This is a genomic window from Flavitalea plasmicola, from assembly GCF_030546645.1.
Classification (GTDB): Bacteria; Bacteroidota; Bacteroidia; order Chitinophagales; family Chitinophagaceae; genus Puia.
The window spans coordinates 807,402-922,744 of sequence record NZ_JAUOTO010000003.1; the positions used below are offsets into that span (position 1 = coordinate 807,402).

84 protein-coding genes and 2 tRNA genes (2 of these 86 cut by a window edge) are annotated in these 115,343 nt (G+C 51.6%); 50 read left to right on the forward strand and 36 right to left on the reverse strand.

Annotated elements, in window-relative coordinates; genetic code table 11:
* Positions 1-317: the 3' portion of a DUF3276 family protein gene (locus tag Q4E93_RS13340; RefSeq protein WP_303585930.1), read on the forward strand. It extends 109 nt beyond the left edge of the window; only the last 317 of its 426 coding nucleotides appear in the window; the start codon falls outside the window, past its left edge; it ends in the stop codon at positions 315-317.
* A 49-nt stretch (positions 318-366) separates the two neighbouring features.
* On the opposite strand, the gene Q4E93_RS13345 is transcribed toward Q4E93_RS13340, so the two are convergent.
* Both Q4E93_RS13345 and Q4E93_RS13350 read right to left on the reverse strand, forming a co-directional pair.
* Positions 367-1,311 carry a glycosyltransferase family 2 protein gene (locus Q4E93_RS13345; RefSeq protein ID WP_303585932.1) on the reverse strand — a complete coding sequence of 315 codons (945 nt, stop codon included), beginning with the start codon at positions 1,309-1,311 and terminating at the stop codon, positions 367-369.
* Between the two features lies 1 nt (position 1,312).
* Positions 1,313-3,829: a YfhO family protein gene (locus tag Q4E93_RS13350; RefSeq protein ID WP_303585934.1), complete on the reverse strand. Its 2,517-nt coding sequence runs from the start codon at positions 3,827-3,829 to the stop codon at positions 1,313-1,315.
* A gap of 68 nt (positions 3,830-3,897) precedes the next feature.
* On the opposite strand from Q4E93_RS13350, the gene Q4E93_RS13355 reads away from it, so the two are divergent.
* Together Q4E93_RS13355 and Q4E93_RS13360 are read left to right on the forward strand one after the other, a co-directional pair.
* Positions 3,898-4,179: a hypothetical protein gene (locus tag Q4E93_RS13355; RefSeq protein WP_303585936.1), complete on the forward strand. Its 282-nt coding sequence runs from the start codon at positions 3,898-3,900 to the stop codon at positions 4,177-4,179.
* The gene (locus tag Q4E93_RS13360) at positions 4,176-4,958 is read left to right on the forward strand and encodes a queuosine precursor transporter (protein ID WP_303585937.1); all 783 of its coding nucleotides are present in this window, start codon (positions 4,176-4,178) and stop codon (positions 4,956-4,958) included. The genes Q4E93_RS13355 and Q4E93_RS13360 overlap by 4 nt, the downstream gene beginning before the upstream one ends.
* A gap of 5 nt (positions 4,959-4,963) precedes the next feature.
* On the opposite strand, the gene Q4E93_RS13365 is transcribed toward Q4E93_RS13360, so the two are convergent.
* The 3 genes from Q4E93_RS13365 to Q4E93_RS13375 are packed head-to-tail and all read right to left on the reverse strand — an operon-like array spanning position 4,964 to position 7,741.
* Positions 4,964-5,467: a GNAT family N-acetyltransferase gene (locus Q4E93_RS13365; RefSeq protein WP_303585939.1), complete on the reverse strand. Its 504-nt coding sequence runs from the start codon at positions 5,465-5,467 to the stop codon at positions 4,964-4,966.
* A 31-nt stretch (positions 5,468-5,498) separates the two neighbouring features.
* Positions 5,499-6,224: a PrsW family intramembrane metalloprotease gene (locus tag Q4E93_RS13370; protein ID WP_303585941.1), complete on the reverse strand. Its 726-nt coding sequence runs from the start codon at positions 6,222-6,224 to the stop codon at positions 5,499-5,501.
* Positions 6,224-7,741 (reverse strand): hypothetical protein, encoded by a 1,518-nt coding sequence (locus Q4E93_RS13375; protein ID WP_303585943.1) that lies wholly within the window; start codon positions 7,739-7,741, stop codon positions 6,224-6,226. Before Q4E93_RS13375 ends, Q4E93_RS13370 begins: the two co-directional genes overlap by 1 nt.
* An 85-nt stretch (positions 7,742-7,826) precedes the next feature.
* Between Q4E93_RS13375 and Q4E93_RS13380 the strand changes: the two genes are divergently transcribed.
* Positions 7,827-10,697 (forward strand): TolB family protein, encoded by a 2,871-nt coding sequence (locus Q4E93_RS13380; RefSeq protein ID WP_303585945.1) that lies wholly within the window; start codon positions 7,827-7,829, stop codon positions 10,695-10,697.
* Positions 10,698-10,701: 4 nt separating this feature from the next.
* On the opposite strand, the gene Q4E93_RS13385 is transcribed toward Q4E93_RS13380, so the two are convergent.
* Together Q4E93_RS13385 and Q4E93_RS13390 are read right to left on the reverse strand one after the other, a co-directional pair.
* Positions 10,702-12,051, reverse strand: a complete 1,350-nt coding sequence (locus Q4E93_RS13385; protein WP_303585947.1) for a serine hydrolase domain-containing protein — start codon at positions 12,049-12,051, stop codon at positions 10,702-10,704.
* A 27-nt stretch (positions 12,052-12,078) separates the two neighbouring features.
* Entirely contained in the window at positions 12,079-14,748 is a 2,670-nt protein-coding gene (locus tag Q4E93_RS13390) for a valine--tRNA ligase (RefSeq protein WP_303585949.1), read from the reverse strand.
* Between the two features lie 874 nt (positions 14,749-15,622).
* Between Q4E93_RS13390 and Q4E93_RS13395 the strand changes: the two genes are divergently transcribed.
* On the forward strand, positions 15,623-17,020 hold the full coding sequence (locus Q4E93_RS13395) for an exonuclease domain-containing protein (RefSeq protein ID WP_303585950.1): 1,398 nt from the start codon (positions 15,623-15,625) through the stop codon (positions 17,018-17,020).
* Here Q4E93_RS13395 and aat read toward each other — a convergent pair.
* Genes aat through Q4E93_RS13410 form a run of 3 tightly spaced genes read right to left on the reverse strand, consistent with a single transcriptional unit; the run spans position 17,005 to position 20,737 of the window.
* A complete protein-coding gene (gene aat, locus Q4E93_RS13400; RefSeq protein WP_303585951.1) occupies positions 17,005-17,652 on the reverse strand; it encodes a leucyl/phenylalanyl-tRNA--protein transferase in 648 nt (215 codons plus the stop codon). The two genes, Q4E93_RS13395 and aat, sit on opposite strands and share 16 nt — an antisense overlap.
* 39 nt (positions 17,653-17,691) lie before the next feature.
* Positions 17,692-18,003 carry an ATP-dependent Clp protease adaptor ClpS gene (locus tag Q4E93_RS13405; protein ID WP_303585953.1) on the reverse strand — a complete coding sequence of 104 codons (312 nt, stop codon included), beginning with the start codon at positions 18,001-18,003 and terminating at the stop codon, positions 17,692-17,694.
* A 31-nt stretch (positions 18,004-18,034) separates the two neighbouring features.
* Positions 18,035-20,737, reverse strand: a complete 2,703-nt coding sequence (locus Q4E93_RS13410; protein ID WP_303585955.1) for an AsmA family protein — start codon at positions 20,735-20,737, stop codon at positions 18,035-18,037.
* A gap of 66 nt (positions 20,738-20,803) precedes the next feature.
* On the opposite strand from Q4E93_RS13410, the gene Q4E93_RS13415 reads away from it, so the two are divergent.
* A complete protein-coding gene (locus tag Q4E93_RS13415; RefSeq protein ID WP_303585957.1) occupies positions 20,804-21,391 on the forward strand; it encodes a TrmH family RNA methyltransferase in 588 nt (195 codons plus the stop codon).
* The gene (locus Q4E93_RS13420) at positions 21,388-21,882 is read left to right on the forward strand and encodes a TlpA disulfide reductase family protein (RefSeq protein WP_303585958.1); all 495 of its coding nucleotides are present in this window, start codon (positions 21,388-21,390) and stop codon (positions 21,880-21,882) included. The genes Q4E93_RS13415 and Q4E93_RS13420 overlap by 4 nt, the downstream gene beginning before the upstream one ends.
* A gap of 5 nt (positions 21,883-21,887) precedes the next feature.
* Here Q4E93_RS13420 and Q4E93_RS13425 read toward each other — a convergent pair whose 3' ends face one another.
* From Q4E93_RS13425 to miaB, 8 genes are all read right to left on the reverse strand, one after another.
* Entirely contained in the window at positions 21,888-22,514 is a 627-nt protein-coding gene (locus tag Q4E93_RS13425; protein ID WP_303585959.1) for a thioredoxin family protein, read from the reverse strand.
* 44 nt (positions 22,515-22,558) lie between these two features.
* Complete coding sequence (locus Q4E93_RS13430) at positions 22,559-23,542, reverse strand: YihY/virulence factor BrkB family protein (RefSeq protein ID WP_303585961.1); 984 nt, start codon at positions 23,540-23,542, stop codon at positions 22,559-22,561.
* A 25-nt stretch (positions 23,543-23,567) separates the two neighbouring features.
* Positions 23,568-24,752, reverse strand: a complete 1,185-nt coding sequence (gene mltG / locus Q4E93_RS13435) for an endolytic transglycosylase MltG (RefSeq protein ID WP_303585963.1) — start codon at positions 24,750-24,752, stop codon at positions 23,568-23,570.
* Between the two features lie 81 nt (positions 24,753-24,833).
* Entirely contained in the window at positions 24,834-25,127 is a 294-nt protein-coding gene (gene secG / locus Q4E93_RS13440) for a preprotein translocase subunit SecG (RefSeq protein ID WP_303585965.1), read from the reverse strand.
* A gap of 1 nt (position 25,128) precedes the next feature.
* On the reverse strand, positions 25,129-26,382 hold the full coding sequence (locus Q4E93_RS13445; RefSeq protein WP_303585967.1) for a DUF8458 domain-containing protein: 1,254 nt from the start codon (positions 26,380-26,382) through the stop codon (positions 25,129-25,131).
* A 17-nt stretch (positions 26,383-26,399) separates the two neighbouring features.
* Entirely contained in the window at positions 26,400-26,930 is a 531-nt protein-coding gene (gene lptE / locus Q4E93_RS13450) for an LptE family protein (protein ID WP_303585968.1), read from the reverse strand.
* Positions 26,914-28,158 carry a sigma-54 interaction domain-containing protein gene (locus Q4E93_RS13455; RefSeq protein WP_303585970.1) on the reverse strand — a complete coding sequence of 415 codons (1,245 nt, stop codon included), beginning with the start codon at positions 28,156-28,158 and terminating at the stop codon, positions 26,914-26,916. Before Q4E93_RS13455 ends, lptE begins: the two co-directional genes overlap by 17 nt.
* Before the next feature lie 4 nt (positions 28,159-28,162).
* Positions 28,163-29,581 (reverse strand): tRNA (N6-isopentenyl adenosine(37)-C2)-methylthiotransferase MiaB, encoded by a 1,419-nt coding sequence (gene miaB / locus Q4E93_RS13460; RefSeq protein WP_303585972.1) that lies wholly within the window; start codon positions 29,579-29,581, stop codon positions 28,163-28,165.
* Positions 29,582-29,671: 90 nt separating this feature from the next.
* Here miaB and Q4E93_RS13465 point away from each other — a divergent pair, with 90 nt between their 5' ends.
* The 6 genes from Q4E93_RS13465 (at position 29,672) to Q4E93_RS13490 (ending at position 39,700) form a co-directional block, all read left to right on the forward strand.
* Entirely contained in the window at positions 29,672-30,565 is an 894-nt protein-coding gene (locus tag Q4E93_RS13465; RefSeq protein ID WP_303585974.1) for a serine hydrolase, read from the forward strand.
* A 255-nt stretch (positions 30,566-30,820) separates the two neighbouring features.
* Positions 30,821-31,297 carry a hypothetical protein gene (locus Q4E93_RS13470; RefSeq protein ID WP_303585975.1) on the forward strand — a complete coding sequence of 159 codons (477 nt, stop codon included), beginning with the start codon at positions 30,821-30,823 and terminating at the stop codon, positions 31,295-31,297.
* A 59-nt stretch (positions 31,298-31,356) separates the two neighbouring features.
* Complete coding sequence (locus Q4E93_RS13475) at positions 31,357-32,961, forward strand: DUF1800 domain-containing protein (protein WP_303585976.1); 1,605 nt, start codon at positions 31,357-31,359, stop codon at positions 32,959-32,961.
* A gap of 106 nt (positions 32,962-33,067) precedes the next feature.
* The gene (locus Q4E93_RS13480; RefSeq protein ID WP_303585977.1) at positions 33,068-34,627 is read left to right on the forward strand and encodes a DUF1501 domain-containing protein; all 1,560 of its coding nucleotides are present in this window, start codon (positions 33,068-33,070) and stop codon (positions 34,625-34,627) included.
* Positions 34,624-36,348, forward strand: coding sequence for a T9SS type B sorting domain-containing protein (locus Q4E93_RS13485; RefSeq protein WP_303585978.1), 1,725 nt, complete (start codon positions 34,624-34,626; stop codon positions 36,346-36,348). Before Q4E93_RS13480 ends, Q4E93_RS13485 begins: the two co-directional genes overlap by 4 nt.
* Before the next feature lie 160 nt (positions 36,349-36,508).
* Complete coding sequence (locus Q4E93_RS13490; RefSeq protein ID WP_303585980.1) at positions 36,509-39,700, forward strand: TonB-dependent receptor; 3,192 nt, start codon at positions 36,509-36,511, stop codon at positions 39,698-39,700.
* A 75-nt stretch (positions 39,701-39,775) separates the two neighbouring features.
* On the opposite strand, the gene Q4E93_RS13495 is transcribed toward Q4E93_RS13490, so the two are convergent.
* From Q4E93_RS13495 to Q4E93_RS13505, 3 genes are all read right to left on the reverse strand, one after another.
* Positions 39,776-39,848 (reverse strand) — tRNA-Gly (locus tag Q4E93_RS13495).
* Between the two features lie 67 nt (positions 39,849-39,915).
* Entirely contained in the window at positions 39,916-40,425 is a 510-nt protein-coding gene (locus tag Q4E93_RS13500) for a hypothetical protein (protein ID WP_303585982.1), read from the reverse strand.
* A gap of 49 nt (positions 40,426-40,474) precedes the next feature.
* Entirely contained in the window at positions 40,475-41,254 is a 780-nt protein-coding gene (locus Q4E93_RS13505) for a (Fe-S)-binding protein (RefSeq protein WP_303585984.1), read from the reverse strand.
* An 80-nt stretch (positions 41,255-41,334) separates the two neighbouring features.
* On the opposite strand from Q4E93_RS13505, the gene Q4E93_RS13510 reads away from it, so the two are divergent.
* From Q4E93_RS13510 to Q4E93_RS13520, 3 genes are all read left to right on the forward strand, one after another.
* Positions 41,335-42,036: a Crp/Fnr family transcriptional regulator gene (locus Q4E93_RS13510; protein WP_303585986.1), complete on the forward strand. Its 702-nt coding sequence runs from the start codon at positions 41,335-41,337 to the stop codon at positions 42,034-42,036.
* 61 nt (positions 42,037-42,097) lie between these two features.
* Positions 42,098-42,505 (forward strand): DoxX family protein, encoded by a 408-nt coding sequence (locus tag Q4E93_RS13515; protein ID WP_303585987.1) that lies wholly within the window; start codon positions 42,098-42,100, stop codon positions 42,503-42,505.
* An 8-nt stretch (positions 42,506-42,513) separates the two neighbouring features.
* The gene (locus tag Q4E93_RS13520) at positions 42,514-43,050 is read left to right on the forward strand and encodes a YceI family protein (RefSeq protein WP_303585988.1); all 537 of its coding nucleotides are present in this window, start codon (positions 42,514-42,516) and stop codon (positions 43,048-43,050) included.
* Here Q4E93_RS13520 and Q4E93_RS13525 read toward each other — a convergent pair.
* The gene (locus Q4E93_RS13525) at positions 43,047-44,369 is read right to left on the reverse strand and encodes a 4Fe-4S dicluster domain-containing protein (protein ID WP_303585989.1); all 1,323 of its coding nucleotides are present in this window, start codon (positions 44,367-44,369) and stop codon (positions 43,047-43,049) included. The genes Q4E93_RS13520 and Q4E93_RS13525 overlap by 4 nt on opposite strands.
* A gap of 64 nt (positions 44,370-44,433) precedes the next feature.
* On the opposite strand from Q4E93_RS13525, the gene Q4E93_RS13530 reads away from it, so the two are divergent.
* The 3 genes from Q4E93_RS13530 (at position 44,434) to Q4E93_RS13540 (ending at position 49,164) form a co-directional block, all read left to right on the forward strand.
* Positions 44,434-44,931, forward strand: coding sequence for a phosphoribosyltransferase family protein (locus Q4E93_RS13530; RefSeq protein WP_303585991.1), 498 nt, complete (start codon positions 44,434-44,436; stop codon positions 44,929-44,931).
* 165 nt (positions 44,932-45,096) lie between these two features.
* Positions 45,097-47,742, forward strand: coding sequence for a DNA gyrase subunit A (gene gyrA / locus Q4E93_RS13535; protein WP_303585993.1), 2,646 nt, complete (start codon positions 45,097-45,099; stop codon positions 47,740-47,742).
* Positions 47,743-47,883: 141 nt separating this feature from the next.
* Positions 47,884-49,164 carry a hypothetical protein gene (locus tag Q4E93_RS13540; protein ID WP_303585995.1) on the forward strand — a complete coding sequence of 427 codons (1,281 nt, stop codon included), beginning with the start codon at positions 47,884-47,886 and terminating at the stop codon, positions 49,162-49,164.
* A 123-nt stretch (positions 49,165-49,287) separates the two neighbouring features.
* On the opposite strand, the gene Q4E93_RS13545 is transcribed toward Q4E93_RS13540, so the two are convergent.
* On the reverse strand, positions 49,288-51,756 hold the full coding sequence (locus tag Q4E93_RS13545) for a mechanosensitive ion channel family protein (RefSeq protein ID WP_303585996.1): 2,469 nt from the start codon (positions 51,754-51,756) through the stop codon (positions 49,288-49,290).
* A 126-nt stretch (positions 51,757-51,882) separates the two neighbouring features.
* On the opposite strand from Q4E93_RS13545, the gene Q4E93_RS13550 reads away from it, so the two are divergent.
* Positions 51,883-55,980: a hybrid sensor histidine kinase/response regulator gene (locus Q4E93_RS13550; protein WP_303585997.1), complete on the forward strand. Its 4,098-nt coding sequence runs from the start codon at positions 51,883-51,885 to the stop codon at positions 55,978-55,980.
* A gap of 3 nt (positions 55,981-55,983) precedes the next feature.
* Here Q4E93_RS13550 and Q4E93_RS13555 read toward each other — a convergent pair whose 3' ends face one another.
* Positions 55,984-58,332: an ABC transporter permease gene (locus Q4E93_RS13555; protein WP_303585999.1), complete on the reverse strand. Its 2,349-nt coding sequence runs from the start codon at positions 58,330-58,332 to the stop codon at positions 55,984-55,986.
* A gap of 140 nt (positions 58,333-58,472) precedes the next feature.
* Positions 58,473-58,859, reverse strand: a complete 387-nt coding sequence (locus tag Q4E93_RS13560; protein WP_303586001.1) for a winged helix-turn-helix transcriptional regulator — start codon at positions 58,857-58,859, stop codon at positions 58,473-58,475.
* Between the two features lie 148 nt (positions 58,860-59,007).
* Between Q4E93_RS13560 and Q4E93_RS13565 the strand changes: the two genes are divergently transcribed.
* The 7 genes from Q4E93_RS13565 to Q4E93_RS13595 all read left to right on the forward strand — a co-directional run bounded on the left by Q4E93_RS13565 (position 59,008) and on the right by Q4E93_RS13595 (position 68,104).
* On the forward strand, positions 59,008-59,895 hold the full coding sequence (locus tag Q4E93_RS13565) for an SDR family oxidoreductase (RefSeq protein WP_303586003.1): 888 nt from the start codon (positions 59,008-59,010) through the stop codon (positions 59,893-59,895).
* A gap of 65 nt (positions 59,896-59,960) precedes the next feature.
* Positions 59,961-60,911, forward strand: a complete 951-nt coding sequence (locus Q4E93_RS13570; RefSeq protein ID WP_303586005.1) for a hypothetical protein — start codon at positions 59,961-59,963, stop codon at positions 60,909-60,911.
* 12 nt (positions 60,912-60,923) lie between these two features.
* Positions 60,924-63,248, forward strand: a complete 2,325-nt coding sequence (locus Q4E93_RS13575; protein ID WP_303586007.1) for a TonB-dependent receptor — start codon at positions 60,924-60,926, stop codon at positions 63,246-63,248.
* Positions 63,249-63,250: 2 nt separating this feature from the next.
* Positions 63,251-64,036, forward strand: coding sequence for a DUF4249 domain-containing protein (locus Q4E93_RS13580; RefSeq protein WP_303586009.1), 786 nt, complete (start codon positions 63,251-63,253; stop codon positions 64,034-64,036).
* Positions 64,037-64,176: 140 nt separating this feature from the next.
* Positions 64,177-64,758: a hypothetical protein gene (locus tag Q4E93_RS13585; protein ID WP_303586011.1), complete on the forward strand. Its 582-nt coding sequence runs from the start codon at positions 64,177-64,179 to the stop codon at positions 64,756-64,758.
* 67 nt (positions 64,759-64,825) lie between these two features.
* A complete protein-coding gene (locus tag Q4E93_RS13590; RefSeq protein ID WP_303586013.1) occupies positions 64,826-67,099 on the forward strand; it encodes a CRTAC1 family protein in 2,274 nt (757 codons plus the stop codon).
* Positions 67,100-67,144: 45 nt separating this feature from the next.
* Positions 67,145-68,104 carry an OmpA/MotB family protein gene (locus tag Q4E93_RS13595; RefSeq protein WP_303586015.1) on the forward strand — a complete coding sequence of 320 codons (960 nt, stop codon included), beginning with the start codon at positions 67,145-67,147 and terminating at the stop codon, positions 68,102-68,104.
* 8 nt (positions 68,105-68,112) lie between these two features.
* Here the strand turns inward: Q4E93_RS13595 and Q4E93_RS13600 are convergent, their stop codons facing one another.
* Both Q4E93_RS13600 and Q4E93_RS13605 read right to left on the reverse strand, forming a co-directional pair.
* Positions 68,113-70,497 carry an ABC transporter permease gene (locus Q4E93_RS13600; RefSeq protein ID WP_303586017.1) on the reverse strand — a complete coding sequence of 795 codons (2,385 nt, stop codon included), beginning with the start codon at positions 70,495-70,497 and terminating at the stop codon, positions 68,113-68,115.
* Between the two features lie 10 nt (positions 70,498-70,507).
* Positions 70,508-71,698 carry a putative Ig domain-containing protein gene (locus Q4E93_RS13605; RefSeq protein WP_303586019.1) on the reverse strand — a complete coding sequence of 397 codons (1,191 nt, stop codon included), beginning with the start codon at positions 71,696-71,698 and terminating at the stop codon, positions 70,508-70,510.
* A gap of 266 nt (positions 71,699-71,964) precedes the next feature.
* Between Q4E93_RS13605 and Q4E93_RS13610 the strand changes: the two genes are divergently transcribed.
* The 14 genes from Q4E93_RS13610 to Q4E93_RS13675 all read left to right on the forward strand — a co-directional run bounded on the left by Q4E93_RS13610 (position 71,965) and on the right by Q4E93_RS13675 (position 98,775).
* The gene (locus tag Q4E93_RS13610; protein ID WP_303586021.1) at positions 71,965-72,447 is read left to right on the forward strand and encodes a hypothetical protein; all 483 of its coding nucleotides are present in this window, start codon (positions 71,965-71,967) and stop codon (positions 72,445-72,447) included.
* Between the two features lie 13 nt (positions 72,448-72,460).
* A complete protein-coding gene (locus Q4E93_RS13615; RefSeq protein WP_303586023.1) occupies positions 72,461-73,873 on the forward strand; it encodes a class I adenylate-forming enzyme family protein in 1,413 nt (470 codons plus the stop codon).
* The gene (locus Q4E93_RS13620) at positions 73,870-74,163 is read left to right on the forward strand and encodes an acyl carrier protein (RefSeq protein WP_303586025.1); all 294 of its coding nucleotides are present in this window, start codon (positions 73,870-73,872) and stop codon (positions 74,161-74,163) included. The genes Q4E93_RS13615 and Q4E93_RS13620 overlap by 4 nt, the downstream gene beginning before the upstream one ends.
* A gap of 3 nt (positions 74,164-74,166) precedes the next feature.
* Positions 74,167-78,438 carry an amino acid adenylation domain-containing protein gene (locus tag Q4E93_RS13625; protein ID WP_303586027.1) on the forward strand — a complete coding sequence of 1,424 codons (4,272 nt, stop codon included), beginning with the start codon at positions 74,167-74,169 and terminating at the stop codon, positions 78,436-78,438.
* Positions 78,428-79,177 carry a class I SAM-dependent methyltransferase gene (locus Q4E93_RS13630; RefSeq protein ID WP_303586029.1) on the forward strand — a complete coding sequence of 250 codons (750 nt, stop codon included), beginning with the start codon at positions 78,428-78,430 and terminating at the stop codon, positions 79,175-79,177. The genes Q4E93_RS13625 and Q4E93_RS13630 overlap by 11 nt, the downstream gene beginning before the upstream one ends.
* A gap of 23 nt (positions 79,178-79,200) precedes the next feature.
* Positions 79,201-80,559 carry a radical SAM family heme chaperone HemW gene (gene hemW, locus Q4E93_RS13635; RefSeq protein ID WP_303586030.1) on the forward strand — a complete coding sequence of 453 codons (1,359 nt, stop codon included), beginning with the start codon at positions 79,201-79,203 and terminating at the stop codon, positions 80,557-80,559.
* A 24-nt stretch (positions 80,560-80,583) separates the two neighbouring features.
* A complete protein-coding gene (locus Q4E93_RS13640; protein ID WP_303586032.1) occupies positions 80,584-88,386 on the forward strand; it encodes a non-ribosomal peptide synthetase in 7,803 nt (2,600 codons plus the stop codon).
* A gap of 6 nt (positions 88,387-88,392) precedes the next feature.
* Positions 88,393-89,052, forward strand: a complete 660-nt coding sequence (locus Q4E93_RS13645; RefSeq protein ID WP_303586033.1) for a galactosyltransferase-related protein — start codon at positions 88,393-88,395, stop codon at positions 89,050-89,052.
* 9 nt (positions 89,053-89,061) lie between these two features.
* On the forward strand, positions 89,062-93,222 hold the full coding sequence (locus tag Q4E93_RS13650; RefSeq protein ID WP_303586035.1) for a non-ribosomal peptide synthetase: 4,161 nt from the start codon (positions 89,062-89,064) through the stop codon (positions 93,220-93,222).
* A 25-nt stretch (positions 93,223-93,247) separates the two neighbouring features.
* On the forward strand, positions 93,248-94,252 hold the full coding sequence (locus tag Q4E93_RS13655) for an aldo/keto reductase (protein ID WP_303586036.1): 1,005 nt from the start codon (positions 93,248-93,250) through the stop codon (positions 94,250-94,252).
* A 19-nt stretch (positions 94,253-94,271) separates the two neighbouring features.
* Complete coding sequence (locus Q4E93_RS13660) at positions 94,272-96,074, forward strand: ABC transporter ATP-binding protein (RefSeq protein WP_303586037.1); 1,803 nt, start codon at positions 94,272-94,274, stop codon at positions 96,072-96,074.
* Positions 96,064-96,789 (forward strand): glycosyltransferase, encoded by a 726-nt coding sequence (locus tag Q4E93_RS13665; protein ID WP_303586039.1) that lies wholly within the window; start codon positions 96,064-96,066, stop codon positions 96,787-96,789. Before Q4E93_RS13660 ends, Q4E93_RS13665 begins: the two co-directional genes overlap by 11 nt.
* Positions 96,786-98,399 carry an MBL fold metallo-hydrolase gene (locus Q4E93_RS13670; protein ID WP_303586041.1) on the forward strand — a complete coding sequence of 538 codons (1,614 nt, stop codon included), beginning with the start codon at positions 96,786-96,788 and terminating at the stop codon, positions 98,397-98,399. Before Q4E93_RS13665 ends, Q4E93_RS13670 begins: the two co-directional genes overlap by 4 nt.
* A gap of 79 nt (positions 98,400-98,478) precedes the next feature.
* Positions 98,479-98,775, forward strand: a complete 297-nt coding sequence (locus Q4E93_RS13675) for a DUF3303 family protein (RefSeq protein ID WP_303586043.1) — start codon at positions 98,479-98,481, stop codon at positions 98,773-98,775.
* A 64-nt stretch (positions 98,776-98,839) separates the two neighbouring features.
* On the opposite strand, the gene Q4E93_RS13680 is transcribed toward Q4E93_RS13675, so the two are convergent.
* Positions 98,840-100,138 carry a serine hydrolase domain-containing protein gene (locus Q4E93_RS13680; protein ID WP_303586045.1) on the reverse strand — a complete coding sequence of 433 codons (1,299 nt, stop codon included), beginning with the start codon at positions 100,136-100,138 and terminating at the stop codon, positions 98,840-98,842.
* Positions 100,139-100,360: 222 nt separating this feature from the next.
* Between Q4E93_RS13680 and Q4E93_RS13685 the strand changes: the two genes are divergently transcribed.
* The 3 genes from Q4E93_RS13685 (at position 100,361) to purU (ending at position 102,994) form a co-directional block, all read left to right on the forward strand.
* The gene (locus Q4E93_RS13685) at positions 100,361-101,335 is read left to right on the forward strand and encodes a sensor histidine kinase (RefSeq protein WP_303586047.1); all 975 of its coding nucleotides are present in this window, start codon (positions 100,361-100,363) and stop codon (positions 101,333-101,335) included.
* Positions 101,335-102,027: a LytR/AlgR family response regulator transcription factor gene (locus Q4E93_RS13690; protein WP_303586048.1), complete on the forward strand. Its 693-nt coding sequence runs from the start codon at positions 101,335-101,337 to the stop codon at positions 102,025-102,027. The genes Q4E93_RS13685 and Q4E93_RS13690 overlap by 1 nt, the downstream gene beginning before the upstream one ends.
* Positions 102,028-102,166: 139 nt before the next feature.
* Positions 102,167-102,994 (forward strand): formyltetrahydrofolate deformylase, encoded by an 828-nt coding sequence (gene purU / locus Q4E93_RS13695; RefSeq protein WP_303586050.1) that lies wholly within the window; start codon positions 102,167-102,169, stop codon positions 102,992-102,994.
* Positions 102,995-103,078: 84 nt separating this feature from the next.
* Here the strand turns inward: purU and Q4E93_RS13700 are convergent, their stop codons facing one another.
* From Q4E93_RS13700 to mgrA, 3 genes are all read right to left on the reverse strand, one after another.
* A complete protein-coding gene (locus Q4E93_RS13700; RefSeq protein ID WP_303586052.1) occupies positions 103,079-103,540 on the reverse strand; it encodes a peptidase associated/transthyretin-like domain-containing protein in 462 nt (153 codons plus the stop codon).
* 138 nt (positions 103,541-103,678) lie between these two features.
* A complete protein-coding gene (locus tag Q4E93_RS13705; protein WP_303586054.1) occupies positions 103,679-104,128 on the reverse strand; it encodes an SRPBCC domain-containing protein in 450 nt (149 codons plus the stop codon).
* A gap of 89 nt (positions 104,129-104,217) precedes the next feature.
* A complete protein-coding gene (mgrA, locus tag Q4E93_RS13710; protein WP_303586056.1) occupies positions 104,218-105,207 on the reverse strand; it encodes an L-glyceraldehyde 3-phosphate reductase in 990 nt (329 codons plus the stop codon).
* Between the two features lie 56 nt (positions 105,208-105,263).
* On the opposite strand from mgrA, the gene Q4E93_RS13715 reads away from it, so the two are divergent.
* Both Q4E93_RS13715 and Q4E93_RS13720 read left to right on the forward strand, forming a co-directional pair.
* Positions 105,264-105,740 carry a hypothetical protein gene (locus Q4E93_RS13715; RefSeq protein WP_303586058.1) on the forward strand — a complete coding sequence of 159 codons (477 nt, stop codon included), beginning with the start codon at positions 105,264-105,266 and terminating at the stop codon, positions 105,738-105,740.
* Positions 105,741-105,750: 10 nt separating this feature from the next.
* Positions 105,751-106,263, forward strand: a complete 513-nt coding sequence (locus Q4E93_RS13720) for a hypothetical protein (protein ID WP_303586060.1) — start codon at positions 105,751-105,753, stop codon at positions 106,261-106,263.
* Position 106,264: 1 nt separating this feature from the next.
* Here the strand turns inward: Q4E93_RS13720 and Q4E93_RS13725 are convergent, their stop codons facing one another.
* Together Q4E93_RS13725 and serA are read right to left on the reverse strand one after the other, a co-directional pair.
* Positions 106,265-106,987, reverse strand: a complete 723-nt coding sequence (locus Q4E93_RS13725) for a YqjF family protein (RefSeq protein ID WP_303586061.1) — start codon at positions 106,985-106,987, stop codon at positions 106,265-106,267.
* 42 nt (positions 106,988-107,029) lie between these two features.
* Positions 107,030-108,268, reverse strand: a complete 1,239-nt coding sequence (serA, locus tag Q4E93_RS13730) for a phosphoglycerate dehydrogenase (protein WP_303586062.1) — start codon at positions 108,266-108,268, stop codon at positions 107,030-107,032.
* Between the two features lie 225 nt (positions 108,269-108,493).
* On the opposite strand from serA, the gene Q4E93_RS13735 reads away from it, so the two are divergent.
* The 3 genes from Q4E93_RS13735 (at position 108,494) to Q4E93_RS13745 (ending at position 111,523) form a co-directional block, all read left to right on the forward strand.
* Positions 108,494-109,729, forward strand: coding sequence for a serine hydrolase domain-containing protein (locus tag Q4E93_RS13735; protein WP_303586063.1), 1,236 nt, complete (start codon positions 108,494-108,496; stop codon positions 109,727-109,729).
* A 77-nt stretch (positions 109,730-109,806) separates the two neighbouring features.
* Positions 109,807-111,333: an NAD(P)H-hydrate dehydratase gene (locus Q4E93_RS13740; protein WP_303586064.1), complete on the forward strand. Its 1,527-nt coding sequence runs from the start codon at positions 109,807-109,809 to the stop codon at positions 111,331-111,333.
* A 116-nt stretch (positions 111,334-111,449) separates the two neighbouring features.
* Positions 111,450-111,523: transfer RNA gene (locus tag Q4E93_RS13745), tRNA-Pro, on the forward strand.
* A 238-nt stretch (positions 111,524-111,761) separates the two neighbouring features.
* Here Q4E93_RS13745 and Q4E93_RS13750 read toward each other — a convergent pair.
* Positions 111,762-112,205, reverse strand: a complete 444-nt coding sequence (locus tag Q4E93_RS13750; protein WP_303586065.1) for a hypothetical protein — start codon at positions 112,203-112,205, stop codon at positions 111,762-111,764.
* A 324-nt stretch (positions 112,206-112,529) separates the two neighbouring features.
* On the reverse strand, positions 112,530-113,165 hold the full coding sequence (locus tag Q4E93_RS13755) for a hypothetical protein (RefSeq protein WP_303586068.1): 636 nt from the start codon (positions 113,163-113,165) through the stop codon (positions 112,530-112,532).
* A 199-nt stretch (positions 113,166-113,364) separates the two neighbouring features.
* Here Q4E93_RS13755 and Q4E93_RS13760 point away from each other — a divergent pair, with 199 nt between their 5' ends.
* On the forward strand, positions 113,365-114,219 hold the full coding sequence (locus Q4E93_RS13760) for a formylglycine-generating enzyme family protein (RefSeq protein ID WP_303586070.1): 855 nt from the start codon (positions 113,365-113,367) through the stop codon (positions 114,217-114,219).
* 226 nt (positions 114,220-114,445) lie between these two features.
* On the opposite strand, the gene Q4E93_RS13765 is transcribed toward Q4E93_RS13760, so the two are convergent.
* Positions 114,446-115,343 carry the 3' portion of a serine hydrolase gene (locus tag Q4E93_RS13765; protein ID WP_303586072.1) on the reverse strand. Its footprint extends 518 nt past the window's final position, so 898 of the gene's 1,416 nt are visible here — the last part of the coding sequence; its start codon lies beyond the right edge, outside the window; the stop codon is at positions 114,446-114,448.

The following is a 115,343-nucleotide window of genomic DNA, read 5'->3' on the forward strand; positions in this document are numbered from 1 at the left end:
ACTACTATCTGACTATTACCGAAAGCCGTAAGAAGTTCAATGAGGATGGGTACGACAGGCACAAGATCTTCCTGTACAAGGAAGACTTCAACAAGTTCCTGAAAGCACTCACAGAAGCGGTGGATTATGTGAAGACGGAATTAATGCCCGACTTCGACTTCGACGCATACAACCATGACAACGTTGAAGAAAACGGAGGCATCCAGGACAGCAGCTCCAGCATTGCCGATGACATCATCGAAGAAGTTCGTCATACACCCACTACCACCCCTAATACTACTACCACCACGACTGGCGAAGAAGTGGACAAATGGTAAAAAGACATTAAGTATTATACGAAACCCCTGCATTGCGGGGGTTTTTTTGTCACCGGACAAAAACATCCGCTTTCATAAACCCCTTCCAGGTATACCACTGTGACAAGAAAACATACCTCCCCTTTATCCCTTGTCCTTTCAATACATACAGCAGGTATAACCCCAGCGAAGCCCCCAGCTTGGCCGTAAATTCAACCAGCTTCTTCCACCATCCCATCCTCCCTTCCTCCAGCCGCACCCTGATCTTCTCTTCATTGCCCGTTTTAAGGAACAACTTCCGGAAACTGTCAGGCTGCAGCCGTGCCTGGTCGATATTATGATACACCGTTGCCTCCGGCACAAAATATACCTCCGGCGATACTTTTGACACGACATAGTAAATATGCTTGTCATCGCTGCGGAATGTCAGCTGGTTGTTGAAGCCGCCCACTTTCTTCAATACGGATGCCGTATAAGTCATATTGCAACCCGCCGGATACTTCATGGCTGGCTGCTGGAACTGCCTGGCCTCCCCGCCATAATCCAGCCGCCCTACAAACCCGTTGAGATATTTGCTCATCCAGGCCGGCTCTTCTGACTCTGAGTACTTGGGGATGATCCTGCCGCCTATGCCTACGGCGCCGGGGTGGGACTGCATAAAAAGCAGTATCGTCTCCAGGAAAACGGGCACCGCCTCGGCATCGTCGTCAATATAGGTGATGATGGGGAATGAGGCTTCCTGCAGGCCCCGGTTACGGGCAAAGGACAAGCCCTTCTGCGTTTCAAGAAAATAGCGGACTTTCAGACGGGGGTGCCGCTGAATAAAGTCCCGGCTGATGGCGGCCGTCTGGTCCGTGCTGTTGTTATCAATGATGAGGATCTCGAATTGATCCGGCGGTAAGGTCTGCCCGGCAAGGCATTCCAAAGCTTTGCCAATGAATTTCTGCCGATTGTACGTGCAGACCACTACCGAAATGCCGGAATACCTCGCCGGCCCCTCCATTGTCTTTTCCAACTCAGAAGCTTTTTTTTCTGTAACTCACGACGCCGGCGATGATCAGCAGCAGATATCCCAGGAGGCTGCTCCAGATGGTGATTGTATTTCCCAGCTCATAGGAATGTGGCTCAAAACGCCACTCAATGGTATGAGCTCCCGCCGGTACGGACATGCCCCGCAGGACGTAATCCACCCTGATATAGTCTGCCTTTGTCCCGTCAATGAAGACATTCCACCCTTTGTCATAGTAGATCTCGCTGAAGACGGCAAATTGGTTGGTCTTGGATGAGAACTTATAAGTGATCTTATCGTTGAGGTTTTCTATCAGCTGGATCTTTGCTGTAGAATCCTCTACTGGCGCAAACTTCACCCTGGCCTGATATTGTTGTTGCACGATGGCCGTATCTCTTACATTGATGCTATCCAGGGCCTTCATTTCTTCATTCCCGTCCTTCACATAATGAAGGGATTTCACCAACCAGCAAGGGCCGTATGCATCGGGGTTCAGACCCGCCTGCGGCTGGCCATTGGCAGGATTGGGCTGGATAAAATACTTCGTATTCAGCATATTGAACACCCGCATATTCCCTTTGGATAACTGGTGCTCGATAAGGTCCATGTAAAGCCCTAATTTGGCAGGGCTATACCCTCCTACGGAGTTATGAAAATAAGAAGCGCGGGAATCACTGAATGCATCGCCGGCCGTCGCGTCGTATACCCTGAAACCTTTTTCCGGGTCGGCCTTGATCCGTTGATCTGCAGGCGTAGCCGCCAATTGGTTGTCAAATTCTGCGGGGTCTACAAAGCTTTCACTGGAGAGGTAGCGCCTTCCTATGGCCAGCAGATCGAAAGAGCTGAGCACCAGTATTCCCGCCAGCAGGATCACTTGCTGGGTGTACTTGCCTTTCAGGTAAAACCAGATAAGCGCAGCGGCAAGAGCGATCAGAACGAAGGTCCTGAGCAGGTCGCTCCCAAACAACGACTGCCTGTCCTCCCGGAGGTTTTTCATCAGGGTGCCGGCCAGCTCGTTCACCTGTTGCTGCATCTGCGGATTGGCGGATTGCTGCCCCCGCGACAGCATATGCACGAAGTTTTGTTGGACCATCGTATCTTTCTCCGCTTTGTAGCTGGCGGTAAAATAGAACCCGGCGGCTGCTACCAATAACGCCGCGGTAATGATCATCACCTGTTTGAATTTCTTCAGGATGATCTCCCTGGATTCGGTTGACTTCAACAGGTTGTCCAGGCCTAATGCTCCCAGCAAAGGAATGGCGAATTGCGGCATAACCATCGCAATGGTAGGCGCCCGGAACTTATTATACATGGGCAGGTGATCGAAAAGGAAATAATTGATCGCCTCAAAATTCTTGCCCCAGGCAAGGACGATGCCCGTTACGGCTACACTCACCAACCACCATTTGGGCCAGCCTTTTACAAATACCAGCCCCAGGATAAACAGCATACAGCAGACAGCACCGAGATAAACAGGACCGGCCGTGCTCGGTTGAGTGCCCCAATAGGCATACGCGTTCGCCATCTGCAGCGCATTGTCTTCAGGCACGCCTATTTCCGCTAGCTTATCAACAAATTTGGAATTGCCCGTGATCCTCCGGCTGTGATCGCCGCCACCCTGGGCGTCCGGTACCAACAAAGTAAAGGTCTCACCAATACCGTAGCTCCAGTTAAAAGCGTATTGTTTGCTAAGGCCACCGTTTTTACTGATGTATTGCTCTGAATTATTATTCCCTGTCAGTTCTGTTCTGCCGCCGCGCATGGTTTCCTTGGCATATTCCTGTGTGGGCAGATTGGAAACGGCATACCCGCCAAAGCCGATGACCATGGCCACGGCAGCGATCGCCATGCTGATCAGCATGGGCTTGACCTCTTTCTTTTTAAAGCTGTCGATAAAATAGAACAAGGTCAGAAGGCCGGCGCTGATCAGGGTATAATACACGACCTGCAAATGCTGGGTGCCCACCTGGAATAAGAAGAAGCAGGTTAGCAGTGCGGCTCCCCACAGCCATTTTCGCTGGTAGATCAGCAGGATGCTGGCGATGACGCCTGGCGCAAATGCAATAGCCTGCATCTTGGTGACATGCCCTACGACGATAATAACGGGATCATAAGTGGAATACGCGTAGGCCAGCGATGCCAATACGCCGATCCAGGGATTGATACGCAGCACCTGCGTCAATATGTAGAGACAGAGACACGCTGTGAAAAAATAACTGATAGGCGCGGGTAGCCCCCATGTCAGCAGGTACTCCAGGTATCCCAGCGATATTTTGGTACGGGCCTCCAGGGCAACCGTGTATGCCGGCATACCGCTGAACAGGCTCTCCGTCCACAACGGGTAATGACCATATTTTTGTTTGTACTCCTGTGACTGTTGCGGAGTGCCTTTGTATTGTAAGGTATCCTGCTGGTTCAATATCAGCCCTTCCAGGGCAGGCTTGCAATACACAATGGCTACAACTAAAAAAACAACGACGGCCAGGATATGAGGCAGCGCTTTTTTCAGAAACGGAGAGTTCATATTTTCGGATGAATTATTCCCGGCAAAATAATGGTATTTTGCCCAGAAATACTGATTTTTGAGCAAATATGAGATTATTGAGATTCCTCTCCAGGGTGGCTTTTATCTGTAATATCTGCTTTCTGCTGGCCTCCATGGAACAATATTTACCAAAGGTGCCCGAAGGAGCGGTCTCGACGATCATCGTATTGGGGTATTTAATGGGCATTGTGATAAATGTCCTGGTCAACTTCACCTTACTCGTGGTGTGGGCATTCAAAAAAGGAGCATTGGGTGTACCCGCCTGGCTGTGGATCGTTAACCTGATTTTTTTGATCATCCAGTTTATTATCTTATTCGTTCATATATGATCCACGGTATACTCAGAGACAAACCTACCCGCCTGTTCATCTCGTTTACGGCCTTCTTCGTCGCCAATGCCCTCATCGCAGAATGCATCGGAGGCAAATTGTTTTCTCTGGAAAAACTCTTGGGGCTGCAGCCGGCAGACTTTACCTTTTTTGGGCAGCAGCACCTGTCATTTGACTTAACCTGTGGTGTCCTGCTATGGCCCCTGGAATTTATTATGACGGATATCGTCAATGAATATTATGGTCCCAGAGCTGTACGACGTATATCCTATACTGCCGTAGCGCTTATCTCTTATGCTTTTTTGATGTTCTATCTTGCCATTTATATACCTTCTTCCAACTATTGGCTTACTTCCCAAACTAAAAACGGCCTTCCCAATATGCAGGTCGCTTTCAACGGGATTTTCGGACAAGGGATGTGGATCATATTCGCCAGCATTGTAGCCTTCCTGGTTAGCCAGATCGTGGATGTCACCATATTTCATAAAATAAAGAAATACACAGGTGAAAAATACGTATGGCTCCGGGCGACCGGTTCCACCTTGGTATCCCAACTGGTAGACAGCTTCATCGTCCTCTATATTGCTTTTAAGATTGGCCAGGGCTGGAGCTGGCAAAAAGTACTGGCCATTTGCCTAATGAACTATATCTATAAATTTGTCATGGCCATTGTGCTTACACCAGTGATCTATCTGGCAGAGGCCCGTATCGAAAAATTCCTTGGCCACGACACCACCCGGAAAATGAAACGCGCCGCCATGGGCCTGGAGGAAGAATAATACACCTACACCGCCGCCTCCATCACATAATCATTCATGAAATAACCATTCCCGATAGCTACATCCTCCTCCCGGACAACGTTAAACCCCATCTTCTCATAGAATTGCCTTGCCTTATTAAAGCGATTGACATTCAGCCGGAGCACCTTCGCGCCCTGCGCCCGTATAGCTTCGAAGATAAAAGCCAGCATCGCCTTTCCCCTGCCTTTTCCCTGTCTTCCAGTCAACACATACAACTTATGCAGCTTGAAAACACCTGGCTCTGCCGTGGGCGCCCAGGAAGCAAACCCTACGGCTTCATCGCCTTCTTCCACCATGAGGAACCGCTGTTTGTCCTCCGTCATTTGTCTGCGCAGCGACGCAGGACTATAAAATAGCTTCAGCATATAGTCCAGCTGCACGGAGGAAAGAATATGACCATAGGTCACCGGCCAGATCTGCTGTGCTAAAAATCCGATGGTATTGATGTCGTCCAGGTCCGCAAAACGAAAAGAAAGCGATGGTTCCATAATTTAATTAAGGGAGGCAAAGGTATAAAATTTACAGATCTTCTTCTTCCTCTTCAGGCTCCTCCTCCCGCTCAGCATGTAGCCGGATCGCTTTCCAGGCCTGCCGTACGGCAATGTAAAAGCTGGCAAAAGCGCCAAACGACAGGATGCCTTCCGAAACATAACGCCTGACCACCCGGCTCTGCTGGATAAAAAGAAAGAAATCAAAGCTCCCATGCAGCAGCACTACGATCACCAGTCCCTTCCACATCAGCCGGGTCTTCCGCTCCGGCCGGAATTTTGCCAGTCCCACATTATATCCCATCAGCACGGCAAATGAAGCATGTGCCGGCACCGACAGGAACATACGGGCCACACCGGTCTCCAGGCCAAATTTCCACACATATTCTATATTCTCCACTGTTGCGAACCCCATCCCGATCATCACCGAATAGATCACCCCATCAAATGGCTCCTGGAAGCTTTCCAGCGGGTAGCCATACCCGCGCAGGACCAGATATTTGCTGCCCTCCTCGGTGAAGGCCACGATGATAAAAGCATACCAGGCAAATGAAAGTATGGTGTGCTGGTAAGGCTCATCCCGCACATCCCCCGCAGCCAGCTGGATGAGAAAAGGCGGTATTGTCGCGCACATGCCCAGCAGGAAAGAGACGAACAGCTGCTTTACCGACCCCTTGCCCAGCCGGCGGAAGGAGTAGACGAACAGGCTGATGGCGATGCCGGGCGCAATTGCCAGGGATAATAATAGCAGCAGCATTAATGCACCCCCTGTTGCGTGGTAAAATAATAAACGGCGCCGTCGTTGAAATGATATTCCTTCTCCAGATGTTTGGATTGCGAGATGGTCTCGATGGTCAACAGGTCAGTGTTGAGGGCATCGTCGAACCAGACGACATAGAAATGATCTTCCTTCATCAGGTCCCTGATGTCCCAGGGAAGGTCTTTATGGGGGATGAGGTCGACGACCAGGCCCGTGAAGAACCAGATACCCTCATAAGCATTCGAATAAACGGGGACGGACAACATCTCCTGCTGGTTCTTCTTTACGAAGTCCATGGTGGGCGATTTTGTCCATGAATCCTCGGTATAGCCGGGGATCCCCGCATAATGGATCCCATTCCAGTTGAACTTGTACAGGTCCCATTGTCCATATTCCATACAGGCCGCTGCCACCAGGGCCAACCCGGCCAGCCAGCGGCGTTTGCGCCGATCCACACGCGTCATTGCGGAAGGTATCCAGCTGCTGCTGCCCCAGAGCCAGGGTATGAACAGGGGCGACATCAGCCGGCTGTCCAGGTGCTGGAACCGGGATACGCTGGCAATGATCAGCAGGAAAAAAGCATATACCAGGAAATAGGAAGTGGCGATCTGGTCATAGGAATATTCATCATGCTGCCGTATCAGCCGGTAGAGATAGGCCGCCAGGCATATCAGCAGACAGACAACACCCACCAGCGCCGGGTATTTATAAGGGTCGTCAAAGAAAGGCAGCCAGTCGCAAAAGACACTCCCGAAATATTCGAGGTTCTTACCCAGGCTCGTCACTGCCTTCTCGCGATAGCCAGTCAGCGTTCCCGTTACCAGGTGATTGCGGTATACATTCAACGCGGCCAGTGAAATACTGATCAGCCCGAATAAAATAATATGCACTACCTTTTTGCCCCAGGTCGTCCCCCTGTCCGTGATCATGAGAAAGCCCCCCAGCAGGACAAGGCTGACACCGGCATAGCGCATTACGCAGGCCACGGCCGCTATGACGCCCAACAGCGCCATAGCCTCGATGCTATGGGTGAGATGGTATCTGCGGGCAGTCCGGATAAACAGCAGCGACAAGAGCAGGAATAAAGTTTCCGACCATACCATAGAATACACCTCCAGCAGACAGGGACTCAGCATAATGATGCTCAGGAGGATGATCTTATACACCCTGTTGTGGTGGCTGAAACGCTCCATCATCCAGCCCGATAAAAAGATCAGCGTGCCAAACAGCAGTCCGTTCAGCACCGTCGCAAATTGCATGGGCTCCAGCCCCGTCACCAGCATGATGCCGCTGAGAAAGACAGGATACCCGGCAGGGAAATCCATCATCGGGCTTCCCGTAAAATCGTTGATGGCGCCGTGATGCCGGATATTGGAAGCCGTGCTCATATATACCACGGAATCCGGCGATACGCCGATACCGCTGTGACGGGCCCAGAGTTGAATGACCAGGTAGCCAATGACGGCAGCAATAAACGAATCCAGGTCCCGTAAGGAGAATTTGGGTCGGTTCATATTCACAAACGAAAATAAGCGTTTCTCTTATTTATATTACTTCCAAACTTATACGTAATTTCAGGCTCATCTAAAGTGATACTACATGAGCATCCGCCGCCTGCCCCTTCTCCTGTTTGTCTTGCTCCTCACCACCGGCCTCACCGCCCAGCAATTTGGCGGCAATCCTCCCTCCCTACACTGGCAGCAGATCAATACGGACACCGCCCGTATCATCTTTCCCCGCGGCCTGGACCTCCATGCCCAGGAAGTAGCCGCCATCGTACACACCCTCAGCCGTACCACGCTCCCCACTATTGGCGGATACCAACGCAAGATCAACATTGTATTCCAAAATCAGACCATAATTCCCAACGGCTATGTAGGCCTCGCCCCCTTTCGCAGTGAATTTCAGCTCACGCCCGAACAAAACAGCCTTGAGCTGGGTAGTCTGCCGTGGCAAAAGACCCTGGCCATCCATGAATACCGCCATGTTCAGCAATATAATAATTACCGCATCGGTCTCTCCAAAGCCTTCTATTATCTCTTCGGCGAAGGAGGACAGGCACTGGCCAATAGCCTGGCCATCCCCAACTGGTTCTGGGAAGGCGACGCCGTCTACCAGGAGACCCTGGTAAGCGACCAGGGCAGGGGGCGCCTTCCTTTCTTTTTCAATAGCTACCGTTCCCTTTGGGCGGCCGATAAACGATACTCCTGGATGAAGCTGCGCAACGGTTCCTACCGGGATTATATACCCGACCACTACCCGCTGGGCTATATGCTGGTGGCCTACGGCCGGGAGCGCTACGGCGACGACTTCTGGAAAAAGGTTACCCTGGACGCCGCCTCCTTCCGGGGACTGTTCTTTCCCCTGCAGGCGGCAGTCAAAAAATATGCCTCCATCCCCTATACGCAATTCCGAAAGGAGGCCCTGGACCATTATAAAGGGACAGAACCTCCCCACGCCGATGCGGCCGCTGCCGATGTCTTCGCGCGTACCCACCGGCATTTCCAGGGAGACCAGCAGTTTCCCCGCTTCATCGGACAGGACAGCCTGCTTTATCTCAGCAGCAGCTACAGACGCATCCCCGCTTTTGCGGTCCGTGACCTGCGACAACATAAAGAACATACCCTCCGCGCCCGCGCCATTGCCATTGACGACTACTTCTCCTATCGGAATAACAGTATCGTCTATGCCGCCTACGAGAGGGACCCGCGCTGGTCCTGGCGGGACTACAGCGTCATCCGCATCATGAATGCCACCACGGGCGAAGACAGCCGCCTTACTGCCAGGAGCCGGTATTTTGCTCCCGACATCTCCCCGGACGGAAACCAGATCGTGGCCGTGCAGGTCACCACAGATGGTCAATGCAGCCTCCACCTGCTGAACGCCGGGACGGGAGCCGTGGAAAAACAGCTGCCTAACAGGGATTCTCTTTTTTATACTTACCCTACATTCTATGGCAGGAGCCAGCTCGTCTCGGCCGTTCGCAATGCCAGGGGAGAGATGACCCTCGCCCTGGTGGATCTTGCCGACGGGGCGGTCCATACCCTCCTCCCATTCAGCTTCCAGGCGATCGCCTTTCCTTCGGTGCAGGGCGACACGGTCTGGTTCACCGCCAGCCGGCAGAACGAGGACAGGGTCTATTGCTTCACCGGCAATCATCTTTTCAGGGTACACCTTCCACATGGTGAGCCCGCCACGGGTAACTATGGCTTTCATGCCGCGAATGGACACTACGCATGGAGCGCTTTTACGGCTGTGGGATATCGTGCCGACACAGCTTCCGCTACCCAGTTGGGGCTGGAACCCCTGACCATCGATGGCTGGGAATTGCCCCTGGCAGACCAGGGGATGGACTCGCTGGAAAAAGGCCCCTCCCGCCTCCTGGACAGGATCGGGACGGGCAACTACCCGGTGAAGCAGTATCCCGCCTCCTTCCGCATCTTCAACTTTCACAGCTGGAGACCCTATATCTCTGATCCCGACTATACTTTTTCATTGGTCAGCGAGAACATCCTCAATACCCTGCAGTCCGAAGTGTTCGTGGATTACAACCGCAATGAGAAATACAAACAGGTAGGCGTAGACGCTACCTATGGCGCCCTTTTTCCCTGGCTGGACATCGGCCTGAATTATGTCTTCGATCGCAACCGGCTGACGAACACCGGTAAAGCCTATTTCAACGAGGTCAATGCTTATGGCGGGTATAGCATTCCCCTCAGCTGGTCCCATGGCAGGAGCTTAACCAATCTTCAATTCGGGACCGACCTGGTTTACACCCGGCAATATTATCAGGGACTTTATAAGGATTCAGGCCTGGACAGGCATTTCACCTATCTGCGCAGCTTCCTGAGCTTTACCAACCAGATCCAGAAAGCTACGGCGCAGATCTACCCACGGCTGGCCCAAACCCTGTACGTCCTTTATGACAACTCCATCACTGCCTCATTGCCTGCTCATCAATTCCTGGCTTCCGCGTATCTCTATCTTCCCGGTATCGACCTCACTCACAATCTCCAGCTGGGCGCCGCCTGGCAGGGCAGGGACAAGGCCGGAAGAGGAGGCTTTTCCGATGGCTTCCCCTGGGCGCGGGGCTATGCGGCCTATAACCTGTACCAAATGTACCGGCTGACGGCCAACTACCATTTCCCACTGCTCTATCCGGATGCAGGGTTTGCCAATATGATCTACCTGCTCCGGGTCCGGGCCAATTGCTTTTATGATTATATGAAAGGCACCTTCTTCCGGAGAGATGGAAGTACTGTCCAGATCCCTTTCCGGTCCTATGGTATGGAAATGTTCTTCGATACGAAATGGTGGAACCAGCTGCCCATCAGCTTCGGCATCCGGTACAGCCGCCTGGAGGACCAGGACATCGACGGCAGAGGCCCCAATCAGTGGGAGCTGATCCTGCCGCTGAATATCCTGTCGCAGGGATATAGCGCAAGGCCGGCAGCGAAGATCTATGAGTAGGATGCTAGGGGTTGACTTTGTGATAGACGAATGCCTTGCCGCCCATATAGGCTGTAAAACCATTGATTTTTCCCTGAGCATCCCTGGTGAATGCCATTTGCAGATCATATACCTTGAGAAAGAGAAAGTCCCTTTTTTCGGCATATAGCTCATCCGCCCTGGCGCCATCCCAACTTAGAGATAACTGTCCATCCTGCCACGCCAGGTGGCCTTTGAATTTCTTCTTGCCTTCCTGCTCGTAGTCACCTGCGTATTCCTGTAACAGGGCAGGCAGCAGCTCAATGGCCTTGCGGGGCAGCACGTAAGGCTGGTCGTATAATATCTGCAGCAGCCCGATATAACAGGGACGAATATCAGCATCCCGATCCCGGTTGTTGGTCATCAGGATGATGTGGGTTTGGTCGACTGGGACATTGGCGATGAAAACGGAGAAGCCGAAGTTAGCGCCTCCGTGATGGACCAGACGCTTGCCCATGCCCGAGTCTATCCACCACCCATAAGCATAGTTACCTCTCTGAGGGTGCAGGGATCTTTCCAGGTCTTCCGGCCTTATCAGCTTCCCTTCGAACAAGGCCTGGCTCCAGCGGTACATATCTCCCGCCGTAGAGTAGATGGCGCCTGCCGAAAAGGAATAGGTGGAATCCACCACTTCCGCCTGCGCAGGTGGCAGATCATACAGGCTGTCATATCCTACGGTTTTATAAGGACTGCTCAATCCCTCGTAGTCGAATCCTGAATGCACCATGCCCGATCGCTGGAATATCCTTTCCCTTACCAGGTCCCAATAGCTGCGGCCCGTCACTTTTTGTGCCAGGTAGCCCAGCACCATATATCCCGTACTGCTGTATTGAAATTTTGTCCCTGGCGTAAAGTCCAGGGGTTTTCCGCCAAAATGCTCCCAGAACTCCTTTTCAGTGAAATGCCCGCGCGTCACCCAGGACATGAATTCCTCATCCTTTGAATATTCGAAGATGCCCGAACTATGATCCAGCAGGTTTTCGATGGTGATCAGATCTCCGTACTTGTAGAACGGGAAATATTTGCTGAGCTTATCGGTCACCTTCAGATAACCCCTTGCCTGCAGATCCATGATCAGCGCCGACGTGAATGATTTGGTAATGCTTCCGATGAGGAATATGGAATTCGTATCATGGGGTATTCTATTTTCCGCATCCCGCCAGCCCCATGCTTTTTCATACAGGATACTGTCATGCCGGGCCACCAGCACCACACCGTTGAAGAGATGCGTCCGATAAGCGGCCTCCATAAAGGAGTCCATTTTCTGTAATGTGCTTTGCGTATATGCGGAACCGTTAAGGAGCAAGATAAGGTGTAAGGATAGCATTCTTTTCATGCCGGATGGTTTGATGGTATGCAATTCCTATCCTATCTGTGCCAGGCTTTCCTCGATCGTCCTGATCTTTTCCAGCGCATCCTCCTGTTTTTTCCGCTCGACGGCAACTACCTCGGGCTTTGCATTTTGCACAAACCTTTCATTGCCCAGCTTCTTGTTCACGGATTCCAGGAACCCTTTCAGGTAAACCAGTTCTTTTTCGAGCTCCTCCTTCTGATGCGCCGTGTCCACCACCTGGTCCGTACCGATGTAGAACTTGTCCTTACCGGCAACCACGGTCAGGGCGCCGGGGATCATTTCTTTCGTGGTAGCAATATCCTTTGCATTCACCTGGCGGGACAGGATGGAGAAGATCAATTGATAGACTTTTTCCTGTTCGGATTGGATATGGAGATGGATAGATTCCTTCGGTTTGATCTGTGCTTTGTTGCGCGCATCCCGGATGGCGGTGATGGCGTCTTTCAGCAATGCTCCCTGGGCCAGGACAGCCGCATCGGGCTTTTCCACGGGGGTGAGCTGGCGGACACAAAGATCGTCACTGTGCGGGGCCAGGAGGTGATATAATTCTTCCGTTATGAAAGGCATAAATGGATGCAGCAGCTGCACCAGCTGCTCGAAATAGCCGATCGTATGACCGTAGATCGCCGCGTCCATGGGCTGTTCAAAACCGGGTTTCACCCATTCCAGGTACCAGCTGCAGAAATCGTCCCAGATCAGTGAATAGATCGTCTTTAAGGCCTCACTCAACCTGAATTCTGAGAAGAGCTGCTCGATTTCCGTACGGGCCTCCTGGAGCCTGCTGCCAAACCACCTGACGGCAAAACCCGCATCGGAAGTGGTGCTTTCCTGCAGCCTGCCTTCCCAGCCTTTCACCAGCTTCAGCGCATTCCACAGCTTATTATTGAAGTTCCGGCCCTGCTCCAGCGCCGCCTCGTCGAATAACAGGTCGTTGCCGGCAGGGGAGGAGATCATGATGCCAAAACGGGTGGCGTCTGCGCCGTATTTATCGATGAGGCCCAGCAGATCGGGCGAGTTACCCAGGCTCTTGCTCATCTTGCGGCCTTGCTTATCCCGCACCATGCCCGTAAAATAAACATCCCTGAAAGGAATGCGCTTTTGCATGGGCACATCGTCCTTATAAAAATACAGCCCCGCCATGATCATCCGCGCTACCCAGAAGAAGATGATGTCCTGTCCTGTCACCAGCACGGAGGTAGGGTAGTAGTAGGAGATATCAGGGTTGCCAGGGTTGGTCACGCCTTTAAAAACTTCCATCGGCCACAGCCAGGAAGAGAACCAGGTATCCAGCACATCGTCGTCCTGCCGCAGCTGGTCGATGCCGTAAGCAGGCGTACCACCGGCTGCAAGGCGGCATTGTTCATACGCTTCTTCCCGGGTGGCGGCAACCTGGAAAGTCCCATCGGGCGCATACCAGGCGGGGATCTGCTGACCCCACCACAGCTGCCGCGAGATACACCAGTCCTTTACATTCTCCAGCCAGTATTTATAGGTGGCCAGGAATTTGTCGCCCGGATGAATGCGTATATGTCCTTCTGTCACTGCCTTCAGGGCAGGTTCCGCCAGCGCCGCCATTTTCACAAACCATTGGGTGGAAATGCGGGGCTCTACCACGGCATTGGTACGCTGGGAGAACCCGATCCGCGTCATATGCGGCTCTTCTTTCACCAGCAGCCCGTCCTGGCGCAACCGTCCGACCACCGCCTTACGGGCGGCAAATCGTTCCATGCCGACAAAGACCTCGGCCGCAGCGCTAAGCGTACCATCCTCGTTCAATGTATCGATGATGGGCAGGCCATGTTTCAGCCCTAAATTATAGTCATTGATATCATGGGCCGGCGTCACTTTCAATGCGCCGGTTCCGAATTCCTTATCCACATATTCATCGAAGATGATGGGAATGGGCCTGTTCACCATGGGCACGACGGCAAACTTCCCTGCCAGCCCCTGGTAACGCTCGTCAGTGGGATTGACACAAATAGCTGTGTCGCCCATGATCGTTTCGGGACGCTGAGTGGCGATGGTAAGCGAAGGGAGAGCCGCATAAGGGGTGCCATCCGCATGCTGCACCTTATACTGTACATGGTAGAGGATTCCCTGGTCTTCTTTGTATTCCACTTCCTCATCGCTGAGGGCTGTTTTCGCCTGGGGGTCCCAGTTGATCATCCTTGCACCCCGGTAGATCAGCCCCTGGCGGTACAGGTCGATAAAGATCCCGATCACAGCCTTATAATAGTCCGGGTCCATGGTAAAGGCCACTCTGTCCCAGTCCACGCTGCAGCCCAGCTTGCGGATCTGCGAATAGATGATACCCCCGTATTTGTCCTTCCATTCATAGGCATATTGCATGAATTCGGGACGGGTAAGCTGGTTCTTATCGATGCCCCGTTCCTTCAGCATTCCTACTACCTTGGCTTCCGTGGCAATAGAGGCATGGTCGCTTCCCGGTACCCAGCAGGCATTAAAGCCGCTCATACGCGCCTTCCTTACGAGGATGTCCTGCACCGTCTCATTCAGGGTATGCCCCATGTGCAGCACCCCGGTTACGTTCGGGGGAGGGATGACAACCGTAAAAGCCGGCCGTCCATCGGGCTTGCTGTTGAAATAACGTTGTTGCTGCCAATGCTGACTCCATTTTTCCTCTGTTTCGGCGGGTATGTAGTTCTTGCTTAATTCCATGAATATCCTCAGTTAAATGGGATGCAAAAGTAAGAAAACGAGGCGAGAAAGAGGGGTTTTGGGGCCTGGGGGCAAAGCAAAAAAAATTCCCCCTTAACGGGGGAATCAAATATATATGACGGACAGGTTAGGTGCTGCGCTTATGCAAACCAATACAGGTAAGACAGGAACATAACCAATCCGATAAAACCAAGCGCTAACAAAATGGTTTTGGCTGTTTCGCCAATGTGAAAAGTAGAGATCTTTTTCATAAAAGTTTTTTTTTAGGGTGAAACCAAGCTGATTAAAGGCTTAATCGTAGGGGATCGGATGTTGTTCGGTACGCGATTGGTTTCTCTGAAGATCTTGGCGTGTAGAAGGAAGAAGGCCTATCGAAATTCTTTGCTCGTGCTATAGGTTGTCGTAAGGAGTAGTCGACTATCTGATATCTGTGTACAAAGATAGTTCGAATTTCCGGATTCTAAAATTTTCCACCGTTTTTTTGGTCATTTTTAGCTTTTTCCGGACTGTTTTAGGCCTTATTCCTTCTTTTTCAACAAGATGTAGATTTTCATCCGTTCGCCGTCCCGCGGTTACCAGACCGCTAAGACATAGTGAACAGGTATGCAAATGCCATGATCGCACAGAAATACAGTAGCGCCGTCACAAAGGTCAGTACGGTGCTTTCGGATACCTTAAACTTGAAAAAGTGAATTTTTTCCATCTGGACTGGATTTTGGGTTAGTAAATGGGTCTTTCAGCAATCCGCCGGTAGTCGGACGAGAGGGTGCGGAAAAACGGGTCTTAAATACACGTTTTCGTAGAAGGTAGGGATTGGGGGTTAACCGAAACTTTCTTTTACCTTTATGGCTTAAGCCTCAAAAGGTATCCGGAAATGTACGCGATAGTTGATATTGAAACCACCGGCGGTTATGCAACGAATAACGCTATAACGGAAGTTGCTATTGTGTTACACGATGGAATCCGGGAGCTTCGACGGTATGAGACCCTCGTAAATCCGGGAATGCCTATTCCCCGATATGTGCAGGCCCTTACCGGCATCAATGACGAAATGGTAGCTGACGCACCCTATTTCAATGAGATAGCGGATGTCGTACATGAATGGCTCAAGGGCTCCGTCTTCGTCGCTCACAACGTCAACTTTGACTATTCCTTCATCAAGCATCAGCTGAAAGCCTGCGGTCTGGACATCGACGTCAAAAAGCTTTGTACGGTGCGGCTTAGCCGCAAGACCTTTCCAGGCGCGCCCAGCTATAGCCTTGGCAACATCTGCAGCCACCTGGGCATCTCCATCCCCAATCGCCACCGGGCCGGCGGGGACGCGGATGCCACGGTCATGCTCTTCGAAAAGATCCTCCAAGCGGGGGGGCTGGAGCACATCCGCAGTATGCTGAAGGGCAATAGCAGGGAACAATATCTTCCGTCCAATTTGCCCGCCGTCCAACTGGAGCGTCTGCCCGAAACACCCGGCGTTTACTATTTCCACGACCAGAAAGGCAAAGTGATCTACGTAGGCAAGGCGAAGAACATCCGCAGCCGCGTCAGCAGCCATTTTTCCAATAACAAGCCCGGCCGCCAGAAACAGGATTTTCTCCGCAACATCTACTCCATTTCCCATGAGACCACCGGTACCGAGCTGATGGCCTTCCTCCTGGAATGTATCGAGATCCGCCGTCTCTGGCCTGCGTATAACCGCAGCCTCAAACGCTTTGAGCAGACCTATGGTCTCTATGTCTTCGAAGATCGCAGCGGCTATACAAGACTGGTACTGGAGAAGCGGCGGAAACAGCTGACGCCCATCTACACGTTCTGCCAGCTGTGGGAGGGGCAGAATATCCTCTGGAAACTGATCCGGCAATTCAAGCTCTGCCCCCGCCTATGTTTTATCGAAAAAGGGGAGGGGCCATGCGAAGGCGTGAAAGAACAATACTGCCAGGGTGCCTGTGAGCACAGGGAATCTCCCGAATCCTATAACCAGCGTGTACAACAGGCCGTCGATGGATTGATAAAAAGCCTGCCCACCTTTACCCTGGTGGACGAGGGCCGTCATCCGGAAGAGAAGAGCTGCATCCTGGTGGAACAGGGACGCTTCTACGGCATGGGCTACCTGCCGGCCGACCAATCCTGGGGACGGGAGAACAGCACCGTAGACGCAGGCGAACTGAAGGCGTTCCTTACGCCTTATCCCGAAAATGACTATATGCGGGGCTTAGTGTACCAGCATGTGGAAAAATGGCCATACAAAAGGATCAATCTTCATACCCCCAGCTGAGCAATGCGCTGAATAAACTCAGATCTGGGTATCATCCTGGCCCCCAGGCTTTCCAGGTGCTCCGTATAGACCTGGCAGTCGATGAGCTCCACGCCCTCGCTGCGCAGCTGTTCGACATAGCGAATAAAAGCGTATTTACTGGCATTGCTATATTTACTGAACATACTCTCCCCGAAAAAAGCTTTTCCCAGGCGAACGCCATAAAGGCCTCCCACCAGCTCCCCGTTCAACCAGGCCTCTGCGCTGTGGACATAGCCCTCCTTATGCAATCTGCCATACGCTTCCTTTACTTCTTCCGTGATCCAGGTGCCGTCCTGCCCCCTACGGGCAATGGTCCTGCAATTCGCGATCACTTCGCCGAAAGCTTTGTTCACCGTAAAGACAAAGGTCTCCCGGCGGATCAGCTGCCGCATGCTCTTGCTTACTTTCAATTCGTCGGGAAAAAGGACAAATCGGGGGTCCGGGCTCCACCAGAGGATATGTTTGCCCTCATACCAGGGGAAAATGCCATTGCGATAAGCCAGAAGCAGCCGTTCTTTGGACAGGTCCCCGCCGATGGCCAGCAGGCCATCAGGTTCGGCCAGCGCGACAGGGGGGAAGATCATTTCTTGGTCTAATGCAAATAGTGGCATAAGTTCAGATATGCTGCCGGAAAGCCGGCCAGCCAGGGATTAGGTGCCGGCGATCTCTTCAATGGTGGCGCCAATGCCCCGTTCCGTGATCGCGTCGCATTGGGGTTTCAGCTCGTCATATGACCCCTGCTTGACAGCATACTTACCCTTGGTATGTATGATCATGGCGCACTGCTCGGCTTGCTCCAATGAGTGCCCGCATACTTCCATCAGGGTCTGGATCACCCATTCAAAAGTGTTGACCTCGTCGTTCCATACGACGAGGCTGAATGGATCGTCAGGCGTAGTGAGCACCGCTGTATCCTCGTCCTCATACTGGACAGGACGGGGATTGTGCAAATTAAGAGACATGTGACTGGTCTTTTTTTGCAAAAATAGGCATTTATCCGGCCTTTTTCTTGTTGAACAACCCATTCAATAACCCCTTCCCGGCATCCTGCGCCTTTTTCTTCGTATCATCAAGGGTCTCGGATTTTTTGCCCGTCGTATCCTTATTTCCCAGCAGCTGGTTCTTCAGGGCAGTGCCGGCATCCTTCAATGCCTGCTTACCCACCGCCTGTGCGGTATCCTTCAGCTGCTGCTTTGCGCTATCCACCCTGGCTTTCACCAGGTCCGTGGCCTGCTGTTTCAAACCATCCGCGGTACCTGCCAGCGCACTTTTCAGATCCATCTTCAGGACTGGGCTGGTCATCGTGCCGCCTACCTTTACCGGCAGGGCCACCTGGTCATTCATCTTTACATTGACGCCCTTGGATCCGGCCTTAGCCACCAGGTCATTCACCACATTGTTGGCTTGCCCTCCCAGCAGGCTGCGGGGCAGCTTCATCGCCACATCATAATCCAGCGTCTGATCAAAGCCGTGAGATCCGCCCACTTCCATATCGATGTCCTTAACTTTTACGTGGAAGGGATCTACGATCACCCGGCCATTTTTAAATGAAAAAGCAGTTTTGATATCCTTTACCGGGATATCCTTCAACTGGTCCAGGTGAAGGGCCTGCGCCAACTTGTCCGTAGGAGCAAAATCTTTCAGCGCTCCGTCCACCAGCAGCACGGTGCCATTACCGTTCAGTGTTTTGAGATCCGGTTTCATATCGCTCCCCAGCACTCCGTCCATCGTCAGCCTGCTGCTGAACTTCCCCGCGATATATTTACCGGCAGGCATCAGCTTCTGCACGGAGTTGAAAGCATAAAAGGTCTTCTGCACGTCCAGCTTTTGCAGATCATAGGACATGGCGAACACGGGCGTTTTCTTGCTGATCTTCGTGGAATAAGCGCCGTTCAGGACCATCAATCCGTCCAGCCCTTCCGCCCGCACATTCTCCAGCTTCACCGTCTCGTCGGCGATCCGCAGGTTGCCCGACACCTGGCGCAGGTCCAGGTTGCCGTAATGGATCTGGTCCACTCCCGCATGGAGCGTAAAGTTAATATTGGCAGGTACGGCAAACGCTTCGCCTGTAGCTCCGGTGTGTGCCGCGGCAGTGTCCGTTTTCACAGCCGTGCTGCCGCCGGCGCCGGTGGTTCCCATCAACTGATCCAGGTCCACCAGGTCCGCCTTTACATTCAGCGAGCCATCCAGGGGCTGGTGCTGCAGCATATAGGCGAGCAGGTTATTCAAGACGCCGCCTGCCTCGAAATGTGTCTTGCCATAGCCGCCCTTCAGCTCATTTAACGTAACGTTCTTCGGGTTGAAGGTCAGCAGCAGATCCTCTATGCTGATGGGGGTAGGGTAGGGCGTCGAGGCATAGGAGAAGCCGGTCAGACCCAGCGTACCGCCGGCGTCAAATTTTTCATACTGCTGTTTTTGCACGGCAGAAAGATTGCCGCGAACATGCATATCCGCATTCAATACGCCTGCCAGACGGGTGCCAGCCTCCAGCTTCACGAATTGGGCCACTTTTGCCAGGTCCAATCTGCCCTTGGCGGCTGCATCGATATACGGGTCGCTCACCGGCGTCTTCAGCAGCATCCGGAAATCGAATGGCGTCTCTTCCATTTCGATATGTCCCTGAGGTATCTCCACGACCGTATGGTCGGTGACCCCGTCCGGGTTGTCCGTCTTCACCACCAGGTTGATATTTTTCACAGGCTTGGGCAGATCCGGGTATTGGAAGAAGCCATTCTTTACCTCCAGGTCCACATGATAGGCCGGGATATGCTTGCTGTCATACCTGCCTTTTACAGACCCTGCCAGGCTGGCCTGTCCGCTGGTCTTGATGCCCGCAAAATCTTTTGAATACATGGCTGGCACCAGGGAAAGGATACTTTTGAAATCCAGGGAAGGACCGTTGAACCGGATATCCATATCATAAGTGCTGTCATTCACCAGCTGAAAAAAACCTTCTGTATGCAGCTTCAGATCATTGATGGTGAGATCGTCGACCTTGAAAGTGTATTTGTTTATTTTATTATCGATTTGAAAGTCCGCCCCCACATTGGCCCGGGTACGAATGAGATAAGGAATGCCTCCATAGTTGAAGCTGAGCGCAGCCGTCTGTGTGCTGGTCTGCAGGACGAATTCATCCGAGGTGAAATCTCCCTTGCCCGAATGGTTCAGTCCAGAGATCTCGCAGCTCATATGGCTGCTGTCATCCTTATAGCTGACATAACCGTCCGTGACCGCATATTGCTGCAGCGCCATTTTGAAAGGCTTGGAAGCACCGGAGGCCGTGGCGGCCGCGGCCGTATCCGGCAAGGTGATGTTCCAGTTCGCATGCCCGTTCTTATGTACGATGGCATGTACCCGCGGATGGTCCACCCGGATGGAATGGATCTTCATTTCACTGCCAAAGACACTGAATAGGTCCAGGGCTACATTGATCCGCTGCGCCGAGACCAGCGTATCTTCGGAGAATTCATCGATACCCGTTACCCGCAGACTATCCAGGGCCACTGACAATCGGGGAAAGTTCCGGAACAGGGACAGGTCCACGTCCGAGAAATCCACTTTGGCCGCGATGTTCTTATTGATCTGTTCTTTGATCAGGCGGGTGATCTTACCTTTAAAAAAAAAGGGAATGGCTACAGCGGTGGCGACAAGCACCAACAGGATGATACCTGTGATTTTAAGCGTTTTTTTGAGCATGGTCATCAGGATATTAGAGAAAGCTAAAATAGAATAAAAAAACTAGATTGCGTAATTTTGGCTCTTATGACCCCCGAAAGAGAAGAAAGGATCCTGAAGGTCCTGGACAAACGACAGGCCGGCATCACCGTCGTCCTGGAAAATGTATTTGATCCTCATAATATCTCCGCCGTCATGCGCACCTGTGACGCCGTAGGGGTACAGGAGATCTATGTGTTGAATACCCGCATCCCCCGTCATAAGAAATGGGGCGCCAAAAGCAGCAGCAGCGCGGCCAATTGGCTCACCGTCCACCAGTTCACAGATGCCGGCGAATGTTTCGCACGCCTGCGCAGTAACTATGACAGGATCTTTACCACCCACCTGGATAGTGAGGCGGTGGGACTTTATGACATCGATCTCACCCAACGGGTGGCGCTGGTCTTCGGCAATGAGCATGCCGGTGTCAGCGAGGAGATCAGGGCCCTCTCGGACGGTAATTTCATCATCCCCCAGGTGGGTATCATCAAATCCCTGAATATTTCGGTAGCCTGCGCCGTCAGCCTGTACGAAGCTTTCCGCCAGAAGCATGCCGTCGGGCACTATGATCAGCGGAGCCTTCCGGAAGGGCAATACAGGAAGTTGGCCAAAGAGTGGAGTAGGGGTATGCTATGAAAAACCTTCTTGCCATACTATCTTTTATCCTGCTGGCATCTCATAAGGTCGCCGACACCCCCGTCATCCTCAAATGGAAAGTCACCGACCTTGAATCCTATATTGCAAAGGCCGATCATCCCCTCATCATAAATTTCTGGGCCACCTTCTGTGTCCCCTGTAATAAGGAGATACCTTATTTTCAAAGCACGGTGGAAAAATACAAACAGCAGGGTGTGGAGCTCGTCCTGGTCAGCCTGGACCTTCCTGATTATTATCCTGCCCGCATTGCCTCCTTCGCGGGAAAGAATGGCTACCAGGCCACCATCGCCTGGCTTGACGAGACCGATGCCGATTACTTCTGTCCCCGCGTCGATAAGCGATGGTCCGGGGGGATACCGTCTTCCCTATTCATCAATAATAAGACTCATTTCCGGAGATTCTACGACAGGCAGCTGACCGAACCCCAGGTGAGCCTGGCCATAAAAGAGATGATCGCTCCTTCCCTCTGAAAATTTCATCCCCTGTTGATCGAACATCCCACCGACCTCGTCTCTTTCACCGACACTTCCTTGCCCTGCAGTGTCTCATCGATCGCGGCTTTCAAATGATGCCGCTTTACCTGACCTGCATCGCCGGGACTGTCGTCGATGGCCCCGTGATACACCAGTTTGCCGGCCTTATCGAACAGGTAGCATTCCGGAGTACGGCTGGCGCCGAAGGCATCCGCAAGAACGCTCTTTTCATCCACCGCATAGACCCACTGGTATCCCTGTGACCTGGCATAGGATTGCATCTCCGCGAAAGAATTGCCGCCGGTGCGATCCCCTTCATTGGCATTCAGGAGCACAACACCCACCTTATTGGATTGGGCATATTTGCAGATCTCATTAGTCCGCGACTGGTTGCGGATCACATAAGGACAAGTATTGCAGGTGAACATCACCAGCAATCCGTTGCTTTGCCTGGCCTCCTGCAGGTTCAGCTCTTTGCCGGAAACATCTTTCACCCGTACATCCGCTTTGGGAATGGGTGCGCCGATAGGAAGGCTTTGTCCGGTAGCATCGCGGCGCGTATGCATTGCCGAGAATGACAAGAACCCCAGCGCAGGCAGCACCAGCCCCTTCATGAGTATTCGGTTCATATTTTTCGGTTTATATAAAGTTTACGTAAAAACCGCTGAAAAACCTACTTCTTTTCCTTCGCCGGCGACCCCTTTACACCGGCGTCCTTCAGGCCGCGCTCTTCCGCAAGTACGCGTAGGTGATGAATGCTTACATTGAGTTCGTAACCAATCAATAATACGAGTGAGTTGAAGTAAATAATGAGCATGAGGATCATGACGGTCCCGATGGAGCCATACACTTTGTTGTAGTTGGCGAAGTTGTTCACCCAATAAGAGAAAACCACGGTAATGATGATGGACAGCGTCGTGGCAAGCAAAGTGCCGGGAGAGAACAGCTTCCATCGTTTATGAACGGCCGGACCGTACTTATAGATGCAGGCGATGGCGAAATAGAACAGGGGGATGATCACCACCCACCGGACTGTCTTGAACAGCCAGCGGGCATTCCGGCCGCGGATATGCATCCACTGCAGCAGGCTGCGCAGCAATTCCGCCTGTGTCACCAGGATGGTGACGGAGCCGATGACCATGAAGAGCACCAGCGAGGTCAGCTTGATGGCCATCCACCTTGTCTCCAACGCATTCCGTTTCGTATTATAAATAAGGGATTTATTAAAGCTGCGCATAATGCCCATCATAGCATTGGAAGAATAAAAGAGTGCCAGCACAAAACCTACGGACAGCAAGCCCACCCGCGGTTTGTCCAGGAAATCCTCCAGGAACTGGCTCACCAGCAGATAGGTATTCTGGTTAGGGGTGATATCTCTCGTCAGGTACAACAGCTGTCGCTTTATCTGTTGGGCGATGGGCATATAGGGGACCAGCGTGCAGATAAAGATCGTGGCGGCAGGGATGGCCGTCAGGAAGCTGAAAGCAATAGAACGGGCCCTGTCATTCAAACCCACTTTCTTGACCTGCCCGTTGAAGAAAGTAGCTACCTCGAACAAAGGAATTCCCTCGAACCCGGGGAGGATGATATGCTTGCTCCTCTCCTGTATCCACCGCACCGGCCGGCTGCTATATATTTTCCTTTCGAGCTTGATCATGATTGGGGTTGCTGTCTGATTTCAGTCAATGTTGCTGCTGCCTATGCTTCGAAGCTCCCGTCGGCTTTTTCTTTACGGCATGAACCTTTCCGTTGTGCGCTGTCTGTCCTTTTTTCACCTGCCCGGAAGGCTGTCCGCCTTTTGAGCTATCCGCGGCGGCCTGCACTGGCTTCCCGTTCTTAATGGCTTCCAAGGAATCCCGGATCGCTTCCTGGGCATGCAGCTCATTCCGGTAAGCATTGGCATTTTCCAGGTGTTCCTTGAAGGTGGCCGCAAAGCTGGTGCCTTTAAAATCCGGCTTGGCCGCAAAGAACAGGTAATCGGTCTTGGGCGCATTCAGCACGGCCAGCAGGGTCTGCTCGGAAGGCGTACAAATAGGTCCTGGCGGCAGCCCCGTATGTAGATACGTATTATAGGGCGACTCCACTTTCAGATAGTTGCTATAGATATGCTTCAGTTCGAAATTACGCATGGAATATTTAATGGTAGGGTCCGCCGCCAGCTTCATGCCTTTGGCCAGCCGGTTGAGATACACGCTGGCAATATTGCCCTTATCGGCCGGCATATTGGTCTCTTCCTCCACTATGGAAGCCACAATATACGCCTGCACAGGCGTAAGCCCTTTTTCCTTAGCCAGCTGCACCCGCTCTGGTGTCCACCAGGCTTTTGAATAGTCAGCCATTTTCTTAATGACACCCGACGGGGTAATATTCCAGAAATACGTATATGTGTTGGGAAGTATCAGCGTGGTAAAGGTATTGGTGTCTGCGCCAAAAGCCGCCAGGGAATCGTTGCTTTCCGAAAAGCGCAGCATTTCGATAGAGTCGCATTCCAGCTTCCTGCCTACCATTCCCGCAAGTCCCTCCTTCGTGCGAAGCTTGCCAATGGTGAAATGCACGGGCGTCTGCCGGCCGTTGCGCAACATCCGGACAATGCCTAGCAGGCTCATGCCTTTCGGGATCTCATATTTGCCCGCTTTTACATTTTGCTTGTAATCCAACCTCCCGGCTACGAAACTGAAGAATGAAGGACTTTTCAGCACGGTGTCTTTTTCCAGCAACGTCATCAGCTGGTCATAGTTCATGCCCGTATGGATATACAGATCGTATTTTTCACGCTGGAAAGCCGTGGCGGGCCCCAGCAGGCGCCAGGCGGCAAAAACGATCAACAGGAGCAGTACGGATACTGAAATAAGGATGATCCTCTTCATAGGTATTTTCGATTGGTGCGTTAAATTATATAAAAAACCCTGCCATATTAAATAGCAGGGTTAGAAATATTTTCAGGGAATTTATGGGCGTGGGGTCTGCTGCGCAGGCGCCGTTGTCTTTTCCTGTCCACGCAGGTTGGACGCCGTAGCCTTGGGTACAAACAGGGCGGAGAAGAGACAGAGGAGCGCTACCACGACAGCCAGCACCCAGGTGCCTTTTTCCAGAACGTCCGTCGTTTGCTTCACACCCATCAGCTGGTTGCTGAATCCGCCAACATTGCCTGCAAGACCACCGCCTTTGGGGTTCTGTACCAGGATGATAAGGCCTAAGAACACACAGGCCACAATGATCAGTAACACAAATAAAAAGGTCATTTCAGATGATTTTTAACTGTTCTATTTTCTCTGCGAAGTACGCACTTTTCTCAGGTTCCAGCAAACTTAATTTCCGGTACATTTCCGTGGCTTTTTCCCGCATGCCCTGCATGGCCAGGACTTCCGCCATGGTCTCCGTAATAACCTCCCTGCGTTCTATGGAGTGGGCGGCGATGGCTTGTACCTGGTGCTCCGCCGCGATGTCGGGGATGATCTCCCTGGTCTTCTGGGGTAACCTTCGCATTACTTTCAGCCAATCCGTAAAGCTTTTCATCTGCTTGCCCAGCTTGTCGGTGGGATTTTCATCCAGCACCAGCCGGATGCCCTGGGACGCAAAATAATCGACGGTGTAATAGGGCTCGAACAGGGGCGCTTCGGGTACTTTTTCGCCAGTATGGTTCTCTCCGGCGACGATCACCGGTTCCGCAGGGTAGTCTGTCCCTTGCCCATGGCCCGGTGCTTCTTCCGTAGCCGCCGGTGCTTCCGGACTAACCTCTACGACAGGAGTACGCGCTTCCGCATGTACTTCTTCAACGGGAAAGCTCGTCTGCTCTCCGCTGCCTGCCGCTTCAACTGGAAATTCCGTCCCTTCCCCATGCGTTTCTCCGGCAACAGGTTCCCCGGCTATGGACGCTTCCGGAGGCGTCAGTTCTTCCGCCTGCTCCAGTGCCAATCCGGCGATCCCCATGGAAGGAGTTTCTTTTTCCTCTACGGCAGCAGCCTGCTCCGACCGCCGTTGCTCCTGAAATTCCGCAATGCTTTTCATCAGCTCATCCGCTGCCGAGGGAGGCCTGGACTCCTCCTGCGTCTCCGCAAGCGGCATTGCTCCGCCCGTTTCATCCGGCTCGCTTTCCGGCGTCACGATGGTATCGATCGTCTCTTCCGTTGGATCTGTCACAGGCGCAAAAACCTCTTCTGCGGGAAGCTCGGCATCGCCTGCTGCATCCCACTGACCTGGAGGGGTGATCTCTTCCTGGATCTCCCGGGGAACAGGCTCTATCCCGCCCGACGGCCGGGCTGCGTCCTGCAGCAGCCATTGCAGCCAGAAAGGATTGGTGAAATATAAATTCGTTTTTTGCGTCTCTTCGTTAAAATTGTCCGCCCCTTCGGCCTGCAGCTTACGCGAAAGAAGGTAGCGACCTACACCGAAGGAAGGATATTCCTCCACTAGTTCTTCCAGCTGCTGACGGGATACTTCTTTCAGCGATTCCGCCTGGAACAGATGCCTGATGATATGTTGCGTGGAAAGGGACATTGGAGCTTGTTTACTTTTTACCAGTTCGAGAAGAGTTTATTAAAGATTTCATCCGTCATATTGGTCACGATCGTCGGCAGCAGTTGCTGTTCCGCATCCGTAATGCTGGTGTTGCCTGAAAAGTCGAAATTCCTCGTCACGTCCGCCTCGAAATCGGCCGGCGCCACGGTCTTACCCGTCGGGTCCAGGTGGTTCTTGAAGATGATGTGCACAGTGACATTGAGACGGTTGGTGGCCACCTGCTGCTGTGAGATACCCGACGTGGTATAGTTATAGTCGGTGATGGTGCCGCTGACATCATAGTCTGCCCCCGGATCCTGGATCTGGGAAAGGCGGGAAGCCTGCTGGTTGATCTTCTGCCGCAGCTTGTCATTGAGCTGGGGCGCCAGCTGCGGATTGATCAGCCGGGCCCTGTTCTCTATATACCCTATATGAATGCTCTTCACCTGTGCAGGGATGGACACATCCTTGAAGGAATAGATCTTGCATGCTGAAAGCCCTGATACCAGGATCAGGGCGCCCGATAACCATTTATTCACTGATATCATATTCTTTTAGTTTCCGGTATAAGGTCCGTTCGCTGATACCCAGGTCACTGGCGGCATCCTTCCTTTTACCCTTGTGCTTTTTCAGCGCTTTTACGATCAGCTCCTTTTCCTTGTCCATGATGTTCAGCGACTCTTCCACCTCTTCATGATGATGGATATCCTCATGTCCATTATTATGGATCATCATAGGCTGTGCGGCTGTCGTGATGGCAGGCGGCTGATATGCGTCCGCCGGCTTCAGTTCCTTCAGCTCATTCAGAAAAGCCGCATGCTGGGACGCATTGAACGAAGGGTTTTGTACGATCTCCAGGAACATTTTTTTCAGTTCCGTCACATCCTTCTTCATATCGAAAAAGAGCTTGTACAGGATCTCCCGTTCGTTCGCGAACTCCGGACTTCCGTTGGAAGCCGTCCCATTGGAAGGCACCACCATCGGCAGCCGGTTGCCTGTCTCCGGTAGAAAACGCCGGAGTGCGGTCGCTGTCACCTGCTTATCCTCCGATAGAACGGAGATCTGCTCGGCAATATTCTTCAATTCGCGGACATTGCCCGGCCATGGATAGTTAATTAACAGATTTTTCGCCTCCTCGTCCAGTTGCACCGGCGCCGTCTTATACCGTTCCGCGAAATCTACGGCGAATTTCCGGAATAGCAGCGGAATATCTTCCACTCTGTCCCGTAAGGCAGGTACCCGGATAGGTACGGTGCTCAGCCGGTAGTACAGGTCCTCCCGGAACTTCCCTTTATCCGTCAGCTCCAGCAGGTCTTTATTGGTCGCAGCGATCACCCGTACATCCGTTTTCTGCACCTTGGACGATCCGACCCTGATAAATTCCCCGGCTTCCAGCACCCGCAGCAGACGGGCTTGCGTACCCAACGGCATTTCCCCTATCTCATCCAGGAAGATCGTTCCGCCATTCACCGTCTCAAAATAGCCTTTCCTGAAATCCACCGCACCCGTGAACGAGCCCTTCTCATGCCCGAACAACTCCGAATCAATGGTCCCTTCCGGAATGGCCCCGCAGTTGACGGCAATGAAAGGATTGTGCTTACGGCCCGACAAGGCATGAATGGTAAGGGAAAATGCCTCTTTACCAACGCCGCTCTCCCCGGCTATCAGAACGGTAAGATCCGTATTCGCCACCTGTGCAGCCACCTGCAAAGCATAGTTCAGGGCCGGCGAGTTACCGATGATACCAAAACGATTTTTAATTGATTGAATTTCCATGTTGCTATATTACTTTTCCGATCAGTGTCGCTCCCGTACAATCTTCCACCCTCACCTGCGCATAATCTCCTTTCTGCAGGCCCAGCTCTCCTTTCGGGAACACCACTACCTTATTTTGACTATTTCGCCCCCGCCAATCGGCGGCGCTCTTCTTTGAATCTCCTTCGATCAGGACCGTGCATATCTTCCCGATATCACGCCGGTTGCTTTCCAGCGAAAGCCTGTTCTGCAGCTTAACGATCTCGTCCAGCCTGCGCTTCTTCACTTCCTCGGGCACGTCGTCCTGGTACCGGCGGGCCGCCAAAGTCCCTGGCCGCTCGCTGTAAAAGAACATATAGCTCATGTCGTACTTTGCATAACGCATCAGCTCCAGCGTATCCTGGTGATCCTCCTCCGTCTCGGTACAGAACCCGGCGATGATGTCGGAACTGATGCCGCAACCAGGCAATATCTCCAGGATCCGGTCCACTTTTGCCATATACCATTCCCTGGTATAGGTCCGGTTCATCAGCTGCAATACCCGCGTACTGCCGCTCTGCACAGGCAAATGGATATATTTGCAAATGTTGTCGTACTTCGCCATTGTATGCAGCACTTCGTCCGTAATGTCCTTGGGATGCGACGTGGAAAAACGCACACGCAGGGCCGGATCTATCAACGCCACCTTTTCCAGGAGCTTTGCAAAGGTCACGATCTCATCCTGGGCTTCATCCACAAAATAATAGCTGTCCACATTCTGCCCCAGCAATGTCACCTCCCTATATCCCCTTTCAAACAGGTCCGCACATTCCCGGACGATGCTGGCGGCATCCCGGCTTCGCTCACGCCCCCTGGTAAAAGGCACTACACAAAAAGAACACATATTGTTGCAGCCCCGCATAATGCTGACAAACCCGGTCACCCCATTGCTGTCCAGCCGTACAGGAGAAATATCCGCATAGGTCTCGTCCCTGCTCAGCAGCACATTCACTCCCTGCTGGCCCGATTCCGCCTCCTCGATCAACCCCGGCAATGTCCGGTAAGCATCCGGCCCTACCACCAGGTCCACCAGCTTTTCTTCCTCCAGGAATTTACCCTTCAGCCGCTCAGCCATACAGCCCAATACCCCGATGAGCATTCCTGGCCTTTCCCGCTTCACCTGACGGAACAAATGCAGCCTGTTGCGCACTGTCTGCTCCGCTTTCTCCCGGATACTACAGGTATTCAGCAATACGAGGTCCGCCTCCAGGTAATTGCCCGTAGGACCAAAGCCCCGCTCGTCCAATATGGACGCAACGATCTCACTATCAGCGAAGTTCATCGCACAGCCATAACTTTCTATATAGAATTTTTTCCGGTGGGCACGCGGTTCCCCTCCGGTGGAAACATAGGCTTCTCCCTGGCGCTCTTCATCATGTGTCCTGCTGGAAAGGGTCTCAGACATCAGGTAAAAAAATTTAGGGACACAAAGATACGACAAGATTTATAATGACAAGTTGGCAGCATGTCCCTACCTTAGGGAAAACATCTCTGCATGATGCGTCTTTGCCTGGCCGCCCTGTTATTGCTCGGTCTCTGTACGTCGCCCTCCCGGGCCCAGTCTCTTTCCGCCGGCGCCTGCCTGCAAAGGATCGACAGCATCTTCCAAACGCAGCAAGGATCTTTCGCCCTGGCTTTTTCCGATCTGTCCACGGGAAGGCAGCTGCTCCTCCATGAGCACGAAACTTTCCATGCCGCCAGCACCATGAAGACCCCTGTCCTGGTGGAAATCTACAGACAGGCAGCCCTGGGGCGACTGAAGCTCTCCGACTCCCTCATGCTAACAAATGAGTTCGTCAGCATCGCCGACAGCAGCACCTACCAGCTGGATTCCGCCGATGACAGCGAGACGGCGCTTTACCGCCACCAGGGTGAGCGGCGTACCATCCGGGAGCTGGTATATCAGATGATCACCGTCAGCAGCAACTTCGCCACCAACCTTCTTATCCAAAAAGTAGGCGCAGCCAACGTCCTGACGACCATGCATGGCCTGAAACTGGATGAAGTGCATGTGCTGCGGGGCGTGGAAGATAACAAAGCCTACCAGAAAGGCCTGAACAATACAGTCACTGCCGCCGGTCTGATGGAATTATTCCGGCTAATGGCCGGAAAAAAGCTGGTGAACCCCGCAGCTTCCGATTCAATGATCCGCGTCCTCCTGGACCAGCAGTTCAACGAGATCATACCTGCCCGGCTGCCGGCCGGCGTAAAAGTGGCCCATAAGACGGGGTCGATCAAAGGGGTCAACCATGATTCGGGGATCGTCTTTCTCCCTGATGGCCGGAAATATGTGCTGGTGCTGCTGTCCAGGGATTTAGTCGATGAAAAGGCCGCCATCAGCGCTATGGCTGCAGTCTCGGAAGTAATTTATAAATATGTCATGCAGTAGCCGTCACCGTAATGACCCGCAATAAAAAGCCCGAACAGGGTCCGGGCCGTACTTACCAAACACAAATAGTCATGGCTGCACCCAATATAATACAAATCTCCGGCTTTTCAAATCATCCCGTAAACAATACCGGCCCCCTGCCCATCGTTCAGATTGCACAAAAAAACACTTAGTCTTTTTGGCCTGAAAATTGTACCCTGAATGCATCGACTTTAGGTCGATCCGGTCCTAGCCACACCGGCCAAAGCCAACTTTATGAAAAACAGTCTGCTGCTAATATCCATCATCTGCCTGGGCGGTATTATACCCGCTTGTAACAAGAGCGACAAACTAACGCCCCTGCTCCCTTCGTCTTCTTTCTCCTTTTCCGCAAATGGCTCGCTGATCAGCTTTCCCGTCAACCAGGCTTTTATCGAGGATGTATATGATACGCATACGACACTGATCACCGGCCAATACCAGGACACCTCCTCGATGAAGGGTAGCATCAGCATTCGTGTTTTCGGTGACACCACCGGCAGATTCCATGGCGACAGCTTGCTGGTGACCTATGTCAGTAGCAGCGGTAAACAATATTACAATAGCAGTGACAGCGGCAATGTCGTGACGATCGATAAGTATGTGAAGAAATACAATGGCGCCGTCAGCGGGAGCTTTTCCGTCAGGGTAGCCAACGGCGCCGAAAGCATCCGCCTCGAACAGGGAATATTTACAGCGCTTTACCAGGAATAAAAAAAAGGCCCTGGTCCGACCTTTGACGGGCCAGGCCTTATATCTGAAATCTGACATTTATGCAAAAGCCACTTCCGGGAAGTCCCGCTGGTATCGGTGAATACACCGGCACCTGGGATACTCCACAAGTAGTCCATCTGCTGAAAAGGACCCTTTTCGGCGCTTCCATACAGGATGTCAATTATTTTAAGTCGCGCACCATGTCCCAGGCCGTGGACGAGCTGCTGCAGCCCACGCCAGCGCCGTCGACGGTGCCTTTGAATAATTATGATACGGATCCTACCGGTGTCGCTCCATGGCAAACATGGATCAACACGGGCCTCTTGTATGTGGACGATGAAATGAATATGAACAGGCTGGACTCCCTGCAGTGCTGGTGGATAGGTCAGCTACTCAACGGCGGCCGGTCCATCCATGAAAAGATGACACTGTTCTGGCATAACCACTTCGCCATGGATGCCACCGCCCATGCGGGTGATATCCCCTGCCGCCTCTGGTATGATCAATACCTCACCCTGCGGCAGTACGCCCTGGGTAATTTTCAGGCACTTGTCAAAGCTATCACCCTGGACCCGGCCATGCTGATCTATCTCAACGGCAACACCAACTTCAAGACTTCTCCCAACGAGAATTACGGTCGCGAGCTGCAGGAGCTGTACACCATCGGGAAGGGTAGCGGCTCCGCCTATACGCAGGATGACGTGGCTGCGGCGGCAAGAGTGCTGACGGGGCATACCGTCGACGCCAACTACGGTTACGTATTCCTGGCGGGCGAGCATGAAGATAAGAACAAGGAGTTCTCGGGCTTCTATGCCAATCACATTGTCACAGGCTATTCCGGCACCAACGGCGCGGGCGAGCTGGATGACATGCTGTCCATGATCTTCGCCACCCAGGAATCTGCCCGCTTCATCTGCCGCAAGCTCTATAACTTCTTTGTATATTATAAGATCGACAGCACCGTCGAGACGAATGTCATTACGCCGTTGGCAGAGGTCTTCCGCAACAGCGGATACAATATCTCAACGGTGCTGTCCACGCTGCTGAAGAGCCAGCATTTCTATGACCTTGTCAACGCTGGCGCCTGTATCATCAAAAGCCCGCTGGACCTGCTGATCGGTCTCTGCCGTGAATACCAGGTAGCCCTCCCGTCCACCATCGAAGGACAATATGCGGCATGGAGCATGTTGAACGAAAGAGCACGCATTCTCCAGCAGGAGATCATGGCCATCGAGCTCGTAGCCGGCTGGGACGCCTATCGCCAGTCTCCCCAGTACCATGAGCTGTGGATCAATTCCGTCACGTATACGGGCCGGAACTTTTATACAGACCTGCTCATCGGAAAAGGGGACATGATGGATGGCACCACCCTGCAGATAGACGCCATCGGTTTTGCCAGGCTGCTGCCTGCGCCGCATGACCCCAACAAGCTTATCGCCGACAGCCTCAGCATCCTGATCCGGCCACCATTATCCGATAGCTCAGTGACTTTGCTCAAGCAGTCCATCCTGCTGGGCAACCTCACCAACGATATGTACTGGACCAACGCCTGGCTTGCTTATACAGCCGACCCTTCGGACATGAACGCTTATTCGGCCGTCAACAGCAAGCTGCGAGCGCTGTATAAATATTTGATGAATTTGCCTGAATACCATCTTTCATAGCTGCAAGCCACAAGCTTCAAGCTACAAGAAAAAGACATAGATCTGTAAATACTTAAAGAAAGCAGCTTGAGGCTTGTAGCCTGAAGCTTGCAGCCAAAAAAACAACATGCGACGCAGAGACTTTATACGCAATATGGCGCCCGTGGCATTCCTGGGAGGGTTTAAGATCAACGCCCTCTCGCACCTGCCCTTCATGAACGGACTCCAGGGCGCCACTGACAATGATCACGTGCTGGTGCTGATACAGCTTATAGGGGGCAATGACGGATTGAACACCGTCATTCCGCTGGGCGAATACGGCGATTACGTGGGGGCGCGTTCCAACATCGCCATCCCGCAGGGCAAAGTGCTCACCCTGAGCAAATATCCCAAAACAGGCCTCCATCCTTCCCTCGCCGGCCTGAAATCGTTGTATGATGCCGACAAGCTGGCCATCATCCAGGCAGTGGGCTATCCTTTCCCGGACGGGTCCCACTTCCGCAGCACCGATATCTGGCTGACCGGCGCCGACTCGGACAAATATCTCGATACAGGTTGGACAGGCAGGTTCCTGGCAGACACCTACACCAATTTTCCCGTCGGCTATCCCAATGAGGCTATGCCCGATCCGCTGGCCATACAGATCGGCTCCGTCATCTCTCCCGTGTTCATGGCACAGGCCGGGACGACAGCTATGGCCGTTCCTACGGACACCGCATTCTATGATCTGATCAACGGCATCACTGAACCGGAACCGGATACCCCCATGGGCAACGAGCTTACCTACCTTCGCGCAGTAGCCCGCCAAACCAATAAATATGCGGACGCCATAGAAGCAGCCGCTAAAAAGGTCACCAGCCAATCGCCTTACCCGCAAGGGGAGCTGGCGGCACAGCTAAAGACGGTTGCAAGGCTCATCGCCGGCGGTCTCAAGACGCGGGTCTATATGGTCAGCATGGGTGGCTTCGACACCCACGGCGGACAGGTGCAGGGAGGAGATACCACCACCGGTAACCACGCCAACCTGCTCCGACAGCTGTCGGACGCCATCGCCGCCTTCATGACGGACTGCCAGAGCCTGGGGGTAGGTCAGCGGGTGATGGGCATGACCTTCTCGGAATTTGGAAGACGTATCAAGTCCAATGGCAGCTTTGGCACCGACCACGGAGCCGCACAGCCGGTGTTCATCTTTGGGGAATATGCCGCCACCGGCGTATTGGGGAATAACCCCACGCTCGCCGGCATCGACGATGGCGCCAATGTACAAATGCAATATGATTTCCGATCCGTGTATTCCACTCTTCTGCGGGACTGGTTTTGCGTGCCGGCGGATGATACAACAACGATGCTGCTGAAGAATTACCAGTACCTGCCGTTCATGAAGAACACGGCCTGCGGCAACACCTATGACGACCTCAACAACCTGGGCGATAAGTTGATCTCGAACTCGCCCAACCCTTTTACGGAGCATACGCTCATCCAGTTTAAGACGGCAGGAGGACACACGCTGGTGCAGCTGTTCGATTCCGCCGGCAGGCTGGTGATGGTGCCTGTAGACCAGGAGTATACCCAGGGCACCTATACCGTCACCGTCAACACCGCCGCGCTCGCTGCCGGCGTCTATTATGCCCGTTTGCAAAACCAATCCATACAGCAGGTGAGGACCCTGCTTAAAGTCAACAGATGAAGGTGATTTTTCTCATACGGCTTACCTGCCTGCTGCTGTTGGTCTCTCCGGCGCTGCTGCCGGCAGCCGCCCGTGCCCAGGCTTCCACGAAGGATACCATCAGCTATACCACCACCTGCGTAGGCACCACTATTACTTTCGGATCACCGGTATTCGACAGCATCTTCTTCCCCAGCAAGGTTAAATGGCATTTCGGAGATCCCTCCTCCGGCTATTACGACAGTTCGACCGCCAAGCTTCCAAAACATATGTATGCCGTGGCCGGCGCTTATAATATCTCACTCACAGTGGTGAATGGCCCGGATACGATCCGCATTTTAAAGACGCTCAACATCGTTTCGCCCATGGCTTATAGCTTTGGGCCGGACATCTTCCTCTGCAACGGCATGGACACGGTCCTGACCGCTCCGGCCGTAACGGGAGCGACCTATCTCTGGAATGACGACAGCGCCACCACCACGCCCGTGCTGCGCATTTCGAAGAGCGGCGTCTACACCGTCAGCATCGACGGCTGCGGCGTCAGCGACAGCGTTGGGGTATTCATCAGCGATACACCCAAGGTGGATCTGGGAAAAGATCATATCATGTGTGACAGCGCCAACCTCATGCTCAACGCTTCCGCGCAAAATGGACAATATACCTGGCTCCTCAATGGCAACCCCCTTCCTTCCGCGGCCGGTCAGCTCATTACCCACTACCCGGGAGGCACGTATATCGCCATTGTCGATGTCCCGGGGTGCGGTACCTACAGGGACACTGTCTCCGTCACGTATGCTTCTCCGGTAGCTCCCGCCTTCAGCCTGGGGCCCGACACCCTGCTCTGCCCCAAAGAAGTATATACCCTGACGGCCAATCTTTCCGGCGCCACCGCCTATGACTGGAACACCAGCCAGCGGGGTAGCAGCATCCGTATCTCCAATCCCGGCACCTATTGGGTATTCGTCGACTACCAGGGCCAATGCCAGGTGACGGACACGGTGATCGTGCGCTATCGCGGCGACCGCCCGCTGGATTTTCATGACACTGCCATCTGTATGGGGTCGACGCTCAGCCTCAACGCCGATTTTGGAGTAGGTCAGTACAACTGGGAAGCCATTCCCGCCCAAAGGGATGACCAGAATCAGACAGGCCAGGCCACTTACTATGTATACCGCCCGGGTACGTATGCGGTCACCGCTTCCGTAGGCCAATGCGTATATAAGGATACACTTACAGTGAAATTCGATGACAGCCTCAAAGTGTCCATGATAAAAGATACCTCCCTTTGCAACGGCGAAGAATTCTGGCTGCAGGTGAATGGCAACGGCGATACCTATGCCTGGCAGGACAGCTCCTACTCAGCGTCCTATAAAGTGGAACAAAGCGGCGTCTATACCGTCGTGGCGCAGAATGGCTGCGGAAAAGATACGTTGCAGGCTACCGTCAACCTCGCAGCCTGCACCTGCCAGCTTCTGCTGCCCAATGCCTTTACCCCCGATGGGAATGGCCACAACGACTCTTTCCGGCCCCTCCATGTCTGCGAAATGAAAGACTACCAGATGGCCATCTATGACCGCTTTGGAGAACTGGTATTCCAGTGTTCCAACCCTGCATTCGGATGGGATGGCACCTTCGGCGGACATAAGGTCCCTCCCGGCAGTTTTATATGGATGGTCCACTATGTCAACACCAGCACCAAACAATCGGTGTTCAGGAAAGGCTCCGTCCTGGTGATCAGGTAAGCGGATATAAGTGTTTACCATTATATTTCTAAATGTTAATATGTATTTTTTCCTTGTCTCTATCTTCTAATCCAGTCGATAGCGGTTATTAATTGAAGATTTTCAATTAAATTGTTGTTACTGCCTGAGAATTTATTGTTCAAGAGTAAATATTAACAAAATGCACCAACCAAGACTAACCAGACTAGCTATCCTACTGTTATTTACTTTCACCGGCAGCTATGCGCTGGCACAGGTAACCACCGCTACCCTGAGCGGGACGGTTTCCGGAGAAAAAGGCAAATCTCTTTCCGGCGCCACAGTACAAGTGGCCTTTTTGGACGCTGGTATCAACAAAACCTTATCGACCAAATCGGATGGTAGCTTTGTCCTGCCCAACCTGAGGGTAGGGGGGCCTTATTCCGTCACCGTCAGCTTCACCGGCTATAGCCCGAGGGTGGATTCGAATATCTACCTCAGCCTGGGTGAGAACACCACCCTGGACATCCGCCTGGTGCCAACGGCCGCCAATCTTGCGGAAGTAACGGTCACTGCCAGGTCACCCATTTTCGATGACCACCGCACCGGAGCCTCCACACAGATCAATTCCAGGTTGATCCGCACGCTGCCTACTATTTCCAGGTCAGCCGATGATTACACCCGGCTGACCCCTTCGGCCTCGCCCACCTACAACGGCATCTCCTTTGCAGGCAGGAACGGGCAATACAATAATTTTTCCCTTGACGGCGCCGTATTCAATAACCCTTTCGGCCTGGACGCCCCCACACCCGGCGGTCAGACGAACGCCCAGCCCATCTCTCTCGATGCCATCGACCAGATCCAGGTCAACATCGCACCTTATGACGTGACACAGTCCGGCTTCACGGGCGCCGGCGTCAACACAGTAACCAAGAGTGGCAGCAACAAGACCACCGGCACCGTTTATGGTTTCTACCGCAATACGGGCATGACAGGGCATAAAGTGGACGGGACGAAATTTACGGTCCCCACCTTGAACCACATACAGGCCGGCGCCTCCCTGGGTGGCGCCATCGTGAAAAGCAAGCTTTTCTATTTTGTCAATTTCGAGACGGAACAACGCAAGGACGAAGCCTCCGCCTACCGGGCGCAGGATGCTTCTAATGTAGGACAGATCACTACCTCCCGGGTATTGAAGAGCGACCTGGATGCCGTCAGCGCTATCCTGAAAAGTAAGTATGGATACGAAACGGGCCCCTACCAGGGATTCAATCTGAAGCAAACGAATTATAAATGGCTGGCGAAACTGGACTGGGTGATCAACAGCCGCCATAGCCTCTCTTTCACCTATAATGGACTGGACGCCACACAGGATAAGCCTGCCCATCCCAATGCCATTCAACGCCGTGGCCCGGATGCCATTACCCTGCAGTTCCGCAACTCCGGCTACCAGATGGTGAACAAGCTGCACTCCTTCGGCCTGGAGCTGAAGTCGAATTTCGGGGACAGCTATGCCAATAAGTTCCGCGCAGTCTTCACCACCTTCAGGGACCATCGCAATCCCTTTTCCACGCCTTTCCCGGCGCTTACCATCAGCAAGAATAACGTATCTTATATCATCGCCGGTCACGAACCTTTCTCCATCAACAACGTCCTGAACCAGGACGCCCTTCAGCTGACGGATAACTTCAACATCATCCTGGCCAAACATACCCTGACCATCGGCGCCAGCTACGAACAGTTCAAGTTCGGCAACTCTTTCAACCTGACGGGTTATGGTTTTGCCGTGTTCGGTAGCACGCCCATCAACGATTTTCTCGCCAACGCACCCAACGGCAGTCTTCAGGCAGACGTCGACTATGCCAAAAGTCAGGCCGCTGCAGGAAAATGGGCATGGTATTATCTCACCGTCGGCCAGCTGGCAGGCTACCTCCAGGATGAATGGAAAATAACTACCAACCTGAAGCTAACCTATGGCGTCAGGATCGACAAGCCCCTCTACTTCCCTTCCAAGGCGAAGTACCAGGGCACGGATGGTAAAACCAGCAGTCCTACGGTGCATAACACCGACAATCTGACCCTCTTCGATCCTAATGGCAACCCTGTCCAGAATGGTCCCGGAAAAGAAATTGATAATACCCGTATGCCCAGCGGCAAACCCCTCTTTTCTCCCCGCCTTGGCTTTAACTGGGATGTAAAGGACGACAAGACCGTACAGGTCAGAGGCGGTACGGGCCTTTTCACCGGTCGCTTCCCCTTCGTCTGGCTAGGCAATGCCATCGGTAATCCCTTCACCGGCTATTACAATGTCACCGCAAAAGATTTCAAATGGCCACAGATCTGGCGCTCCAACCTTGGCCTGGATTATAAGCTGCCCAGCAATACGGTCCTCACGGTGGACGTAGCCTATACAAAGGACGTGCATGCCATGATGGTCCGTGATTATGGATTGGGCACCCCCACGGGAACCCTTAATTCAGGTACAGGCGATACACGGCCTTTTTACCAGGCATCGGATAAGGGAAACACCGGCACTTATGTATTCACCAACACCAAGACGGGCACCTCATTTGATGTGAGTTTCCAGGTACAGCAGACCTTTGGAAAAGGCTGGTTCCTCATGGGTTCCTACAATTATCTCGTTGCAAAAGATGCGAGCTCCATCTCGGCTGAAATTTCCGGCGATGCTTTCGACCGCAACCCCGTCCTGGGCAATGCCAATATCGCCCGCAATTCTACCTCCCTTTACGGCAACACGCATCGCATCGTGCTGGCAGGGTTCAAACGCTTCGACTATGGGGAAGGAAAATACGCGACGACGGTCTCCTTTTTCGCCAACTGGACCAGCGGCAACCGCTTCTCCTACGTCTATGCGGGTGATGTGAATAAGGACGGCTCCGGTTTCAACGACCTTATGTACGTTCCGACTGCAACGGAGATCGGCGTAATGAAATTCGATACGGTGCTTGACGTTAATGGGAATGTGCAGCTGGAAGGAGCACAGCGCACCGCCCTGGAATCCTTTATCCAGCAGGATAAATACCTCAGCAAGCATCGGGGCCAGTATACGGGTAAATATGCCGGGGCCACACCCTGGTTCAGCCAGGTGGACATGCGGGTCCTGCAGGACTTCAATTTAAAGGTCGGTAAACATACGAACACCGTGCAGGTGAGCCTGGACATCGTTAACCTGGGCAACCTCATCAGCAGCAAATGGGGATTGCGCAAATATGCCAGTGCCAGCGGATACTATCAGCCGATGACCTATGTAGGACAGGGCACCGACGGTCTCTCGCATTACAAGTTCGATCCAGCCCAGAAGTCGACATTCACCACCAGCCCCGACCTTCCGTCGCGGTGGCAGATGCAGATAGGGCTGAGGTATATATTTTAAGATAAAAAGCCGTCCGACTGTTGGCGGACGGCTTTTACAAAAAAGCAAGGACCATAGATCCTTGCTTTTTTATTGAGCGGAAGACGAGGTTCGAACCCGCGACCTGCAGCTTGGGAAGCTGCCGCTCTACCAACTGAGCTACTTCCGCCTATATAACGTTCGCAATAAATGCGGAGGGCAAATGTAATATATAATCTTTTTCGACCTGCAATTTTTTAAGCTGGTTTCAAAAATCTCGCCGCAAGCCAGCTCTCTTTTAAAGGAATGAGCCACTTCTCCGCCAGCTCATCCTTCGTTTGTACCGTATTATTGAAATACAAGCTCTCTCCATTGAGAAATCCGTTCTCCAAAGCATAGGGCAGCTGTGCCATCGGCACCATCTGCACCTTATCCTTTACATGGAAGGCCAGGTTCAGCCTGTCAAACATCGCCACGCTAAAACGCTGCTCGATGTCCTTGATCAGCCGGACGGAACTGTCCGTGCTGCACCCGCTGACACCCGTGGCCGACTCGTCAGCCATGAGTACGATGAATTGACCGTAAAACAGGTTCGCATACCCCTTCACCGGCGTCCCATGCGATTTCCAATCCCGTACAAAGCGTTCCAGCATCTCCTCGATCTCCAGCGCTTCGGACAATAGGAAAAGACGGGAGGCCTGGTAGATCCAGACCCTGCTATCTCCCGCAAAATCAAGGGGTAATAATTCTGTATGCGCACTATTCATCCTGCAAAGATAGGTCAATTGAAAATAATTCCCCGTCCGGCCGGAAACCTCAGCTCATGGAGGCCGCGATCAGCTCCGCAATGTCCATCACCTTTACCGCCTCCTCCTTTTCCGCATGCTTTACCCCGTCCGTCAACATCGTATTGCAGAAAGGACAGGCCGCCGCGACAATCCCCGCACCCGTCTCCAGGGCCTCGCCGCTCCGCTCGAAATTCACCCGCGTCGTGCCTTTCTCTTCTTCTTTGAACATCTGCGCTCCGCCGGCCCCGCAGCAAAGTCCTTTACTGCGGCATCGCTTCATTTCCACCAGCTCGCCGTCCAGCGCTTCCAGCACCTTCCGGGGCGCTTCGTAAATATGATTAGCCCTGCCCAGGTAACAGCTGTCATGATACGTGATCCGTTTGCCTTTGAAAGGGCCGCCTTCTTTTATAACGATCTTACCCTCATCGATCAGCTGCTGCAGCAGCACCGTGTGATGGATGACATCATAATGACCTCCCAATTCGGGATATTCGTTGCTTAATATGTTAAAACAGTGCGGACAGGCCGTGACGATCTTCTTTACCCCATAATTATTTAAAACCTGGATGTTCTGGTAGGCCATCATCTGGAAAATGAACTCATTACCCGCCCTGCGTGCCGGATCTCCCGTACAAAACTCCTCCTTGCCCAGGATGGCATATTTCAACCCTACCTTGTTCAATATAGCTGCGAAAGCACGGGTGATCTTCTGGGCGCGCTGGTCGTAGCTGCCGGAGCATCCCACCCAGAACAGGATCTCCGGGACTTCTCCTTTTGCCGTCAGGTCGGCCATGGTAGGTACCTGCATAGAACTATATTTTCCGTAAATCTAAAGGAACCACCATACAAAACCCAAATTTGGTAACTTTAATCGCCAAAAATGTTATTATGCCGGGAGACGACAATATGCTTTTGATCAAGAACTACGACCTCTGGTGCCATCTGTCCGACGATGAATATAAAGCGTTGAAGGTGGAGCACCATGTCATCGATGTGCCCAAGGGGGAATATATATATTTTGAGGCCTACAATCACAATAAGATTTACTTCGTCAAGGAAGGCACCATCAAGATCGGCTTCATCGACGACGAAGGCAATGAAAAGATCAAGGAGATCATCCAGAAAGGCGAACTTTTCGGCCAGTTCAGCCTGGAGCGGAACAACCTGCATGGGGAGTTCGCCCAGGCCTACAAACACGATGTCAGCATCTGCGCTTTTACCATCGACGACTTTGAAAAGCTGCTGAAGAACAGACCCGACCTGGCCCTCCGGTACAGCAAGCAGGTAGGCGCCAAGCTGCGCAATATCGAGAACAGGCTGCTCAACCTTCTGAACAAGGATGTCAAGACACGCCTCCTGCATTTCCTGTGGCAGCTGGTGGAACAAAACCTGGGAGAGAACACCGCCGAAGGCTTCTGCATACCGAATTTTCTCACCCATGAAGACATCTCCAGCCTCATCGGCAGCAGCCGCCAGACAGTGACCACGATGATCAATGAGCTGGAGATTGAAGGTATACTGTCGTACAACAGGCAGGAGATCTGTTTCCTGGATGTTAAAAAGCTCCAAAAACGGGTGAGTGTCAATTGACGGACAGTGGAGGGCGGGAAAGGCGTATACTTTCGTTGTATAAATATAAATACACCGGACAATGAAAAAGCCTTCCCTTGCGCTGACAGTCAGCATACTTTGGATCTTTCGTATCCTGGCCGCCCTGATCATGCTGCAGACGCTGTATTTCAAATTTTCCGCCCAGCCCGAGTCGGTGCATCTGTTTACCACGCTGGGAATGGAACCATGGGGACGCATTGGCATCGGCTCCCTGGAGCTCGTCGCCTCCGCTTTGATCCTCTACCCCCGTACCACACCCTATGGAGCCTTGCTGGGACTGGGACTGATGGCCGGCGCCATCTTTTTCCACCTCACCAAACTGGGGATCAGATGGGATGGCGATTATACCCTGTTCGCCTACGCAGTGATCGCCTTTATTTCCTGCGCAGTGCTGATAATAGCTTATCGCAACGTATTATTGCAGCGAATCGGCATTATTAAATCATAAACGAGGATATGAAGCATTTCATCGGATTTTGTTTGATCCAGCTGTTGGCAGTTGTCGTGGTTGGCCAGCAATACAAGGCCACGGACGAGGGCTCTTCGATAAAGTTCAGGATAAAGAATTTTGGCATTGAAACAGGCGGGTCGTTCACGGGACTGGAAGGTACGATCAGCTTCGATCCGAAAGACCTTACCAGGGACAGCTTCGACCTGAGCGTCGACGCCCGCTCCGTCAACACGGACAACAATATGCGGGACAATCATCTGAGAAAGGAAGACTATTTGGATGTGCAGAACTATCCCCGCATCCGCTTCGTATCTACCAAAGTGACCGTGGACAATAACGCGCATTTCACCGTCACCGGAAAGCTGACCATCAAAAATACAACCCAGGAGATAACCATCCCTTTTACAGCAACCCCGAAGAACGAGGATTATATCTTCGCCGGCGAGTTCAGGATCAACAGGAAGGACTTCAAGGTCGGTGGTTCCAGCACGATCTCTAACGGCCTGACCGTGCAGTTCAGCGTCCTTGCAAAAAAACGCTAACCTTCGGTCGTCCATTTGTCGCGGTCATCCGGACTGAATTTCCAGGGGGCAAAATTATTCTCCACGTTCCCGAACAGCACATTCCATTCCTGGGGTGCATTGCTGTCTTCCATGATAAGGGCCCGCCGCATTTCCACGATGATCTCCAGCGGGCTGATGCTGACGGGACACTCCTCCACACAGGCATTACAGGTAGTACATGCCCGCAGCTCCTCCACGGAGATGTAGTTCAGCAACGTCTTTCCATCATCCTGGAAGCTCCCGTTCCTGTCAACATTATGTCCAACCTCCTCCAGTCTGTCCCTTGTGGACATCATGATCTTGCGGGGAGATAATACTTTGCCTGTGATATTGGCGGGACATGCCGCCGTGCAGCGACCGCATTCCGTGCAAGCGTAAGCGTCCAGCAGGTTGCGCCAGCTCAGGTCGAAAACGTCCTTGGCGCCAAAGCGGGGTGGGGGAGCCGTCTCTGTTCCGGCCGCAGGCGCCTTGTCGGGCTCCATTGCATAGAGTACCTCTTTTTGTATGGCCGGCATATTCCGCAGTTTGCCTTCCGGCTCCAGCCGGGCATAGTAGGCATTGGGGAAGGCCAGTAAGATATGCAGGTGCTTGGAGTAAGGGAGATAGTTCAGGAACGCCAGGATGCCCAGGATGTGCAGCCACCAGCAGGCACGTTCCAGGACCACCAGTCCTGAAGTGCTCATTCCGTTGAGAAGGGGATGCAATAAATGGGAGAAGGCAAAATTCCCCGTAAGGTGTTCGCCGTAATGCCCATAACCCCTGGCTTGCAGCAGCGTGTCGGCGGCGTTCATGGTAAGGAACAAGGTCATGAGCAGCACCTCCGTCAGCAGGATGTAATTGGCATCGCTGCGGGGCCAGCCATCCAGGTCATGACTGGCAAAACGCCGGAGCTTCAGGATATTCCTGCGACAGAGAAAGACGATGCAAAAGGTCCATACGCCCACGGCCAGCAGCTCGAATGCATTGATCAGCCAGCCATACAAAAAGCCGAGGGGGCTGGCAAACAGCCGGTGCGTGCCAAAAACGCCGTCCAGCCCAATTTCCAATACTTCCAGGTTGATGATGATAAAGCCGGCATAGATGACAAAATGCATGAGCGCCACCAAAGGATTGCGGAACATCTTCTTTTGCCCAAAAGCCAGCAGCAGCAGGTTCTTCCGCCGGACTCCCGGCAGGTCGTTATAGGGTTCGTCCCTGCCCATCAGAATATTGCGGCGGATACGGAGCGCGTTCCGGGTAAACCACCAAATGGCCGTGGCGGCCAGCACGATGAAGAGTATCTGCTGAACGATCGTCATAGGAAATTTTTTCTCCCGGTGAAGATAAGTGATTTGCTCTTATTGCTTTAATTTGCTCCCACAAATGAAGAACTACATCCTCACCCAACAGGTGGCCGAAAAAAAGCTGCGTCGCATGGCTTACGAGATCCTGGAACACAATGCCGGCGAATCACAGCTGATCCTGGCCGGCATCCGTGACAATGGAAGCGCCATCGCCCGCACCATCCAGCGCCTCCTTCATGAGATCTCGGGCGGCCGGCTGACTGTTAAGATCATCGACATCTCCCTGGATAAGAGGAAACCCCGCGAGGTCGTCCTCAGCGAATCCCTCCCTTTCGACGACCGGGTCATCATCGTAGTAGACGACGTGGCCAGCAGCGGCAAAACGCTCCTCTATGCTATGAAACCCTTCCTGGACGCCCATCCCCGCAAGATCGAATGCCTGGTACTGGTAGGCCGTACCCATAAAGCATTCCCTGTTCATCCCGACTACATCGGGCTGTCCCTTTCCACTACTTTACAGGAGCACATATACGTGGAAGTGGATGGCGAGAACGTGAAAGGCGCCTGGCTGGAATAGCCCCTTAATCGTCCTTCCCCCAGGACGGAATTCTTACCCACACCCAGTGGAAAAAAGGGTGTTAAAATCCACTTAAAGCATCAGGTTTTCAGGCCTAAAAGGGGTAAATTTGCCCTCCTTTCGGGAGACAAACTCCCGTGCCTCAAAAATCGCCTAAAACTCAATATGGAAGATAACAGCACGCCATTGGAAACCCAGGACAATAATCGCATTGTCCCGGTCAACATCGAAGAGCAAATGAAGACTGCCTACATCGACTATTCCATGTCGGTGATCGTAGGCCGTGCCTTGCCGGATGTCCGCGACGGATTAAAACCCGTTCATCGCCGTATCCTGCATGGGATGAACGAGCTGGGCAACAACAGCAACAAACCTTATAAGAAAGCCGCCCGTATCGTGGGAGAGGTAATGGGTAAATACCACCCCCATGGCGACGCTTCCATTTTCGACACCATGGTGCGTATGGCCCAGGACTGGAGCATGCGCTATCTCCTGGTCGACGGCCAGGGTAACTTCGGCAGCCAGGACGGCGACGGCCCTGCAGCCATGCGGTATGTGGAAGCCCGTCTTCACCGTCTCGCGGAAAACATGCTGGAAGATATCGACAAGGACACCGTCGACTTCCAGTTCAACTTCGACGATTCTCTCAAAGAGCCTACCGTACTGCCCACCCGCATCCCCCAGCTGCTGATGAACGGCTCCAGCGGCATCGCCGTGGGAATGGCCACCAACATGATGCCTCATAACCTCTCCGAGGTGATCGATGGCTGCATCGCCTACATTGACAAAAAGGATATCACCATCGAAGAGCTGATCCAATACGTAAAAGCGCCCGACTTCCCCACCGGCGGCATCATCTACGGCATGGAAGGCGTTAAGGCCGCCATGCATTTCGGCAGGGGACGCGTCGTCCTTCGCGGCAAGCTGCGCGTCGACACCAAGGCCAGCGGCCGGGAACAGATCATCATCACCGAAGTACCTTACCAGGTCAACAGGGATGCATTGTGCGATCGCGTCGGCCAGCTCGTGAATGAAAAGGTCGTGGAAGGAATTGCCCATGTCAACAACGAATCCAACAATAAGGAAGGCACCCGCATCGTCATCGACCTGAAGCGGGATGCCATCGCCAACGTCGTCATCAACCAGCTCTACAAGCACACGGAGCTGCAAACATCCTACGGGATCAACAATGTCGCCCTGGTGAAGGGAAGGCCCCGCACCCTCAACATCCGAGATATGATCTCCGAATTCGTGGAGTTCCGCCTGGAAGTGGTCACCCGCCGCACCCAGTTCGAACTGAGGGAGGCCGAAAAGAAAGCCCATATCCTGCAAGGCTATCTCATCGCCCTGGACCATCTCGACGAAGTGATCGCCCTTATCCGGGCCTCTTCCACCCCCGAGATCGCCAAGAACAGCCTCATCAGCGCAGGATGGGGGCTGGACGAGATCCAGGCCAAAGCCATCCTTGAACTTCGCCTCCAGCGCCTCACAGGCATGGAAAGGGATAAGATCCGGGAAGAGTATGATCAGCTGATGCTCCTCATCAACCATCTGAAAGAGCTGCTGGCCGACGAAGGCAAACGTTTCGAGGTCATCCGCCAGGAATTGCTGGAAGTAAAAGAAAAATTCGGTGACGAACGCAAGACGGAGATCACCTATCTGGACGACGAGGTCAGCATCAAAGACCTCATCCGGGAAGAAGACGTAGTCATCACCATCTCCCACCTGGGATATATCAAACGCACTTCCGCCACCGAATACCGTCAGCAACGACGGGGAGGACGGGGCGCCATCGGGGGCAAAACACGCGACGAGGATTATATAGACCACCTCTTCGTGGCCTCTACCCACCACACGATGATCTTCTTTACGGAGAAGGGACGCTGTTACTGGCTGAACGTATACGAGATCCCCGAAGGCGACAAGACCAGCAAGGGCCGCGCCATCCAAAACCTCATCCAGCTGCCGCCGGATGATAAGGTGCGCGCCATCCTGGACGTAAAGGACCTGAAAGACGAAGCCTTTGTCAATACCCACCATATCGTTCTTTGCACCAAGCAAGGCGTCATCAAAAAAACTTCTCTGCAGGATTTCAGCCGTCCGCGTCAGACAGGCGTCAATGCCATTACCATCGTAGAAGGCGATCATCTCCTGGAAGCCCGCCTCACGGACGGTAATTCCGAGATCCTTCTGGCCGTCCGCAGCGGAAGGGCTATCCGCTTCGAAGAAGAAAAAGTGAGACCCACAGGCCGCGGCGCCATCGGCGTAGCAGGCATCGAAGTGGATGACGAAACAGACGAAGTAATTGGCATGATCTGTGTCAATAGAGAGGATAAATCCAAAACAGTCCTAGTAGTCAGTGAAAAAGGATACGGCAAACGTACCCCCATCGATGAATACCGTATTACCAACCGGGGCGGAAAAGGCGTAAAAACCATCAGCGTTACGGATAAAACAGGTAAATTGGTGGGCATTTTGGACGTGACGGAACAGGAAGACCTCATGATCACCTGCAAGAGTGGCCTCACCATCCGGATGCCTGTCAACGGCATCAGCGAACAGGGTAGGGCTACCCAGGGGGTTAAGCTCATCCGCCTGGATGAAAATGACGAGATCGCTGCCATCACCAAACTGGACAAGCTGGAAGAAGAGAATGGCAATGGACTCCACACAGCGGATGCTGCAACGGTAAATCCGGAATCCGGACCCCTTCCTTCGAACGGCGACGCCCCGGCAGCGTCAGACAGCACTGACCAGCCAGGCCCGGGACTCGATCCGCTCCTTGGTATTGAACCAACTGAAAACGAATAATTAAGGAACGTTACAAAGCGGAACACAGTTCCGCTGGCCGAAGGCCCATCATAAGACGTGCAACGGGGATGGGTATTTTTCGGAATAAACCAGACCCGGTGCACATAAAAACAAAGCATCAAACTCCTTAAAATTATAACTATGAACGTGAATAAACGACTCCTGCTCTCTGGATTGCTTGCACTCACCGGATGGGGCTTGTTCGCACAAAATGTGGACAAGGCAAAAGATCTGCTAAAGGCCAACAAACTCCCGGAAGCCAAGGCCGAAATAGACAAGGTCCTCGCCGTTGAAAAAAACCAGAAGAGCGGCGACGCATGGTATACCAAGCTCAAAGTATATAATGCCATTGCTGCCAACGGCCAGATGAGCGGACAATTTCCCGATGCACGCAGCCAGGCCTTCGAAGCCCTGAAGAAATATACGGAAGTGGACGATAAGAAGCTGCTCCTTTTGCAAATGGACGCCTACAAGCCAGTGAACGAGATCTACCAGGGCTATTTCCAGGTGGGCGCCAACGACTATAATGGCGGCAAATATGATTCAGCCCTGATGAACTTCAGCGGCGCCCTCCAGACAAGCGCTTTCATGAACGCCAAAGGTTGGACCAACCTGAAGATCGACACCACCTCCACTTTATATGCCGGGATCTCCGCCGAAAAAGCCGGTAAAAGAGACTCCGCAGCCGTCTACTATGGCAAGCTGGCCGAAGCCAAAATAGCCAATATCAATGGCTCCAACATGATCGACATCTACAAATGGCTGGTGGATTATTACAACCAGAAAAAGGATGAGGCCAACACCAAAAAGTTCATCACCCTGGCCAAAGAACAATATCCCGACGACCTGTTCTGGCCCAGCACCGAGCTTGACAACCTCCGCGAAAAAGGCCCCAAGGATTCCCTCTGGGCCAAATACGACGAGATCACCGCTAAGTTCACGAAGAATCATCTCTTCTTCTTCAACTACGGCCTGGAACTATACCAATATGCCTCCGATACCAGCTCCGGCAAACGCCCGGCCAATGCCGACGCCCTCATCGCCAAAGCCCAGGAGAACCTGAAGAAATGCCTCGAGATCCAACCCGACTATCCCCAGGCCGCCCTGGTGTTGGGCCAGATCTCCTACAACGCCGGCGTAGACATGCAGGCACAGACAAAAAAGATCCCCGGTAAAGCGCCGGAAGACGTTAAGAAAAGGGCAGACCTGCGTATCGCCGCCGGTAAGAAATTCGACGAAGCCATCCCTTACTTTGAAATGGTCGACAAGGACCTGGGCTCGAAAGGTAAGCTGAAAATGGATGAGAAGACAAGCCTCAAGGATGCTTACGATCTGCTGATCACGATCTACGAGCAAAAGAACCTGAAGGATAAAGTAGATGCCTATACGACGAAGTTTAACAACGTGGATAAAGACCACTAAAAATACAAAGACCGCTAAAAATACAGGAGACCGGCCCGATTGGGCCGGTCTCTTTCTTTACTGGTCGATCCAGATCGCCGGTTGATTCGGCTCCTCCTCACCCCCGGATGCCGTATCCACCTGTCACACCACGTTAATGCCCTGCTGATCAAGATGGCGATAGATAGCCGCGCGCACTTCGGAGGAGGTCAGCGTGGTCTTTGTGATATCGTTACCCCAGAAGAGGACTTTTATCTCCATGGACTTGGAGGTGAGCACGTTCAAAAGCACTTCCGGAGGCCGGTTCTGATAGACATGCGGGTTGCTCCGCACGATATCCTTGATCGCATCCGGCTGAATAGCTTCCGGATGCTCCGGTCTGTCGATGTTAAAGCTGAGGCTCATGCGCACATGATTGTTGCTCAGCGTCCAGTTCACGATATTGTGCGAAAGGACGTCTCCGTTTGGAATGATCACTTCGGCCCCTTCTTCCGTCAGCAGGGTACTGCTGCGGATACCGATCTCCTTTACCCGTCCCTTCTTGTCGCCCACTTCCACCGTATCGCCTATGCGCAGCGGCCTGTCGAAGATGAGGATGATGCCGGATACGAAATTATTGACGATGCTTTGCAGGCCCAGGCCGATGCCGACACCCAGGGCGCCGATGATCACCGTTATCCTGTCGATGGATAAGCCCGAGGCTGCCACTGCCAGCAGGAAGCCTACGGTCAGCAGGATCAGCCGTGTGATCAGCAGCCTCGACCTTTGCCCAGAGTCATCGAGGGACGCGTCGTCACCCGTGTCACCAAAGAAATAGGCGATGTATTTCTGGAGGAAATTCGCGACCCAGATAATGCCGGCAAATAGCAAAATGCCTCCCACTGTAAAGGGCAGGCTGCCCACCTGCCGCGGTGTATTGAAGAAATCCGTCAGCACGTCGTTCAACGCATCGAAGATATTCAGATTGGAAGTAAAGACGATCAGCCATAACACAAGCGCTACGCCGCCCATAAATCTGCCGATGGACTTTGTGATCCGTGCATGATCGAAATGTTCAGGATATTTTTTCTTTATACGGCTAGTCTGGATCTGCAATAGGAATGCTTCCACCACGCTGCGTACAAAAACACCCAGGCTCACTATCTGAGCAAAAGCATAGACGGCGGTAGCGGCAAAGATCTGCGATAAGCTCACTCTTCCTGAAAGATTGCAAATGACAGCCAGCAGGTTCAGCAGCGTATAGATCCAGGCCGCTGCCAGCATGAGCCTGGGACGGACCTGGACGATCTTTTTATCGAATATATAAAAGATGCCGAATGCGACCGAAAGACTATTCTGCAGGAAATTGGCCCAACGCTGCAGACTGATGGGCAGTCCCAGTATCCTGGTGATCGGCACCAGCAGGAACAGCAGGATAAAGATGCACCACCCGTAAAACATGGGGCGGGAGAACTGGTGGTAAAAGATCACCGTCAGCAGCAACATCAGCAGGAACTGCGTCGATTCGATGTAGATGGCAGGCGCATGCGCATCGAACAGGGGCGCCAGGCTGAAAATGAAGACAAGGGTAGATGCCACCGGCCAGGGCCTGATATACCGGATCTTAAATTCTTCGATGGTCTTCATGGCATTCATCTTCCGCAGCTTCCGGAAATTGAAAGCCACCCACGAGAAGAACAGCAGCCCCGTGATCAGCAGCCATGTCCGCTTGGTCCTTGTGTTGGAGAAATAGTACCGCGCCAGCTGCTTCTCGGCAAGCAGTGACTTTTGAAAACTTTCCCGGGAAAAATTGCTGCGGGCGCCGGGAGAACGGGGCTCCCAGAGATAACGTCTTTCTTTGCCAAAAGCCTTGGTGCCTACCTCCTTTAGGGCCTGGTCCACTTTAAAGAGCAAATCCTCGATGGTAATGGCGTTGGTCGTCGCTTGCGCTTTCAAATCGTTGATCTGGTTCGAGTACAGCTTCACCAGGCTGTCTGCCTGCCGCCATTTGGCTTTCAGCTGCAATAGCTGCGGCTGAAAAGATTCTTTCAGGGCGGAATCCCGGAAGATATGCAGGATCAGTGTGTCCTTCCGCATATCCGCAATACTTTTCTTTACATCGTCCATACGTTTGTCATAGATATCCAGGTACTTCGTATATCCGCCTGTATTGCGTTCCAGCTCGTCCAGCAGCGAATTGTACATTTGCAGGTTGCGTATGTTCAAAGTCCGGTCATTCGCGGCGATACGTTCCTGTAAGATGGCGAGGGCGGAATCTTCATCATCCAGTTTATCGTCGATCTCGTCTATCCGGACAAAAGTCGTCGTCACTGCCGGCACCTGGCTCAGTACCTGGTACATTTTTTCCATGCTTTCCAGGTAATCGCTGCGCGTTATGACATTGGTATTGGTGAATAAAGTGGAGTCGAATTTGCGCCGCTCGGGCTTCTCCCGCTCGAAGATCTTTCCCTTTTTACGCTCAGCTTTCAGTTGTGGCTTGAATTCTGCATTTCGTCCCGGCCCGGCTGTATCCGCCTGCGCCAGGTGACGAGGGGCTGCCTGTTTCATTGTATCCTGGGCCGATAACCCGCCAATGACAGAAAGGAACAAATAAAGCAGTAGGAAGTTTTTCATAGCAAATCACTTTTATACGACTTGTTGCAAAACTAAGGCATTTAATAGATGCAAGTTTACATATAATATATTAGTAACCTATACGTTAACCATCCGGAGCATTAGTAGCTTTAAATCCAAATTTGTATGACGCCGACAGTTCGACGGGGCTTGATATTATTGCTTTTTTGTATACCTTTTTGCTCGTTTTCTCAACCCGTCACGATCAAATTCGGCCATCTCAGCACCAACAACGGTCTCTCCCAAAGTAATGTCACCTGTATCCTGCAGGACAGAACAGGCTTCCTCTGGTTTGGCACACAGAACGGCCTCAATCGATACGACGGCTACCAATTCACCGTCTATCGCAACGACCCGAAAGATTCCACCAGCCTTTCCAACAATTACATCCGGTCTATCGTCGAGGATGCCCATGGTAACCTATGGATCGGCACCTGGGGTGGCGGCGTCTGCAAATTCAACCAGGAGAAAGCCACCTTTACCCGGTTCACCCACGATCCCCTGCGAACCACCAGCCTCTCCGACAATTTCGTAAATAGCCTGCGGGCCGGCTACGCCGGCAATCTCTGGATAGGTACCGAAAGCGGCGGGCTTGATAATATGGATCCCGTCACAGGTAACTGTATTTCCTATAGGTACAACCCCGACCAACCCGGCAGTCTCAGCGACAACGACGTCAGTGATATCCTTGAAGACAAACAGCATCAGCTTTGGGTCGCCACCTTCAAGGGTGGCATCTGCCGGCTGGATGCTGCCACAAAGACCTTCACCTGCTTCAGGCATGACCGCAACAATCCCGCTTCTCTCTCCCTCAATAATGTCCGCTGTCTTTTCCAGGACAGCCGGGGACAGATCTGGGCTGGCACACGCGGCGGAGGACTCGATTGCTTCCAGCCCTCCACGAGCACATTCCGCCATTACAGGAATAACCCCGTCAATGCCGGCAGCCTTTCATTGGACATTGTCCTTTGCATCGCCGAAGATGGCGTGGGCAATATCTGGATAGGAACCGAAAATGGGGGGCTGAGCATCTTCAACCCCCGCACGGAATCGTTCCACACCTATCTCAATGACGACATCGACAATGGGTCCCTCAGCAACAACTCCGTTTATTCCCTTTATAAGGACAGGCACGACAATATGTGGGTGGGTACTTTCAGTGGCGGGATCAATCTGAGCAACAGGGATGCTTCGCTCATTTCTCACTACCGGCGGAATACTTCCCCTTATTCCTTAAGCAATAACAACGTCCTCTCCTTCGCCGAAAATGCCCAGGGTCAGATCTGGATCGGCACGGATGGGGGAGGGCTCGATCTCTTCGATCCCATCACAGGTAAATTTACCTCTTTCCGCCAACGTCCGGGCAATGAGACCTCCCTCAGCAGCGACTATGTGCTGAGCCTTCAGGCCGACAAGGAAGGGAATCTTTGGGCAGGTACGGCAGGCGCCGGCATCAACGTCATAGATGGACGACACAGGATCATACGGCACATTAGGAATGATCCAAACGATTCCACCTCCATCAGCGGGGATAACATCAATGCCATTACCCGGGACCCCGATGGCGACCTCTGGGTCGCTACTTATGGTATGGGCCTGAACCTCTATCATCCCGGGAAAAATACCTTCAGTCATTTTACACACGACAACGGCAGTCTCAGCAGCGATCGTATCCAATGTTTGCTGGGAGATTCCAGGGGCAGATTATGGATCGCCACATACGATAAAGGACTGGATATGCTGGACAAAAAAACCTGGACTTTTCAGCATTTCGCCCATAGCGAAACCAGCAATAGCCTTTCCAGCAATAGCATCAACTGCCTTCTGGAGGATGTCCAGGGCAACCTATGGATCGGCACCAGCGCCGGCCTCAATTTCCTGGATCACCTTACGGGTAGATTTACTTCTTATTTTATTGAAGATGGCCTTCCTGACAATACGATCATGAGCATTTTACAGGACAGAAAAGGTCATCTCTGGGTAAGCACTTTAAAAGGCATTTCCCGGTTTTCTTCGTCTACTCGCACCTTCAAGAACTATTCCATCGCAGACGGTCTGCAGGGAGACGAGTTCAAGGCGCATGCCGCCCTGCGCAGCGGCAACGGATCGCTGTATTTCGGTGGCGCCAACGGGTTCAATGTCCTGCTCCCGGACAGTATTAGAGAGAGCCATTTCGATCCTCCGTTGGTGATGACGCGTTTTCAGTTATTCGCCAAAGATGTGTCTATCGCCCGCGGCGATAAAGATCCCTCGCCCCTGAAGGACAATATTGCGTTCACCCGCGAGATCACACTGCCTTACACCAGCTCCATCATTTCATTTGAATTCGCCTCTCTCAACTATACGCTGCCCCGTAAAAAGCAATACGCCTATATGCTGGAAGGCTTTGATAAGGGATGGAACGAGTCCGGTGTGCGACATACCGCCACTTATACCAACCTCGACCCTGGCACCTATACCCTGAAAGTGAAAGGATGGGACAACAGGGGAGCCTGGTCAGATAAGATCTATACACTGCGCCTGATCATCCGGCCGCCCTGGTGGCAGACCTGGTGGTTCAGGATCGGGGTGCTGCTATTCATGGGAGGGACCCTGACCTCACTATACAGGCAGCGCATCCGGCGCATCCAAAAGCAAAAAGTTATCCTGGAGCAGCTGGTAGCCGAGCGCACCCTGCAGGCCGAAACAGCCAACCGCGCCAAGAGCGCCTTCCTGGCCACGATGAGCCACGAGATCAGGACCCCGCTGAATGGGGTCATTGGCATGTCTTCCCTTTTGTTCCAGACACCGCTGACGCAGGAACAGGAAGAATATGCCACCACCATCCGCTCCTGCGGAGAAAGTCTGATGTCCGTGATCAACGATATCCTCGACTTTTCCAAGATAGAGGCCGGCAGCATGGAGCTCGATCCGCATGACTTCGATGTCCGTTCTTCCGTGGAAGAAGTACTGGACGTATTTTCCGACAGGGCCGCCAGGGCAGGTATCGAGCTGGTGTATGAGATAGGCCCGGAAGTGCCGCAGCTGATCCATGGCGACGACATCCGCCTGAAACAGGTGTTGATGAACCTGGTAGGCAATGCCATGAAATTCACCGCACAAGGAGAAGTTTATATAGGCGCCCGTTTGATCGATCAGCCCCTGGAAAAAAACCTGCTGCTGGAATTTGAAGTACGGGACACGGGCATTGGCATACCTGCGGATAAGTTGAATCGCCTGTTCAAAGCCTTCTCACAAGCCGACTCCTCCACTACCCGCAAATATGGCGGCACCGGACTGGGACTGGCTATCAGCGAAAAGCTGATAAAAATCATGGGCGGTCAGATCAAAGTGGACAGCAAAGAAGGGGCCGGCACGACTTTCACATTCTATGTCAAAGCAGAAAAAGCACAGACCACACACGGAAATGAGGTGCAGGCGCCGCTCAACGAGATCGAAGGCGCCACTGTCCTGATAGTGGACGATAACAATACCAACCGCACCATCCTGCAACGTCTCCTGCTCCAATGGAAGATCCGGCCATTGCTGGCGGCTAATGGCCGGGAAGCCCTGGCTCTCCTGGACCTTCACCGGGTAGATCTTATGATCTCGGACCTGCACATGCCTGGCATGGACGGCATCGCTCTGGCAAAGCAGCTACGGGAAAAAAACGATGGGGTGCCTATCCTGTTGCTGAGCTCCGTGGGTAACGAGACCCGGCGGAAATATTCCGACCTCTTCCAGGCAGTATTAAACAAACCTGTAAAGCACCACCTGCTGCTGAAATATATTTCCCGTCTGCTACAGGGCAACCAGCCTTTCCTGGGACAGGAGGAGCAACAACCTCAAAAGCTATCCGATCACTTTGCCGGTAACTTTCCTTTACGCATACTCATCGCCGAGGACAACGTTGTCAACAGGCAGCTGATCACCCATGTGCTGGGAAAACTGGGGTATACTCCCGATATGGTGGAGAATGGGCAGGAAGCCCTGGACAAGCTCGCTGAACAATCTTTCGATGTCGTATTCATGGATGTGCAAATGCCCGTGATGGACGGACTGGAAGCCACCCGGCTGATACGCACACGCGACGGCAAACAACCCGTGATCATCGCCCTGACGGCAGACGCCCAGGAAGAGGACCGGCAGGAATGCCTGGCCGCAGGAATGGATGATTATATCAGTAAGCCCCTGCAGCTGGAAAGGCTCATCAATATGCTGAAGAAGTGGGCGATGAAAGTGTAATGCCTACTCCGTCCTCAGACTTTTCGTCGGATTCCGCACGGCGGCACGCACAGTATTCAGCCCCACCACCACCAGTGTCAGGAGCAGGATGACGCCACCCACTAAGACAAAGATCCACGGATTGATGGAGATCCGGAATGTATATTTTTCCAGCCAGTTGCTCATGGCCCACCACGTGAGGGGAACGGCAATTATGAATGCCAGCAGCACCAGCCGGAGGAACTCCTTAGAGATAAGCGCCAGCAGCTGCATAACAGACGCGCCCAGCACCTTCCGTATACCGATCTCCCGTATGCGCTTTTCGATCGTAAAGGAAGCCAGTCCCGCCAACCCCAGACAACAGATGAAAATAGCCAATCCTGCAAAGATGTCCGTGATCCGGCTGATCAATTCTTCGGTGAGGAATTTTTTACCGAACTCCCGGTCCACAAAAGAATAGTCGAAAACGGAAGAAGGACTGTATTTTTTGACCAGCGGCTCCATGGCCGCAATGGCTTTCTGCGGGGAAGCTGTCCTGTTCAGCCGGATGCTGATGGTAGCAGTGTTTCCGGGTTGATAATAGATCATCAGAGGATCCACGGGCTTATAGGGACTTTCCATGACAACATTTTCGGTCACACCGATGACCGTGAACTTCCGCCGACCATACCGCAGTACATGTCCGACAGGATGGGTAAGATGCATGGCGTCCACCGCCGCCTTGTTCAATAACATGGTCCCGGAGTCGACAGGCATGCCCGAAAAGTCCTGCCCTTCCAGCATTTTAACCCCCAGCGTTTTGGTATAATCCTTATCCGCGGCCTGCCCGCAGAAAATAATGTCGGTCCCCGCCGGCCGCTCGTCCCAATCCGGTGATGGGCTCCTCCACCAGATATCCGTGACAGGGGAAAGGGTGCGGGTCACCGAGGCTACCATGCCCGTGCCCAGCAGGTCCTGCTTCAGTGCTGTATAGTTCTTCCCCAGGTCCTCTGACTGTGGCATCATGATGAGGTTGTCCGGGTTATAACCCAGGTCCCTGTTCTTTACATACTGCAATTGACGATAGACAATAATGGTGGCAGATATCAGCAGGATGGAGATGACAAACTGACCCACGACGAGGATCCGCCGGGGAAGCACGGCTTTTCGCCCCGCCAGGAACGTCCCTTTCAGCACTTTCACAGGATTAAAGGACGAGAGATAAAAGGCAGGATAGCTACCAGCCACGACCCCGGTGAAGACAATGATGCCAATGACGCCCGCCCAGAAAACAGGATCCCCCGGATGGATCTCCAGGTGCTTTCCTACCATCGTATTGAATGCAGGCAGCAGCGCGAGCACCAGCACCATGGAAAAGAAAAAGGCAATGCAGGTGAGAATGATGGACTCGAAAAGAAATTGCCACCTTAGCTGTCTCCTGTCAGACCCCAGCGTTTTACGGATACCCACTTCTTTCGCTCTTTTCTCAGACCGGGCCGTGCTCAGGTTCATGAAATTGATACAGGCAATCAATAGGATGATGATGGCAATGCCCGTGAATAAACGAACATACTCGATCATGCCGCCGGCATTCTTCCCGTCCTTGAAATCACTGTACAATCGCCACTTGTTCATAGGGAAGGCAAAATAAGTGCTGATCTTGTCCTGGTTGTGCGACCGCATGACCTCGTTTGCCTCTTTTTCAAGCAGGGCAGGTGAGCTGCCCGGTGTCACCTGGACAAATACATTCCAGGAGGAGTTCTGCCATTCAGCCATTTCCCGCTGCATTCCTGAATAATTGAACAGCCGCACAAAGTCGAATTTAAAAGTGGAATTGTCCGGCGGATCTGCCACGACCCCGGTGACCTTCATATTGACGTCATTGTCCACCCGGAGGATCTTATTGACCGGATCTTCTTTCCCAAAAAAAGCCCTGGCCGCCGACTCCGTCAGCACGATAGAGTTGGGGGCCGTAATTGCGGTAGCAGCATCACCCCGGAGGAATTTCCAGGTGAATACATCGAAGAAATGTTCGCTCACCGTATACCCGTTCTTCTTTACCTTTGTCTCTCCATACTGGAAAATATGATCTTCCGGATAAGTCATCTCCACCGCATATTTTATGTTGGAAAAACCGCTGTTCAATGATTTGGCCAGCGGGAACACCATATTTTTATCCGTAAAGACATGATTTTTGAAATCCCGGTTGGCGATCACCTGGTAGATATTATCGTAGTTCCGGTGGCACCGGTCGTAGGCCAGCTCGTCATGCACCCATAAAAAGATCAGGATGCTGCAGGTCATGCCGATGGTAAGACCCAATAGGTTGGATGTTGCAAAACCTTTGTGACGGAACAGGTTCCTCCAGGCGATCTTGAAATAATTCTTGAGCATACGGGAATTGGTTGTTTGATGGATCTTATGCATCCAAGACAATGCCCTTTTGCTATCCCTTGATAATTAATGTAATGTCAACTTATCGGCTGTGGATGTGTTCGTTTTCGATACAGATCCTGTTCGTTTGAAAGGCAGGATCATGCCATCCCGCTGGCCGCCATTTTCTCATACTTTGTCCTCGCCTTTTTGATAGCGGGCATATGCTCGTCCGCCCAGGCCGACAATCGGACAATATGGGGCACCAGGCTCTTTCCTATTTCCGTCAGCTCATACTCCACCCGCGGCGGGATCTCCGGAAATACCGTCCTGGATATGAGCCCATCCGCCTCCAGTGTCCGGAGGGTAGTAGTCAGCATCTTCTGCGAGATGTCCCCGATGGTCTTGTGCAGGCCGTTGAACCGCATCTTTCCGGCCTCACCCAGGATCATGATGATCAGTATCGACCATTTGTCGCCAATCCGGTCCAGCACATTCCTGACAGGGCAGGCAGGGTCAAAGTTGTAATTTTTCAAAATATTTGTCATTTCTTCTGCTTGATTATCAACATTAGTTTCCTCAAAGTAAGTGAGATACGCCCACGTGCCTTCTTGTTCGGCATGATCACTCCTGTTACCTTTGACTTACCAAAAGTAACTAACACTCTTTTAGTAAGCAATAAAAAAATAATAAAAAATGAAAAAGATCCTGGTAACGGGCGCAACGGGCCCCCTCGGAGGCGCCGTAGTTGAAAGCCTCTTAAAAAAGACGTCATCCTCCAAAATAGCTGTTCTGGCCCGCAACGCCGAAAAAACAGCTGGCTTAATAACAAAAGGTGTGGAAGTAAGGGCAGGGGATTATGACAATTACACTTCCCTGGTTGCCGCTTTTAAAGACATCGATAAACTCTATTTCGTATCCGGCAACGACGTCGCCCACCGTATGTCGCAGCATGAAAATGTTGTCCGGGCAGCAAAGGAGGCCGGCGTGCGGCAGGTGATCTATACCAGCATCCCCTACGGAGAACAGCCGGAAACTTCTCCCATCTATTTTGTCCTCAGCTCTCACATTCGGACAGAACAGCTGCTGAAAGCCTCGGGTCTTGTATACACCATCCTTCAGCACAACATTTATACAGATATGATCCCGGTGTTTGCAGGCCCGCAGCTGCTGGAGACGAAAACCATCTACCTGCCCTCCGGCAATGGCAGGACCGCCTATGCCGTGCGCACCGACCTGGCAGAAGCCGGCGCCAATGTCCTGCTGGAGACAACAGATAAATATGATAATAAAATATTACAGCTGACGGGCGCAGAAGCCATTTCATATGACGATGCCGCCAAAAGCATTGCGAAAGCCACGGGTCTGCCCATCACTTACCATTCCCCTTCCCTGGAGGAGTTCAGGACAGCCCTCACCGGCGCCGGCGTCCCATCGGAAATAATCGGCGTGGTAGCCGGGTTCGCCACCGCCATCAAAATGGGCGAACTGGACGGGATCTCGCGTGACCTCGAAGATATCCTGGGCCGCAAGCCGACCACTGCCGCCCAATTCCTGGCAACCGTGTACAACGGCAAAAATTAATTTTTTTCCCGACGGCATAGGGGTGAATGGCTGGTCAGTTGTTCCCTATCTGTAAACCAACAGATATGGATATGCTAAAGACCATTACATTCACCCTTGTCGTATTGCTCATCTATACGAACGTAAACGCTCAAGATCCCCGGCCGCTGAAACACAGTCCGGTGCATGTCGGCCTGGTGTACCCTCTCAGCACCAATGGCCGGCAGGCAAAAGATTACAGCAACAGCTTCTCCTTACACGCCATAACCGGTGTCTCCGGCGCGGAAACAGGTATTACGCTGGCCGGATTTTCCAATCACATTTTTCAATCAGCTCATGGCCTCCAGCTGGCCGGGTTCATGAACACGGTCAGGGATAGCGCAGCCGGGTTGCAGGCCGCGGGCTTCATGAATAGCACCGGTTCCTCGGCAGGCGTGACCATGGCGGGATTTATCAACGTTTCCGGTGACGCAGGCACACAGATAGGTGGTTTCATGAACATCGCCAAAAAAGTAAAAGGCGTCCAGATCGCGGGCTTCATCAATATCGCCGACAGCAGCGACTATCCCATCGCCCTGGTGAACATCATCCGCGATGGAGAAAAGTCCATCGGCGTCAGCACGGATGAGTCCCTCACCAACCTGGTGACTTTCCGCTCCGGTAGCCGTAAGCTATATGGCATCCTGGGCGTCGGCTACAATGGCAAGGATGACAGGGACCTCTATGCCTGGGAAGGCGGGATGGGCGCACATTTCAACATTGCCCGGAACTTCCGGCTGAATACGGAGCTGGTGGCCATCGGCCTGACAGACTTCAAAAAAGGTGATTACTTCCGGGGCGCCCTCAGGGTCCTCCCTTCACTGCGCTTAGGCCGCCACGTTGAAATGTTTGCCGGCCCCAGCTTCAACTACATCCGTAGCGAAAAAGGCAAGGGCGCCGGCCTGGTCACTCATTATACATGGAGCGAAAAAGAGCCCAGCGGCATTCTCCACGGCTTGTATTTCGGCGCCACCGGCGGTATGAACATCATTTTCTAAAAAAAGTTTTATATGCGTTTACTGATTTGTTTATTAGTCCTGTCCCTGCGCCTTCAGGCCCAGGAAATACCTCCCATTGCAAAGCACACCATCAGCGGCACCGTACGGGCAAAAGGCAGCGGCGAAAGTATCCTCCGCGCCACCGTCACCGTGGAAGGGAAAAATATCGGCGTCACCTCCAATGACTATGGCTTCTTCTCCATCACCCTCCCCGACGGGGAATATACGCTGGTCATTTCAGCCATCGGGTGGGAGTCACAACGCATCGACATCAGGCTCCACGACAACCAGCAAATACAGACCGGCCTTGAGCTGCAGGGCGCCCGGCTGCAGGATGCCACGGTCACGGCCCAGGCCCGGGGAAGGAGCATCAGGGGCACCCAGATGGGCGTGGAACACCTCTCCACCAAAGAGATCAAAAATGTGCCCGTCCTCTTTGGCGAAAAGGACGTATTAAAGACCCTCCAGCTGCTGCCCGGCGTGAAGCCGGTGTCCCAGGGCACCAGCGGCCTCAGCGTGAGAGGAGGATCATCGGACCAGAACCTCATCCTCCTGGACGAAGCGCCGGTGTACAACGCGGCGCACCTGCTGGGATTCTTCTCCACCTTTAATTCAGACGCGATCAAGGACGTCACATTGTATAAAGGAGGCATGCCCGCGCAATATGGCGGCCGTCTCTCCTCTGTCGTGGACGTACGGATGAATGATGGCAACAACCAGGACCTCCACGTCAATGGCGGACTGGGCCTTATCTCCGCAAAGATCAACGTGGAAGGACCGCTGCAAAAGGACAGGTCCTCCTTCCTCTTCAGCGCCAGACGTACTTATGCCGATATGTTCCTGAAGCTCTCCAACGACTCATCAGTGAATAAGAACAGCCTCTATTTTTATGACCTGAACGCAAAACTCAATTTTACCCTGGGCGGCAAGGACAAACTTTATCTCTCCGGTTATTTCGGAAGAGACAACATGGCCAGCCAGGACGTGTTCGGCCTCAACTGGGGTAATGCCACCAGTACGCTTCGCTGGAATCACACTTTCGGCCCCCGCTTCTTTTCCAACACATCCCTGATCTACAGTTACTATAACTACAAGCTACGGATCAACAACAACGGCAGCAATTTCAATGTCCTGTCCGAATTGCGGGACTGGAACATCAAAGAAGAGCTGCAATTCTATCTCAACCCCCGCAACAATATCCGCGCCGGCTTCAACGCCATCTACCATACTTTGAATCCCGGTGTCCTCACCGGTGGTGCCAAAAGCGGCGTGAATGATACCTCTTTTCAAAAACGCTTCGGTCTGGAGAATGCCGTCTTTGTCAACAACAGCTGGAAAGCATCGGAAAAATGGAATATTACTTATGGCGCCCGCCTATCTGTCTTCAGCGCCCTGGGAAAGGGTGACTTTTATAAGATGGCGCCCGACGGCAGCATCCTGGATACCCTTCATTACAAGGACGGACAGGTGGTAAAGACCTATGTCAATCCGGAACTGCGGCTGGCGCTCAGCTACCAGCTGGATGCCGCTTCGTCCATAAAGGCGTCGTATGTGGATAACACCCAGAACATGCACCTCATCTCTTCCACCAACGCGGGCTTCCCTACGGATCAATGGGTAGTGAGCAACAACCTGATCAGGCCGGAAAAGTCGCACCAGCTATCATTGGGATATTATAAGAATTTCCGCGAGGATGAATACGAGATGACGGTAGAGACCTACTACAAATCCCTGGAGAACCAGATAGACTATCGGGATGGCGCCAACCTGCTGGGCAACGGCACCCTGGAGACAGAGTTGCTGTATGGTAAAGGCCGCGCTTATGGAGCAGAATGGCTCCTGAGAAAAAAAACAGGCAGGCTCACAGGCTGGGTCGGTTACACCTGGTCGAAGTCACAAAAACAAATAGCCGGCATCAATGAAGGAAAATGGTACAATGCTGTCCAGGACAGGACGCATGATATCTCCGTAGTCGGGATGTATAAGCTCAACACCAAATGGATGCTGTCCGCCAACTGGGTGTATACCACGGGCAATGCCGTGAGCCTGCCCAGCGGTAAATACAAAGAGGACGGCCGGACAGTATACTATTATTCGGAGCGCAATGGCTACCGCATGCCGGCCTATCACAGATTGGATCTTTCGGCCACCGTGCAGCTGAAAGAGAGAAAACATTTTTCATCAGAGCTGGCCTTCGGGGTATATAATGCTTACAACCGTAACAATGCCTTTATCATCACCTTCCGGGACAATAAGACGGACCCCTCCAAAACAGAAGCGGTGCAGACCACCTTATTCGGCGCCGTTCCTTTTATTTCCTACAACTTTAAATTTTAAAAGTGAAACATTCCATTATAACAGCAGCACTCTTGTTCTTGATGGCCTCCTGCCAGAAGGTCATCGACCTGAAAGTAAAAGACGCCAGCCCGAAATATGTCATCGAAGGCAATATCACCAATCTCCCCGGTCCCTATACAGTGACCCTGTCCCGGACCACGCCGTTCAACACATCATGGGAATTCCAGGGGGTAGGTGGGGCCACGGTGACCATCGGCGACAACATGGGTAATAGCGAGACCTTACAGGAGAGCCAGACGGGCATTTACCAGACGACGGGGTTGACGGGCGTGGAAGGAAGGACCTATGCGCTGCACATCACCGTGGGGGGGCAGACCTTCACGGCCTCTTCCACCATGCCGCCCCTGGTGCGTTTCGACAGTTTATACATCCGCGAGCTGGTGAACTTCACCAAAACCGTGAAAGCAGCAGTGCCCGTCTTCACAGACCCGAAAGGGCAGGGCAACGCTTACCGTTTCAATCAGTACATCAATGGCAGGCTGGACAAAGGCCTATACTATCAGAATGATGATTTCACGGATGGCCTGACGAACAGTTTCGCTCTTCTGCAGCCCGACCCCGACAGCACGCTGCACGTCAATGACAGGGTAGAGATCGATATGCAATGCATCGACAAGGCCGTGTATGAATACTGGTTCAGCCTGGACCAATCCTCGAAAGGGGACGGCAACGGCATACCCGCCAATCCCGTCTCCAACATCCAGGGCGGGGCCCTGGGATATTTCAGCGCACATACGTCGCAGCGGCGTTCGCTCCTGGTCAAATAGTTTTCGTATATCCATCAACATCCGCCAGCGGGCGGATCAGTCCGCAACCCAGGCCGGCTATTCATGGCCGGCCCTCTTTTTTTCGATAATCCGTAAACTTTTCTTAATTTGTTGCGGATGAAGCTGTGCTTCCGCGTGAAATGCTGAAAAAGATCACCGCCATACTGCTATTGGGATTATTCCTCTTCAACTGGGCGGGGTACAGGCTGCTGACACTCTTTTTGGAGGCGAGGGCCGATCTGCAGCTGCAAGTGCAGCTTGACGACAACAACTACGAAGTGTCCCAATTGGTGTCCTTAAAGGTTCCCGTTACACATCTGTCCTACTACAACAATTCCAAAGAATTCGAGACCGTCAACGGCAGTATCGAGATGAATGGCGTCCGCTATAAGTATGTCAAGCGTCGTATCTACAATGACTCCCTGGAAGTGCTATGCATACCCGATGCCGCCACCATGCAGCTGAAAGCTGCAAAAAATATTTTTTTCGCGGCTGTCAATGGTCTCCGGCACACCGGGACGCCCGAAAAAAAACAAAGCGCCAATGCCAACGTTGCCAAGGACTTTACCCCCGAATATTATGCGACCCAGGACCTCCTGCTGACAATGAAGGACATCTGGATTTCACTGTCAAAGCGCTATGCCAATAGCCGGTCTCCTCTTTCATCCATGTATGCGCTTGTGCCCGAGCATCCCCCCAAGCCTGCTGCTCCTATAGCCTGATCATTTGTTGTCGATTTTATTGGAGCTAAACATTGGCGGGCGAATGCCCGCTATCATCATTCATTTTATGAGAAAAAAGACCCTTGTAATCACCATTACAGGCGTCGCTGTATTCGTGCTGCTGACGTCATTGACCTACATCTGCGTAAAGAAATACAACAACGATAAAGAGACCCGCCAGCTCTACAGGGCAGGATTGAAAAGAATATTTGATAGGGACAATGCATTCGTTCCCGAAGCGCAGCTTGCTTTCTTTGATTCGCTGGAGCTGCTGCCGTCGATGCCGGGGCAGAAGGCCTTGCTGGTTCAATTATATAAGTCCTCGATCCTGTTGAAATTAGGGCAGGAAAAGAAGGCCATCGATATGCTCACTACCCTGGAGCAAAAGTGTGTGAGCTTTGGAGATTACCGGCTAACCATGAAAGTCCGGAAACAGCTGGGCCTGGCCTACGTGAGGATGGGTGAAAGGAACAACTGCATTGGCAATCACTCTTCCGGATCATGTATCTTTCCCATCAGCGGATCGGGCGTATATATGGACCCGACTGCTTCCCTGAAAGGCATCGAAGCGTATAAAAGAATGCTGCAGCAGGATTCCACTGACCTGGAGGCAAAATGGATGCTCAACATCGCATATATGACCATCGGCGCTTATCCCGGAAAAGTGCCGCGAGGTCTGCTGATCCCGGACCTGGAGGTCGATACCTGCGCTTATAAAGTAAAAGCTTTCGCGGATATGTCCCGTGAACTGAAGCTGAACAATTTCCGGAGTCAGGCCGGAGGCAGCATCGTGGATGATTTCAATAATGACGGATACCTGGATATCGTCACCTCCTCCTGGGACCTGGAAGAGCCCATGCATTTCTTTAAGAACAACGCTGATGGCACATTCTCGGACGTATCGAAACCGTCCGGGCTGGACGCTATAAAGGGCGGACTCAATATCATTCAGGCGGATTATAACAACGATGGCTTCACGGATATACTGGTGCTGCGGGGCGCGTGGCTGGGGCAATTCGGCAATCAGCCCAATACCCTGCTGAGGAATAATGGGGATGGCACTTTCACCGACGTTACGATCGAAAGCGGCATCCTTTCTTTTCATCCTACGCAGACTGCCACCTGGGCGGACTTCAATAACGACGGCTGGCTGGATCTGTTCATCGGGAACGAATCGTTACCCCGGGGATATCCGCATCCTTCCGAATTGTACATCAATAACCATGATGGCACCTTCACGGCCAATGTCGCTGCGCTGGCCGGATGTGAAAAGATCGGCTTTATGAAAGGCGTTACTTCAGGAGACTACAACAGGGACGGCTGGCCGGATCTATTCATATCCTGCCGTGACGGACAAAAGATCTTACTGAAGAATAAAGGGGTGGAAGGGAATATTCCACAGTTTGAAGACGTCACGCATGCAGCAGGTCTGGACCATGAGCTGACATATACCTTCCCCACCTGGTTTTGGGATTATGACAACGACGGCTGGCCGGATATCTTCGTATGCGGCTATCAATTCCAGGGACCGCTGGGAGCCACTGCCGCAGCGGAGGCTCTTAACCTGCAGGTTCCCCCCAATACCAGCCTTATATACCTTTACAGGAACAACCATGATGGCACTTTTACGGATGTTTCCAAACAGGTAGGGCTCGACAAGCCGGTATTTTCCATGGGCTCTAATTTTGGGGACATTGACAACGATGGCTGGCTGGATATGTACCTGGGTACGGGCAACCCTGATTTTGCTTCCCTTGTCCCTAACAGGATGTTCAAAAACATAGGCGGGCAGCAATTTGCGGACGTCACCCGTTCGGCCCGCGTAGGCAACCTGCAAAAAGGCCATGGCGTGGCGTTTGCCGACGTCGACAACGACGGCGACCAGGATGTCTTTGTTGAAGTAGGAGGGGCCTACAAAGGAGATGCCTATTACAATTCGTTTTATGTCAATCCCGGTCAGAATGACAACAACTGGATAAGTATATTATTGGAAGGTGTAAGGTCCAACAGGTCTGCCATCGGGGCCCGCATTTCCGCCAGTTTCATGGAGGACGGCAAAAAAAGGACCGTATATATGGACGTGAATTCAGGGGGAAGCTTTGGCGGCAACCCATTCCGGAAAGAGATCGGGATAGGTAAGGCCACAGTCATCGATGAATTGACCATTCAATGGCCCACGACAAAGACCGTCCAGGTATTCAAGAACGTTGCCGTGCGCCAGTTCCTGAAGATCAAAGAAGGCAGCGATCAGCTGGAAAAAATGGGCCTGGATCGCCTTCAGTTCCGGCCGGATAACCAAAAATTGAACATGATCAGTTGCATACCAGTATCAGGGAAATAGACGTTTGTGTATTACATTTGCGCAGCAATGCTAAACCCTTAAAATATGCGACCCGTCTATTTCTGTCTGGCGATCCTGCCCCCCGTCCTGTTACTGTCTTGTGTCAGCTCCGGCAAATTCAAGGCCATGCAGCAGGAATCCCAAAAGTATGACTCCCTGTACACCTGGTCACAACGCACCCTGAAGACCTGCCAGGAGGATAATACCACCCTCAGGAGGCAAAAATCATCGCTGCAGGACCAGATGAGCAGCCTGAACCTGGAGCTCAATGCCTCTAAGGAAAACAATACGCTTTTGAGAAAGCAATTGCAGGATATCTCAGCGCTGAGCAGCGCCCAGGCGGAAAGTATAAAAAAATCGCTGGACAACATGGGCGCGAATGACATCTTCATCCGGGAGCTGCAGTCCGGAATAAAACACCGGGATTCGGTGAACCTGGCCGTGATAATGAACCTGAAGGCGTACCTGGGCAATCTCGGCGACCAGGACATGCATATAAAGGTGTGGAAGGGTACGGTCTCCGTCGACTTTTCCGACAGCCTTTTATTCAATGGAGACAGCGCGACCTACGCTCTCACGGATAAAGGGAAGGCTGTATTAGGCAGGCTGGCCAGGGCGCTGAACAATGGTCCCGATGTCGAGTTCATGGTCGAAGGGCACACAGACAGCCTTGCGTATCAGCAGGGCGAATTGCTGGACAACTGGGATCTCAGCGCAAAACGGGCGACTTCCGTGGTAAGGATATTGCAAAATCAATATAATATAGCGCCTCAGCGGATGACGGCCGCCGGTCGCAGCGAATATGTCACCGTTGGTCCCAATGATACGCCGGAAGGACGGTCGGCCAACAGGCGTACCAGGATCGTTATTTTCCCCCAGATGGACCAGGTGCTCAGGCTGCTGGAACGTAGTAAACAGGGACAGGCAGAACCAGCAGTCCCCGCCGGGCCGGCTTCTGCACCAGCAGCACCGCCGGCCCCGACGCCGGCTGTCACTGGAGCTTAATGCTATGCCTATTCCGACCGAAGGCTTTTGATGGGGTTCATGAGAGCTGCCCTGATGATCTGGTAACTTACTGTCAGCAGGGTCAAAGCGAATGCTCCCGCCCCTGCCATTACGAATATCCACGGGGAGATGCCCGGCCTGTATTCAAAGTTAAGCAGCCAGTTATGCATAAATATATAGGCTGTGGGTGATGCGATGAGCACGGAGATGAGGACTAGGATGATAAATTCCCTGGACATCAGCCGCCAGAGATGGAAGACGGACGCACCCAGCACTTTTCGTACGCCGACCTCTTTCGTTCTTTGCTCCGCCATAAATGAAGCCATGCCAAACAGTCCGAGACAGCTGATAAAAATGGCAAGGCCGGAGAAAATGCCCGATAGCTTGCCGATCCTTTGCTCGTTCTCGAATTTTTTGGCATATTCCTGATCTACGAATTGGTAGGTGAATGGATAGGCAGGGTTGTATCTGCTGAAGACGGCTGCTATTTGTGCCAGGGCCCTGGATGCATTTATTGCCGGGTTTATTTTCAGGGTGACTGCCCGGTTCTGACCGCCGGATATATGAAAGATCGATGGGCTCACCGACTGGTAGGGCGATTCAAAAACGATGTTGCTAACGATGCCGATCACGTGAAAAGGTTTTCCATCCCACCGGATCGTCTCACCTATAGGATGCTTGGATCCAATGAGCTTCGCCGCGGCCTCATTTAATATGAAAGCGTTCGAGTCCGTTGGGAAATCACGTGAAAAATCACGGCCCTCGATGACCTTCCAGCCAATGGTTTTACCATATTCATAAGTGATATTGCTGATCGCAAAATCAACGGGTAAATTCTGGTCTTTACCTTCCCAGTTGAATTTTGTATCGCCGACATTAAAATCCGTCGTAGTGTTGACGGATGCTCCTATCTCTGTAACTACCTGGGACTGCCGCAACTCCTCCCTGATCGTGTTGAAATTTTTCTGAATATCCGAAGTCACTGGTATGGTGATAAGCCCATTGCTGTCATACCCGATGGGTCGGTTGCGGCTGTATTCGATCTGTCGGTAAACAACGATCGTACCGATCACCAGGATGACGGAAACAGTGAACTGCAATACAACCAATACCTTTCGCGGCAGGGACGCCAGCCTGCCGACTTTGAAAGTTCCTTTCAGCACTTTCACTGGCTGGAAAGAGGAGAGATATAAGGCCGGGTAAAGGCCGGCAATAAGACCGGTAAGCAAAATAAAAGCCAGGTTCGCCAGCCAGAACCCGGGACTCGACCAGGGAATACCCAGCTTCTTACCTGCCACCTCATTAAAGAAGGGCAGGATCAGCAACATCCAGGCCAGAGCGAGGATAAAGGCAAAGGCAACTGCCAGCAGGGACTCGCTGAAGAACTGGCCGATCAGCTGGCTGCGGACCGAACCGATCGTTTTGCGGATGCCCACCTCCTTTGCCCGTTTTTCAGACCGGGCCGTACTGAGGTTCATAAAATTGATACAGGCCAACAGCAGCACGAAGATTCCTATAATGCCAAAAAGCCAGACGTTTTGAATCTGTTCCCTGCTCTTAGCTCCATCATTAAAGGGAGAATATAAATGCCATCTGGGCATGGGATGAAGGAAAACAACAGGCTGTAATACACGGGCTTCTTCAGGCGGCAGCTTTTTTACCCGGAGATCCCTCAACTTATCCGACACCTGCTGCATATCCGCTCCATCATTCAGCCGGACAAAGGTCTGGAACCTGTTATGCGTCCAGGGGTTAGACTCGGTCTTTATCTCCGGTTTCATCATCACATAGAGCTCCCAGGGCGCGATAAAGGAAATATCTTTGAAATCGGAGTTATAGGGCAGATCTTCATAAACACCCGTCACCTTTACGTTCTCCTTATCTTCCATTTTGAGTATCCTTCCGACGGGATCAGCATCTCCATAGATGGCTTTTGCCAATGAAGCAGAAAGTAAAATGGAGGAAGGTTCCTTTAATCCTTCTCTTGATCCCCTTATCATTTGTAAGGAAAGCATGTCCGTCGCTGCTGGCTCCATGAAATTTCCCTTATTCATGAATTTATTCTCGCCATTTGTCAATACATACTGCCTGGTAAATGTAGACATCACCACATACTTGAAATCACTGCCGTAGCTGCTCTTCAGTTCCGCGCCCATCGGGTAGGGGTTATAGGCAAGCGATATCCTTTCGCTGTTGTAATTGTAATTCCACATCACCTGCGCAATATGATCGTGATCCTGGAATTGTGTGTTGAAAGAGAACTCATCGCGGATCCAAAGGCCGATCAGCATGGCGACGGACATTCCGACAGAGAGGCCGGCAATATTGATGAAGGAATGCGCTTTGTGTTTGAAAAGACTACGCAGCGCGATCTTGAAATAGTTTTTTAGCACGGGATAATGTTTAATCGATTTGCAATGTAAAATGGCAGGCAGCCGCGGCATTGGCCGTGTCGGTCGCCGATATCCTTATTGTATACGTTCCTTTCTCCATCGGCGTCCCGGCAAGAACCTTTGTTGCCGGATCGAATTTCAACCAGGATGGCAGCGGACTGCCATTGTCGAGCCCCGCCGACCAGGTCAGCGTCTGGTTGCCGTCATCATCCATGAAGGTACGTTCAGGGATCTGCAGCCGAAAAGACTGTCCCATCTTTGTCTCCTGGTCTCCGGGCGCTACGCTGACGTAGGGTTCAAAATTGGTATGCCGCAGGTTCTCCAGCATCCGGTCGAAACGGACCCAATATATAAAACAGGACTTGGGCCCGGTGCCGCGGGTATAGAACAGGTATTTGTTGTCCGGTGTAACATATTCTCCCCATCGGTGCGCCAGTCCGTTATTGATCAGGGGTCCCAGGGATTTAGGGTTCGTCCAGGTTTTGTCCGGTTTACGGTAGCTGATATACAGCTCACACTGGAATTCTTTTGTTTCTTTGGCGCTGAGGACCATGAAGGATTCGTCTGGCGCGATGAAAAAATCACCGTCAAATCCCGGAGTGTTCAGTGGAACTCCCAGGCTTGCAATGACAGTGTCCTTGCCCTTGATGGAAAAGGTACAAAAATCATAGGTGCTCCAGTCCTTTATATCACCCTGGTGGGCATTGCTGCCTGCATAGCTGATGCCGCTCCGGACAGGCATATAATCATAAAGGCCATAATTCATTTTCAGGTAGATCTCCGGTTCTGTCCAGCCATTGGAAGTCCTGGAGGAGCGGTACACCTCTCCCTTTTGCCGCAGGAAATACAAGGTCTTTCCATCCATAGAAAAGGTGGGCGCGTAGAATTGAGTGTTAAGAACGAACGGGCCATTCCATTTGCCGTTGTCGAACTTCATGTACTTGACTTTTAAGTTCGTATGGCTGAACCATTCCGTATTATGGCTAAAATAGAATTCTTTTCCATCCGGCGAGAAAGCTATTCTGTCTCCGGCCCAGGCGCTTGTGTCAGCCAGCCTGCCGGGAGCAAAGACCCTGGGTGTGTCAGAAGGCAACGGTTCTCCGAGATAAGCATTGCGGTCGTTCCAGAAATTATTTTGTGCATGCAATTGAATGTGTGCACAAAACAAGGCCATCATAGGAAATAAGGTTGACCTGTTCATAATGAAAAATAGATTGTAGTAAAATTATTTTTTAATATTTACTTGTTCAAATTTATTTATTCCCTAAATTTGAAAACAGAGGTCTAATACATTTTAATAGCCGGCATTGCATCGCATGGCTATTTTCATTTTAAGGAAAGATATTACTGTTAATATCTGTAGCGGTAGCTATATGCTTTCACTTAATCATTTATTGTTCCTCTTCATCCTGCTGTACATCAGCTCCTTTTTATAATCCTCCTTTTTCTGGTACGAAGATTTTTAACATGCTCCACCATCACACCGGCAGCCTGGTAGATGACCTTATTGAGTTAGGCGATTCTACCACCTTATTCCTGGAGGCGCTGAGAGGGAATCGCTTACTGGTGACGATCCTGTCCCAGGAAGAGATTTTTCTTTCCGGCCATTGGGTCATTAAAAGAGTGGTCAAGCTTTTTTTCGATACACCTGAAATACCCGTGCTGTATTGTGTCAGCTATCTCAACCGGGATAGCCTGACTGAAGAAGAATACAAATGCCTCGTGGATGACACGCTGCCGATCGGCCTGGTATTCCTGGCACTGAACAATGCCCATTCCATACAAAAGAAAAATATAACCACTATCCAGGAGATCAGCCCTGATCACGCGGCCTTTCTGAATGTAAGATCCCCGAAGATCTTTAGAAAGAAATATGATTATTGGGTCGACGATCGTGAGATAGGCTGCATTTGCGAATTCTTTAATGAAGAATCTTTAGGCCGCGTTTAAAATATCGCTGAACATGCTTATTATCCCCCCGGACGCAGGCGCAAGGCGGCTCCGCGATGACCATGCTATCATTTCCTATGCAGATGTGCCGCAATTGCTGAAAGACCTGGAACTGTTTTTCAAAACCAACGATGAACAGCAGATACATTGTCTGGCATTGACGGCGGAGAACAGCATTACGCGCGTGCTCGTTCTGCTCTATCTTCTTTCGGCAAGGGTCAATTTTTACCTGCAGTCGCCGCATATGACTTCCGGAGGATCGGCTCCTCCTTTTTGCGACCTGCTCCTCTCAGTAGGCGATGATCCCTTCTCTATGGGCCAGACACTGGAGCTCAGAAGGAACCCGGCGCATGCCGGTAAGGGGAATGCCTTCATACCTGGTAATGGGTCTGTCCTTTTTTCTTCTTCCGGCAGTTCCGGCCGGCCGAAGTATATACATTACCGGCAGGAAATGCTGATCCGGAATGCGTATGGCGGCGTGAAAAGGTTTGGGTTCCGCCAACAATCAAGGGTATTGGTACCCGTGCCGGTCGGACACATGTATGGTTTGGGCGTAGGTCTGCTGCCGGCGCTCCTGTGCGGAGCAGAGCTTTGCCTCATAGAAAGGAACAATGTCGTTAAATTCCTGGACAGGATGTCATCATTTCTGCCCGATATAACCCTGATCACACCCACAGTGGCCAAAATGTTATTGACCCTCGGCAAAGCCATTCCTGCAAAAAGCATTTACATCACCGCAGGCGAAAAGATCAGGCAGGACACCTGGCGGAACTTCACATCTGCCTATGGTCCCCTGATCAATCTATACGGCTGTACAGAAATGGGCGCTATTGCCACGACGCCTGTTGATGACAGCCTTCAGGAAAGGAGCGAGGGAATATTGCAGCCCCTGGACGAAGTAGAAGTAAAGATCGCGGGCGGAGAGAAAGGCGAGGTGTTATGCAGGCATCCTGCGGGCTTTGAATGTTATGTCGACAGCAAAGGCGATCGCGTTCCCTCGCCGGCCGCTGCCGACGGCTGGTATGCCACCCGCGATATGGGCGCGGACGCCGGTGACGGCAGATTCACCGTCATGGGAAGAATGGATAATTGCATCAACCGGGCCGGGTTCCTTATTTCCCTGGATGAGGTCGCGTCAATGCTGGAGAACATGTTCCCGGAAATAAGCCAGGCGGTTGTTTTTGAACAGGAAGAAGAAAATGGGCTGGTCACAGGCCTGACGGCTGTCTGCGAACTGGCCAAAGGTTACGAACTGGAAGAAGGACTTGCCAGAAAACGCTGCAGGTCTGGCATGCACAGCCATTTCGTTCCCGATATCATTCATATTGTGCAAGATATGGCCAGGCTGCAAAATGGCAAGCCGGACAGGATCTCTTTGATCGACCAGTATAAAACCATTGTTAAAAATAAAAATCAACGATCATGAAAGCGTTCAATCCGGAAGAGGTAAAGCACCAGTTAAAAGAGATCATTGTCAATGATCTCGATATGAGCATCGATATGCAGGATATTGATGACAATGCGTCTCTTTACGACGATGGATTAGGGCTGGACTCGATCGCGATCATTAATTTCATTGTACTCATTGAAAAAAAGTTTGGCATCAGTTTCAATGAAAATGAGATCAGCGCCCGCTTGTTCAGCAGCATCAATAACCTGGCTGATTTTGTCGGTTCCAGGGCCAGCGTTTCCTCCCAGCCGCTAAAAAGTCTGTAGACAATGCCCAAAGGATTATTTCTAAGTGTGCCGTCCGTCAGTGTCAGCAAAACGCTGACGCCGGTCGTCGACAGCATCGCTGCGAAAGGATATGATATCATTTATTACAACACGGCAGATTTCCGGCCGCAGGGAAAGCATGCATTTGTCTGCCGGGATTATCCTGGATATTTCAATGGCTATTATGCGGATAAGGTGGATGAAAATACCTCCTATTTCCAGTTCGGCGAGATCCTTGTTGACGCGGCGGACTGCCTGACCGGTTTTCTTCAAAAAGAGATCGCCAGGGAGAAACCGGACTTTATCCTCCATTCCCATCTGGCTGTGTGGGGTAAACTAATGGCAGCATATTTCAGGCTGCCTGCGATCACGCTGTACACTACTTTTATACTGGATAAAAGGATCATGCTTCCTTTCTTCCGCAAGATCAATTCCAGCCAACAGAAGGAATTCCATCATGTCAGCGACGCTATCGGGTTTTACCGGAAAAGCCAGGCGCTGTATGACAGGTTGCAATTGCCGGGCCGGCCCGATCTGTGGGACGTCTATATTAATAAAGGCAGCCTTAACCTGTCTTTTATTCATCCCGCATTTCAGCCCCGGAGACAGTTGTTCGGTGAAGATTTTGTTTTTGCCGGATATCCACTGCCCCCGCAGCAGGAGGAAGAAAAGGAAATAATCTATATATCCATGGGGACGATCGTTAATAATTCCAGTTCCTTCTATCGACTCTGCATAGATGTATTAAAGGACTTCGACATTGAATGTGTCCTGTCCGTAGGCTCAAAAGTGGACATCCCGGACCTGGGCGATCTGCCCGGCCATATCACAGTCGTTCCATTCACTGATCAGCTGGCTATGCTGAGAAGAGCCCGGTTGTTCGTGACAAGAGGGGGGATGGCCAGCCTTCATGAAGCCATCGCTACGGCAACTCCTATGATCGTGCTTCCCGTTATACCGGAACAACAGGTGACAGCAGAGAAGGTACAGGAGCTGGGGATTGGCATTCATCTGCCGCCGGCCCGGGTCACAGCTGAAAATCTTCGGAATACCATAAACACAGTGCTCGCCGATGCATCAGGTTATGCCGGCAGGCTGAAGGCGCTTGCCGCTGAAGGCCCGTCCCTGCCCGCAGGGCAGCGCGCGGCCCAGGAGATGGATAAAAAGTTTCGTACCGCCGCAACTGTGGTGGAGTTGTTCCTCCGGGCTGCTGCTGAATTTCCGGAAAAGATAGCCGTGAGATGCGGAGACCGCTTCATCGGGTATCAGGATCTCGACAGGAGGACGGACCAGCTGGCTCTTTATCTCCGGGCGGCAGGTATTCAGCGGGATATCCCCGTTCCGGTGGTCATAGGACGCGATATCAACTGCATAGTCGCCATGCTGGGTGTGATGAAGGCAGGAGGCGTATATGTGCCAATAGATCCGGACTATCCGGAAGAAAGGATCCGCTATTTGCTGGCGGATATGGCCGCTATGCTTGTCCTGGCAGACGGCTCCACCTGTGAAAAGCTGGCGGCATGGGCTCCACAGCAGCTGATCCTGCTGGATGCGGACTGGCCGTTGCCATCCGTTGAAAGACTGCCGCCCACCTGTGATCTGCCGCAGCCGTCCAGCCTTGCCTATATCATTTATACGTCAGGCTCAACGGGAAGGCCCAAGGGGGTCATGGTGCAGCATGACCAACTGACCACCTACCTGCAGGATGTCCGCGCCAGGTTGGAGCTGGATGTGTGCGAAAGCTATGGCCTTCTCGGCACTTTCTCTGCCGATGCAGGACATACTGCTGTATTTGCCGCCCTGTGCTACGGGAAAACCCTTCATATTTTAAACGTTAAAAGCATTGCCAGTCCTGCGGCACTGGCTGGTTATTTTTCGACCTTTCCCATCGATTGTTATAAAACGACCCCGTCCCTGATGGAGTTTTTTCTGCAGCAGGAAAATATCCGCCAGCTGCTCCCGGGTAAAAGACTGATCCTCGGAGGCGAGGCCTGCCCGTGGACGGTAGCCCGCCAGGTGTTCGACCTGCTTCCTCCCGGCTGCGTGTTGTACAATCATTACGGCCCAACAGAGACGACTGTGGGGGTGATCACCTTCCGGTTCCCGGCGGCGGCAGAGCAGTTCCCCCGAGCCATACCCCTGGGGCAGGCCCTGGATCACGTTCAGACCTACGTGCTGGACGAACATCAGCTCCCGGTGCAGGAAGGCGGGAAAGGAGAATTATATATTGGAGGAGATCTGCTGGCCCGGGGATATTGGAACAGGCCAGACCTGACACAGGAGAAATTTATTTTCCGTAACGTAGGAGAAGAAGAAAAAAGATTGTACCGCACAGGCGACGTGGTCCGGGTAACACCGGACGGTCTCCTGGAATACATCGGCCGGACGGACGACCAGGTAAAGATCCTTGGTCACCGGATCGAGCTGAAAGAGATCGAGAATGTCATCCTGCTGACAGGCATGGTGCAGCAATGTGTGGTGACCCTGAAACAACGGGAGAAGGCAGCCAGTTACCTGGCCGCTTATATCAAGCCAGGGACATCCTACAATAAACAAAGGCTGCTGCTCCTCCTTCGTGAGCAGTTGCCCTATTACATGATGCCCGTAAAATGGATCATCATGCAGCAATGGCCGCTGAATTTCAATAATAAGATCGATAAACAGGCTTTGCCCGATCCGGCAGAGGAAAACGACAGGGATGATGTATCTCAGCCGGCAGCGCCCGCCGATGAGTGGGAAGAAAGATTGCTGCTGTTATGGCGGCAGCTGCTGCAACGAAATAACATCGGCCTTGGGGATAACTTCCTTGAATTGGGTGGAGATTCGCTGTTATTGTTAAGGCTCAGCTTCTCCATTTTTGAACAGTTCGGGATCGAGATGCCGGCATCGGAGCTCTTCGACTGCCTGACCGTTGAAGCCCTGGCCGCCCGTCTCAGGGAAAGAGCGGAGACGCATTTTATTGACAATGGGTCGTCCACAATGCCATTCGATCCATCCGCCGCTTCTCACACACAAAGAAACCTCTTTATACAACATAAGCTATATCCGTCGGAAGCTTTCCCCCACTCATCCCTGAGCTTTGAGATCCGGGGGACCATCGATCTCCCCAGGCTGGAGGCCGCCTTCCACAGGATCATCGCGGATAATGAAGCCCTGCGGACGACTTTTGCTTTCGAAAAGGGAAAAGTAATCCTGAGAAAGCTATCGGATTTTCAGTTTCAGCTGGAGGTCTTGTCCTTTCCGGGAACAGAGGTCGATGAAGCTATCCTGTCGGCGACCCGCCCCTTTGATCTTGGCCGGCATCCCCTCCTTAAAGCCTATATACTTGAGCTGGGAGATACTAAAAGATATCTGTATGTGGATATGCCGCATATCTGCTCAGACGGCGAATCCATGAAGATCATACTCGACGGACTGGAAAATCTTTATAATGGATGCAGCTACAGCAGTGAAAAGCTCCAGTACTCCGACGCACTAAGAAGCATTTGTCATTATCAGCAATCCCCACACTTCATCGCGGATGAGCTATACTGGAAGGAACAGACGACCTACGACTTGCCAATACCCCGCTTTCCCGCTTCCGGCCGCAGGGAAGGATCATCGAAATTCGATGGAGTTTGCTTTGTCAGCGAGTTTCCCGCCGAATTATCCTCAGCGGTGGAGCGTTACCTCGAAGGCCGTCATATGACAAGGTTTCAGTTATTGCTGATCGCGTATTGTCTCCTTTTGCATGAGATTACGGCCACACAGGAGCTTGCCGTCATGGTCCCCATACATAACAGGGACAAAGCGGGCTTCGGAGAGATCGTTGGACTGCTCTCCAACGTATTGCTGATAAGAGTGCCCATTCATCCGGACATGAACCTTAATGTCTTTGCCGATGATTGCTCGGACAGGATACGAAAAGCGCTCCGGCATCACCGATATCCATTTGAGAACCTCATAGGTCTTTGGACCGCACATGGGTATGATACGAAGGCTTTGATCACCAATTTCTTCGGCTACCATATCAACAAAGAGGAATACCATTTTGGCGAAGCATCCCTGCGACTGCATATTCCCTTGCGGAACAAAGAGAATCTGCCGCTGTCCGCCGCGGTCTTCGAAGCAGGATCAAGCCTGACGATCAGGCTGTCCTCGACGACAGGCGTCTTTCCCCTGTCCCGGTTGCACCAGCTGGCGGACAGGTATTTCGGTATGCTGCATTGTTTGATGGAAAGTAATGGCAACGAACCTTTAAAAAACATTCATAAAATATATAAATATGGAAAATAGTGCATGGTTTGCAAAAGAGGAAGACTGGATGCTCAAGCGTTCGGTCATTTTTAATAAGAATCTTGTGATGCTGACCTTTATGGAAGTCGAAAGACTGGTCAGATTGCTAGGTGGGCTGCCCAGGGGAAGCCGTGTGCTCGATCTCTGCTGTGGCATTGGCAGGCATTCTCTGGAATTCGCCCGGAATGGATTCGATGTCACAGGAGTGGATATCACAAAACCTTATCTGGAAATTGCAAAAGACAATGCTGACAGGGAAGGGCTTTCCATAAAATTTGTGCACAGTGATATGAAAGATTTTTGTCAGCCCGGCGCCTTCGACCTGGTGGCCAACCTGTGTACTTCCTTCGGATATTTCGAGGACATCAATGACGACCTCCTGGTATTGAAGAATGCATGGATGTCACTGGCGCCAAACGGGAAATTTATTATCGAGATCCTGGGTAAGGAGGTCATAGCATCCACCTTCCGTAAAGTGGAAGAGCTTGAGTACGACGATTGCAGGGTCGTTGCGGAGAGCACCATCCTCAATGACTGGAACCTGCTGGAGTGCAAACGGACGATCACCCGGGGCGATTCCTCGGATGAGATCACTGCTTATCACCGGCTGTACTCCGCCACAGAGCTGAAAGGTCACCTGAAAGAAGCAGGTTTCAGGAACATTAAAGTATATGGAAATTTTGCCGGGGCGCCTTACGACAACCACGCAAGATCCATGATCATGGTAGGAGAAAAATAATTTTGACCATTAAAACGAAGAAGATGGGAAAGTTTGAGTACAAATACGACAACCCTGAAGGCCCGGTGGACCCTGCCACTATCAGCCTGCATATAGATGGACGCCAGGAACCGGCCACCCGGGAGGAATTCTATACGAATTATCCCTTTTATAAATATTGGACCAGCGATAGCAACGCCCGGCTACTATCGCCGGAAGGGATCAATATCTATATACACATCCCGTTCTGTATCCAAATATGTGATTACTGCTTCTATATGAAGGAGCTCATCAAATCCAAAGATCAGGTGGAAGACTACGTGGAGTCTCTTTGCATGGAGATCAAAATGATCAGCGAACGATATAGCCTGGCCGGGAAAAAGGTCAATTCCATTTATGTAGGAGGCGGGACGCCCTCCGTTCTCACCGAGCCCCAGTTCCGGAAGGTGGTGGAAACGCTGCACAAATACCATCGTATAGAAGACCCGGAATTCGCCTTCGAGGCCGAGCCAGGGACTTTCAGCAGGAATAAGCTGGAATGGCTCCGGGCATGCGGAGTCAACAGGATCAGCATGGGCGTACAGTCTTTTGATGACGAAGTGATCCGGCTGAGCAGCAGAAAACATACTGCCGCCCAGGCAATAAATTCCATAAGAACCGTCCAGGACACCGGCGGTTTCGAGGTGAATATCGATCTGCTAAGCGGCCTAGCAGGTGAAAGCATGTCTTCCTGGGAAGCCTCGATCGCTACTGCTGTCCAACAACAAACCGATATGCTGACGATCTATAAAATGAAAACCTATGCCAATACCGTTTTCTTTAAAAAAGGCGTTCACAGTAAGGAGATCGACCTGCCCGGAGAGACACAGGAAATAGCATATATGCAAAGAGCCATGGAGATATGTTTTTCCGAAGGGCTCGATCTCTGGAGTACTTTTGCTTTCAACAGGAAAGGCGCTCAAAGCGTATATATTGAAAACACCTGGCGTGGAGAGGACATGATCGCCTACGGGGCTTCTTCTTTCGGAAAGATCGGTAGCATCAATTACCAGAACCTGAATAATATTCCTGCCTGGTCGGAAAAGGTAAGGAACAATACGATGCCCGTCTACAGGACCTTTAGCATGACCTACAAGGATATGATCGTTAAAGAGCTGCTGCTTTGCGCAGCCAGACTCTTCTCCTACAGCAAGAAAGAGTTTGTCGATAAGTTCGGGTTCGATTATTTCTGCCTGATCCCCGACGTGATCGATCAGCTGACGGATAAGGGATATATCACCAATGATAAGGAAGAGCTTGTCCTTACCCGGCAAGGCATTTTATTCGGGGATTTTGTGTCAAAGACCATTGCTTCCTCCGTTAAGAATGCCTTCGCAAGGGATTCCATTGGTTTTGCCTATTAATCATTACTCTCTAAAACCCGGTATATGAAAGATGGATCTGCCGCACAGGAACATAGTGTACCCGCATCCGTCCAGCAAAAGGGTATCTGGTTCCATTCTCTCACCAGCCAATCGTACTATTGGAACTTCATCCAGAAAAGATTTTTCAGGGGACATTTTTCTGTGGATGCCCTGAAACAAGCAACGGAGATGATCCTGAAAAGACATTCTTCCCTTCGATCTAATTTCAGGCTTTACAAGGATGAACTCTACCAGATCGTGAACCCTTCACCGGGTATAGGCGATCATTTTATGCATATCACCTATAATGGAACAACCGTAGATGCCTTTATCCGGTCGGAGATAGAAGAAGAAGAAAATTTCGGGTTCGATCTGGAACATGGAAGCCTGGTGCGATTCAAAGTGCTGGAACTACCCACCTTCAGCGTTTTCATCCTGAACATGAATCATATCATTACCGATTCCATCTCCATGGACATTTTCTGGAACGAGCTGATGCAATACTATAATTCCCTGATGGAAGGAGAAACGCCGGACCCTGGAATAATGCCATCGGAACAATATTCAGGGTATTCGGTTCGTCAGCATGAGTTCTTCGGGACGGCGGAGTACCAGCAGCAAAAGGAGTATTGGATGCACCGGCTTTCACAGGATCTCCCGGCCCTGGATCTCGCTTTCTATAAAGCCGGCTCCCCGCCGCAGCTCTATCATGCAGAATGGGAATTGGACAGGCACCTCGCTGATGACATCAGGACGCTTTCCCTGAAAAAGAAAGTGTTGCACTCATCCGTTTTCCAACTGGCTTATGTCGTTTTTCTCCATAAATATGCCGGGCTTTCCACCATCGCCATTGGCAACATCATCAGCGGGCGCGGACTGGGTAAAAAGAGCTATAGGGACGTGATCGGCCTTTTTGCGGGGCGCCTGGTCCACATCCACAGCATCCGTCCGGATGATACGCTGGAAGAGCTGCTGGGTAAAGTCAATCAGGAGGTGATTGAAGGTTTCAGGCACAGCGATGTATCATATGAAGAGCTGGCAAGACAGGTAAGCAAACGAAATGGCACCGGCCTCAAACCGCTTACCAGGGTAATCTTCAATATGGTCAAAGGGACAGGACAAAGTTCCCGTTTCAATAACCTGGAAGAATTTGACGCCCCGGGGTATGCGAACAGCCAGGTGGGCGATGATCAATATGACATTGGCATATCCGTCTTTGACAATGGCAGAACGATAAAATTAAGACTGGATCTGACGTGTGATGAGGTATTCAGCGTTTTTGCAGGCACGCTGCTCCAAAATTACCTGGAATTGCTTCGTGAATGTGTAAACCATCCTGCAAAGAAGGTACGTCAGGTTACAGGGCTGTCGCCGGCGGAATTTACTTTGCTTCAATCCTTTAACGGTCCGGCAATTACCTATCCCGGAGGGAAAAAGACACTGGTTGATCTTTTTACAGAGCAGGTCATGAGAACGCCGTTTTCACCGGCGTTGGTATTCCGCCAGCAGCAGCTGTCCTACCGGGAGCTGGACGAGCGATCCAGCCGGCTGGCACATTATCTGAGACGGGCGGGGATACAGGAAGAACACCTGGTCGCAGTCTGTCTGGAAAGGTCTGTTGAAATGATGGTAGCCCTGCTGGGGATACTGAAAGCTGGAGCGGCCTATGTTCCTTTGGACCCGGCGTATCCGCAGGAACGGATGGTTTATATGCTGGAAGATACAAGTGCGAAGATCATATTGACCAGCCGCGAGAGCCGGCTATCGTTGCCTCAGGATATTGCCGTGCGCGTCATGCTGCTGGATGCCGATTGGGCGGATATAGCCGCAGAGCCTGCTGACCGGCCCTTCACGCAGCTGCGACCCGATCACCTGGCTTATGTAATTTATACTTCCGGATCAACAGGCCGGCCGAAAGGCGTGATGAACCAGCACGACGGTGTTGTCAACCGGCTGCTGTGGGCCCAGCGCTATTTTGGACTGGATGAAAAGGACAGTGTGCTGCAAAAAACCACCTACTGTTTCGACGTATCGGTGTGGGAGCTGTTCTGGCCTTTACTGGCGGGGGCAAGGCTGGTAATGGCAGAACCGGCAGGACACAAAGACCCCACTTACCTGAAGAAGGTCATCAACGACCAAAAGATCACGCTTATTCATTTCGTCCCTTCTATGTTGGAAGCCTTTCTACTGGAAATTGACGAAGGCGGGCTGCCCTCCCTGCAACATATGCTGTGCAGCGGGGAAGAGTTAAAACCCCGGCAGGTCGACCTCGTCAGGAGAAAATTGCCCCATATCGATCTGCATAATTTATATGGACCCACGGAAGCGGCCGTTGACGTCACCTGCCTGACTATTGCCGCAGGCGACCCGCATCGCCCCGTTATTTCCATCGGAAAGCCGATCGATAACGTCACCATACAACTTGTCAATGCGGATCATCAGCTGACCCCGCCAGGCTTTATAGGAGAGATCTGCATAGGAGGCGTACAGGTAGCGCGTGGATATTTACACCGGCCGGAGCTGACCGCAGAAAAATTCATCGCAGATACTTCCTTCCCGGAAGAACAAAGGACCAAACGCTACTGCACCGGTGATCTGGGAAGGTGGTTGCCTGATGGACAACTGGAATACCTGGGTAGGAAGGACCAGCAGGTAAAAATAAGAGGGTACAGGATCGAGCCTGGAGAAATAGAGGCAATGGCACAGCAAAGCGGCCTCGTACAGCAGTGCGTGGTGCTGGCGCGGGAAGATGCCGCCGGCAACAGACGCCTGATCGGATATGCAGTGGCCGCACAAGGCTTCGACCAGGAAATCCTGCAAAACCATCTGCGGTGTCGGCTGCCCGAGTATATGGTCCCTGCAATGTGGATCCACCTGGATGCAATACCGCTGACAGGGAGCGGTAAAGTGGATGGACAGGCCCTCCTGCAGGCAGACCACGGAATGCTGTCCCGGAGTGCTTATGTAGCACCACGTAACGAACCGGAACAGGTGATGTCGGAAATTTGGCAGGAGCTCCTCGGTGTGAAGAATATAGGCATAAGAGATAATTTTTTCGAGCTGGGCGGAGATTCCATCATCACCATCCAGGTGGCCAGCCGCGCGAGACGGGCCGGGTATGTCATCAGGCCTAAAGATATTTTTTCCTATCAAAGCATAGAACGATTGTCGGCAGCTGTTCTGTCCCGGCAGGTGACATCGGAGATACGGGCCGAACAGGGTGTATTGCAGGGAGAGTGCGGGCTATTTCCCATGCAGCAATGGTATCTTGAGAGAGAAGAACGGAACCCGGCGATAGCGCACTTTAATCATAACAGACTGATCGGGATAGACAAGAAGATAGAAGTCAAGACCCTGTCATTGGCAATAAAGGAGCTGATCAGGCATCATGATTCTTTACGGTTTCAATACCAACGGACAGCGGAAGGGTGGAAGCAATACTACAGCGCAAACAGTACGGACGTACAGGTCTGCGATCTCACCGGTGAAAACCCGGACAGCCTCTCCGTCATCATTCCCACCCGGGCTGCGGCTTACCAGGAAAGCCTGGATATTCTACAGGGAAATATTACGAGGGTCGTGCTGTTCCGGACTCCCATAGAAGAAGAAAAAAACCGTTTGTTATTGATCGTTCATCACCTGGCTGTGGATGGGGTCTCCTGGCATATCCTGCTGGAGGATCTCGAGCAGCTGCTGCAGCATATTTCCAGGGGACCCGGAATGCCTGCCTTTGTAAAAAGCAGTTCCTGCCGCGATTGGTATGAGGCATTGAAAGAATATGGCCAGAGCGCCCGTTTGCTATCACAACAGGCGTACTGGAATGACATGGTGATAAAGGGGCAGCCACTGCCTGCAGACATGGTCTATGAAAGGCCGGTGATGATGAAAGACAGTGAAAACATCATAGTACGCCTGTCAGCCGCCCGAACAGCTGAATTATTGCAGGATGTCCCCAGGGCGTACCATACCGAGATAAACGATATCCTGCTGGCAGCGCTTGCCGGCACAGTGACGGCCTGGAGCGGCGACAGGCAGGTGTTGATAGGACTTGAAGGCCATGGCCGCGAAGACAGCTTAGTGACAGGTATAGATACCCACCGGACTGTCGGATGGTTTACGAGCCTGTTTCCGGTGTTGCTGGCGTCGGAACCAGGAATATCCCCTGGCCAGCTGATCAAAGAGGTCAAGGAAGGTCTGAGAAGCATTCCGGACAAAGGGATAGGGTTTGGTGTACTGAAATATTTAAACAAGATAGAAGGCCTGGGGGACAATTCCCCCTGGCAGATGCTGTTCAACTATATGGGACAGCTGGATAACCTGCTTGACAGCAGCGAGCTGTTCAGCAGCTGTACGGAGCAGGCTGGTGCCACGGTGAGCAGCAGCCACAGGCTGCCGGCGCTTCTGTCATTGAATGGCTGGATATCCGGCGGAGCGCTCCAATTACATTGGACATATAGCAGGCTGCATTACAGGCAGAAGACCATTCAACAGCTGGCAGACCGCTACATCAGCTGTCTGGAAAAGCTGATCGACCATTGCGTCTCACAGCCCAACGAAACGTTTACACCCTCCGACTACGGACTGGGGGCAGAGATCAGCTGCCATGAGCTCGACCGCTTCCTGGCTACCGGGATCACGGGCCAGCCTCCTCTGGAATCCATCTATCGCATGAGCGGTCTGCAGGAAGGCATCTTGTTCCATGGCATGTACCATGAACAGGTAAAGGCCTACATCGGTCAGCTATCCTGCGAGTTGTCCGGACTGCGGCCGGAAATACTATTGCGCAGCTGGGAACAGCTGATACAGGAGCATACCATCCTGCGGACTGCCTTTTATCCCGCGATCTTCCAGGTCCCTGTGCAGTGTGTATTCCGGACGGCGATGCTTCCTGTCACCGAAATAGATCTCAGCGCTTTTGACGCGCAACAACAGCAGGCAAGGATCGAAGCATATGAAGAAGAGGACCGTCGCCGTCCCTTTGATCTGGCAAAAGCTCCGTTGATGAGATTAGCGTTGATAAGGCGGACGGAAGCCGACTACCATCTGGTGTGGACCAGCCATCATCTGCTGATGGATGGATGGTCGATGGCGGTATTGCTGGACAAGCTGCAGGGTATCTACCAGTCTTTGCTCGAAGAACGACATATACCCCAGGAAGAAGATCGATATGCCGATTACATCGATTACCTGAAAGGACGCGATAAAGAAAAGGAAGAGCGCTACTGGCGGGATTATTTGTCGGCGATAGATCATCCCCCTTTGCTCCCGTTCATCGGGCTCGTATCGGACCGCAATAACGGCATCGGCAAATATGCGGAGGAGACCATCCGGCTGGATAATACTTTCGCCGGCGGGATCCAACGATATGCACAACGGCTGCAGATCACGGTCAACACCCTCATGCAGGGTATCTGGTCTTATCTGCTATATGCTTATACAGGCAAAGAGAACATCGTCTTTGGCGTAACAGTATCAGGCAGACCTGCGGATATGCCGGGCGTGGAGCAGCGGGTGGGTATGTATATAAATACGCTGCCTTTCTGTGTACGGGTAGACCCTGATGCGCCCGTAGGACAGTGGCTGCGGGATATTCAGTCCGGGCAAGGTGCAGGTTTATCTTATCAATACAGCCCGCTGAGCGATATTCGGAAATGGACCGGCATTGGTGGCGACCTTTTCGACAGCTTGCTGGTATTCGAGAATTATCCTGTCCGGAAGAAAGTTGCCGGCCAAGAGCCGGCCCTGGAGATCAAACAGCCCCGGATGACGGAACAATCGAATTATCCGCTCTCGATAAGGATCGGCGGGGACGAGGAAATGTGGATAGGATTCAGCTATAACACCAGGCTGCTGGACGGCGCAACGGTACAACGGATAGCGGGTCATTTCAGACAGGTATTAACACAGCTGACCAACGACCAACCGGCGAGGCTGGGCGCTCTCCGGTTATTGTCCCCCGAAGAAGAATGGCAATTACTGGAGGCGTTTAATGATACGGCCGCGGTCTATCCGGCCGACAAGACACTGGTGCATCTGATCAGGGAACAGGTCAGCAGGAAGCCTGATCACCTGGCGCTGGTCGCCGGATATTACAAGCTCACCTACCATGAGCTGGAACTACGATCCAACCGGCTGGCCCATTACCTCTGCGAGCTGGGCGTAAAGGAAGATACGCCGGTAGCCATCTGCGCAGAGCGGTCTCCCGAAATGATCATCGGCATACTGGGTATATTGAAGGCAGGAGGAGCCTATGTTCCTATTGATCCTACCTATCCGCTTGAACGAATTAGCTATATACTGGAGGACACTCACGCCACCATTGCGGTAAGCAGCCGGCAAAGCCATTCCCTGCTGCCTGAGGGATGGCCGGGTAGGGTAGTGCTGCCGGATGACGATCAGCCTGATATTGCCCGTCAGCCCACCGGCCACCCTGCTACTGCTGTTCGCCCCGAAAACCTCGCCTATATCATCTATACGTCCGGCTCTACCGGGAGACCCAAGGGGGTCATGGTAGAACATCGCAACGCAGTGTCCCTGCTGTCGGCTTTTCAACAGACGGCAGGAATGGACGATGGACCAGGGACCTCGGTGTGTCCCTACGTTTTCGATGTTTCGGTCTGGGAAATATTCACCTGCCTATGTTATGGCAACACCTTGCACCTGCTTGATGAAGAACTGATATACGAGCCTGCTTCGCTGGCCCGGTATCTCATTGACCATCGCATCGGCACCGCTTATATTCCTCCTGTTATTTTGCCGGAGGTGATATCCTGCCTGGAGGCCGTTGCCGACCCTATACCGCTGGCACGGTTGCTGGTGGGCGTCATGCCCATCCGGCAGGGCATTTTGCAGCGCTTTATGGACAGGATACCCTGGCTGCGTATCATCAACGGGTATGGACCCACTGAAACAACGATATGCGCCACTTTCTATCCCTTCCGGAGGACGGCTGACCCCGATTCAAACACCCCGATAGGTAAGCCGGTACCCAATAACAAAATTTATATTTTGGATGCCCGTCAACACCCTGTACCCATAGGAGTGGCCGGAGAAATATACATCACGGGTGCCGGGGTGGGAAGGGGGTATTGGGATCACCGGTCAATGACGGAGGAAAGATTCCTGCGGAACATTTTCCCGGGCTCCGGCTATCCTTACCTCTACCGGACCGGCGATCTGGGTAAATGGCTGCCGGACGGCAATATCGTCTACCTGCGAAGGATAGACCACCAGGTGAAGATCAGAGGTTACCGTGTGGAACTGGGAGAAATAGAAAGTATGATAGATCAGAGTGCGCTGGTCAGGCAATGTGTGGTCACGGTTCGCTCAGACAACGCCATGAATCAGCAACTGATAGGTTATTTCACCGCGGATGACACCCTGGACACCGAACTGCTGCGGGATTACCTGTTGCGCCACCTGCCGGAATATATGGTCCCAGGTGTCTGGATACAGCTCGAATCGCTACCGGTAACGCGCAGTGGAAAAATAGACAGGGGTGCCTTGCCGGAACCATTTGCCGGAAAGTCTGCCGCAGCCTTTGTCGCCCCGCGGAATGAGATGGAGTCCGAGCTTGTGCTGATGTGGCAGGAATTACTGGAACTGGACCAAGTGGGCATCACCGACGATTTCCTTTCACTGGGCGGCCATTCTCTGCTGGCCATTAAATTCGTTGCCCAGGCAGAGGAAAAATTCAAAGTCAGGATACAGCTGAAAATGATATTCGATCTCTCCACCATCATGGGGCTGGCGGAATATATAGGAATTATGCAGGGCGGCGGAGAGCCGGCGACTAACAATGTATCCTGTCAGGTCTTTGAACTATAATATACTATGTACGTACTCGATTACAAGCTTGCTTTCATCGTTCCCTACCGGAACCGCGAACAGCACCTGAGGCAGTTCGTTCCCCACTACAGGCGACTTTTCCCGGACGCGGATATCTATATTGTACACCAACTGGGAGAAGGTCCTTTCAATCGCGGGAAGCTGCTCAACATAGGCTTTCTTTACGCAGAAAACAAAGCCGACGCATTTGATCTTTCGGATATAGACATGCTGGCGGTCGACGGCCATGTTGATTATTCCTTTCCCTCCTGCGTTACGCACATGGCCTCTGCGGCTTCGCAATACAATTATACCATGCCGTACCCGGGCTATTTTTCGGGACATGTCCTGCTGACGGCAACGCACATGCGCTCGGTGAACGGATTCTACAATGACTATCCGGGATATGGCTGCGAGGACGATTGCTTCTATAAGTCCTTCCTGGAAAAAGGGTTGCCTGTCGAACGCAGGTATGGTCGGTATGAATCCCTGCCGCATGAAAGAGTCGTCGACAAGGACGCGTCTTTGATGGAGATGTTCAACCGTAATTGGGAAAAATTTCAGAAAAGACCTAGAGATTGCTACAACGGACTTAGCTCCTGCGAATATGAGATCCGGCAGGTCCTGGACCAAGGGGATTACATACAAATTGATGTCGCTTTTTAACAAGTGTATATGGCAAATGATCTTGATAAAGGATTATCTCTTCTAAAAGAGGCAGGTAAAAGGGAGATCGTACTTTTTCTGGAGGACGGACAGCTGAAATATAAGACGAATGGTAAAACAGCTGTGGACCAGGATTTCATAGGTGAGATCAGGAGGTACAAAAAGGAGATACAATCCCTGTTGGCTGGCCGTTCCGATAACCATATCCCCGATTGGGACAGCGTGATCGCCCATCGGGTGTCTGGTGGGAGGTCTCCCTTATCTTTCAGCCAGGAACGCCTCTGGTTTATCCATCGGTTGGAAGGAAGTGCACATTATCACATTCCATGGGTTTGGAGATTAACAGGAATACTGAACATACAGGCGCTGGAGGCGGCGTGCCAGGAAGTCGTGGACCGTCATGAAGTATTGCGCACGGTGCTAAAAGAAGAAGAAGGCATCCGCTGGCAGGAGGTCATGGATAAAGGACGCTGGCAAATGGAGACCATTGACGGAAGTAAACTGGTCGAACAGACTGAACAGCAGCAACTGATCACAGCCCTGGTGGACAAACCCTTCGATCTTTCGAAAGATCACCCATTGCGTGTCCACCTGATTGCACTTTCCGGCAACGAACACCTGTTGATCCTGACCCTGCACCATATTGCCGCCGATGCCTGGTCCTGGAATATCCTGATGCAGGAACTGACTGCCGCCTATGCCGCACACGAAAAAGGCCGGACTGTATCTTTACCGCCCCTCCCCATCCAATATGCCGATTATGCGCTATGGCAGCGGAGGTTCCTCCAGGGGGAAAGACAAGAGCGGCAGCTCGCCTACTGGCGCAAACAGCTCGCAGGAGCCCCGCCTCTCGTACTGCCCTCAGACTTTCCAAGACCTGGCGTACAAACCACCATCGGGACAGGCCTGGGTATGGCATTGGATGCCGGCTTGTCCTTGCAGCTAAAAGCCTTTTCCATATCCTGTCGGGCTACATTGTTCGTAACAGTGCTGACTGCTTTGAAGGTGCTGCTATACCGTTACAGCGGCCAAAAAGATATTTGCATCGGGACGCCGATGACTGGAAGGATCAAGGAAACGGAAAGATTGATAGGGTTCTTTCTCAATACAATTGTTATACGCAGCCGCCAGGAAAGGGACATGTCTTTCCAGGAATTGCTTGACTCAGTAAAACAAACGGTACTGGAAGCCTATGACCACCAGGACATTCCATTCGGAAGGGTAGTGGAGGAGGTGGTCACTGAAAGACAGCTGCACCACAGCCCTCTTTTCCAGGTCATGTTCGTCATGCAGCATGCAGCAGGGTCACCCGATCTTCATCTGGGAGAAACCGTATTGTCCAATGAACCATTCCGAAGCTGGCATGCGAAATTCGACCTCACAGTGACTGTGGCAGATACCAAAGAAGGGCTGTATTTGCATATCAACTACCGGAAGGACCTTTATAAAGAGTCTGCTATTCACCGGATGCTTTGCCATTATCAGGAGCTGTTGCGATCGATCGTTGCTGCACCCGCACTGCAAATAGGTACCCTTAGGATCCTGCCGCGGGCTGAGGAAAACATCCTCAGAGAGGAGTTTGGCAGAGCCCGGGTAGATTATCCGAAAGATAAATCGATCGTGGACCTTTTCACCGAGCAGGCGGTATCTAGCCCGGGCGCCAAGGCGGTGATCACCGAAGAACAAAGCCTGAGCTATGAGCAGCTGCATGAAATGTCCAGCCGGCTGGCAGCATACCTGCGCAGGAAAGGAGTAAATAAGGAAAGCCTGGTGGGCATTTGTGTAGAAAGAAGCGCCGCGATGATCGTAGGTATATTCGCGATTATGAAAGCGGGCGGCGCATTCGTGCCCATTCATCCCGATCATCCGGCAGATCATATCCGGTTCGTACTGGACGACACCCGATGCGCCGTTTGCCTGGTAAACCCTGTACTTAAAGAAAAGATATTATCCTTTACTACGGACGTCGACCTGGTAGACAGCCGTGCATACCAGGAGATGCCCCACGATGCCGTATATGCCCCTGACATTACACCGGTGGATGTAAGTCCCGCCGGCCTGGCTTATATCATTTATACTTCCGGCTCCACCGGGAGACCAAAAGGTGTTATGATAGAGCATGGAGCGTTGGTGGAACACGTCTCCGCCATAAGGGACGGCGTGGGTCTGACCAACTGTCGTTCCTTCGCCCTGATCGCATCTCTGGTTGCCGACGGTGGATACTCGATGCTATTCTGCGCCTTGCTCCAGGGCAGTGCTACACATATTTTATCCGACAGTATGGTGCTGGATGGAAATGAGATCACCGCCTACTTCAGATCGAATGACATCGACTGCCTGAAGATCATTCCCTCCCTTTGGATGTCTTATGCTGGGGAAGGCCGGGTCGTGATGCCTCGAAAGGTAATTATTTTTGGTGGAGAGCCGATGCCGTCGACGGTTCTGCCGATGCTAAGAGACGCCGGATACAAAGGAGATATATTCAATCATTATGGGCCCACAGAAACTACCATCGGCAAGCTGTTGTATAAGACAGATCCGGAGAGAACATACGACCGTGTCCCTATTGGCCGTCCATTTTCAAATTCAAATATCTATATCACCGACGGGAACGGGCAGCTATGCCCGATAGGAGTTCCCGGCGAGATCAGGATCGGAGGCGCCGGCCTGGCGCGCGGTTACTGGGCACGACCGGAGCTGACGGAACAAAAATTTATTCCTGATCCATTCGGCAGCGCCGGTTCACGGGTATATTTGACGGGAGACATCGGCCGATGGCTGGAGGATGGTAATATAGAGCTCCAGGGGAGAGTGGATGACCAGGTAAAGATCAGGGGACACCGCATCGAGCTGGGAGAAATAGAGATCGTTGCGGAACAGAGCGGCCTTGTCAGACAGGTGGCGGTGGTCGCTCCCGCCGACTCATCAGGCCATCGGTACCTGGCCGGCTACGTAGTGGCAGACGATGATTTTCGCCCGCAGGCGCTTACCGACTATCTGGCCGATCATTTGCCGGGGCACATGATCCCTTCCGTCTGGATACCGCTGCCGGTGATGCCCCTTACACGGATCGGGAAAATTGACAAGCAGGCTTTACCCGCAGCCGACGGTTTCAGCAGGCAGGACGACACGATTATCGCTCCCCGTAATAACCTGGAAATGGAGCTCGCAGGTATATGGCAAGCGCTGCTAAGATTGGAACAGGTGGGCATCACGCAAAGCTTTTTCTCTCTGGGAGGACATTCATTGCTGATCTTTCCAATGGTTGACCGTATCCGCAAACTGGGTTACCCTGTCGTTTTCAAAGATATTTTCAAATACCAGACGATACAGCAGCTGGCCGCCGGTCTGCTGGCATCGATGAATGCCCGGGCAGATGCACCATCCCACCTTCGGCTGCTCCATAAGGGAAAACAAGGAAAACCCCTATTCATTCTTCCCGGCTCGCCGGGATTCTGCGACGCATATGATGAGCTGGCAACAGCTGTCGGCGGATCACATGCCATCTATGGCGTACAAATGATGGGACTGAAGGAAGGGGAGGAGCCTCCAATGAGCCTTACCGATACCGCACAAATAGTGAAAGGATGGCTACGGGAGATACAGCCACATGGCCCCTATCGTCTCATAGCCCATAGTTTCGGAGCCTACCTGGCCGTTGAGGTCAACCGCCTCTGGCAGCTGGAAGGAGAGAGCGCTGAGTTTATCGTGATGCTGGATGCACCGGTGCACAAACGCACGATCACCACCGACGAGCAGCTGTTGCAGACGACAGGCATTTTCCTGGAACATTACTGGAAATGTCCTCCGGCACACCGTAACTGGATAGACCAGCTGCGGTCGGTTATGGGCGGCTGGACAGAAACGGACAAGATCCGTGGCATCGTAAACCATATCAGGCTTCGGTCCGGTCGTCCGGAGATAGCTTCGACGCTGCATGCTGCGCTCGTTCAGTCTGCAATGGCATACCGGCTGCCTGAAGACATCGGGACAAAACTGGTGATTGTTAGTGCGACAGAAACAACAAACCTAAGAGAGGCATACCTCGGATGGCAACGCTATACCCAAGACTGCAAATTAATTACGGGCATGGGCGACCACTGGAGTATGGTACAGGGAGAAAATGCCAGCCGGCTCGCAGAAAAAATAAAGGACTGTTTGGCGCTGTAGAGAAATTTTACTTAAAACTATTACAATGGAATATCGTCAACTTGGAAACACGGGCCTCAGCCTGTCCGCTATTGCTTTTGGGGCCTGGGCCATCGGCAAATGGGAGCAGGGGGGAGTCGAGCCGGCTGATGCCACGGCGGCGCTCAGAAAGGCTTATGAAATGGGGTTTACCTCCATCGATACTGCGCCGCTGTATGGTTTGGGGCTGAGTGAAGAGATCGTCGCAACAGCTTTTGCCGGCATCCCGCGGGACAGGCTGCAGCTCATGACCAAATGTGGAGTGGTCTGGGGAGAGGCCAGGGGACACTTGTGGGTCAAAGACAAAAAATTGCAGGATGGCGTCATCAACATATACAAATATGGCGGGAAGGAAAGTATCATCCAACAATGTGAAGATAGCCTGCGACGACTGGGTACGGACTATATAGACCTTTACTCCCTGCATTGGCCGGATCCGACAACGCCTGTGGAGGAGTCCATGGAAGCCCTGGTCCGGCTGAAGGAGCAAGGTAAGATCAGACTGGCCGGCGTATGCAACCACACGATGGAGCAAATGGCACAGGCTGACGGCGCCATTGATGTAGCTTTCAACAAAGTACGCTATAGTATGCTCAACCGGAAGATAGAGGAGGACCTGATCCCCTACTGCCGGGAAGAGAAAAAAAGTATCCTTGCTTACAGCGTTCTCCAGCGGGGCATACTGACGGGCAGGGATCTCCCTCAATTCCTGTGGCGGGTGGGAGACACCCCCTGGGAAGTAGCCCTTTACAAACAGGAAAATATGGTCCGAATAAAGGCTTTCCTGGATCAGTTGACGCCAATCGCCAGGGACTATGGCGGAACAGTCACCCATCTTTGTATCCGCTGGGCAATGGAACAGCCTGGCATAACGACGGTCCTTCTGGGCGCTACCAGCGCCGAACAGATAGTGTATGATGCACGGGCGATGGATATGACACTGAGCGCAGCGGACATGAACACGGTCGATCTGCTGTTGGCTAACCTGGAAAAGGATTTGGATCTTAATTGAAACAAGGACGGGAAATATTATGAAACTATTATTGCGATACCTGCGCCGGTACAGACACCTGGTGTTCCTGGCCCTTTTGCTGGCGACCATGGACCAGCTATTTATTAATCTCAATCCTTATATTATTGGCACCCGGCTCATCGACCCTTTTGCCAGCAAGGCCCGGTATTTCCGTGAACATGGATTGGAAGCAGATTATGTCCGCGGGGTCTTCTCGGGCATCCTCATGATCGTCGTCGTCAGCACGATGGCCTGGCTGTCCAAAGGTTTCCAGTCTTTCACAGTCAATAAGATCGTTCGAAGGCTTGGCGCTGACCTTTATTCGGATGTGCAAAGCCATGTCCTGTGCCTGCCTTACCGGGATTTTGAAGACCAGCGGAGCGGCGAGATCTTATCTATCCTCCAGCGGGCGCGTACGGATAGTGAGACGTTTATCAACAAGTTCGTCAATGTGCTGTTCGTAAGCATAATTGGGCTTGGTTTCGTTGTTTTCATTTCTTTTCGGTTAAGCCCGCTATTACCCGTGCTGTATGTCACTGGCGCCGTCGTACTATCCGTCATTACCAACTTTTTGAGCCGCAAGATCAAGGCGATCCAAAAGGGTATTATGGCTGAAACAAATGCGCTTGCCGGCTCCACGACAGAATCGCTCCGGAATATTGAGCTGCTGAAAAGCCTGGGTCTGATACAGCAGGAGATACGCCGGCTGAACAAAGCGAATTTCAGGATATTGAAGAATGAGCTGAAAAAAATAAAGAATATAAGATCGATAGGGTTTGTATACAGCGCATTCATCCAGACCCTGCACCAGGTCTTTACCTTTAGTCTGCTGCTGTTTGTATTTTATGACAAGCTCACCGTCGGACAGCTGATGATGATGCAATTGTATTTTTATTTCATTTTCGGCTATCTGGGGGAACTAAATCTTGTTATTGTTGCTTATCGCGAAGCGGAGATCTCGCTGACCAATTTGCAGCAACTGTTGGATATGCCCAAAGACACGGTATGCCGGCACCCGGAAAAGATTGGTCCTATCACTCACCTCCGTTTTGAAAATATCCGCTTTCAGCATAGATCTGCCATACGGCCTGCGCTGGAAAGCATATCCCTCGAGATCAAACTGGGGGAGACCGTGGCGATTGTCGGTCCTTCGGGTTCCGGAAAAACAACGCTGGTGAAATTGTTGGTCGGCCTGTACAGCCCCACGAGCGGAAACATCTACTACAATGGTTGTATGCACGACCGGATCGATTACGACGAGATGAGACACCAGTTGGGGCTGGTAACCCAGGATACCCAGCTGTTCTCGGGCACGATAAAGGAGAACCTTCTTTTCCTGGATCCGGCGGCGGACGATGACACAATAGGCGAGGTATTGCGCAGGACGGCCTGCCAGAACCTGCTCGATCGCGCTCCTAAAGGTGTTGATTCAGTGATAGGGGAAGGAGGCTTGAAATTATCCGGCGGTGAAAGGCAGCGGCTTTCCATAGCCCGATCACTCGTCAGAAGATCGCGCCTTATTATTTTCGATGAAGCTACTTCCTCGCTTGATTCGCTGACGGAAAGGGAGATCACCGATACCATCCGGTCGATCACGCAGCAAAAGGAATATATTACCCTGATGATCGCCCACCGGTTGTCCACCGTCATGTTCGCAGATCGCATTTATGTGCTGGATAAAGGCCGGATCGTCGAGACGGGCAATCACCGGTCTTTGCTGGAAAAAAAGGGACTTTACAACGCAATGTGGCGGGAACAGACGGGGGAGTGGAAGGAATCCGTCATCGTACCGCCTGGAAAAATACCGGTAAATGAGCAATAAGATCATCCAAAGTTTGTGGATAGGGAACAGATTGAGCAACAACGAGCTGCTGTGCCTCTGGTCCTATATCCGACATGGACATGAATTTCACCTGTACGCATATGAAGAAATAGCCGGCCTGCCGGTAGAAGTACGGCTCCTGGACGCAAATACTATCCTGCCCGCAACTTCCCTGTTCAAAGACACCGGCAATACCTATGCGTCCTTCGCCGACTGGTTCCGGCTGAAATTACTGTTTCAAAAGGGCGGATGGTGGGTGGATATGGACACCATATGTATGAAGCCATTTGACATTGATGGGGAGTTTTGCTTTTCTTCAGAATGGAAATATGGCAAAGAGGAATGTGAAGTCAATAACACCTGCATCAAATCTCCGGCCAATGCCGCCTGGCTCGGTGAACTGCTGGACGGCATAGAAAGAAAGGTCGGCAGCGGAACGCCGGTAAAATGGGGCGAGATCGGCGTTTACCTGTTCAGGAAAGAGATGTCCCGCTATGATGAACTGCTGCCGCATATCCGGGAGCCGGCTGCTTTCTGCCCGCTGGATTATTTCGATCTTTCCTCGCTCATCTGCAAAAGCTTGTACACGCCATCGCGGGAAACCCTGGCCGTGCATTTGTGGAATGAGATATGGAGAAGAGGTAACCTGGATAAAAACGCTACTTACCACCCCGAAAGTCTTTATGAGCGATTAAAAAAAATATATCTGCCATGAACGAAGCAAAAATGTATCTCAAGCCGAACGTTGTGTTCGAACCATTGATCGACAAATGGTATGCCTGGAGTCACCTGGTCTCTCCGGCTACGGCAGCAATGAATATTGTGGGAAGACACCTGGCTATTATGGAGTCCTATCTGCTCGCGCCGGCCGTTCATGCCGAAGCCATCCTCAATCCCCAGCTGCGGGGCGGTCCCTTCATGGATTTTGGCGGAGGCAGGATAGAGGAGGTCAAAGCCCTGCAAGCAGAAACCCTTCAAAAAAGAGCCGGTCTCATTCAATTTGCCAAAGCCATAAAGGAATTGGACAAAATGCTGGCACAGAACGCTAAAGGATATGGACTCGAGAGTTTATACGAGAAAGTCCCACCCCTGCTGAAAGGCTATGTTGAGCTTTATTACGACCGCAATAACAATCCTGACTTCAGGGTATTCGAATCGCTCCTTTACCGCAGTGAATTTTTTGATAAGTCTACCCAAGGACTGGCCCTCTGGGTCACCAATAATGATCATCGCCCGTTTGCGCTTACCACTCCCAAACTGGATGATCCCAACGTCCTTTACCTGGATATACCATTCGATCATCCCGGCATTGATGAGCTGGCCAAAATGAAGAGGGTTCCGCAAACGCTGGGCTATATCAAGGCAATGCTGGGAATATCGGTCTCGCAGGAAGAGATCTTTGAAACGTTCTTTACAAAAGAGCCATTTCCTGCCTATAATAAATATACAGGTGATAAGATCCGCATGCGCTATTTTGGTCATGCCTGTATATTAATTGAAACAAAGGATATCAGCATTCTTGCGGACCCACTGATCAGCTATTATGGATATCATTCGGACATAGAGCATTTTACGGACTCAGATCTGCCGGACGTAATCGACTATGTGCTGATCACCCACAATCACCAGGATCATATTTTGTTCGAGACACTGTTGCCATTACGGCATAAAATAAAAAATATCATTGTTCCAAGGACGACGGGAGGCAGGCTGGAAGATCCCAATCTGAAGCTCATGTTCAATAGCATCGGGTTTAACAATGTCATCGAGATCGATCCGATGGAGACCATCCACTTTGCAGACACCACCATCACCGGTGTCCCATTCACCGGGGAACATTGCGATCTGAATATACAGGCTAAATCCTGTCACCTTGTTCAGATCGGGGAGTTCAAACTTTTGTTCATGGCGGATTCGAGGATCGTAGAGCCATCATTGTATAAACATATTCACCGCCAGGTAGGCGATGTAGACGTGATATTCCTTGGAATGGAATGTGACGGGGCGCCATTGACCTGGTTATATGGTCCTTTGCTGACAAAGAAAGTGCCAAGGGATCAGGATGCTACCAGGAGACTGGACGGTTCGGACTGTAAAAGGGGTATGTCGCTGGTGGATATATTCCACCCAAAAGAAGTGTATGTTTATGCCATGGGGCAGGAGCCCTGGGTGGAGTTCATCAGCAGTCTCAAATACACCGATGAATCGAACCCGATCGTTCAATCCAATATGCTGGTGAATATTTGCCGTGAAAGAAATATTATCGCCGAGCGGCTGTATGGGGAAAAAGAGATCTTATACGAAAAGCAGGTATTAGTGGGGTAAAAGTCATTTTATGTTTTTTTATTTGTATATTTATTTACTATTTAATAGTTTATAAATTAAATAAATAAAAATCCCACCAATGCGCACTTTACTAAAAGCTACCATGGACGTGGTTGCATCCAACAAGGCCATCCTGGATGGCACACTTCCCAAGATCATGAAGACGACCATAGACAAGCTTAAGCCGGAAGCCAGCTATTTCCTGGCGACGGATGGCTGCAGAAGCTGTCTCATGGTATTTGACCTGAAAGACCCTTCCGAAATACCATCGATCGCCGAGCCTTTCTTTTTGAACTTTAACGCGAAAGTGGAGTTCTGCCCGGTCATGAATGCCGAAGACCTCCAGAAGGGGCTTGCCGCCATGCAAAATGCCTAGGATTCGTTAAGGAGCATTGTTCAGCCTTCAGGGCTGAGAAGTGCTCCTTTTTTTTTCTCTCATATTATTTTCGGTTTGCGCTCAGTACTTGTTTGCCATTTTCGAAAACGACCAGGGTATTGGCATCCGGGAATTGGAGCTGTACATCATAACCGTCCAGGAAGAATTGATTGGATGATTCAGGATAAACGACAGCGGTAGGTATCCCATCGCCGGAAACTTTTAAAGCGCTGCCTGCTTGCTCCACTTTGATCAGTTTGCCATTGCTTTGTGCGTAAATGCCTGTATAGCGCTGTAGCAGCGTGTCTGCGATGGTGATCCGTTGATGCCTGCCGGCACCCTTGTTCATGGTGGCCAACAGTTGTTTTCCGTAGTCCATTGCGCGGGCAATGATGCGGTCGCTCACGAAAGCACCGTTGTCGGCGTTGGTCATAACCACGATGCCCCTTTTCGATTTGGGCAGAAAAAACGCCATGGTGCGTACCCCGATATCAGAACCACCATGTTCAAAAGCGTATTCACCGTTTGGCAGGCCCTCTACCAGCCCCCAGCCTAAACCGCGGTAATAATTTTCTTTGACTTTTACCTCGGGTTTGTTGTAAAGAGAGGCATTGTTCATGGCGTACAGGCCAAGCGTACAATAATCTTCGATAGTGGTGATAAGGTCATCGGCTGAATTGACCGATGTTTGGATAGAGGTAGCATACCGTTTCCCCTGCCCGTCATGCCAAAAGGCAAAGCGGTTGGTGTCCAGGGTTGCGCTCCAATAACAGGTGTTTTTGATGTCGAGGGGTTTTAATAAATACGTATTTAGTAATTGGTCAAGGGATACCTGAAATTTCGCTTCCAATGCCCGTCTCAAATATTCATAACCCTCTCCGGAATAACCGAATTTGGTACCGGGTTCAAAGTTGAAATGGAGTTTAGTACCCCCGTTGTCGGAACGCCAGTTCGGAAAACCGGTTTGGTGGCTCAAAACAATACGGGTGGTCAGTTTACCCAGGTAAGGGTCACCTGCGATGTCCGGGTCTATCCAGTAATGCGCCAGCGGTTCGTCCAGGTCCCATTTACCCATTTGGACGAGCTTTAACGTTAACATGGCGGTCACAGGCTTGGTTTGCGAAGCGATATTGAATAGCGTATTCTTTGGAGCAGGATGACCGGCTTGCAATTCGCCGAAGTTTTTTGCCCATTTGATCTTGCCGTTTTCGATGATGCCGACGCCCACACAAGGAACATGGTATTCGGCCATCCATACCGGAATATCCTTTAACAAACCAGCCTCAAGGGTGTCGGGTTGTGCAAATGTGCTGTTCATCAGGCCCAGAAGAACAATTATGAAAAATGCGGGTTTGGGTTTCATTTGTTTTTGATTTTAACCAAAAGTATTTCCGGCCTACCGCCTCTTAAAATATAAGTGGTGAAGTACCTTACTCCGGTGATGAACGTAATTACGGCGATGATGAAACGTTCGTCATCAAAAAGTCTCCGTTCATCACCAATTTTTGGTGATCAGGCTAACATCGTCTTTCTTTAGATCATGAGACCCTTCGATTGGACCTGCTTATTTACCAAACCTCATAAGGTGTATACCCAGCTAGGGTTCTGGCTCATCGTTTTCCTGCTTTTTATTTTCCTTAAGGAATACCCCAACCGGATGACCGGGGCAACGCTGATCTGTCTTGTTTTACAGGAAACACTGGAACTGGCCATCCCGAGTTATACGCAAAATCTCCTCATCCTGCCTTTTTTTAAACAGCGCAAATGGCTATTGGGGATCATCCTATACCTGCTGCAGGTCTTTGCGCTGATATACGGTTTGCCCTACCTGTTAAACGGAATAGGCCTGATGTTTCCGATACAGGATCGCGTGGATTGGCGAAAGGAGCATATCACTTTTAGCATGATTGCCTTTACGGTCATTGCCACGATGTTCAAACTCGGACTGGACAGGCTGATCGGGGATAAGCAGCAAAAAGACGATCAACTGCGCCATCTGAAAGCACAACTCAACCCGCATTTTTTATTCAACACGTTGAATAACCTATACGGTTTATCGGTTGCCGGATCGAAAAAGCTGCCGGACCTGATGCTGAAACTATCCGAGCTTTTGCGTTATTCCTTATACGAGACCCATCAAACCTATGTAGCGGTTCAAAAAGAGCTGGATTATATCCATAATTATGTGGAGCTGGAGCGAATCAGGTTGAGCGATAAAACCGATATTCAACTGAGTATTTCCGGTGACTATACGGGTCAATATATTGCACCGCTGCTGTTGATCATTTTTGTAGAAAACAGCTTTAAGCATTTTTCAGCGCCTAAGGGGCATCCCGCCTTTGTGCATATCCAATTGGGCTTCCAAAACGGGCATTTACAACTCCTGGTAATCAACTCGGTTGATCCGGATTGGGTTCCTTCTAAGAACAGGTCCAAAGGCGGCCTGGGCTTGAATAACGTTAAACAACGGTTGGACCTGATCTACCCGGAGCAGTATACGCTGAAAACAACCCGGGAAAGCAATATTTTCAAAGTCAATTTAACCGTAGATTTGAACTAATGAACATCAATTGCATTATCGTTGACGACGAACCTATCGCTCGGGACATCCTAAAGACCTATATATCGCAGGTTCCTTACTTAACCCTGGTGGCCAGCTGCGAAGATGCGTTCGAAGCTATGCAGGTGCTGAACACCAAAGATGTTGACCTGATCATCCTGGACATCAATATGCCGCGGTTGACCGGCCTTGAAATGCTCCGGTCGCTGAAGAAATACCCGGCGGTGATCATTACGTCGGCTTACCCGGAATATGCGCTGGAAGGATTTGAACTGTCGGTTACCGATTATTTATTAAAGCCTTTCTTATTTCCGCGGTTTGTGCAGGCTACGGAAAAAGTTGTTAATAGGACGGGGGAGACTTTGACAGCTACAAAGGAGGGAGATCTGTTCATAATGGTCAAATCCGATAAGAAGCTCACCAAAGTGTTCTATGACGACATCAGGTATGTGGAAGCCTATGGCAATTATATTTTTATTTATACGGGTTCAGCAAGGTTAATGTCCAAACAGACCCTGACGCAATTTGAACAGCAACTGCCTGCTGCTAAATTTACCCGCATCCATAAATCGTATATCGTCTCGCTCAAGGCCATCAAATACCTGGAAGGCAATGAGGTGTTTATGGGGGATAAGAAACTACCGGTGGGCAAGGTTCACCGGGAGCAGCTTATGGCGGCGCTTCATCGATAAGTCTAGCTGGGGGATGGGAACTCACTAAAGATGAACAATATTAACACCGGGTTCTATTTAACATAATATTAATTATAAGACAATTTGGTCCTCCAAAAAAGACAGGTGAAAAACCCTTCATTCTTCCGATCTTGTCTATATGATCATCGTCATTCAATGTAAGGACCAGGTCGGACTGGTGGCTGCCATTTCGGGCGTCCTGGCACAGGAACAGCTAAATATCATTTCGCTGCGCGAACATGTAGATCCTACGGAGAACCGGTTTTTCATGCGTATAGACGTAGCGGGAGAACGCGCTGCAGAAAACCTTCAACGCGAGCTGAGGAAATTTCTTCCGCCGGATGCCGTCATTTCCATCAATCCCCGACCGGAGAAAAAGATCGTCGTACTGGTGACCAAAGAGTACCATTGCCTTTCGGATATCCTGGTACGCCATCATTTCAGGACACTGGGAGCATCTGTCCAGCATGTCATTGGGAATTATCCCATCCTGGAGGATATCTGCCATCGTTTTGAGATCCCATTTTCACATATCACGCACCAGGACCAGGAAAAAGAGATCTTCGAGCAGCAGATCATCGATGCTATGCTGCAGTATCAACCCGACTATATCGTCCTGGCAAAATTCATGCGCATCCTTTCCCCTGCTTTTATCAGGGCCTTCCCGGCACGCATCATCAATATCCATCATTCTTTCCTTCCGGCCTTCGCCGGCGCCAATCCTTATCGCCAGGCATTCGAACGGGGCGTCAAGCTCATCGGCGCCACGGCTCATTTTGTCACGGATCAACTGGATGAAGGGCCTATCATCGCACAGCAGATCATCCCCGTGAACCATTCGTTCACGGCGGCTGATATGATGAAAGCTGGAAAAGAAATTGAGACATCCGTGCTTGCCAAGGCCTTAAGGCTGGTGTTTGAGGATCGTGTGCTGGTGTATAAAAATAAAACGGTAGTATTTGAGTAACTAATTTTCTATCGGCTCTGGCGGCGGCTGGGTGCCTTTTTTTCCGAGGATATTCCCGAAGGGAAGGATAAGAGGGATAGAGGACTACTTCATGTTCACAATGGACAAAGAGGCAAGGTTGGTCCTGGACGAAGGAATGATCACATGATCTTTTGAAAATTCTTCCGCTTCTTCCAGGCTAATGGACATCTGATGATTTTTCTGCGCTTTGACGGTAACAACAGTCTCCGTGCGGTCGCGGTGAATGCCCAGCCCCTGGATCGTGACATAATACTTTCCGGCAGGCACGCCTTCGATGGTGATGTTGCGGTCGTTGTCGGCAGAGAACACTTTGTATACAACACCGGCTCCCGTACGATTACAGCGGTCGAAAATGATCAGGACGGAATCCTTGTGGGCTTCGGCGGGGGCGAGATTGTTGAATTTGAATTGAACGGAACCTTCATTGACCGTCATCATTTTCCCGGCTTTGGCGCGGGGCCCCTTTTCGGCATGCACGGCCAGGCTCAGCAGCAGGCAGGCAAGGTAGAAGTAAATTTGTTTCATGGGGGTACTAATTATAAAACAGGAAATACCCAAAGGCATGCCATTATATAGATAATTTAAAATCAATATAATAGGCTCCTCCCTGGCTTTAGGTATTTCCCTTAGTAAGAACACGATTCCCAACTATGGAAAAAGTCTCTATTTTTCAAGAAGCTCCCTGATGACAGCCAATATGGAGCTCCAGCCGCCGGCATTTACCGCTTCCTGGTACCGCTCCTCCCCCTTGGCCGCATGTTCATACCCGTCCTGTGTGACTTTTAATTCGGTCAGGCCATCCGCCTCCGATAGTTCGTACGTCACGTGCAGGTAGTTTTCAGGAATGTCCGGAATGCCCATGCCGGGATCGATCACGGAATATTTCAACAAAAGGCCCGGCATGATGGCTTCTACCTTCCCCTTGACGGGCGTAATTTCCTGTCCTTCGTGCTGCATCTTCCATAGAACGGGACTACCGACTTTCCAGTCGGATTCCACGGCGCAATTGAACATGTATTGTTTGGTCCAGAATGGATCCGTAAGGGCTTCCCAGACTTTCGACGCTGAGGCATTGATGCGTATGATATTCTCCACTTTCATTTCTTTTGCCATAAAGATGTTTTTTATTGCAGCAAATCTAGGGGACCTCATCCGGTAGCCATTGCACCTGCCGGATAAAAACTAACGGATTCCGGAGCGCCTTAGCGCAGGATCTCCTCTATCCGGCTCAATTCTTCCTGGCTGAACCAGGTGTTACGGAAGCACTGCAGCGAGTCCGTCACCTGTTCAGGCCTGCTGACGCCTATCAGCACGGAGGTGATCCGCTTGTCCTTCAGGATCCAGGCCAGCGCCATCTGGGCCAGCGTCTGGTCTCTCTTGATCGCCAGTTCGTTCAGGCGCCGGATCTTATCCAGCACTTCCGGGGTGACCTGCTCCTCTTTCAGGAAGCCATGGGGCTTATGCGCCCGGGAATCTTCAGGTATGCCTTTCAGGTATTTATTGGTCAACAGACCCTGCGCCAGCGGAGAAAAAGGGATGCACCCTATGCCTTCTTTTTCCAGCAGGTCCAGCAACCCTCCCTCCACCCAGCGCTCGAACATCGAGTACTTAGGTTGGTGAATGAGACAAGGGGTGCCTAGCCTTCTCAGGATGCCAATGGCCTCCGCCGCTTCCTCCGGCTTGTAGTTGGACAGACCGACGTATAGTGCTTTTCCCTGCCTGACGATGAGATCAAGCGCGGCCATCGTCTCTTCCAATGGCGTATCGGGGTCGGGACGGTGATGGTAAAAGATATCCACATAATCCAGGCCCATCCGCAGCAGGCTCTGGTCCAGGCTGGAGACCAGGTACTTTTTGGATCCCCAATCTCCATAAGGGCCGTCCCACATATAATAGCCCGCCTTGGTAGATATGACCATCTGGTCACGATGGTTGCTGAAATCCTGGTGCAGGATCCGCCCGAAGTTCTCTTCAGCCGAGCCCGGCGGAGGTCCGTAATTATTGGCCAGGTCGAAATGGGTAATGCCGGCATCGAAGGCCAGGTGCAGGATCTTACGGCAGTTCTCTAACACATCCACATGACCGAAATTATGCCAGAGTCCCAGCGATACAGCAGGCAATTTCAGCCCGCTGTTGCCGCAACGCCGGTATTCCATAGACTGATAGCGATTCGAAGCAGGGGTATAAGACATTTGAAAAGGATTGAAGTGTAAAACTACTTAACTTTATCCTCTTCAACTTCGGCATTATGCGTTCCCCTAACACCCTCTTCAAGATCCGCGGCATGCTTGTTTTTTTTATGGTCTCCCTGGTGGTCAGCGGAGCAACCGCCTTCCCTGTATATTCGGAGCTGAAGTGGCTGCTTGCAGGCGGCACACCGTATGAGGGACCTGGTCATGATTGGCTACAACAGGTATGGTACGGCGTCCGGGACACACAAGGTGCTTATCCCTTTCTTTTTTACGGCTTTGACTGGCTGGCCTTCGCTCACCTGGTCATTGCCCTTCTGTTCGTCGGCCCTTACCGGGACCCGGTGAAAAACAAATGGATCATCGAGTGGGCCATGCTCACCTGTGTGGCCGTCCTGCCCCTGGCGCTCATCGCAGGCCCCATTCGTGGTATACCCTGGTACCATATCGTCGTCGACTGTTGCTTCGGGATCTTTGGATTGATCCCCCTGGCCTTACTCCGCCATTGGATCCGGCAGTTGGAAGCCGTCAGATAAATCATCGTTTATGCATTACCTGGAGAAATTAATAGCGGAAGAACATTCCAAACAGCAGTGCGATCGCATCGTAAAATATATCGGTAAGGATAAGCTTCGTTTTGCGGAGCTGATGCGCCTTTTTTTCAAAGGGGAATACCGCATCACACAAAGGGCTGCGTGGCCCGTGAGCAATGTGGTACGGCTGCACCCGGAGCTGATCACGCCCTATTTTAAACCCCTGCTGGACAATCTCGATAAGGAGTGCTTGCATGTAGCCGTGGTGCGGAATACGATCCGGCTGCTGCAGGATGTGGACATCCCGGCTAAATATCAAGGTCGTGTAATGAGTCAATGCTTTGCGTATGTCGCTGCACCTGAAACACCCATCGCCGTCAAGGCATTTTCACTGACGGTGCTGCAGAATCTGTCTCAAAAATATCCTGATATTCTGCCTGAGTTGAAGCTCCTTATCGAGGAACAATGGGACCAGGCGCCTCCCGCCTTCCGCAGCAGGGCCCGCGGGATATTGCGATCAGTCTAGTTCATCCAATACGCTTTTTCCCATATACCTTGATGGGTGAACCTTCCGCCAGGAACACCGACTCCGGTGCCTGGTCCTGCAATGCTGCAAAGGACATTCCATATAAGGCCCCAAAATCACAATCGATGTGATAACCCCGGATGGGATGGACATTCCAACGGGGATGCGCTACCCGGTATTCCCCGCTATGCGCAGGCCCCACGGCTGCATATCCCCAGAAATGCTCCGTAATGAACTCTTCCTTGCTTCCCGTTTCCAATTCCACCGGCTGCGCATCTGCGTCTGCTTCCAGTCCATTCCACCGGCCCCGATGCTTCCATCGGTAAGTCACTTTAAGCTGATCACCCGCCGTGTTGTCCACATATTGCATAGGCATCGTCATATAATGCTCCCGGAACAGCGTATTGGCTACCCAGGTAATGGCCGGTTTCGGGACGATCTCGCGGATAAAGACCACACCCCGCTTCCATTCCCGACCTTGCTTATGCCGTACGTAAAAGCGCAGATTGACCTCCGGGAAATCGGTGTGGTAAGGGACCCTGATACCTTTTACCCTTACATTGCGGAACATAAACCCCACCAGACTGACATAGGTTTGCCCCTTCCATTCATCCAGCTCGGTATGGGCTGGCAACAACGGCTGCAGCAGTTGCGGGGCAACCGGATAATTTGCCATAATGAGCTTTCGCCATTCTGCCGTAAGAAAAGGAGGCTCCGGCTTCAAATTTAATTGTTGATTAGCCTAAGTAATTAATTGTATTTCAGTCTAATAAAGAAGCCTCGTTTTTAAAGTCTGTTTCACTTCCTTCAGCAGTTCCAGCGCCTGATTGGAAAGCTTTTTGTCAATGTCCAGCACTACATAGCCTATTTCATCATTCGTTTTCAGGTATTGCCCCAGGATATTGATATTGTGCTGGGATAAGGTGGTATTGATCTCTGACAGCACTCCCGGCACATTCTTATGGATATGCAGGATCCGGTGCGTTCCTTCTTGTTGCGGGAGGCTCAGGGGCGGGATCGTATGGCTGCCGATCGTCATACCCGTCTCCAGGTATTGGAATAGCTTGTTGCTGACATCGCCGCCGATATTCTCCTGTGCCTCTTCCGTTGAGCCGCCGATATGCGGAGTGAGGATCACGTTGGGCAGGTGCTGCAGGGGCGTCTCAAAGCGGTCGCCATTCTTCTCGGGCTCCCAGGGGTATACATCAATCGCCGCGCCCGAGATCTGGCCCTCCTCAATCGCCTTGGCCAGTCCTTCGAGGTCCACGACCTCACCCCTGGCGTAGTTCAGCAGGATGCTTCCTTTTTTGAACTGCTTGAGCACCGTCTTATTGATAAGATTCTTTGTCTGCGCCGTTTCCGGGACATGCAATGTCACGATATCCGCCTGGCTGACAACTTCTTTGAGCGTCTTCTTGGCCACTGCGTTGCCCAGCGGCAGTTTGGTCACGGTGTCATAATAGATCACCTTCATACCCAGGGCTTCCGCCAGAATGCTGACCTGGGTGCCTATATTGCCATATCCAATGATTCCCAATGTTTTACCTCTCAATTCATAACTGCCTTTTGCTTCTTTCAGCCAGATTCCCTCATGGGCCGCCTTGCTCTTGTCCGGAATGCGCCGGATCAGCATAATGGCGAGTCCGATCACCAGTTCGGCTACGGACCGTGTATTGGAATAGGGAGCGTTGAACACCACCACCCCGTGATTTTTAGCCGACTTCAGGTCTACCTGGTTGACTCCGATACAGAAACAGCCGATGGCCTGCAATTTTTTTGCGGCATCCAGCACTTTGGACGTGATCTGGGTCTTGGAACGGATGCCCAGCAGATGAACATCCTTTACTTCGTTGATCAGCTGCTCTTCGGACAGCGCCCCTCCTATCTTACGCACAGAGGCATAACCGGCATCTTTAAAATACTTTACGGCAGCATCGCTGATGTTTTCTAAGAAAAGTATGTTAATCTTTTCTTTGGGATAGCTTGTAGATTTTTTATCTACCATAATTTTGCCCTTCTTTTTACGTTACATTTCCGAATTGGAAGTGCAAAGTAACACCGGATTATTTTAATTTTGCCGTTTTCTAACCTAAAAAAGTTATTCCTGTTGAAAGCTATTGGTATTTTAGTATTATCCGCGTCCCTTTTAGCATCCTGTGGCCAGGCTGCGCAGCCTCCGGCAGTTCCTGGGAAAGATACACTCGATCCCGCAAACAATACCAGCCCCGCATTGACAGAGACTGAACTTCACCATTATTCCGCGATTGCCGGTCATTTTTTTGATTCCATGCTCTCGGGCCGGTTTAACGGGAGCGTTTTAGTCGCTAAAAAAGGTGTAGTGTTATACGAGCGTTACAAAGGCTTCAAATATCCGGAAAGAAAGAAAGATTCATTAGACGCACATACCGCCTTTCATCTCGCATCTGTCTCGAAGACTTTTACTGCCATGGCGACCTTGAAATTGTGGCAGGAAGGCAAGCTGGATATTCACGACCCGGTCTCAAAATACCTGGCGGGATTTCCCGACACCGCCACCACAGTACAAATGTTATTGAACCATCGCAGCGGCCTGCGCAATTATGTTCATTTCATGGACCGCTCCGGCTGGGATAAGCATAAATTCCTTTCCAATGGCGATGTCCTGCAATACATCATCGCCCACCCCCGGGAGACAAGAGGCAGGCCGCCGGGAAAAAATTTCGAATACTCCAATACCAACTATGCCCTGCTGGCATTGATCATAGAAAAAGCGTCGGGCCTCCCCTACCCGGATTACCTGGCCAGGACCTTCTTCCAGCCCCTGCAGATGCAGGATACATATGTTTATACCCAGGCGGACTCGGCTACTTCTATGCAATCCTACTACCAGACAGGCCGTAAATTCCGCATCGAGTTCCTGGACATGGTCTATGGGGACAAGAATATCTTCAGCACCGTGCGCGACCTTTACAAATGGGACCGGGCACTGCGTGACGGTCAGCTCTTCTCTAAAGGGGTCCTCGACAGCGCCTACGCAGGCTACAGCTTTGAAAAGCCGGGCCAACGCAATTACGGACTGGGATGGCGTATGCTGATGATCCCCAACGGCAAAAAGCTCATCTACCACAATGGCTGGTGGCATGGCAACCGCACTGTATTCCTCCGCATGCTGGATGAGGATGCTACGATCATCGCGCTTTGTAACAATGATTATAAAGGCGTTTATTCTTCCAAGAAGCTGGTGGACCTCTTTGGTGATTATCGCCAGGGAAGGGAGAACTTCGATGAAGAAGATCCTTCCGATCCTTCAGGCGCAACCGCCTCAACGGCAGCCGCAGTCCCTTCTACCGCCGGCGACCCCGGAGGGGTAAAGAAGGCTGATCCGCCTCCCGCCGCGAAGAAACGCTCACTGGCTAAAAGATCTCCCGTCAAGCGGCACTCCGCACATGCCCATAAACGCAGGACGGTAGCAACTGCCGCACGCTAAGTCGTCAGGAGGATCGCAGGAGGGCAATAATTTGTCAATTATGCAATGCGCTTCGCTCAAATTGAGTAAATTCCGGCATGGAAATATTTTCAGCCGATCAAATACGCGCCTGGGATCAATTTACCATAGAAAATGAACCAATCACCTCCATCGACCTGATGGAACGGGCTGCCGGCAGCTGTTTTTCCTGGCTGGAGCAGCATGGCTATCTCGACCGCAGCTTCTCCATCTACTGCGGCAAAGGGAATAATGGGGGCGACGGACTGGCGCTGGCGCGCATGCTGGCCGAACAGGACTGCCCTGTCATCGTTCACATCCTTGAATTCGGACATAAAGGCACCGATGATTTTCAGGCCAACCTGGCGAGACTCCACGTGACGCCGGTGGAAATACGGTTTATCCAGGGGGCGGACCACCTGCAACCCGTGCCCGAACGTGATGTATTGATAGACGCCCTGCTGGGCACAGGGCTAAGTCGCAAGCTGGAAGGGGTGACGGAGCTGGTAGTACAGCATATGAATCAGTCGGGGAACGAGATCATTGCGATCGATATACCCAGCGGCCTGTTTGTGGACAAGTCTTCCAAAGGCAATATGGTGATCCGGGCCGCTCACACCCTTAGTTTCCAATGCTGCAAGCTGGCGTTCCTGGTGCCCGAGAACGAAGCGGTCATCGGCAATGTCCATATTCTGGACATCGGCCTGCATAAAGGCTACCTGAAGAACATCGCCGGTGAGCAGGAACTGGTGGACAGCAAAATGATAAGGGCGATATTCCGGCCCAGGAAGAGCTTTGCCCATAAAGGCAATTTCGGTCATGCTTTGCTGGTAGCCGGCAGCTACGGGAAGATAGGAGCTGCCCTATTGGCCAGCCGCTCCTGTCTCCGCAGTGGTGCGGGGCTGCTCACCTGCCATACCCCTGCCTGCGGCTACGAAATACTGCAGACCTCATTGCCGGAGGCGATGATCCTGACGGACCCTGACGAAAAGATCAATACCACCTTTACCGGGGAGCTTTCCTCCTACTCTGTCATCGGCATTGGACCTGGCATTGGGACCGCTCCCCGCACCAAGGCCCTGCTGGAAACTATCCTGCGCAGCTATAAAAAACCCATTGTACTGGATGCGGACGGACTGAATATCATCGGCTCCAACCCCTCCCTTTTCTTCCTTCTGCCCCCCTACTCCATCCTTACGCCTCATCCAAAGGAGTTCGAGCGGATGTTCGGCAAATCAGAAGACGATTTTGCCCGTCTGCGGCTGGCATTGGAAAAAGCACGGGACCATCAATGCGTCATCGTGCTGAAAGGGCACTTCACCTTTATCGCTATGCCCGGCGGTAAGGGATATTTCAATTCTACGGGCAATCCGGGCATGGCCAAAGGCGGCAGCGGCGATGCATTGACCGGCATCCTGACTGCCCTGGTGTCCCAGGGCTATTCCTCCGGAGAAGCAGCCCTGCTGGGCGTCTATCTCCATGGCCTTGCCGGTGACCTGGCTGCAGCCGCCCTTTCCCAGGAAAGTATGCTGGCGTCGGACCTCATCGATCACCTGGGAAAAGCATTCCTGCAGCTGGAGGATGAGGAGATGAATTCTATTTTGTAGGATGCCTGAAGGGTGCTATTTTTGCAGCCCGCAGAGGGTCGATATTTCTTTCATGGAATCAGCGATCATCAGCGGATCAGGTGACCCGGCCATTGGGCCTTTGTTTTACCGGTTTTCGGGAAGTAGCGCAGCCCGGTAGCGCATTACGTTCGGGACGTAGGGGTCGCAGGTTCGAATCCTGTCTTCCCGACAAACGAGACACAGCCCCCGCTTTTACGGGGGCTGTGTCATTCCGGAGCGGAACCGTCGAGCTCGCTCGAACGGTGCAGCGCAAGATGACAAAAGCCCGGAACGGGCTTGTATCTCGTTTAGGCCTCCCCTATCGGGATCACCGAGCACGAAGTGCGAAGGTAATCCTGTCTTTCCGACAAACAGAATGGCAAGCCCTCGCGTAGAGGAGGTTTAATATTGGGCCAAGCCGCAGCGAGCTATTGGAATAGCTCATCAATGTGCTGATCATAATCGAACTTGGTAATGGCCCATCCGCCTCCATTATTATATAAAATGAAAACGAATCTTATGTACCATCGTTTGAATTTTGCCAGATAAGTCAGCTTGATAAGAGAATCTTTGACATCCTTCTCCGAAACTATTTCATAGGATAACATTTCGCCATTCTCTTTTGTAAAAGCCGACATCTGCTGGCTGACGGTAGCGACTAATGTATCAATTTTGAATGGTTCTATATACGAGTATGGCTTGAGTCCCTGTAAAGCCTCTGTGTATTTCTTATTCCGGAAGACGGCCATAAACTTGTTGCAAACGGCCATCATTTCGGGTTTGGTTACCAAATGGTTTTCCTGGCCAAATTCGAATTTGCAGCTGACTAAGAGTATTAATAGAAAGGTGAACCGTATGATGTTCCTTATCATGAGCTTGTTTTTTCTTTATTAGTAGGTGATATCCCGTGTATCGAAAAAATGAGCGTGGATGTCATCGTATATAAAATTATAGTCATGTATTTGCTCATTTGCCTTAGAAATTCAATATAGAGATTTAAGCTGAATATTAAATCGGTAGTGCAACCAAACGCCGTAAATCTATTAGAAATAAGCTCGAAATTGTACAGGCAGGGCGACACAACGAGAGACAACCTCCGCTTTGCAGGGGCCTTGTCATTTCGGAGCGGAGCCGTCGAATGTATTCGAACGGAAGAGCGCAGGGTGACAAAAGCCCGGAACGGGCTTTGTATCTCGTTATGGCCAGGTTTTGTTAGGGAAAGATGCGAAAATACGCAACACACGAGTTTCAGTTTCGGTGAGATCTATGGGCTTTCCATTTATCATGGGCTTACGATTCTTTGCATCGAACAACATCGAGCCCAAAGCGACTATACCAGTATTCTGACTATCAGGTAAGACCCGACGCGGCTTAACAAATCTCAAAAAAATAAAACCAACAAATGCTAAAAAGGGCAAACCGCCTATCAGAAATTCATTCTTTACTGTATTTATTCTCGTCGGTTTAAATTTTATTTTGATCATGTAACGTGTTCTGGATTGCTTTCTTCCTATACAAGCTACAATATCATCTTTTTTATTTTTGGATATAGCATACCCATAGGCTACACCAGACTTATCGCTATTCAGAACTGTGACCACATAATCATCTGCAAGCGGGTCCTTGGCCAACAGACGTTGGGTTGTATTTACCAGTGAATCCGATTGAAAAGTAAGCTCATTCTCAAAACTGATCTGGTATTCATTTTCAGCAATCTTTTTTACCGGAAGCACTCTTGATGCACTGTCGCCCGACTGTAAAAGTAGTCCATGTCCGATTCTGCGGAGTAATATTTCCCTTCTTGAGATAGCAAAGTCGTCGCTATCAGTCATACTGAAAGCTACGCAAATTGCAGAAATAAACAAAGCAATATCTATCCAAAGAAGTACCTACCTTTCCCGGAGAGTAGATTTCGGCTATCGCGCATAGTGTCAATTTAATATTTACAAAGTTTACGTTTTTATTTACAATCCAAATTCCCCGCACTGAAATATATCAAAGTAACTTCGTTGAATCAAAATTTGATAAGAAATGAAAAATAAAAATATCTATGAACCAGAGGTTCCGAAAACGCTGGCAAAAAATCCAGTACTGAAATACATTTTAGTAGCAATTCTGCTCATAGCGGCTGTAGGTAACTGGTGCTGGAAAAGCAACCCGAAGATATCAGAAAACGCAACCGCGGTTAATTCTGATCCTGTTATGACGACCGGTGCAACTGGAAATACCAACGAGCCGGATATGGTAACGGTGCAGGGCGGCAGGTTTGCTATGGGTGGCAATGAGAATAATAATGAAAAGCCAATACATAATGTTACCCTAAGCAGTTTTAAAATAGCTAAGTATGAAACTACGCTAGCACAATGGCAAAAGGTTATGGGCAGCAATCCTTCCGGTCGTAAAGATTGTATGGATTGCCCGGTAACAGCTGTAGGCTGGGATGATATACAGACATTTATACAAAAGTTGAATACCCTATCCGGTAAGAACTATCACCTCCCTACAGAAGCAGAATGGGAGTATGCTGCAAGAGGCGGTACAAAGAGCAAGAAATTTGAATATGCAGGTAGTAATGATGTCAATGCGGTAGCTTGGACTTCTGCCAACAGCGGATCAAATACTCATCCTGTTGGACAAAAAGAGGCCAATGAATTGGGATTATATGATATGTCGGGCAATGTATTTGAATGGTGCAACGATTGGTATGATGAAAACTATTATGATAAAAGTCCGGAAAATAATCCGAAGGGCCCTGCAACAGGGCCGCATCGTGTTTTCCGCGGTGGTAACCGGGCCAGCGAACCCGCTAAAAGCCGCGTAGCCTATCGCAACCCCTTCCAGTTAGGCTACGGCACAATGGGGTTCCGGCTCGCTTCTTCACTTTAGTATACCGAATAGTTCTTCTATTAATCGTGTCTTTTTCATCTTGCTAAATTTAAAATTGATGATTTATGCTAATTTTAAACTGTCTGGATTTTAGGGACACTTACACCTCCCCTATTAGGATCACCGAGGACGGCGAAGCCGCCCGCAGGTTATCCTGTCTTCCCGACAATTCTTTCAATTCGGGACGCAGTGACTGCTATCCGGGCCGCCAGGGGCTGTTTGACACTTATTTTATTTTTTTTGCTTCTTTTATTAATCCACTGAATATGAAGTATGTTTTCATAAGATTACCATTTTTATCGGTTTTGAATTCTATTTGCCAGTCATATTCTTTGTTAGCAGAGAAAAATTTAGTGGGAGACTCCGGCAGTAATTTCAAATCAGGTTCTCCGGGTATTGTTGTCCATAGCGTTCCATCTTTTTTATATACACTGGCTACACGAGACAATTTATATTTTCCCGCATATTTATCGAGCAGGGAAGGGTCAATTGAAATCTCCTTATGAACATAAGGTAGAACTACTTCCTTGTCAAATAAAATATACGCTAAGGCACCCGCAATGTTTGAAGAGCTTTTAGCTTTATTAGCCAGGACAATAATTGTCAAATCTTGCAGGGGATAGTTGATTACTGTAGTGATATATCCTAAAGTTATCATATTGCCATCGTCGCGTTGCTGGATATAATTGCCTAGTTCATTTTCGCCGGTAAGTACGCCGTAACCAAAAAATATTTTGCTGATTGAATCCTTTAAAACGTAAGGGCTAAACATTTCCTTTTGTGTTGAAGAAGAAAGCAGCCTGGTACTTTTCAGGGCCCTGTTAAGTAAAAATAAATCGTAAGCAGTGCTGCTAACACCGATACTGCCCATCACAGCATTGGTAGCGTAGCCAAATTCCGGGCTAAAAGCATGAAAACTGTCTGGTGGAAAAAATTGTTGTTTTGATTCATCGAAAAAGACACTTTCAGTATGATTGAAATGTAGTTTCTTATTTATCTCCATTTCTGCAAACACGTCAGTATTTTTTAGATCCAACGGCGAGAAGATATTTTGCTGCAAAAACTTTTTGTAGGAAAGACCTGATAATTGCTCAATAATAGATACTAGCAAAGGATATTCAGAA

Excerpts from the sequence above, each read along its gene's own strand:
- Q4E93_RS13670 (WP_303586041.1), top strand. The coding sequence starts at position 96,786 with ATGAACGAAGCAAAAATGTATCTCAAGCCGAACGTTGTGTTCGAACCA.
- Q4E93_RS13525 (WP_303585989.1), bottom strand. The coding sequence starts at position 44,369 with ATGACGATCGTTCAGCAGATACTCTTCATCGTGCTGGCCGCCACGGCC.
- Q4E93_RS13390 (WP_303585949.1), bottom strand. The coding sequence starts at position 14,748 with ATGGAATTAAGCAAGAACTACATACCCGCCGAAACAGAGGAAAAATGG.
- Q4E93_RS13355 (WP_303585936.1), top strand. The coding sequence starts at position 3,898 with ATGAGATTATTGAGATTCCTCTCCAGGGTGGCTTTTATCTGTAATATC.
- Q4E93_RS13375 (WP_303585943.1), bottom strand. The coding sequence starts at position 7,741 with ATGAACCGACCCAAATTCTCCTTACGGGACCTGGATTCGTTTATTGCT.
- Q4E93_RS13465 (WP_303585974.1), top strand. The coding sequence starts at position 29,672 with ATGATGCGTCTTTGCCTGGCCGCCCTGTTATTGCTCGGTCTCTGTACG.
- Q4E93_RS13480 (WP_303585977.1), top strand. The coding sequence starts at position 33,068 with ATGCGACGCAGAGACTTTATACGCAATATGGCGCCCGTGGCATTCCTG.
- Q4E93_RS13590 (WP_303586013.1), top strand. The coding sequence starts at position 64,826 with ATGAGAAAAAAGACCCTTGTAATCACCATTACAGGCGTCGCTGTATTC.
- Q4E93_RS13445 (WP_303585967.1), bottom strand. The coding sequence starts at position 26,382 with ATGTCCCTTTCCACGCAACATATCATCAGGCATCTGTTCCAGGCGGAA.
- Q4E93_RS13675 (WP_303586043.1), top strand. The coding sequence starts at position 98,479 with ATGCGCACTTTACTAAAAGCTACCATGGACGTGGTTGCATCCAACAAG.
- lptE (WP_303585968.1), bottom strand. The coding sequence starts at position 26,930 with ATGATATCAGTGAATAAATGGTTATCGGGCGCCCTGATCCTGGTATCA.
- Q4E93_RS13660 (WP_303586037.1), top strand. The coding sequence starts at position 94,272 with ATGAAACTATTATTGCGATACCTGCGCCGGTACAGACACCTGGTGTTC.
- Q4E93_RS13350 (WP_303585934.1), bottom strand. The coding sequence starts at position 3,829 with ATGAACTCTCCGTTTCTGAAAAAAGCGCTGCCTCATATCCTGGCCGTC.
- Q4E93_RS13575 (WP_303586007.1), top strand. The coding sequence starts at position 60,924 with ATGCGTTTACTGATTTGTTTATTAGTCCTGTCCCTGCGCCTTCAGGCC.
- Q4E93_RS13620 (WP_303586025.1), top strand. The coding sequence starts at position 73,870 with ATGAAAGCGTTCAATCCGGAAGAGGTAAAGCACCAGTTAAAAGAGATC.
- Q4E93_RS13690 (WP_303586048.1), top strand. The coding sequence starts at position 101,335 with ATGAACATCAATTGCATTATCGTTGACGACGAACCTATCGCTCGGGAC.
- Q4E93_RS13380 (WP_303585945.1), top strand. The coding sequence starts at position 7,827 with ATGAGCATCCGCCGCCTGCCCCTTCTCCTGTTTGTCTTGCTCCTCACC.
- Q4E93_RS13570 (WP_303586005.1), top strand. The coding sequence starts at position 59,961 with ATGGATATGCTAAAGACCATTACATTCACCCTTGTCGTATTGCTCATC.
- Q4E93_RS13680 (WP_303586045.1), bottom strand. The coding sequence starts at position 100,138 with ATGAAACCCAAACCCGCATTTTTCATAATTGTTCTTCTGGGCCTGATG.
- aat (WP_303585951.1), bottom strand. The coding sequence starts at position 17,652 with ATGCCACTATTTGCATTAGACCAAGAAATGATCTTCCCCCCTGTCGCG.
- Q4E93_RS13420 (WP_303585958.1), top strand. The coding sequence starts at position 21,388 with ATGAAAAACCTTCTTGCCATACTATCTTTTATCCTGCTGGCATCTCAT.
- Q4E93_RS13405 (WP_303585953.1), bottom strand. The coding sequence starts at position 18,003 with ATGTCTCTTAATTTGCACAATCCCCGTCCTGTCCAGTATGAGGACGAG.
- Q4E93_RS13705 (WP_303586054.1), bottom strand. The coding sequence starts at position 104,128 with ATGGCAAAAGAAATGAAAGTGGAGAATATCATACGCATCAATGCCTCA.
- Q4E93_RS13470 (WP_303585975.1), top strand. The coding sequence starts at position 30,821 with ATGAAAAACAGTCTGCTGCTAATATCCATCATCTGCCTGGGCGGTATT.
- Q4E93_RS13545 (WP_303585996.1), bottom strand. The coding sequence starts at position 51,756 with ATGAAAAACTTCCTACTGCTTTATTTGTTCCTTTCTGTCATTGGCGGG.
- Q4E93_RS13615 (WP_303586023.1), top strand. The coding sequence starts at position 72,461 with ATGCTTATTATCCCCCCGGACGCAGGCGCAAGGCGGCTCCGCGATGAC.
- miaB (WP_303585972.1), bottom strand. The coding sequence starts at position 29,581 with ATGTCTGAGACCCTTTCCAGCAGGACACATGATGAAGAGCGCCAGGGA.
- Q4E93_RS13500 (WP_303585982.1), bottom strand. The coding sequence starts at position 40,425 with ATGAATAGTGCGCATACAGAATTATTACCCCTTGATTTTGCGGGAGAT.
- Q4E93_RS13715 (WP_303586058.1), top strand. The coding sequence starts at position 105,264 with ATGCGTTCCCCTAACACCCTCTTCAAGATCCGCGGCATGCTTGTTTTT.
- Q4E93_RS13530 (WP_303585991.1), top strand. The coding sequence starts at position 44,434 with ATGAAGAACTACATCCTCACCCAACAGGTGGCCGAAAAAAAGCTGCGT.
- mltG (WP_303585963.1), bottom strand. The coding sequence starts at position 24,752 with ATGAAGAGGATCATCCTTATTTCAGTATCCGTACTGCTCCTGTTGATC.
- Q4E93_RS13360 (WP_303585937.1), top strand. The coding sequence starts at position 4,176 with ATGATCCACGGTATACTCAGAGACAAACCTACCCGCCTGTTCATCTCG.
- Q4E93_RS13385 (WP_303585947.1), bottom strand. The coding sequence starts at position 12,051 with ATGAAAAGAATGCTATCCTTACACCTTATCTTGCTCCTTAACGGTTCC.
- purU (WP_303586050.1), top strand. The coding sequence starts at position 102,167 with ATGATCATCGTCATTCAATGTAAGGACCAGGTCGGACTGGTGGCTGCC.
- Q4E93_RS13755 (WP_303586068.1), bottom strand. The coding sequence starts at position 113,165 with ATGACTGATAGCGACGACTTTGCTATCTCAAGAAGGGAAATATTACTC.
- Q4E93_RS13415 (WP_303585957.1), top strand. The coding sequence starts at position 20,804 with ATGACCCCCGAAAGAGAAGAAAGGATCCTGAAGGTCCTGGACAAACGA.
- Q4E93_RS13625 (WP_303586027.1), top strand. The coding sequence starts at position 74,167 with ATGCCCAAAGGATTATTTCTAAGTGTGCCGTCCGTCAGTGTCAGCAAA.
- Q4E93_RS13395 (WP_303585950.1), top strand. The coding sequence starts at position 15,623 with ATGTACGCGATAGTTGATATTGAAACCACCGGCGGTTATGCAACGAAT.
- Q4E93_RS13510 (WP_303585986.1), top strand. The coding sequence starts at position 41,335 with ATGCCGGGAGACGACAATATGCTTTTGATCAAGAACTACGACCTCTGG.
- Q4E93_RS13555 (WP_303585999.1), bottom strand. The coding sequence starts at position 58,332 with ATGCTCAAGAATTATTTCAAGATCGCCTGGAGGAACCTGTTCCGTCAC.
- Q4E93_RS13720 (WP_303586060.1), top strand. The coding sequence starts at position 105,751 with ATGCATTACCTGGAGAAATTAATAGCGGAAGAACATTCCAAACAGCAG.
- Q4E93_RS13515 (WP_303585987.1), top strand. The coding sequence starts at position 42,098 with ATGAAAAAGCCTTCCCTTGCGCTGACAGTCAGCATACTTTGGATCTTT.
- Q4E93_RS13760 (WP_303586070.1), top strand. The coding sequence starts at position 113,365 with ATGAAAAATAAAAATATCTATGAACCAGAGGTTCCGAAAACGCTGGCA.
- Q4E93_RS13540 (WP_303585995.1), top strand. The coding sequence starts at position 47,884 with ATGAACGTGAATAAACGACTCCTGCTCTCTGGATTGCTTGCACTCACC.
- Q4E93_RS13640 (WP_303586032.1), top strand. The coding sequence starts at position 80,584 with ATGAAAGATGGATCTGCCGCACAGGAACATAGTGTACCCGCATCCGTC.
- Q4E93_RS13630 (WP_303586029.1), top strand. The coding sequence starts at position 78,428 with ATGGAAAATAGTGCATGGTTTGCAAAAGAGGAAGACTGGATGCTCAAG.
- Q4E93_RS13550 (WP_303585997.1), top strand. The coding sequence starts at position 51,883 with ATGACGCCGACAGTTCGACGGGGCTTGATATTATTGCTTTTTTGTATA.
- Q4E93_RS13365 (WP_303585939.1), bottom strand. The coding sequence starts at position 5,467 with ATGGAACCATCGCTTTCTTTTCGTTTTGCGGACCTGGACGACATCAAT.
- Q4E93_RS13565 (WP_303586003.1), top strand. The coding sequence starts at position 59,008 with ATGAAAAAGATCCTGGTAACGGGCGCAACGGGCCCCCTCGGAGGCGCC.
- Q4E93_RS13610 (WP_303586021.1), top strand. The coding sequence starts at position 71,965 with ATGCTCCACCATCACACCGGCAGCCTGGTAGATGACCTTATTGAGTTA.
- Q4E93_RS13425 (WP_303585959.1), bottom strand. The coding sequence starts at position 22,514 with ATGAACCGAATACTCATGAAGGGGCTGGTGCTGCCTGCGCTGGGGTTC.
- Q4E93_RS13485 (WP_303585978.1), top strand. The coding sequence starts at position 34,624 with ATGAAGGTGATTTTTCTCATACGGCTTACCTGCCTGCTGCTGTTGGTC.
- Q4E93_RS13410 (WP_303585955.1), bottom strand. The coding sequence starts at position 20,737 with ATGCTCAAAAAAACGCTTAAAATCACAGGTATCATCCTGTTGGTGCTT.
- gyrA (WP_303585993.1), top strand. The coding sequence starts at position 45,097 with ATGGAAGATAACAGCACGCCATTGGAAACCCAGGACAATAATCGCATT.
- Q4E93_RS13475 (WP_303585976.1), top strand. The coding sequence starts at position 31,357 with ATGCAAAAGCCACTTCCGGGAAGTCCCGCTGGTATCGGTGAATACACC.
- Q4E93_RS13645 (WP_303586033.1), top strand. The coding sequence starts at position 88,393 with ATGTACGTACTCGATTACAAGCTTGCTTTCATCGTTCCCTACCGGAAC.
- Q4E93_RS13700 (WP_303586052.1), bottom strand. The coding sequence starts at position 103,540 with ATGAAACAAATTTACTTCTACCTTGCCTGCCTGCTGCTGAGCCTGGCC.
- Q4E93_RS13595 (WP_303586015.1), top strand. The coding sequence starts at position 67,145 with ATGCGACCCGTCTATTTCTGTCTGGCGATCCTGCCCCCCGTCCTGTTA.
- Q4E93_RS13505 (WP_303585984.1), bottom strand. The coding sequence starts at position 41,254 with ATGCAGGTACCTACCATGGCCGACCTGACGGCAAAAGGAGAAGTCCCG.
- mgrA (WP_303586056.1), bottom strand. The coding sequence starts at position 105,207 with ATGTCTTATACCCCTGCTTCGAATCGCTATCAGTCTATGGAATACCGG.
- Q4E93_RS13585 (WP_303586011.1), top strand. The coding sequence starts at position 64,177 with ATGCTGAAAAAGATCACCGCCATACTGCTATTGGGATTATTCCTCTTC.
- Q4E93_RS13430 (WP_303585961.1), bottom strand. The coding sequence starts at position 23,542 with ATGATCAAGCTCGAAAGGAAAATATATAGCAGCCGGCCGGTGCGGTGG.
- Q4E93_RS13490 (WP_303585980.1), top strand. The coding sequence starts at position 36,509 with ATGCACCAACCAAGACTAACCAGACTAGCTATCCTACTGTTATTTACT.
- Q4E93_RS13370 (WP_303585941.1), bottom strand. The coding sequence starts at position 6,224 with ATGCTGCTGCTATTATTATCCCTGGCAATTGCGCCCGGCATCGCCATC.
- Q4E93_RS13655 (WP_303586036.1), top strand. The coding sequence starts at position 93,248 with ATGGAATATCGTCAACTTGGAAACACGGGCCTCAGCCTGTCCGCTATT.
- hemW (WP_303586030.1), top strand. The coding sequence starts at position 79,201 with ATGGGAAAGTTTGAGTACAAATACGACAACCCTGAAGGCCCGGTGGAC.
- serA (WP_303586062.1), bottom strand. The coding sequence starts at position 108,268 with ATGGTAGATAAAAAATCTACAAGCTATCCCAAAGAAAAGATTAACATA.
- Q4E93_RS13560 (WP_303586001.1), bottom strand. The coding sequence starts at position 58,859 with ATGACAAATATTTTGAAAAATTACAACTTTGACCCTGCCTGCCCTGTC.
- Q4E93_RS13650 (WP_303586035.1), top strand. The coding sequence starts at position 89,062 with ATGGCAAATGATCTTGATAAAGGATTATCTCTTCTAAAAGAGGCAGGT.
- Q4E93_RS13605 (WP_303586019.1), bottom strand. The coding sequence starts at position 71,698 with ATGAACAGGTCAACCTTATTTCCTATGATGGCCTTGTTTTGTGCACAC.
- Q4E93_RS13520 (WP_303585988.1), top strand. The coding sequence starts at position 42,514 with ATGAAGCATTTCATCGGATTTTGTTTGATCCAGCTGTTGGCAGTTGTC.
- Q4E93_RS13740 (WP_303586064.1), top strand. The coding sequence starts at position 109,807 with ATGGAAATATTTTCAGCCGATCAAATACGCGCCTGGGATCAATTTACC.
- Q4E93_RS13665 (WP_303586039.1), top strand. The coding sequence starts at position 96,064 with ATGAGCAATAAGATCATCCAAAGTTTGTGGATAGGGAACAGATTGAGC.
- secG (WP_303585965.1), bottom strand. The coding sequence starts at position 25,127 with ATGACCTTTTTATTTGTGTTACTGATCATTGTGGCCTGTGTGTTCTTA.
- Q4E93_RS13750 (WP_303586065.1), bottom strand. The coding sequence starts at position 112,205 with ATGATAAGGAACATCATACGGTTCACCTTTCTATTAATACTCTTAGTC.
- Q4E93_RS13455 (WP_303585970.1), bottom strand. The coding sequence starts at position 28,158 with ATGGAAATTCAATCAATTAAAAATCGTTTTGGTATCATCGGTAACTCG.